This window comes from Mycolicibacterium tusciae, from assembly GCF_002086795.1.
GTDB lineage: Bacteria > Actinomycetota > Actinomycetes > Mycobacteriales > Mycobacteriaceae > Mycobacterium > Mycobacterium tusciae.
The window spans coordinates 1-113,189 of the sequence record NZ_MVIM01000002.1 but is presented as its reverse complement, the minus strand read 5'-3'; the positions used below and the strand labels follow the sequence as shown (position 1 = coordinate 113,189).

Annotated in this window: 109 protein-coding genes and 1 tRNA gene (1 of these 110 running past the window's edge); 70 read left to right on the top strand and 40 right to left on the bottom strand. The window is 65.7% G+C overall.

Features of this window, described 5'->3' with window-relative positions; all coding sequences use genetic code 11:
* The 3 genes from BST47_RS03645 to BST47_RS03635 form a co-directional block, all read left to right on the top strand.
* Positions 1–698: the end of an arylsulfatase gene (locus BST47_RS03645; protein WP_083124256.1), read on the top strand. The gene continues 1,708 nt to the left of window position 1, outside the view; only the last 698 of its 2,406 coding nucleotides appear in the window; the start codon falls outside the window, past its left edge; the stop codon is at positions 696–698.
* A 119-nt stretch (positions 699–817) separates the two neighbouring features.
* Positions 818–1,222: a heme-binding protein gene (locus BST47_RS03640; protein ID WP_083124255.1), complete on the top strand. Its 405-nt coding sequence runs from the start codon at positions 818–820 to the stop codon at positions 1,220–1,222.
* A 34-nt stretch (positions 1,223–1,256) separates the two neighbouring features.
* Complete coding sequence (locus BST47_RS03635; RefSeq protein ID WP_083123861.1) at positions 1,257–1,553, top strand: hypothetical protein; 297 nt, start codon at positions 1,257–1,259, stop codon at positions 1,551–1,553.
* A gap of 10 nt (positions 1,554–1,563) precedes the next feature.
* Here BST47_RS03635 and BST47_RS03630 read toward each other — a convergent pair whose 3' ends face one another.
* The 4 genes from BST47_RS03630 to BST47_RS03615 all read right to left on the bottom strand — a co-directional run bounded on the left by BST47_RS03630 (position 1,564) and on the right by BST47_RS03615 (position 6,525).
* On the bottom strand, positions 1,564–2,148 hold the full coding sequence (locus tag BST47_RS03630; RefSeq protein ID WP_083123860.1) for a TetR/AcrR family transcriptional regulator: 585 nt from the start codon (positions 2,146–2,148) through the stop codon (positions 1,564–1,566).
* Positions 2,148–3,389, bottom strand: a complete 1,242-nt coding sequence (locus BST47_RS03625) for a cytochrome P450 (protein WP_083123859.1) — start codon at positions 3,387–3,389, stop codon at positions 2,148–2,150. Before BST47_RS03625 ends, BST47_RS03630 begins: the two co-directional genes overlap by 1 nt.
* A gap of 81 nt (positions 3,390–3,470) precedes the next feature.
* Entirely contained in the window at positions 3,471–4,838 is a 1,368-nt protein-coding gene (locus BST47_RS03620; protein ID WP_083123858.1) for an FAD-binding oxidoreductase, read from the bottom strand.
* Positions 4,839–4,866: 28 nt separating this feature from the next.
* Positions 4,867–6,525, bottom strand: coding sequence for an L-lactate permease (locus BST47_RS03615; protein WP_083123857.1), 1,659 nt, complete (start codon positions 6,523–6,525; stop codon positions 4,867–4,869).
* 128 nt (positions 6,526–6,653) lie between these two features.
* Between BST47_RS03615 and BST47_RS03610 the strand changes: the two genes are divergently transcribed.
* The gene (locus BST47_RS03610) at positions 6,654–9,275 is read left to right on the top strand and encodes a LuxR C-terminal-related transcriptional regulator (RefSeq protein WP_083123856.1); all 2,622 of its coding nucleotides are present in this window, start codon (positions 6,654–6,656) and stop codon (positions 9,273–9,275) included.
* On the opposite strand, the gene tap is transcribed toward BST47_RS03610, so the two are convergent.
* Complete coding sequence (gene tap / locus BST47_RS03605; RefSeq protein ID WP_083124254.1) at positions 9,272–10,495, bottom strand: multidrug efflux MFS transporter Tap; 1,224 nt, start codon at positions 10,493–10,495, stop codon at positions 9,272–9,274. The genes BST47_RS03610 and tap overlap by 4 nt on opposite strands.
* Positions 10,496–10,553: 58 nt before the next feature.
* On the opposite strand from tap, the gene BST47_RS03600 reads away from it, so the two are divergent.
* Both BST47_RS03600 and BST47_RS03595 read left to right on the top strand, forming a co-directional pair.
* Positions 10,554–11,399: a uracil-DNA glycosylase gene (locus BST47_RS03600; protein WP_207568520.1), complete on the top strand. Its 846-nt coding sequence runs from the start codon at positions 10,554–10,556 to the stop codon at positions 11,397–11,399.
* Between the two features lie 47 nt (positions 11,400–11,446).
* On the top strand, positions 11,447–12,484 hold the full coding sequence (locus BST47_RS03595; protein WP_083123855.1) for an LLM class flavin-dependent oxidoreductase: 1,038 nt from the start codon (positions 11,447–11,449) through the stop codon (positions 12,482–12,484).
* Here BST47_RS03595 and BST47_RS03590 read toward each other — a convergent pair whose 3' ends face one another.
* From BST47_RS03590 to BST47_RS03575, 4 genes are all read right to left on the bottom strand, one after another.
* Positions 12,485–12,928 carry a nitroreductase family deazaflavin-dependent oxidoreductase gene (locus tag BST47_RS03590; RefSeq protein WP_083123854.1) on the bottom strand — a complete coding sequence of 148 codons (444 nt, stop codon included), beginning with the start codon at positions 12,926–12,928 and terminating at the stop codon, positions 12,485–12,487.
* Positions 12,929–12,931: 3 nt separating this feature from the next.
* Entirely contained in the window at positions 12,932–13,369 is a 438-nt protein-coding gene (locus BST47_RS03585; RefSeq protein WP_083124252.1) for an HIT family protein, read from the bottom strand.
* Positions 13,370–13,435: 66 nt separating this feature from the next.
* Positions 13,436–14,353 carry a hypothetical protein gene (locus BST47_RS03580; protein WP_133056200.1) on the bottom strand — a complete coding sequence of 306 codons (918 nt, stop codon included), beginning with the start codon at positions 14,351–14,353 and terminating at the stop codon, positions 13,436–13,438.
* Positions 14,354–14,509: 156 nt separating this feature from the next.
* Positions 14,510–16,024 (bottom strand): hypothetical protein, encoded by a 1,515-nt coding sequence (locus tag BST47_RS03575; protein ID WP_133056199.1) that lies wholly within the window; start codon positions 16,022–16,024, stop codon positions 14,510–14,512.
* 483 nt (positions 16,025–16,507) lie between these two features.
* On the opposite strand from BST47_RS03575, the gene BST47_RS03570 reads away from it, so the two are divergent.
* Entirely contained in the window at positions 16,508–17,884 is a 1,377-nt protein-coding gene (locus BST47_RS03570; protein ID WP_083123851.1) for an amidase, read from the top strand.
* Here the strand turns inward: BST47_RS03570 and BST47_RS03565 are convergent.
* On the bottom strand, positions 17,881–18,378 hold the full coding sequence (locus BST47_RS03565; RefSeq protein WP_083123850.1) for a DNA-deoxyinosine glycosylase: 498 nt from the start codon (positions 18,376–18,378) through the stop codon (positions 17,881–17,883). The genes BST47_RS03570 and BST47_RS03565 overlap by 4 nt on opposite strands.
* A gap of 41 nt (positions 18,379–18,419) precedes the next feature.
* Between BST47_RS03565 and BST47_RS03560 the strand changes: the two genes are divergently transcribed.
* Genes BST47_RS03560 through BST47_RS03550 form a run of 3 tightly spaced genes read left to right on the top strand, consistent with a single transcriptional unit; the run spans position 18,420 to position 20,938 of the window.
* Entirely contained in the window at positions 18,420–19,535 is a 1,116-nt protein-coding gene (locus BST47_RS03560) for an adenylate/guanylate cyclase domain-containing protein (RefSeq protein WP_083123849.1), read from the top strand.
* A 60-nt stretch (positions 19,536–19,595) separates the two neighbouring features.
* Positions 19,596–20,009 (top strand): hypothetical protein, encoded by a 414-nt coding sequence (locus BST47_RS03555; protein WP_083124251.1) that lies wholly within the window; start codon positions 19,596–19,598, stop codon positions 20,007–20,009.
* A gap of 29 nt (positions 20,010–20,038) precedes the next feature.
* Positions 20,039–20,938, top strand: coding sequence for an NAD-dependent epimerase/dehydratase family protein (locus BST47_RS03550; RefSeq protein WP_083123848.1), 900 nt, complete (start codon positions 20,039–20,041; stop codon positions 20,936–20,938).
* On the opposite strand, the gene BST47_RS03545 is transcribed toward BST47_RS03550, so the two are convergent.
* From BST47_RS03545 to BST47_RS03535, 3 genes are read right to left on the bottom strand one after another with little or no spacing between them, the layout of a single operon-like run.
* Positions 20,939–23,134, bottom strand: coding sequence for a heavy metal translocating P-type ATPase (locus tag BST47_RS03545; RefSeq protein ID WP_083123847.1), 2,196 nt, complete (start codon positions 23,132–23,134; stop codon positions 20,939–20,941).
* Position 23,135: 1 nt separating this feature from the next.
* On the bottom strand, positions 23,136–24,017 hold the full coding sequence (locus BST47_RS03540) for a DUF8832 domain-containing protein (RefSeq protein WP_083123846.1): 882 nt from the start codon (positions 24,015–24,017) through the stop codon (positions 23,136–23,138).
* Positions 24,017–24,223 carry a heavy-metal-associated domain-containing protein gene (locus BST47_RS03535; RefSeq protein WP_083123845.1) on the bottom strand — a complete coding sequence of 69 codons (207 nt, stop codon included), beginning with the start codon at positions 24,221–24,223 and terminating at the stop codon, positions 24,017–24,019. The genes BST47_RS03540 and BST47_RS03535 overlap by 1 nt, the downstream gene beginning before the upstream one ends.
* 65 nt (positions 24,224–24,288) lie before the next feature.
* Here BST47_RS03535 and dtd point away from each other — a divergent pair, with 65 nt between their 5' ends.
* Positions 24,289–24,720, top strand: a complete 432-nt coding sequence (dtd, locus tag BST47_RS03530; RefSeq protein ID WP_083123844.1) for a D-aminoacyl-tRNA deacylase — start codon at positions 24,289–24,291, stop codon at positions 24,718–24,720.
* Positions 24,721–24,724: 4 nt separating this feature from the next.
* Here dtd and BST47_RS03525 read toward each other — a convergent pair whose 3' ends face one another.
* On the bottom strand, positions 24,725–25,612 hold the full coding sequence (locus tag BST47_RS03525; RefSeq protein ID WP_083123843.1) for an AIM24 family protein: 888 nt from the start codon (positions 25,610–25,612) through the stop codon (positions 24,725–24,727).
* A gap of 38 nt (positions 25,613–25,650) precedes the next feature.
* Here BST47_RS03525 and BST47_RS03520 point away from each other — a divergent pair, with 38 nt between their 5' ends.
* Entirely contained in the window at positions 25,651–25,857 is a 207-nt protein-coding gene (locus BST47_RS03520) for a hypothetical protein (RefSeq protein ID WP_083123842.1), read from the top strand.
* Between the two features lie 73 nt (positions 25,858–25,930).
* Complete coding sequence (locus BST47_RS03515) at positions 25,931–26,515, top strand: ATP-binding transcription factor AbmR (protein WP_083123841.1); 585 nt, start codon at positions 25,931–25,933, stop codon at positions 26,513–26,515.
* On the opposite strand, the gene BST47_RS03510 is transcribed toward BST47_RS03515, so the two are convergent.
* From BST47_RS03510 to BST47_RS03500, 3 genes are read right to left on the bottom strand one after another with little or no spacing between them, the layout of a single operon-like run.
* A complete protein-coding gene (locus tag BST47_RS03510; protein WP_083123840.1) occupies positions 26,512–28,698 on the bottom strand; it encodes a molybdopterin-containing oxidoreductase family protein in 2,187 nt (728 codons plus the stop codon). The two genes, BST47_RS03515 and BST47_RS03510, sit on opposite strands and share 4 nt — an antisense overlap.
* A 19-nt stretch (positions 28,699–28,717) precedes the next feature.
* Positions 28,718–30,610 carry an ABC transporter ATP-binding protein gene (locus BST47_RS03505; protein ID WP_083123839.1) on the bottom strand — a complete coding sequence of 631 codons (1,893 nt, stop codon included), beginning with the start codon at positions 30,608–30,610 and terminating at the stop codon, positions 28,718–28,720.
* 2 nt (positions 30,611–30,612) lie between these two features.
* Positions 30,613–32,349: an ABC transporter ATP-binding protein gene (locus tag BST47_RS03500; RefSeq protein ID WP_083123838.1), complete on the bottom strand. Its 1,737-nt coding sequence runs from the start codon at positions 32,347–32,349 to the stop codon at positions 30,613–30,615.
* Positions 32,350–32,464: 115 nt separating this feature from the next.
* On the opposite strand from BST47_RS03500, the gene BST47_RS03495 reads away from it, so the two are divergent.
* Together BST47_RS03495 and BST47_RS03490 are read left to right on the top strand one after the other, a co-directional pair.
* Positions 32,465–33,049, top strand: coding sequence for a DUF3558 domain-containing protein (locus BST47_RS03495; RefSeq protein ID WP_083123837.1), 585 nt, complete (start codon positions 32,465–32,467; stop codon positions 33,047–33,049).
* Complete coding sequence (locus tag BST47_RS03490) at positions 33,046–33,612, top strand: DUF3558 domain-containing protein (RefSeq protein ID WP_083123836.1); 567 nt, start codon at positions 33,046–33,048, stop codon at positions 33,610–33,612. Before BST47_RS03495 ends, BST47_RS03490 begins: the two co-directional genes overlap by 4 nt.
* Positions 33,613–33,645: 33 nt before the next feature.
* On the opposite strand, the gene BST47_RS03485 is transcribed toward BST47_RS03490, so the two are convergent.
* Complete coding sequence (locus BST47_RS03485; protein WP_083123835.1) at positions 33,646–34,164, bottom strand: SixA phosphatase family protein; 519 nt, start codon at positions 34,162–34,164, stop codon at positions 33,646–33,648.
* A 74-nt stretch (positions 34,165–34,238) separates the two neighbouring features.
* On the opposite strand from BST47_RS03485, the gene BST47_RS03480 reads away from it, so the two are divergent.
* The 8 genes from BST47_RS03480 (at position 34,239) to BST47_RS03445 (ending at position 45,073) form a co-directional block, all read left to right on the top strand.
* A complete protein-coding gene (locus BST47_RS03480) occupies positions 34,239–34,784 on the top strand; it encodes a hypothetical protein (protein WP_083123834.1) in 546 nt (181 codons plus the stop codon).
* 174 nt (positions 34,785–34,958) lie between these two features.
* On the top strand, positions 34,959–36,503 hold the full coding sequence (locus tag BST47_RS03475) for a PepSY-associated TM helix domain-containing protein (protein WP_083123833.1): 1,545 nt from the start codon (positions 34,959–34,961) through the stop codon (positions 36,501–36,503).
* The gene (locus BST47_RS03470; protein ID WP_083123832.1) at positions 36,496–37,020 is read left to right on the top strand and encodes a copper chaperone PCu(A)C; all 525 of its coding nucleotides are present in this window, start codon (positions 36,496–36,498) and stop codon (positions 37,018–37,020) included. Before BST47_RS03475 ends, BST47_RS03470 begins: the two co-directional genes overlap by 8 nt.
* Positions 37,021–37,022: 2 nt before the next feature.
* Positions 37,023–38,237 (top strand): Dyp-type peroxidase, encoded by a 1,215-nt coding sequence (locus BST47_RS03465; protein ID WP_083123831.1) that lies wholly within the window; start codon positions 37,023–37,025, stop codon positions 38,235–38,237.
* Positions 38,238–38,309: 72 nt separating this feature from the next.
* A complete protein-coding gene (locus BST47_RS03460) occupies positions 38,310–39,608 on the top strand; it encodes a dicarboxylate/amino acid:cation symporter (RefSeq protein ID WP_083123830.1) in 1,299 nt (432 codons plus the stop codon).
* An 89-nt stretch (positions 39,609–39,697) separates the two neighbouring features.
* A complete protein-coding gene (locus BST47_RS03455) occupies positions 39,698–40,846 on the top strand; it encodes a metallophosphoesterase family protein (protein ID WP_083123829.1) in 1,149 nt (382 codons plus the stop codon).
* Entirely contained in the window at positions 40,843–43,488 is a 2,646-nt protein-coding gene (locus BST47_RS03450) for an AAA family ATPase (RefSeq protein WP_083123828.1), read from the top strand. Before BST47_RS03455 ends, BST47_RS03450 begins: the two co-directional genes overlap by 4 nt.
* Before the next feature lie 49 nt (positions 43,489–43,537).
* The gene (locus BST47_RS03445) at positions 43,538–45,073 is read left to right on the top strand and encodes a GMC family oxidoreductase (protein WP_083123827.1); all 1,536 of its coding nucleotides are present in this window, start codon (positions 43,538–43,540) and stop codon (positions 45,071–45,073) included.
* A 3-nt stretch (positions 45,074–45,076) separates the two neighbouring features.
* Here BST47_RS03445 and BST47_RS03440 read toward each other — a convergent pair whose 3' ends face one another.
* Positions 45,077–45,490: a DUF1622 domain-containing protein gene (locus tag BST47_RS03440; RefSeq protein WP_083123826.1), complete on the bottom strand. Its 414-nt coding sequence runs from the start codon at positions 45,488–45,490 to the stop codon at positions 45,077–45,079.
* 81 nt (positions 45,491–45,571) lie between these two features.
* Between BST47_RS03440 and BST47_RS03435 the strand changes: the two genes are divergently transcribed.
* A complete protein-coding gene (locus BST47_RS03435; RefSeq protein WP_083123825.1) occupies positions 45,572–46,834 on the top strand; it encodes an alpha/beta fold hydrolase in 1,263 nt (420 codons plus the stop codon).
* On the opposite strand, the gene BST47_RS03430 is transcribed toward BST47_RS03435, so the two are convergent.
* Genes BST47_RS03430 through BST47_RS03415 form a run of 4 tightly spaced genes read right to left on the bottom strand, consistent with a single transcriptional unit; the run spans position 46,824 to position 52,211 of the window.
* Complete coding sequence (locus BST47_RS03430) at positions 46,824–48,503, bottom strand: oligopeptide ABC transporter substrate-binding protein OppA (RefSeq protein ID WP_083123824.1); 1,680 nt, start codon at positions 48,501–48,503, stop codon at positions 46,824–46,826. The genes BST47_RS03435 and BST47_RS03430 overlap by 11 nt on opposite strands.
* A gap of 11 nt (positions 48,504–48,514) precedes the next feature.
* Positions 48,515–50,353, bottom strand: coding sequence for an oligopeptide ABC transporter ATP-binding protein OppD (locus BST47_RS03425; protein WP_083123823.1), 1,839 nt, complete (start codon positions 50,351–50,353; stop codon positions 48,515–48,517).
* Entirely contained in the window at positions 50,350–51,237 is an 888-nt protein-coding gene (locus tag BST47_RS03420; protein WP_083123822.1) for an oligopeptide ABC transporter permease OppC, read from the bottom strand. Before BST47_RS03420 ends, BST47_RS03425 begins: the two co-directional genes overlap by 4 nt.
* Positions 51,234–52,211: an oligopeptide ABC transporter permease OppB gene (locus BST47_RS03415; protein WP_083123821.1), complete on the bottom strand. Its 978-nt coding sequence runs from the start codon at positions 52,209–52,211 to the stop codon at positions 51,234–51,236. Before BST47_RS03415 ends, BST47_RS03420 begins: the two co-directional genes overlap by 4 nt.
* Positions 52,212–52,396: 185 nt before the next feature.
* Here BST47_RS03415 and BST47_RS03410 point away from each other — a divergent pair, with 185 nt between their 5' ends.
* A complete protein-coding gene (locus tag BST47_RS03410) occupies positions 52,397–52,663 on the top strand; it encodes a hypothetical protein (RefSeq protein ID WP_083123820.1) in 267 nt (88 codons plus the stop codon).
* A 122-nt stretch (positions 52,664–52,785) separates the two neighbouring features.
* Entirely contained in the window at positions 52,786–53,016 is a 231-nt protein-coding gene (locus BST47_RS03405; protein WP_083124250.1) for a hypothetical protein, read from the top strand.
* Between the two features lie 4 nt (positions 53,017–53,020).
* Here the strand turns inward: BST47_RS03405 and BST47_RS03400 are convergent, their stop codons facing one another.
* Positions 53,021–53,269 (bottom strand): hypothetical protein, encoded by a 249-nt coding sequence (locus BST47_RS03400; protein ID WP_133056198.1) that lies wholly within the window; start codon positions 53,267–53,269, stop codon positions 53,021–53,023.
* Positions 53,270–53,455: 186 nt separating this feature from the next.
* Here BST47_RS03400 and BST47_RS03395 point away from each other — a divergent pair, with 186 nt between their 5' ends.
* The 6 genes from BST47_RS03395 to BST47_RS03370 all read left to right on the top strand — a co-directional run bounded on the left by BST47_RS03395 (position 53,456) and on the right by BST47_RS03370 (position 61,503).
* A complete protein-coding gene (locus tag BST47_RS03395) occupies positions 53,456–54,160 on the top strand; it encodes a response regulator transcription factor (RefSeq protein WP_083124249.1) in 705 nt (234 codons plus the stop codon).
* Positions 54,138–55,709 (top strand): sensor histidine kinase, encoded by a 1,572-nt coding sequence (locus BST47_RS03390; RefSeq protein ID WP_083123818.1) that lies wholly within the window; start codon positions 54,138–54,140, stop codon positions 55,707–55,709. The genes BST47_RS03395 and BST47_RS03390 overlap by 23 nt, the downstream gene beginning before the upstream one ends.
* Before the next feature lie 35 nt (positions 55,710–55,744).
* Positions 55,745–57,625, top strand: a complete 1,881-nt coding sequence (locus BST47_RS03385; protein WP_083123817.1) for a glycosyltransferase family 39 protein — start codon at positions 55,745–55,747, stop codon at positions 57,623–57,625.
* 56 nt (positions 57,626–57,681) lie between these two features.
* On the top strand, positions 57,682–58,941 hold the full coding sequence (locus BST47_RS03380; protein ID WP_107528860.1) for a bifunctional glycosyltransferase family 2/GtrA family protein: 1,260 nt from the start codon (positions 57,682–57,684) through the stop codon (positions 58,939–58,941).
* A gap of 42 nt (positions 58,942–58,983) precedes the next feature.
* Positions 58,984–60,897 (top strand): ArnT family glycosyltransferase, encoded by a 1,914-nt coding sequence (locus BST47_RS03375; RefSeq protein WP_083123815.1) that lies wholly within the window; start codon positions 58,984–58,986, stop codon positions 60,895–60,897.
* Positions 60,898–61,011: 114 nt separating this feature from the next.
* Entirely contained in the window at positions 61,012–61,503 is a 492-nt protein-coding gene (locus BST47_RS03370; protein WP_083123814.1) for a beta-class carbonic anhydrase, read from the top strand.
* Positions 61,504–61,577: 74 nt separating this feature from the next.
* Here the strand turns inward: BST47_RS03370 and BST47_RS03365 are convergent, their stop codons facing one another.
* Entirely contained in the window at positions 61,578–62,003 is a 426-nt protein-coding gene (locus BST47_RS03365) for a PaaI family thioesterase (protein ID WP_083123813.1), read from the bottom strand.
* 166 nt (positions 62,004–62,169) lie between these two features.
* On the opposite strand from BST47_RS03365, the gene cysD reads away from it, so the two are divergent.
* The 4 genes from cysD to BST47_RS03345 are packed head-to-tail and all read left to right on the top strand — an operon-like array spanning position 62,170 to position 66,153.
* Positions 62,170–63,096, top strand: a complete 927-nt coding sequence (gene cysD, locus BST47_RS03360) for a sulfate adenylyltransferase subunit CysD (protein WP_083123812.1) — start codon at positions 62,170–62,172, stop codon at positions 63,094–63,096.
* Positions 63,096–64,940, top strand: a complete 1,845-nt coding sequence (gene cysN, locus BST47_RS03355; protein ID WP_083123811.1) for a sulfate adenylyltransferase subunit CysN — start codon at positions 63,096–63,098, stop codon at positions 64,938–64,940. Before cysD ends, cysN begins: the two co-directional genes overlap by 1 nt.
* Positions 64,937–65,668, top strand: a complete 732-nt coding sequence (locus BST47_RS03350; RefSeq protein ID WP_083123810.1) for a 3'(2'),5'-bisphosphate nucleotidase CysQ — start codon at positions 64,937–64,939, stop codon at positions 65,666–65,668. Before cysN ends, BST47_RS03350 begins: the two co-directional genes overlap by 4 nt.
* An 8-nt stretch (positions 65,669–65,676) precedes the next feature.
* Entirely contained in the window at positions 65,677–66,153 is a 477-nt protein-coding gene (locus BST47_RS03345; RefSeq protein ID WP_083123809.1) for an Rrf2 family transcriptional regulator, read from the top strand.
* Here the strand turns inward: BST47_RS03345 and BST47_RS03340 are convergent.
* Positions 66,150–66,791, bottom strand: coding sequence for a TetR/AcrR family transcriptional regulator (locus BST47_RS03340; RefSeq protein ID WP_083123808.1), 642 nt, complete (start codon positions 66,789–66,791; stop codon positions 66,150–66,152). The genes BST47_RS03345 and BST47_RS03340 overlap by 4 nt on opposite strands.
* Here BST47_RS03340 and BST47_RS03335 point away from each other — a divergent pair.
* Both BST47_RS03335 and BST47_RS03330 read left to right on the top strand, forming a co-directional pair.
* Positions 66,709–67,770, top strand: coding sequence for an alpha/beta hydrolase (locus tag BST47_RS03335; RefSeq protein WP_337360510.1), 1,062 nt, complete (start codon positions 66,709–66,711; stop codon positions 67,768–67,770). The genes BST47_RS03340 and BST47_RS03335 overlap by 83 nt on opposite strands.
* The gene (locus tag BST47_RS03330; protein ID WP_083123806.1) at positions 67,757–68,416 is read left to right on the top strand and encodes a maleylpyruvate isomerase family mycothiol-dependent enzyme; all 660 of its coding nucleotides are present in this window, start codon (positions 67,757–67,759) and stop codon (positions 68,414–68,416) included. The genes BST47_RS03335 and BST47_RS03330 overlap by 14 nt, the downstream gene beginning before the upstream one ends.
* Here the strand turns inward: BST47_RS03330 and BST47_RS03325 are convergent.
* Complete coding sequence (locus BST47_RS03325) at positions 68,385–68,777, bottom strand: VOC family protein (RefSeq protein WP_083123805.1); 393 nt, start codon at positions 68,775–68,777, stop codon at positions 68,385–68,387. The two genes, BST47_RS03330 and BST47_RS03325, sit on opposite strands and share 32 nt — an antisense overlap.
* 55 nt (positions 68,778–68,832) lie before the next feature.
* Between BST47_RS03325 and BST47_RS03320 the strand changes: the two genes are divergently transcribed.
* From BST47_RS03320 to BST47_RS03310, 3 genes are read left to right on the top strand one after another with little or no spacing between them, the layout of a single operon-like run.
* Positions 68,833–69,357 carry a GNAT family N-acetyltransferase gene (locus BST47_RS03320; protein WP_083124248.1) on the top strand — a complete coding sequence of 175 codons (525 nt, stop codon included), beginning with the start codon at positions 68,833–68,835 and terminating at the stop codon, positions 69,355–69,357.
* Complete coding sequence (locus BST47_RS03315; protein ID WP_083123804.1) at positions 69,358–70,374, top strand: nitronate monooxygenase; 1,017 nt, start codon at positions 69,358–69,360, stop codon at positions 70,372–70,374.
* 49 nt (positions 70,375–70,423) lie between these two features.
* On the top strand, positions 70,424–71,758 hold the full coding sequence (locus BST47_RS03310) for a flavin monoamine oxidase family protein (protein ID WP_083123803.1): 1,335 nt from the start codon (positions 70,424–70,426) through the stop codon (positions 71,756–71,758).
* A gap of 181 nt (positions 71,759–71,939) precedes the next feature.
* On the opposite strand, the gene BST47_RS03305 is transcribed toward BST47_RS03310, so the two are convergent.
* On the bottom strand, positions 71,940–72,353 hold the full coding sequence (locus BST47_RS03305; protein ID WP_083123802.1) for a VOC family protein: 414 nt from the start codon (positions 72,351–72,353) through the stop codon (positions 71,940–71,942).
* A 46-nt stretch (positions 72,354–72,399) separates the two neighbouring features.
* Between BST47_RS03305 and BST47_RS03300 the strand changes: the two genes are divergently transcribed.
* Positions 72,400–73,284: an LLM class flavin-dependent oxidoreductase gene (locus tag BST47_RS03300; protein WP_207568540.1), complete on the top strand. Its 885-nt coding sequence runs from the start codon at positions 72,400–72,402 to the stop codon at positions 73,282–73,284.
* Here the strand turns inward: BST47_RS03300 and BST47_RS03295 are convergent.
* Positions 73,269–73,703 (bottom strand): hypothetical protein, encoded by a 435-nt coding sequence (locus tag BST47_RS03295; RefSeq protein WP_207568519.1) that lies wholly within the window; start codon positions 73,701–73,703, stop codon positions 73,269–73,271. The genes BST47_RS03300 and BST47_RS03295 overlap by 16 nt on opposite strands.
* A gap of 29 nt (positions 73,704–73,732) precedes the next feature.
* Here BST47_RS03295 and BST47_RS03290 point away from each other — a divergent pair, with 29 nt between their 5' ends.
* On the top strand, positions 73,733–74,401 hold the full coding sequence (locus BST47_RS03290) for a DUF899 domain-containing protein (protein ID WP_083123800.1): 669 nt from the start codon (positions 73,733–73,735) through the stop codon (positions 74,399–74,401).
* Here BST47_RS03290 and BST47_RS03285 read toward each other — a convergent pair.
* Genes BST47_RS03285 through BST47_RS03265 form a run of 5 tightly spaced genes read right to left on the bottom strand, consistent with a single transcriptional unit; the run spans position 74,398 to position 78,945 of the window.
* Positions 74,398–75,216, bottom strand: a complete 819-nt coding sequence (locus tag BST47_RS03285; protein WP_083124246.1) for a mycofactocin-coupled SDR family oxidoreductase — start codon at positions 75,214–75,216, stop codon at positions 74,398–74,400. The genes BST47_RS03290 and BST47_RS03285 overlap by 4 nt on opposite strands.
* A 2-nt stretch (positions 75,217–75,218) precedes the next feature.
* Entirely contained in the window at positions 75,219–76,052 is an 834-nt protein-coding gene (locus BST47_RS03280) for an oxidoreductase (protein ID WP_083123799.1), read from the bottom strand.
* Position 76,053: 1 nt separating this feature from the next.
* Positions 76,054–77,307, bottom strand: coding sequence for a hypothetical protein (locus BST47_RS03275; protein ID WP_083123798.1), 1,254 nt, complete (start codon positions 77,305–77,307; stop codon positions 76,054–76,056).
* Positions 77,307–78,497, bottom strand: a complete 1,191-nt coding sequence (locus BST47_RS03270) for a sulfotransferase family protein (RefSeq protein WP_083123797.1) — start codon at positions 78,495–78,497, stop codon at positions 77,307–77,309. Before BST47_RS03270 ends, BST47_RS03275 begins: the two co-directional genes overlap by 1 nt.
* Before the next feature lie 4 nt (positions 78,498–78,501).
* Entirely contained in the window at positions 78,502–78,945 is a 444-nt protein-coding gene (locus BST47_RS03265; protein ID WP_083123796.1) for a nuclear transport factor 2 family protein, read from the bottom strand.
* A gap of 74 nt (positions 78,946–79,019) precedes the next feature.
* On the opposite strand from BST47_RS03265, the gene BST47_RS03260 reads away from it, so the two are divergent.
* Positions 79,020–79,919, top strand: a complete 900-nt coding sequence (locus tag BST47_RS03260) for an SDR family NAD(P)-dependent oxidoreductase (protein WP_083124245.1) — start codon at positions 79,020–79,022, stop codon at positions 79,917–79,919.
* On the opposite strand, the gene BST47_RS03255 is transcribed toward BST47_RS03260, so the two are convergent.
* From BST47_RS03255 to BST47_RS03240, 3 genes are all read right to left on the bottom strand, one after another.
* Positions 79,906–80,853 carry a lipoprotein LpqH gene (locus BST47_RS03255; protein WP_133056197.1) on the bottom strand — a complete coding sequence of 316 codons (948 nt, stop codon included), beginning with the start codon at positions 80,851–80,853 and terminating at the stop codon, positions 79,906–79,908. The two genes, BST47_RS03260 and BST47_RS03255, sit on opposite strands and share 14 nt — an antisense overlap.
* A gap of 90 nt (positions 80,854–80,943) precedes the next feature.
* Positions 80,944–81,927: an alpha/beta fold hydrolase gene (locus BST47_RS03250; protein ID WP_083123794.1), complete on the bottom strand. Its 984-nt coding sequence runs from the start codon at positions 81,925–81,927 to the stop codon at positions 80,944–80,946.
* A gap of 660 nt (positions 81,928–82,587) precedes the next feature.
* Entirely contained in the window at positions 82,588–83,244 is a 657-nt protein-coding gene (locus BST47_RS03240; protein ID WP_083123792.1) for a transmembrane-type terpene cyclase, read from the bottom strand.
* Positions 83,245–83,307: 63 nt separating this feature from the next.
* Between BST47_RS03240 and BST47_RS03235 the strand changes: the two genes are divergently transcribed.
* The 4 genes from BST47_RS03235 to BST47_RS30485 all read left to right on the top strand — a co-directional run bounded on the left by BST47_RS03235 (position 83,308) and on the right by BST47_RS30485 (position 87,873).
* On the top strand, positions 83,308–83,922 hold the full coding sequence (locus tag BST47_RS03235; RefSeq protein ID WP_083123791.1) for a TetR family C-terminal domain-containing protein: 615 nt from the start codon (positions 83,308–83,310) through the stop codon (positions 83,920–83,922).
* Between the two features lie 171 nt (positions 83,923–84,093).
* Positions 84,094–84,726: a GIY-YIG nuclease family protein gene (locus BST47_RS03230; RefSeq protein WP_083123790.1), complete on the top strand. Its 633-nt coding sequence runs from the start codon at positions 84,094–84,096 to the stop codon at positions 84,724–84,726.
* Positions 84,727–85,399: 673 nt separating this feature from the next.
* Positions 85,400–86,698, top strand: a complete 1,299-nt coding sequence (locus tag BST47_RS03220) for a carbohydrate-binding domain-containing protein (RefSeq protein WP_083123789.1) — start codon at positions 85,400–85,402, stop codon at positions 86,696–86,698.
* 713 nt (positions 86,699–87,411) lie between these two features.
* Complete coding sequence (locus BST47_RS30485) at positions 87,412–87,873, top strand: hypothetical protein (protein ID WP_133056196.1); 462 nt, start codon at positions 87,412–87,414, stop codon at positions 87,871–87,873.
* 558 nt (positions 87,874–88,431) lie between these two features.
* Here BST47_RS30485 and BST47_RS03210 read toward each other — a convergent pair.
* A tRNA-Arg gene (locus BST47_RS03210) sits at positions 88,432–88,507 on the bottom strand.
* A gap of 104 nt (positions 88,508–88,611) precedes the next feature.
* On the opposite strand from BST47_RS03210, the gene argS reads away from it, so the two are divergent.
* The 6 genes from argS to rho all read left to right on the top strand — a co-directional run bounded on the left by argS (position 88,612) and on the right by rho (position 97,311).
* On the top strand, positions 88,612–90,264 hold the full coding sequence (gene argS / locus BST47_RS03205; protein WP_083123788.1) for an arginine--tRNA ligase: 1,653 nt from the start codon (positions 88,612–88,614) through the stop codon (positions 90,262–90,264).
* Positions 90,261–91,679 (top strand): diaminopimelate decarboxylase, encoded by a 1,419-nt coding sequence (gene lysA / locus BST47_RS03200; protein WP_083123787.1) that lies wholly within the window; start codon positions 90,261–90,263, stop codon positions 91,677–91,679. The genes argS and lysA overlap by 4 nt, the downstream gene beginning before the upstream one ends.
* A 4-nt stretch (positions 91,680–91,683) precedes the next feature.
* Positions 91,684–93,009, top strand: a complete 1,326-nt coding sequence (locus BST47_RS03195) for a homoserine dehydrogenase (protein ID WP_083123786.1) — start codon at positions 91,684–91,686, stop codon at positions 93,007–93,009.
* Positions 93,006–94,121, top strand: coding sequence for a threonine synthase (thrC, locus tag BST47_RS03190; RefSeq protein ID WP_107528842.1), 1,116 nt, complete (start codon positions 93,006–93,008; stop codon positions 94,119–94,121). The genes BST47_RS03195 and thrC overlap by 4 nt, the downstream gene beginning before the upstream one ends.
* Before the next feature lie 11 nt (positions 94,122–94,132).
* The gene (gene thrB, locus BST47_RS03185) at positions 94,133–95,077 is read left to right on the top strand and encodes a homoserine kinase (RefSeq protein WP_083123785.1); all 945 of its coding nucleotides are present in this window, start codon (positions 94,133–94,135) and stop codon (positions 95,075–95,077) included.
* A gap of 299 nt (positions 95,078–95,376) precedes the next feature.
* Positions 95,377–97,311, top strand: a complete 1,935-nt coding sequence (rho, locus tag BST47_RS03180; protein ID WP_083123784.1) for a transcription termination factor Rho — start codon at positions 95,377–95,379, stop codon at positions 97,309–97,311.
* A gap of 54 nt (positions 97,312–97,365) precedes the next feature.
* Here the strand turns inward: rho and BST47_RS03175 are convergent, their stop codons facing one another.
* The gene (locus BST47_RS03175; RefSeq protein WP_083123783.1) at positions 97,366–97,971 is read right to left on the bottom strand and encodes a TetR/AcrR family transcriptional regulator; all 606 of its coding nucleotides are present in this window, start codon (positions 97,969–97,971) and stop codon (positions 97,366–97,368) included.
* A 212-nt stretch (positions 97,972–98,183) separates the two neighbouring features.
* On the opposite strand from BST47_RS03175, the gene rpmE reads away from it, so the two are divergent.
* From rpmE to BST47_RS03100, 15 genes are all read left to right on the top strand, one after another.
* On the top strand, positions 98,184–98,420 hold the full coding sequence (gene rpmE / locus BST47_RS03170; protein ID WP_083124243.1) for a 50S ribosomal protein L31: 237 nt from the start codon (positions 98,184–98,186) through the stop codon (positions 98,418–98,420).
* Positions 98,421–98,521: 101 nt separating this feature from the next.
* Positions 98,522–99,595 carry a peptide chain release factor 1 gene (prfA, locus tag BST47_RS03165; RefSeq protein ID WP_083123782.1) on the top strand — a complete coding sequence of 358 codons (1,074 nt, stop codon included), beginning with the start codon at positions 98,522–98,524 and terminating at the stop codon, positions 99,593–99,595.
* On the top strand, positions 99,592–100,458 hold the full coding sequence (gene prmC / locus BST47_RS03160; RefSeq protein ID WP_083123781.1) for a peptide chain release factor N(5)-glutamine methyltransferase: 867 nt from the start codon (positions 99,592–99,594) through the stop codon (positions 100,456–100,458). The genes prfA and prmC overlap by 4 nt, the downstream gene beginning before the upstream one ends.
* 13 nt (positions 100,459–100,471) lie before the next feature.
* On the top strand, positions 100,472–101,125 hold the full coding sequence (locus BST47_RS03155; protein ID WP_083123780.1) for an L-threonylcarbamoyladenylate synthase: 654 nt from the start codon (positions 100,472–100,474) through the stop codon (positions 101,123–101,125).
* 21 nt (positions 101,126–101,146) lie between these two features.
* Positions 101,147–102,349 carry a glycosyltransferase family 4 protein gene (locus BST47_RS03150; protein WP_083123779.1) on the top strand — a complete coding sequence of 401 codons (1,203 nt, stop codon included), beginning with the start codon at positions 101,147–101,149 and terminating at the stop codon, positions 102,347–102,349.
* A gap of 234 nt (positions 102,350–102,583) precedes the next feature.
* A complete protein-coding gene (locus tag BST47_RS03145) occupies positions 102,584–103,030 on the top strand; it encodes an ATP synthase subunit I (RefSeq protein ID WP_083123778.1) in 447 nt (148 codons plus the stop codon).
* Between the two features lie 10 nt (positions 103,031–103,040).
* Positions 103,041–103,838, top strand: a complete 798-nt coding sequence (gene atpB, locus BST47_RS03140) for a F0F1 ATP synthase subunit A (protein ID WP_083123777.1) — start codon at positions 103,041–103,043, stop codon at positions 103,836–103,838.
* Positions 103,839–103,924: 86 nt separating this feature from the next.
* Entirely contained in the window at positions 103,925–104,179 is a 255-nt protein-coding gene (locus tag BST47_RS03135) for a F0F1 ATP synthase subunit C (protein ID WP_014212097.1), read from the top strand.
* A 9-nt stretch (positions 104,180–104,188) separates the two neighbouring features.
* Positions 104,189–104,689 carry a F0F1 ATP synthase subunit B gene (locus BST47_RS03130; protein WP_083123776.1) on the top strand — a complete coding sequence of 167 codons (501 nt, stop codon included), beginning with the start codon at positions 104,189–104,191 and terminating at the stop codon, positions 104,687–104,689.
* Positions 104,690–106,024, top strand: coding sequence for a F0F1 ATP synthase subunit B/delta (locus BST47_RS03125; protein WP_083123775.1), 1,335 nt, complete (start codon positions 104,690–104,692; stop codon positions 106,022–106,024).
* 50 nt (positions 106,025–106,074) lie between these two features.
* A complete protein-coding gene (gene atpA / locus BST47_RS03120; RefSeq protein ID WP_083123774.1) occupies positions 106,075–107,718 on the top strand; it encodes a F0F1 ATP synthase subunit alpha in 1,644 nt (547 codons plus the stop codon).
* Between the two features lie 27 nt (positions 107,719–107,745).
* A complete protein-coding gene (locus BST47_RS03115) occupies positions 107,746–108,675 on the top strand; it encodes a F0F1 ATP synthase subunit gamma (protein ID WP_083123773.1) in 930 nt (309 codons plus the stop codon).
* Between the two features lie 24 nt (positions 108,676–108,699).
* Positions 108,700–110,220, top strand: a complete 1,521-nt coding sequence (gene atpD / locus BST47_RS03110; RefSeq protein ID WP_083123772.1) for a F0F1 ATP synthase subunit beta — start codon at positions 108,700–108,702, stop codon at positions 110,218–110,220.
* Between the two features lie 3 nt (positions 110,221–110,223).
* On the top strand, positions 110,224–110,589 hold the full coding sequence (locus tag BST47_RS03105) for a F0F1 ATP synthase subunit epsilon (RefSeq protein ID WP_083123771.1): 366 nt from the start codon (positions 110,224–110,226) through the stop codon (positions 110,587–110,589).
* Positions 110,590–110,596: 7 nt separating this feature from the next.
* Positions 110,597–111,043 (top strand): DUF2550 domain-containing protein, encoded by a 447-nt coding sequence (locus tag BST47_RS03100; protein ID WP_083123770.1) that lies wholly within the window; start codon positions 110,597–110,599, stop codon positions 111,041–111,043.
* 25 nt (positions 111,044–111,068) lie between these two features.
* Here the strand turns inward: BST47_RS03100 and BST47_RS03095 are convergent, their stop codons facing one another.
* Complete coding sequence (locus BST47_RS03095; protein WP_083123769.1) at positions 111,069–111,635, bottom strand: cob(I)yrinic acid a,c-diamide adenosyltransferase; 567 nt, start codon at positions 111,633–111,635, stop codon at positions 111,069–111,071.
* A gap of 80 nt (positions 111,636–111,715) precedes the next feature.
* Between BST47_RS03095 and murA the strand changes: the two genes are divergently transcribed.
* On the top strand, positions 111,716–112,969 hold the full coding sequence (gene murA / locus BST47_RS03090; protein ID WP_083123768.1) for a UDP-N-acetylglucosamine 1-carboxyvinyltransferase: 1,254 nt from the start codon (positions 111,716–111,718) through the stop codon (positions 112,967–112,969).
* Positions 112,970–113,189 lie beyond the last annotated feature (220 nt).

The following is a 113,189-nucleotide window of genomic DNA, read 5'->3' as shown; positions in this document are numbered from 1 at the left end:
CGAAACTGCACGAGCTGCAGCGGCTCTGGCTGATCGAGGCGGTCAAGTACAACGTTCTTCCCCTCGACGACCGGCAGATCGAGCGCATCAACCCCACGACCGCCGGTCGGCCGTCATTGATCAAGGGCAACAGCCAGTTGCTGTTCGCGGGCATGGGGCGGCTATCGGAGAACAGCGTCGTCGACATCAAGAACAAATCGTTCGCGGTCACCTCCGAGGTGGACGTGCCCGCCGACGGTGCGGAAGGCGTGATCATCGCCCAGGGCGGTCGGTTCGGGGGCTGGAGTCTCTACGCCAAGGGCGGTCGGGCCAAGTTCCACTACAACGTGCTCGGTATCAAATCCTTCGACATCGAGGCGACGGAAGCCGTGCCGACCGGAACCACCCAGGTACGCATGGAGTTCGAGTACGACGGCGGCGGGATGGGTAAGGGCGGCAATGTGACGCTCTTCTACGACGGCAAGAGGGTGGGTAGCGGCCGCGTTGACCAGACGCAGGGCTTCATCTTCTCGGCCGACGAGACGACCGACGTCGGCTACGAATCGGGCACCACCGTCAGCCCCGACTACACCGCCCACACCAGCAGGTTCAGCGGCAAGATCGACTGGGTGCGGATCGACCTCGGCGAAGATGCCAAGGACGCCGACCATTACGTCGACCCCGATGAACGCTTCCGGATTGCGATGGCGCGGCAATAGCCGTCACCCGCTCGGCAATCGGTCCAATCGCGACCTTGTGGCCGGCGGTTGTGATTGTGTTATTGCCGTCGGTAGCCGTCTCACGTGAGGGCTCCCAACGCCTCTACGACGGGAGCGAAATGGTGATATCGGGACGCGCTGCACGGCGTGGCGCGGTTGCAGTGATCGGTAGCGGGGCGGTGGCCGGCGCAATGCTGTTCGGGGGCTCCGCAGTGGCATTTGCTCAACCCACGCCCGCCCCGCCGCCTCCGGCGCCTGCGGCCCCGCCGCCTGGGTGCACGGCAGCCGACCTGGCGCAGGCGTCGGGCACAGTCGGAACGGCGACGGGGCAGTACTTGTTCACCCACCCGGACGTCAACAACTTCTTCACCAGTCTGCGTGGGCTGCCGAACGAGGAACTCCGCGGCAGGGTGCAGACCTATATGGACGCCAATCCTCAGGTTGAAGCCGAGCTCAACGCCATCCGTCAGCCGGTGACGGATCTGAGGAATCGCTGCGACGCGCCAGCCCCTCTGGATAGGTGACGTGCCAATCGAGCCCCTTAAGGAGATAACCGACATGACCCGATGGACAAGGCCCTGGGCTATCGCGGCGGCGAGCGTCTTCGCTCTCGCAGCTGTCCCCGGCGCGATCGTCACTGTTCACGCCCCGGGAATCGCAAACGCCGACGTGTGCGTGAGTGCGGGCCGACGGGTATCTGTGAGTGGCTGCGCAAATATCGCCGACGCCGTCGCGCCTTACGTTCCGCCGCCGGCGTACTACGCGCCGATGCCGTACGACCCGCCGCCGCCTCCGAACGTCACCGGGTGTGTCGGTTACAACGGCCGGTTTGTCAACGCCTCCGGATGCAACTAGGCCGCGGGCGTCAGCCCAGCCGCTCGCATGCCGCGGGCAGCACGATCGGCACGACGAACTCTTCGAGCATCGCCCGCTCGTCGTCCTCATCATGCCCGGGGAACAGCATCAGCGACGTCATGACGCGCACCAGCCAGCGTGACCGGTGTGCGACCAGTTCGGGGTTGTCGGGTCCGAGCGAGATGACGAACGCCTCAGTCAACGCCTTGATGACCTCAGATTCCTCAGCCATCTCCGCGCCGATCGGTCGCTGCGTCGTCGCGAACCACGATGCCAGCGCCGGACTTTCGCGAACATTGCGCAGTGAGGCGATCATGCCTTCGATCAGACGCTCACGGGGATCGACCAGCGCGGTGATCTGGTCGGTCATCTCGCGATAGAGCCGGTAGGCCTCGCGGTGCACGTACGCGGTGTAGAGCGCCTCACGGTTCTCGAAGTACCGGTACAGCGTCGCGCGCGAACACCCTGCGGCGGAAGCGATTTCGTGCATGCCGACGGTCGCGGCCTCTTTTGCGGCGAACAGTTCACCCGCCGCGTCGAGGATCCGGTCGGCGGCGACCTCGGTGCGCCGCGCCGCCAGCCAGTCGCCGGCCATCAGCGGATGACCGTGAACGGAACCGACAGCGGGCGGCGCACGTAACTGCCTCCGGCCCAGACGATCCCGTCCTCGTCGACCTCGAAGTCGGGGATCCGCGCCAGGAGCTCGGTCAGCGCTACGCGGGACTGCATCCGGGCGGCGGCGGCACCGAGGCAGTGGTGCGCGCCGTGGCTGAACGTGAGGATGTTGCGTGGTTTACGCGTCACGTCGAGTTCACCCGCATCGTCGCCGTACTGGCGTTCGTCGCGGTTGGCCGATCCGTAGAGGAGCATCACGCGCCGCCCCTCGGGAATGGTGGTATCTGCGACCGTGACGTCGCGGGTCACCGTCCGGCCGAGCATCTGGACCGGCGAGGTGAGACGCAGGAACTCATCGATCGCGTCGGGGATCAGATCGGCGTTGTCGGCCAGCAGCTTTCGCTGGTCGGGTCGCTGGTGCAGCAGTTGCACGGAGCCGCCGAGCATGCCGGTCGTGGTGTCGTTTCCGCCGGTGACCATGGTGAAGGTGAACGCGAGAATCGACAGCACACCGGCGATGTCGCCGTCCGCGCCGACGCCCGCCGCCACGAGGTGCGAGACCGTATCGTCCTCGGGTTCGACGCGACGCTTTTCGATCAGCGCGGTGAAGTAGGCCATCATCTCGCCGAGCGCGTCACCGAGATTTCCGAGCGCTCCGCCGATGCCACCCTCGGCGGTATTGGCCGCGACGATCGCGTCAGTCCAGCCGTCGAACTTGTCGCGGTCGCCTTCCGGCACGCCGAGATAGTGCGCGACGACCATCGACGGCAGCGGCTTGAACAGTTCGGCGACGATGTCGCCGCCACCGTTGGCACGGAGGCGCTCGACCCGCTCTCTCACGTACTCGCGCACCTTGGGCTCGACGGCCTCGACCTGACGGGGTGTGAAGCCACGCGACACCAGCCTGCGGAACTCGGTGTGCACCGGCGGGTCTTGCATGACCATCGGCGGGTTGTCGGCCAGGCCGATGAGATCGAGTTCCCCGTAGTTGACCGTCAAACCCTGGGCTGAGGAGTAGGTCTCGTGGTCGCGCGCCGCCGCGAAGATGTCGGCATGCCGCGACATGACGTAGTAGTCGTGGTCAGGCCTGTCGTCGGGCACGACGTGGTGGACGGGGTCGTGGTCACGCAGCGCCCGGTACATACCCCACGGGTTGGCCCAGGTGCTGGCGGAGGCTAGCTGAAAACCGACCGGTGAGCTCTGAGACAGAGTTGCCGTCATGTCTCATTGGTACGACAGCGCACCCCGAGTGTCAATAGGTAGAAGCAGACTGCCCGATTTGTCGCAGATAACGCACAGCGATCAGATCGCGGCTCCGGGGTTCAGGATGTTGTCGGGGTCGAGCGCCGCCTTGATGCGCCGATTGAGCTCCATCGCATCCGGGCCGATCTGTCCCTCGAGCCAGGGGCGCTTCAACCGGCCCACGCCGTGCTCGCCGGTGATCGTGCCGCCGAGGCCGACGGCCAGATCCATGATCTCGCCGAACGCTTGGTGGGCGCGTTCGGTCATCGCGGCGTCCGCGGGGTCGTAGACGATCAGCGGGTGGGTGTTGCCGTCGCCGGCGTGCGCGATCACCGAGATCAACAGGTCGTGATTCGCGGCGATCTTCGCCACGCCGCCGACCAGCTCTGCCAGCGCGGGCAACGGAACGCCGACGTCCTCGAGCAGCAGCGAGCCCTTCATCTCCACGGCGGGTATACAGAATCTTCGGGCCGCGACGAACGCCTCACCCTCATCGGGATCCGCGGTCGTGAACACTTCTTTCGCCCCGTATTTGGTGAACACCTCGGCCATGAACTCGGCATCCTCGACGCCGGTGGCGCCACGGTCGTCCGTCGCCGCGACCATCATCGCGGCGGCCGTCCGGTCCAGCCCCATCCGCAGCTTGTCTTCGACGGCGTTGATCGACACCGAATCCATGAACTCCAGCATCGACGGCCGCATCTTGCCGGTGATGGTGACGACGGATTGCGCTGCGGCCTCGACGGAATCGAACGTGGCGACGACAGTGCTGGCCACCCGCTGCGGCGGGAGCAGGCGAAGTGTCACCTCCGTGATGACGCCGAGCGTGCCCTCGCTGCCGACGAACAGTTTGGTCAGCGAGAGCCCGGCGACATCTTTCAGGCGCGGACCGCCGAGTCGCACCGCGGTGCCGTCGGCCAAGACCACCTGCAGCCCGAGGACGTAGTCCGTGGTGACGCCGTATTTCACACAACACAGCCCGCCTGCGTTGGTGGCGATATTGCCGCCGATGGAACAGATTTCGAACGACGACGGATCCGGCGGATACCACAGCCCGTGCTCGGCGACCGCGGCCTTGACCTCGGCGTTGAGCAGGCCGGGCTGCGCGACGGCCGTGCGGGTCACCGGGTCGACGGTGATGTCGCGCATCTTCTCGGTGGTCAGCACGATCGCGTCGTTCAACGCGGTTGCGCCGCCGGACAAACCGGTGCCCATACCGCGGGGCACGACGGCCACCCGATTGGCGGTGGCCCACCGCAGCGTCGCCTGCACGTCTTCGGTGCACCGCGGCCGCACCACGGCCAGTGGTGTTCCCGCATTCGGGTCGAAGGCGCGGTCCTGGCGGTAGGACGCCAAGATGTCGGGATCTATGACGACGGCACCTTCGGGGAGCTCGGCAATCAGGCCGGCCAGCGCATCCGCACTCATGAGTCGATGCTACGAGCAGCGTCGAACGTCATGACGGCACCATCCACGACAACACCGGAGTGGCCTGCAGCCCCGACAGGATGCACATCAGGAGCAGGAAGCCCAGGCTCCACAGCACGACCCTGCGGAAGATGTCGCCTTCCTTGCCGTCGAGACCGACGGCCGCGGCCGCAATCGCAAGGTTCTGCGGTGAGATCATCTTGCCGAGCACGCCGCCCGAGCTGTTCGAGGCCGCCATCAGAACGTCCGAGAGCCCGGCCTGATTGGCTGCGGTCACCTGTAGCGCGCCGAACAGTGAGTTCGCCGATGTGTCCGACCCTGTCACGGCGACGCCGAGCCATCCCAGGATGGGTGAGATCACCGCAAACAATCCACCCGTCGCGGCCATCCACGTGCCGAGAGTGATCGTCTGACCGGACAGGTTCATCACAAACGCCAACGCCAGCACCGCCATCACCGTGACGATCGCCCACCGGAGTTGGTGCAGTGTCGCGCCGTACGCTTTCAGCGCGCGCGGCGCGGACAGCTTCAATGCGACCATCGTGAGGATGCCCGCAACGAGCATCTGAGTGCCCGGCGTGGTGAGCAGGTTCAGGCTGAACTTGGTGAGTGACAACGGGTCGCCGTCCGGGTCGACGACATCGAGTCCCGGCCAATTGAACGCGAACGTGGCTTTGTCGAGCAGGCTCTTCACCGCGGAGATCTGGCATACGACGAAAACCGCGATGATGATGACGTACGGCGCATACGCCCGAACGACGTCGGACCGCGAATCGTGCCGGGCGTCGGCGTTCTCGACCCGCTGGGCGAAGTCCGCGGACGGTTCGTCGGCCGCACCGCCCGCGACGGGGGTGGGCTGTTCGGTGTAGGCGTGCCGCGGCCGCCAGACCCGTACCAGCGCGACCACCGCGGCTGCGGACAGCAGCGATGCGACCACATCGGCCAGCGGCACCGACAAGAAGTTCGACGTGGCGTACTGCGCGACGGCGAACACGAATCCGCAGACCACCGCCGCCAACCACGTCTCCCGGATGCCGCGCCAGCCGTCGACGATGGCGACCAGCGCCAGCGGAACGAATAGCGCCAGAATCGGCGTCTGCCGACCAACCATCGCGCCGAGCGTGTCGACCGGTATCTCGGTGACCTTGCCCAGCGTGATGATCGGAGTCGCCATGGCACCGAACGCGACGGGCGCGGTGTTGGCCACCAACGCGATCACGGCGGCCTTCAGCGGTTTGAAGCCGAGCGCCATCAACATCACCGAGGTGACCGCCACCGGGGTGCCGAAACCGGCCAACGCCTCGATCAGCGCGCCGAACGAAAAGGCGATGATGATGGCCTGAATCCGCTGGTCGTCACTCACCTGACTGAACGAGCGGCGCAAGACGTCGAAATGCCCCGTCTCGACGGTCATTTGGTACACCCAGATGGCATTGATGACGATCCACAGGATCGGAAAGAACCCGAACGCGGCACCCTCGGTGCCAGCCAGCAAGGTCTGTCCGATCGGCATGCCGTACACCACGACGGCGATCACGATGCTCACCGCCAGCGATATCAGCGACGCCACCCAGGCCGTGACCTTCAAAGCGCCCAGCATCACGAACAGCAGCAGCAGCGGCAGCGCGGCGACTACCGCACTCCAGGCGAGTGAGTTGGCGACTGGATCAAGAACTTGCTGGTACATGGCTCCCTCGATTGTGGCGCGCGTCACATCGTGATCCGGTTACCCGGCGCCCGCTTGATGCCAAACGCCGTCGCGAGAATCCCTGTCATTCACACCGACGAGCACGTCGGGCGCGTTATAGTCGCGCCGTGATCAGCGGGGATCCGCTGGCGGGACGCGACAGCGAGCTTTCGGCGATTCGTCGCGCACTCAGCGGGGGAAGCAAGAATTCAGGCGTCGTGATCGTGGGCGCTGCGGGGGTCGGAAAGACCCGGCTCGCACGCGAAGTCCTTTCGCGCGCCGAGACGGCGGGGGAGCGCACCAACTGGATCGTCGGTACCGAGTCGGCGCGGGCACTCCCGCTGGGTGCGTTCACGGCACTGATCGGCGATGCGATCGCCGACCCCATGCCCAATGTGCGCAATGTGATCAATTCTTTTGTCGCGCAACAGCGTCAGGGTCGCGTCCTGATCGGCGTCGATGATGCGCACCTGCTCGACGGACTGTCCGCGCATGTCGTTCATCAACTCGCCAACACCCATAACGCCCGGCTCGTGGTGACGCTGCGGGCGGGCACGAAACCACCCGATGCCATCACCGCGCTGTGGAAGGACGGCCTGCTCGCACGTCTGGATCTCGAGCCGCTGACCGTCGACGCCACACGCGCGATGATCGAGACCGCTCTCGGTGGCGTGGTGGACGCCCGCAGCGCGCGCCGTTTCTGGAAGCTCACCGGCGGAAACGCGCTGTTCCTGCACCAACTCGTCAAGGACCAGGTCACCGCGGGCCGGATGCGGCTGATGGCCGGCGTCTGGATGTGGGACGGCGACGTCGCGGTGTCGCAGAGCATCAGCGACATGGTCGGTAGGCAACTGCACGAGCTCACACCAGAGATGGCCATGGTCGTCGACCTCCTGTCACAGTGCGAACCACTGGCCGTCGATGTGTTGTGCGATCTGGTGGGACGCGGCGATCTCGAGGATGCCGAGCGGATGCGCCTGATCACCATTGAAAGATCCGGCGATCAACTCATGGCCCGTCTCGCCCACCCGCTGTACGGCGAACTCCGCCGGGCCGCCGCCGGTGAGATGTACCTGTCGAAAATCCGCGGACGGCTGGCGCAGCGACTCGCAAAGGACGCGGACGCGGATTCACAGGCGACGGTGCGCAGGGCCTTGCTTGCCCTCGAATCCGATCTTCCACCGGATCCGCAGCTGTGCCTGCGGGCCGCGCAGTATGCGATGACTCTGCTGGATCTCGATCTGGCCGACCGCTTCGCGACCTCGGCGGCGTCGGCCGGGGCACCGGACGCCCTCGGGGTGAGAGCGATGAATCTGCTTCTTCTCGGTCGCGGCCCCCAGGCCGAGAACGTGTTGCGTGAGATCGACGAAGGCGGCGCGGCCGGGGCGGATCAATGGGTGACGCTGCGAGCCGCCAACATGATCTGGATGCTCGGCCGGTGCACCGATGCCGCGGCGCTGCTGCAGGATTTGGCCCGCGACTCCGAATCGCCCGCCGACGCGGCGGCGCGGACGGCGGTGGAAGCATGCGTTGACGCGGTGTCCGCCCGATGCGGGGCGGCTGCGGAAAAGGCCACAGCGGCACTGGATTCCGGCTTACTATCGGATTTCCACGCGATGATGGCGTCGGTGGCGCTCACCATGGCACTGGGTGCGTTGGGCCGCGGGGACGACCTCACCACGGTCGCGCAGGACGCGCTCGACCGTGCCATCACGTCGTTCCAGGCATCCCACATGCGGTTCTGGTTCGGCAGTGTCTATGCCAGGGCCTGCAGGCTGACCGGGCGGACCGACGAATGCGTGGCGATGGTCGAACGCCTTGCCGACTCGGCTCGCGAGGTGCCCGGCCTTGCCTATGCCAACCTGGCGTCGCTGATGGGCGTCGCCGAGTTGATGCGCGGCGATGTCAGGACCGCGGTGAAGCTACTGCACGAGGCGCTCGCCGGCGTCGAAAGGCACGGCGTCACAACTGGTTTGCGGCCAGCTACGTGTTTCCTGCTCGCCGAGGCGCATGCGAAGCTCGGCGAGGCGGAAGCGGCCAAGGACGCGATCGTCGAGGCGCAGTCCAGTGTCCCACCCGACTTTCTTTTCATGCAGACCGCGCTGAGTATCGCCACGGGCTGGTCGCTGGCCGCGAACGGTTGTGTCAACGAGGCGGTCGCCGCGGTGAAATCGGCTGCAATTCAGGCGCGGGAACGCGAACAGCCGACGCACGAGCTGGCCTGCCTGCAGGCGGCGGCACAGTGGGGCGACGTCACCGGCGCGCTACGGGCCCGCGAGCTCGCGAACGAACTGGACCTGCCGCTGGCCAAAGCCGTTGCCCTGCATTCGGAATCGTTGGCCGTCGACGACGGCGAGGGACTTCTGCGGGCGTCGAGCGATTACCAGGCGATCGGTGACCGCGCGACCGCTGCCGACGTCGCCGCTCAGGCGGCTGTGGCGTTCACCGCCGATCAACAGCGTAAGCGCGGTCTGTGGGCCGCCGCGTTGGCCAAGGAACTCAGCGACGCGTGCGGTTCGCTGTGCACCCCGGCGCTGCGCAGCCCGGCAAGTCAGCCGTTGACGGGACGGCAGCGCGAAATCGTCGAACTGATCGTGGCGGGGCTGTCCAATCGCCAGATCGCTGACCGGCTGGTGATGTCCGTCCGGAGTGTCGAGGGCCACGTGTACCGCGCGTGTCAGCGGGTCGGGGCCAGTTCTCGGGAGGAACTGACGAGGATCGCACGGGCGGGACCGGCCGCAGCGCGCTAGTGCGGGCGATCCAGCTCCCGCAGCGCGGGCAGGAACACCGCGACGACGCCGAGCGCCAGCATGGGTAGCGACAGCGCGAGAAACGTCGTGTGTAGGCCCGCAGCGTCGGTGAGCGGTCCCGCGACGATCAGACCGAGTGGGCCCGCGGCGTAGGCCAGTGACCCCATCACCCCGACCACCCGGCCGCGGAGATGCTTCGGCGCACGGGTCTGCATCACGTAGTTGTAGATCGGCGCGATCGGCCCGTAGACCAACCCGACGACGGCAGTCAGCCCGAGGATGAGCGGCAGGGGCGGGAGGAACGCGATCACCGTCATCGCCGCGCCGAGGGTGATCACCGCGGTCAGGATCGTGGTGCGGCGGCTCATGTACTTCGACAGGACCGCATATCCCAGCGCGCCGACCAGGCCACCGATCCCCATGGCCATCAACACCCACCCCAGCTGCGCGGGTTCGTTGCGGTCGGTGAAGTACTTGGGGAAGAGCACGCTCTCCATCGGCAGGTAAAGACCGTTGGCCGCCAAGCTGATGAACGCCAATGTGCGCAGGACCCTGTTGTGCCACACGAACCGGAGCCCCTCGACGACGCCGGCCCAGACGCTCTCCGATAGCGCTTCCGTGTCGGGTTTGCCGGTGCCCTCCAGCCGCAGAATACCGATCGCGATGATCGACAACGCGAACGCCGTCGCCGTGACCCACATGGTGTTGACACCGCCGAGCGTGGCTATCAGCAGGCCGCCGATACCGGGTCCGACGATGTAGGCCAGATTGAAGATCGCCTCGTAGACGCTGTTGGCACGGTCCAGGGTCCAGCCCGCCCGCCCCGCCGCCTCCGGCAGCATCGTCTCGCGGGCGGTCATGCCCGCCGGGTCGAAGAAGCCACCGAGTCCGGCGAGCACGGCCAGCACCGCGACGTTGATGACCTCGACCCCGAACGTCAACGCCAGCACGGGCACCGCGGCCACCGATATCGCGGACAACGCATCGGAGATCATCGCCACGCGTCGGCGCCCGAGATAGTCCACCGCGGCGCCGGCGATCAGGGCCGCCGCGAGCAGCGGCAGGGTTCCGGCCATCGCGACCACCGATGCCTCGACAGCAGAGCCGTTGCGCTGCAACACAAGCCATGGGAATGCCACGATCGAGATGCCGTTGCCGGCGCCGGCCATCAGCGCGGAGAACAGGATCAGAAAGAGCGGGCCGCGCTTGTTCGTCGTCATGTTGATCTCGACGAAGATAACAGCGGCGAGGGCCGCTCGACATACCATTTCGCGGCGCATGCACAGTGGTCATGTGGATTTGAAGCTGCCCCATCCGCGTACCGGCGCGCTGTTCGCCTCGCCGGTACCACCCGGTGCCGGTTGGCCGGGAGACGTCGCCTCTCCCGTGACCCCGGTCGCGACCAAGTCGGCGCAGGTGGTCCGGCTGGCGGCCGCGGCGATGTCGATGGAGCAACTCGACGCCGAGATATCCGTCTGCCGTGCCTGTCCGCGTCTGGTGCAGTGGCGCGAAGAGGTCGCCGTAGGCAAGCGCAAGTCCTACGCCGACCAACCGTATTGGGGGCGGCCCATACCCGGGTGGGGGTCACCGCGGCCGAGGATGATGATCGTCGGACTGGCGCCCGCGGCGCATGGCGGCAATCGCACCGGCAGGGTCTTCACCGGAGACCGATCCGGAGACTTCCTCTTCGCCGGACTGCACCGCGCGGGACTGGCCAATCAGGCACTGTGCGTCGATGCCGCTGATGGGTTGGCGCTCAACGACACTCGGATCGCTGCCGCGGTCCGATGCGCACCGCCGGCCAATGCGCCGACACCGGAGGAGCGGATCACATGTGCGCCATGGCTGGACGCCGAGTGGCGCCTGACGCGTGCATCGGTTCGGGTGATCATTGCGCTCGGCGCGTTCGGGTGGCGGGCCGCGCTGGAGATGGTTCGCAACGGTGGCGGAACCATCGAATCACCGGCACCGCGCTTCGGCCACGGCGTGACCGCCGACCTCGGTGAGGTCACGCTCATCGGCTGCTTCCACCCGAGTCAGCAGAACACATTCACCGGGCGGCTCACTGCGCAGATGATCGACGACGTGTTCGAGCGGGCGAAGGCTCTAGCATCTCTCGAATAGCGTGCCCGACCGGGAACGTGCGAGCACAACGCAGCGTTGAACCTCAGATGCAGCTTTCCGTCCTAGACCTCGTTCCGGTACGTACCGACCAGTCCACTTCAGACGCGCTGGCCGCCTCGACCCACCTGGCGCAGACGGCCGACCGGCTTGGTTACACCCGATACTGGGTCGCCGAGCACCACAACATGCCGTCTGTCGCGGCGACCAGCCCGCCGGTTGTCATCGCTCATCTGGCCGCGCACACGACGCGGCTGCGCCTCGGCTCCGGAGGGGTCATGCTGCCCAACCATGCGCCGCTGGCCGTGGCCGAGCAATTCGCGTTGCTCGAGGCCGCGCATCCGGGACGGATCGACCTCGGCATCGGCCGAGCCCCGGGCTCCGACCCCGTGACGTCGCTCGCGCTGCGCGGCGCCGCCGGTCGCGACGATCGCGATATCGAAGCGTTCCCCGAGTATCTCGACGACGTCGTGGCGCTGATGGGCGCCAACGGCGTGCGGGTACCGATTCCGAACCAGCGCTACGTCCTCAAGGCGACTCCGGCCGCGGTGACGGTACCCAAGCTGTGGTTGTTGGGCTCGTCGATGTACTCAGCGCACCTGGCCGCCGCCAAGGGGTTGCCGTACGTGTTCGCGCACCACTTTTCGGGCCAGGGTACGGCCGAGGCGCTGGCCGTGTACCGGTCGGAGTTCCGGCCGAGCGATCTTGCGCCCGAACCGCTGACCTTCCTCACCGTCAACGCGGTCGTCGCCGAGACCCGTGACGAGGCCGTGGCGCTGGCGCTGCCGAACCTGCAGATGATGGCGCGGCTGCGGACGGGTCAACCGCTGGGCGCGCTGGACCTCGTCGAGGATGCTCAATCTGCGGTGGTCAGCCCGCAGCAGCAACTCATCGCCGACGCCGCGCTGCGACGCTCGGTGATCGGATCGCCGACCGAGGCGGCCGAGCAGATGCGTGCGCTCGCCGATGAGTTCGGCGTCGACGAGGTCATGGTCAACCCCGCCGCATCTGCGCGCCGCGGGACTGACCCTGCGACCGCGCCCGCACGGGACAGGACACTGGAATTGCTGGCGAAAGAGCTTTTCTAGTCAGGACTTCGGCGTCAAAGCGACGACACTGATGGGTCGCGTCGTCTTCTTCTGATAGGCGGTATACCGGCCGCTGTTGTTCTCGTCGGCGATGCGGAACAGGCGGGAGTAGTCGGCGTCATCCGGTCCGACGATGCGCGCGGTGACCGGGAACCGTTTGGGCCCCACATTGATCTCGACGTCCGGGTTCGCCTTCAAGTTGTGGTACCACGCCGGATAGCGTCTGGCGCCCGCATTGGATGCGACGATCAGATAGTCCTCCCCGTCCTTGGCATAGGTCAGCGAGTTCGTTCTTGCCGCACCGGTTTTCGCTCCGATCGAGCGGAGCAACAAGTTCGGGGGAGCGAAGGGCAGGCGGTGGCCCACCCAGCCGTTGGTCCCTTGATAGATCTTGTCGTGGATGCTCAGTACCTTCAGCATCGCCCGCTGCACACGTGACGTCATGGGTCAATCCTGCTCAGCAGGGTCTAGTTTCGCCAGCGCCTCCCGCAGGAGGCGTCCGGATTCCTCCCGGTCCGGGTCCCGTCGCATAAGCATGCCTTTCGCGAAGGACAGCTTGTCGCCGCTCTGGCGCGGCAACACGTGCAGATGGATGTGGAACACGCTCTGAAAAGCGGCCTTGCCGTCATTGATGACCACGTTGTTGCCGTCGGCGTGCAGACCGGATTGTCGCGCGGCCCGCGCGATCCGCTGCCCGATGGTCACCATGGCGGCGAGGGTTTCCGGAGGTGTATCGGTCAGGTCGACGGTGTGCTGCTTCGGGATGACCAGGGTATGGCCCCGGGTGAATGGCCGAATGTCCAGTATTGCCAGGTAGTCGGCGTTCTCAAAGATCTTGATGGCCGGAGATTCGCCGGCGACGACGGCGCAGAACACACAGGACATTCCGCCACGGTAGCGAAACCAAAGCGGCGCCCACCTGTCGGTGGGCGCCGCATCGGTCACACCTCGTCAGCCATTGCTATTGCTGCTGTTGTTGCCGTTGTTGCTCGACGAGTTGTTCGAGGAGTTGTTGTTGGACTGGTTGCCGCCGGCGTTGCCGTTGGCGCTGCTGCGCGCACTGCCACCGGTCGCGGTGCCGCCATTGGCGGTACCGCTACGGGCACCGCCCGTGCTGGTGGCATTACCGCCGCGGGTGATGTTCTGGCTGCTGCTGGCCGAGCCGCCCTCACCGTCCCCGGCGTCTTGATCCACGTCAGCGTCGCCACCGGTGGCGTCACCCCCGGCCGCGGCGGAGTTCGCGGTGCTGGTGCCGCCGGTGGCAGCGGTCGCGCCCCCAACCGTTTGGGCACCGGTCCCGTCTCCGCCGGTGCCCGGCCCGTCGAGCGCGCCGGTCCCGGCTCCGCCGACACCCGTTTGAGCGGCGGTGGTCACCGGGACCGCCACACCACCGGTCGACACCGGCACGCCCGCGGCGACACCCCAGCCGCCGAGTGCCAGACCGCCCAGCGCCGCGCCGAGATTCGAGCCACCGGCGCCGATGCCACCGAGCGCGGGGTTGAGGCCGAGCGCAGAACCCGCCGTCACGACGTCCACGTCGGCGGCCGTGCTCGTCCCGGCCCCACCGACCGCAGCGCCGCCGGTTGTCGGTGCGGCGTTGGTCGCGTTGCCGCCGGCGATGACGGGGCTGAGAACCGGGACGTTCAACTGGCCGTTGGCGATGTTGCCGTTGGCTGCTCCGAACTGATTCGTGATGCCGTTGCCGTTCGACCCGATCTGGTTGTTGTTGCGGCTCAACACTTCGTTGAACCAGCCGCAGCCGAAGCCTGAATCGACGCAGTTGTCCGCCTGTGCGCTGGCTGCGCCCGCGAGGGCACCCAGTCCGAGGGCGCTGCCTGCGATCGCGCCGATCGACACTGTGCGACTCAACCTGCCTGGTTCTCGAGTCTTGTTGTCTTTGATCATTCCGCTTGAGCTCCTTTGCTTTTGCTCTATGCCGATATTTATGGCGCCGGAGGCAGTGCGTTATCTCCCACACTGCTGCCCGATGTCACTTCATCCACACCTCCCTGGAAACCCTTCGAATCAGGCGGCGGAATCGCCGTTGCCATCGCCGCCGTTGTCGCTTGCTCCACCGTCGTCATTGCCGCCGCCACCGGCGGTGACACCGCCAGTGACACCGGTCGCCGCGCTGTCGCCGTCCGCGCCGTGCGGGGCATTGTCGGGGGTCGCCGACGTGGCTCGTGCGCCAGTTCGGCTGAAAGAGAACAACTCTCGTCGCTCTTGCTGACTCTGACGGTTGATGCGGAACGGTCTGGCCGCGGATGCGAGGCTCGAGTTTGCGGTCCGGGCATCGACATCGGCATCGGCAGAGCCTGAGACAAGGGACATGACGTCCTCGAAGTCCTTCGCAGCGGTGGTGCTCGAACCCCCCGGGGCGCCGGTGCCGGGACCGATATTCACCTGGTCGTTGTGGATGTTGCCCGAGCCGTTTGCCACCTGGTTCGTGTTGCCGTTGCCGGTCCCGGTGACCACGCTGCCCAGACCACCACCCGTCACGGCGTTGGTGCTCCCGTTTCCGTTGCCGTCAGCGGTATTGGTGGTGGCTGAGTTGTTACTCGTGTTACCGCCGCCCAATGTCCACTGCGGATTCGAGATATTGGATACGAAGGACCCGTACTGGTGGCTGTTGCCATTACCGCCGCCGAACACGAACGAGCCCAACGAATTACCGACCGTCGAGATTGCCTGGCTGCCGTTGCCGTTGCCCATCGCGATGTTGGTGACGGTGACGTTGTTGCTGATGTTTTCGCCGGTGAGGCTCGTCTGCGGGTTGAAGATGTTGCCGGAGAAGAGGGAGAACTGAGCGGAGTTGCCGTTGCCGGCTCCACCGCCCAGGAACGGCAGTAAGCCGCCTGACGTCGTTGCGACGCTGTTGTTTCCGTTATCCATCGCGACGTTGGTGACGGTGACGTTGTTGCTGATGTTGGCGCCGATCAGGCTGATCTGGGGATTGAAGATGTTTCCGGACAGGAGTGAGTACTGAACGGTGTTGCCGTTGCCTGCCCCGAGTGCAGTCCCTGTCACGTCGCTGACGGTGTCGTTTCCGTTGTCCATCGCGACGTTGGCGACGCGCACGTTGTTGCTCATGTTCGCACCGGACAAGCTCAGCTGCGGGTTCAAGACGTTGTCGGACAGGATGTTGACCTGAGTGCTGACGACGCGGCCTGTCGTACCGCTCAGGTTGATCTGTAGCGACAGCAGTCGGTCGATGAAGCTGTAGCACCGGTTCAGCACCGCGCTGCCGATGATCAGGTTCGAGCTGCTGTTGTTCCCGTCGAGCCCGAACTGAGGATTGAAGACGTTGCCTTCGAGAATGTTGATTCGCGTCGCGCTTCCGGCGCCATCGACCTCCGGGCCGGGCAGCAGTATCGACAATGCTTCCGCTGTGGGGGCGCCCAGGTAGGAGGCTGCGCCGATACCGAGCACCGCACCACCGGCGGCCACGGAGCTCGCGAGTGCGGTCCGCCGGGCAGGCACCTTCCGGTGGGCGCCCGCCGTCTTTCGCCGCGTGCGCGCATTGCGCCGAGCCCTAGCCATCCGCTTCTCCTCTTCCGAGCTGGAGACATGATCAGTTGCGTGGTGCGGACACTAGATCTTTGCTAGAAGGTGTGTCAAGGATCATAGTTGTGTTTCCCGCGCACGAATTTCAAATTTTGTGGCAAAGAGTCCGTGGAAGACCGATCACTCGTATCGGCACCGACTAGGATGTGATTTAGGGCTTTGAACAGCGTTGAATTTCGTTTCATAAAGTATTGTTTTCGCTTTTTGGCCGCAACAAGAATTGCCCTATGTGTAAATTGCAAACAGATCGATTCGGGTGGCCTTCATTGATCGACGGCCTGGTCACTGGCTTGAAAATTAACTGCTGGTCATCAAGGGGCGGCATGGCAGTTCGCTAGCCGGGCACACCATCGAAGCGTCGCGCGTCGCGCCGTGGCTCCCGCAAAGGTCCGCGATCTTGAAACGGCTTCCGTGGACTTCCACTTTGTCGCTCGGCTGCCGTTCTATGCTTCGGCCTCAATGGACGATCATGAACTCGCCTTCGCAGGCGCCGCGCAGCAGGCCCGCATGCTCGCAGACGGAACCGTCACCGCGCCGGCGCTGCTCGATGTCTATCTGGATCGCATCGGTCGCTTCGACCCCGAACTCAGGTCCTACCGGGTCGTGTTCGCCGACACCGCGCGCGAGCATGCGGCCGTCGCACAGGCCCGCCTCGACGCCGGTGAACGACTGCCGCTGCTCGGTGTACCGATCGCCATCAAGGACGACGTCGACATCGCCGGACAGATCACGGCTTTTGGGACCTCGGCCCACGGCGCGGCTCGCACCACCGACGCTGAAGTCGTCCGTCGCCTTCGCGAAGCGGGCGCGGTCCTCGTCGGCAAGACCGCCGTGCCGGAGATGACGCTGTGGCCCTTCGCGGAAACGACGACGTTCGGTGCCACCCGAAATCCGTGGAACACGGACTACACGCCGGGTGGCAGCAGCGCCGGCAGTGCCGCGGCGGTCGCCGCGGGACTCGCATCGATGGCATTGGGATCCGACGGCATGGGATCAATCCGGATTCCGTCGACGTGGTGCGGACTGTTCGGCCTCAAGCCGCAGCGGGACCGGGTCCCGATGGCCCCGCACGACGACGCCTGGAACGGTTTGACCGTCAACGGTCCGATCGCTCGGACCGTCGAAGACGCCGCTCTGTTCCTCGACGCGACGAGCGGCGGATCCGGCTTCGTCCGTGCTGCCGCGAAAGAGCCTGGGAGGCTTAGGATTGCGGTGAGCAGCAAGGTTCCCACGGGGGTGGTGACGCGGGTAGGCGCTCCGCAGCGAGTCGCGCTCGAGGAGGCGATAGGGCTGTTGCGTGAGCTCGGGCATCAGGTCGTCATCCGCGATCCCGACTATCCGTCGACTGCAATCGCCCACGCGTTGTCCCGGTACTTCCGCGGCGCGCACGACGACGTCCAGACCCTGCTCCGGCCGCAGCGGCTCGAGCCCCGCACCCGGAACTTCGCGCGAATCGGTTCGTTGATCTCCGACGAGCGCATGAAGCGAATCAGGGGCGCGGAAACCGGCATCGCCGAACGCGTCAACTCGATCTTCGACGACGTGGACGTCCTCATCACGCCGGGCACGGCGATGGGCCCGTCACGCATCGGCGCCTACCATCGCCGCGGCGCTCTCTCGACGCTTGCGTTGGTCGCGGCCCGGGTGCCGTTCCAGGCGATGTTCAATGCCACGGGCCAGCCGGCCGCCGTCGTGCCGTGGGGCTTCGACGACAACGGAATACCGACGTCGATCCAGCTGGTCGGCCGGCCGTTCGACGAGGCGACCCTGCTGTCGCTGAGCGCACAGATCGAGAAAGTGCGGCCGTGGGCTGATCGCCGCCCACCGGTGTCCTAACGCGCGGTCAACGCGTCACGCCAGGCTTTCAGTTTGTCCTCGTAGCGCATGGTCTGCGCTGGACTCGTCGACGGAAGCCGCCGGTACGGCAGGTCCGGTGCGACACGGGCAAATCGATTGAAGTTCTTCTCGGCGGCGGCGCCGTTGAAGAAGATTCGTCTGATGCCCGGATGCGCGACGAATAGTCCTCCAAAGTCGTTGCCCACCATGCTGTCCGGCTCGACAGCGGAATCCAGGCTGCCCTTGCGCCTGCATGATTTCAGCACGTCCCACACAGCGATGCCGTTGGCGACCAGCGCAGCGCTGCGTTCGTCGTAAGGATCGTCGGCGGCGAACCCGAACAGCTCACCGGTGATCCGCCAGAACGCGTTGCGGGGGTTGCCGTAGTACTGCTGGGACGCCACCGACATCACGCTCAGCATGTTGCCGAGGATCAACGTGTGCGCCCCCTCGCCGACGATCGGCGGGAGCCCATGCACCTCTGGCGCGGCCATGGAGCCGAATATCGCACGGCGCCGCGGTATACGTTGAGCCCGTGGCCGAAGATTTCGACATCGAGGCGTCCGGGCTGCTCGACGGTCTCGACGGCACGGCCCGGACGGAGCGGGCTGAACTCATCGGGTGGCTGCTCGCCGAAGGCTTCACTGTCGACCAGATCAGAGCGTCGTTCATGCCGATGTTGCTCGCCGCTCGCCGAGTTCTGGGTGAGGACGGAACCTACGTGTCGGCCCGTGAGACCTGCGAGAAGACCGGCATCGACCTGGAGCTGCTCCAGCGCTTGCAACGCGCAATCGGCCTGCCGACCGTGGACGATCCCGACGCCGCCGTGCACTCGCGTGCGGACGCCGAAGCCGCGGCCTATGGGCAACGCTTCATCGAACTCGGAATCGAACCCGATCAGCTCGTACAGATCACCCGACTGTTGGCCGACGGCCTGTCGCGGGCGGCAGAGGTGATGCGCTACGCGGGTCTGGCCACCATTCTCGAGCCGACGGCCACCGAGCTGACCATCGCGAAGAATTCGAGAATGCTCGTCGCCGAGGCGGCGCCGTTGCTCGGTCCCATGATCCAGGAGATGTTGCGGCTTCAGCTGCGACATCTGCTGGAGACCGAGGCCATCACCGCATCGGAAATGGCGGAGGGGCAACGCCTTCCCGGAGCCCGCCTGGTAAGCATCGCGTTCGCCGACCTCGTCGGATTCACGCGGCTGGGCGAAGTGGTGCCGCCGCAAGACCTCGAACGGCTCGCGCACCGCCTGGCCGACCTCGCGCACGAGGCCGCGGTCCCGCCGGTGCGTTTCATCAAGACCATCGGCGACGAAGTCATGCTCGTCAGTGCCGAGCCGGTGCCGCTGCTCGAGGCCATGATGACACTGGTCGAGGCGACAGAGGGCGACGACGAATACCCCAGGCTCAGGGCCGGCATGGCGACCGGCATGGCCGTCAGCCGGGCCGGCGACTGGTTCGGCAGTCCGGTGAATCTCGCCAGCCGGGTGACCGGCGCCGCCCGCCCCGGTTCGGTTTTGGTGTCGGAGTCGACGCGCGAGGCCATCGGCGACGACGAGCGATTCGCGTGGTCCTTCGCGGGTGCGCGCCGTCTCAAGGGCATCTCATCCGACGTCAAGCTGTTTCGCGTCCGTCGGTCGACCTGAGCGGTATTTGCTACACGCAGATCAGCCCGGATGCGACGGCCCTGGGTTTACGATCCAGAGATGCGCCGGGTGATTATGGGGCTGATCTCAGCGGTTGTGCTGACCGCGGGGTTCGCCGGTGCGGGTGCGGCCCAGGCCCTGCCCCTGCCGCCGCCGAATCCGGGTCCGTGCAACTTCACGCTTTCGGCGCCGCAGGTCGTCCAGGTCGACGGTGTGGCCAAGGTGACCGCCACGCTGACTCCCGCCGGCTGCCTGGCTCCGTGGAAACCCAGGTATGGCGTGGCCTGCCTGTCCATCCAGGGCCAGTCCGACCACTGCACACAGTCCCGGGACGCGGCTCCCGCGCAGGTGTACTTCGAGCCGTACACGCCGGGCCTGGTCTACGAGGCATCGGGCAGGGGCTGCAGCGCGGTCTTCGACTACACGACAGATCCCAACTGTCTGTTGCTCGGACCCGTCAACGCCACCCTCTGACCGACACCGCGGTCGCTTACGATCAGCCGATGCGCGGTACAAAGATCCTCATCACCGGTCCCACCGGGCAGGTCGCCGTTCCCGTCGCCAAGGCCCTCGCGGCCGACAACGAGGTGTGGGGGATCGCCCGCTTCACCGACTCCGCGGGCAGGGCCGACCTCGAAAAGTCAGGGGTGCGCTGCGAGACGGTCAACCTGGCCAGCGGCGACTTCACCGGGCTGCCGACGGACTTCGACTACGTCATCAACCTGGCGGTGGCCAAGAGCGGTAGGTGGGACAAGGATCTTGCCGCCAACGCGGAGTCGGTCGGACTCCTGATGGCGCACTGCCGCGAAGCGAAGGGTTTCCTGCACTGCTCGTCGGGCGCCGTCTATGACCCACCCGACGACGCCCCCCGTTCTGAACGCGCCGTCCTCGGGGACAACCACAAGCCAATGTTCCCAACGTATTCCATCTCGAAGATCGCGGGTGAGGTCGTCGTCCGCACCATGGCGCGCGCTCTGCGCATCCCGAGCGTGATCGCTCGCCTGAACGTCCCCTACGGCGACAACGGCGGGTGGCCGTTCTTCCATATGGAGATGATGCTGGGCGGCTCGCCGATCCCGGTCCCGCCAGGTGGGCCCGCCCGCTACAACCTGATGCACGAGGACGACATCATCGCCACCATCCCGAAACTTCTCGAGGTCGCGTCGGTTCCGGCGACCACCGTCAACTGGGCCAGCGAGCAGTACGTCAGCATCCAGGAATGGTGCGCATACCTGGGTTCGCTCGTGGGTGCGGAGCCGAGGTTCGAGGAAAGCGATCAGGCTCTGCGCGGAAATCCGCTGGACGTCTCGTATATGCGCGAGCTGATCGGGCCCGCGACGGTCGACTGGAAAGACGGCTTGCGTCGAATGGCGGCCAAGTTCCACCCCGAGCTGATCGGCTGACTATCGCGACGGTTTGAACCGGCGCAGTCGCAGGCTGTTGCTGACGACGAAGACGGAGCTGAAAGCCATTGCGGCGCCCGCGATCATCGGGTTGAGCAGGCCGGCCGCCGCCAACGGCAACGCTGCCACGTTGTAGGCGAACGCCCAGAACAAATTGCCCTTGATCGTCGCCAGCGTCCTGCGAGACAATCGGATGGCATCACCGACGGTGCGTAGGTCATTGCGGACCAGCGTCAGGTCGCTCGCCTCGATCGCTACGTCCGCGCCGCTGCCCATCGCCAGCCCCAGATCGGCCTGTGCGAGCGCGGCCGCATCGTTGACACCGTCACCCACCATCGCGACGATTTTGCCGTCGGCCTGCAGTCGCTTGACGACGTCGACCTTCTCGGTAGGCAGTACCTCGGCGATCACCTCGTCGATTCCCACCTCGGCCGCTACCGTGCGGGCCGTCGCCTCGTTGTCTCCGGTGAGCAGGATCGGCGTAAGTCCCAGCGCACGAAGCTCTTTGACGGCATCGGCTGATGTCGGCTTGACCGCGTCGGCGACCACCAACACGCCAAGGGCCGCCCCGTCCCGGCCGACCGCGACCGCGGTCGATCCCTCGGATTCCGCCAGGCGCATGGACTCTGCGAGCTCCTCGGGCATCTGCGTGAACAGTCGCGCCCGCCCGACCGTCACATCGACGCCGTCGACAACACCTTGGACACCGAGGCCGCGCAGATTGGTGAAGTCCACTGCCGCAGGCAGATCGCCGACCTTCGCGTGTGCACCGGCCGCGATCGCCTTCGCGACCGGATGCTCGGATGCCTCCTCGAGTGCACCTGCGAGCCGCAGGACCTCGTCGGTGCGCACACCCTCGGCGGCGATCACGTCGACCAGGGTCATCGTGCCGGTCGTGACCGTGCCGGTCTTGTCCAAGAGGATGGTGTCGACCCGGTCCGTGGACTCGAGTACCTCCGGACCCTTGATCAAAATGCCCAGCTGCGCACCCCGGCCCGTGCCGACCATCAACGCCGTCGGCGTCGCCAGACCCAGCGCGCAGGGGCACGCGATGATCAGCACCGCCACCGCCGCGGTGAACGCCGCCGCGATCGGTCCGCCCGTGCCGATCCAGAAGCCCAGCGTCGCAACGGACAACGCGATGACGATCGGCACGAACACACCCGAGATCCGGTCCGCCAACCGCTGGGCTCGCGCTTTGCCGTTCTGGGCGTCCTCGACGAGCCTGCTGATCTGCGCCAGCGCAGTGTCGGAGCCGACCCTGCTCGCCCGTACCACCAACCTGCCATCGGCGTTGACGGTGGCACCGACCACCTCGGAACCCGGTTCGACCTCAACCGGCACCGACTCCCCGGTCAGCAGCGACGCGTCGACCGCGGAGCGCCCCTCGACCACCACACCGTCGGTGGCGATCTTCTCGCCAGGACGCACGACGAACTCGTCGCCGACCGTCAGTGCATCGATCGGGATGCGCTGCTCGGCACCGTCTCTGCGGACCGTCACATCCTTGGCTCCGAGCTCGAGCAGCGCCCGCAGCGCCGCGCCCGCGCGTCGCTTGGACCGGACCTCGAAGTAGCGCCCGGCGAGGATGAAGGTGGTGACGCCCGCGGCGGCCTCGAGATAGATGTTGCCGCTGCCGTCGGTGCGGCCGATGGTCAGCTCGAACGCGTGAGTCATCCCGGGCGTGCCCGCGGTGCCCCAGAACAGCGCGTAAATCGACCACCCCAGCGCCGCCAGCGTGCCCATCGAGATGAGCGTGTCCATGGTGGCGGTGCCGTGCCGCAGGTTCGCCCACGCCGCCCGGTGGAACGGCCATGCACCCCAGATGACCACCGGTGCAGCCAATGTCAACGACAACCACTGCCAGTACGTGAACTGCCATGCGGGCACCATCGCCATCGCGACGACCGGCACCGTCAGCGCCAGGCAGATCAGCAACCGGGTCCGCAGCGCGGCGGTCGGATCATCTTCGGCCACCACGGGATCCGGCACCGGAAGGTGCGCCTGATAGCCGGCGTCCGCCACCGTCGCTACGAGTTGTTCAGCGGTCACGTCGTCGCCGAACTCAACCCTGGCTTTCTCGGTTGCGAAGTTGACCGTGGCGATGACGCCCTCGATCTTGTTGAGTTTCCTCTCGATTCGGTTGGCGCACGACGCGCACGTCATGCCGTCCACCGAGAGTTCGACGACTGACATGTCAGTGTTGGTGTCCGCCGCCGGACGGGGCAGGTGCCGTCGTCGAGGCGCTGTCGGTGACCTTCACGGTGAACGCGGCGGTGCGCACGACATCGCGATGCCGGAAGTCGAGGAACAGTCGGTACGACCCCGTGCTGGGGAACGTCGTGTGGAACCCGATGTCCGGGCCGGAGACCGCGGTGCCGCCGTCGGGCTCGCTGATCGGATGCACGTGCAGGTAGGCGAGATCCGGCGCGCGAACAGCGACGAGGTGCCCGTACGCGCCGAGGTAGGGCTGCAGGTCGTCGACGGGTTTGCCGTCCCGGCTGACCGACAGGGTGAGCATCGACGCGTCGTTGGCCTTCGGCGTCCCGCGCAGCGTCACCGTGTAGTCGTCGACCTCGGCGGTCAGCGCTGCCGGGGGCAGCGGTTGCGGGTCGTACTTGCCGGCGACGTGCAGATTGGCGCCCAACGTCAGCGCGGGACCGCCCGATGGCATGAAGTCGGCGAAGACGCGATAGTCACCGGCGCGAGACAGGTTCAGCGGCACACTCCACGTGCCTTGCTCGTCGAGCTTCGGGTGGACGTGCTGGAAGACCGCAAGATCGTTGCGTACGACGATCAGGTGCAGCAGTTCGTCGTGTTTCTCGACGTAGCGCTTCACTGGCGCTCCGGTGGCACTCAGAATCTGAAACTTCAGTGGCACATCGGGATTGGCGGTGGCGATCGAGTTGTCCAGGGCCAGCGTGTATCCGTCCTGTGTCGTCTGCAGTCCGCCGGGCAGCTCTTGTGCGGCCGTCGTCGTCGCTTCCTGCGGGGTGACCGCGTTGCCGATCCAGACGGAGATCGCGAATACCACGGCGAGTCCGACGACGAACGCGATGACCTTCTGTCCGGTTTTCATCAGCTGGCCAGCTGGTAGCCGGCGTCCTCGACGGCGGTCTTGATGGCGGCCGCTTCGAGCACGCTGTCGCTGTCGATGGTGACGCTACCGCTGGCAAGGTCCACGTCGACGGATCGGACGCCGGGGATCTCCGTGATCTCCTCACGCACCGACGTGGCGCAATGTCCACAGCTCATTCCGGTTACGGTGACCGTTGTCGTGCTCATGAGTCCATAGGTACCATACCCCCATAGGGTATGCAAACAGCCGGTGCCTGGCAGCATCGGCGACCATGCGCGTCCTGGTCCAGCGGGTGACGTCGGCGGCGGTGCGGGTCGACGGTGAGGTGGTCGGAGCGGTGCGCCCCGAGCGCCAGGGGCTGGTGGCGCTGGTAGGGGTCACGCACGACGACGACACGTCGAAGGCGCAGCGCATGGCCGAAAAGCTGTGGCAGCTGCGCATTCTCGACGACGAGAAATCGGCGAGCGACGTTGAGGCGCCGATCCTCGTGGTCAGCCAGTTCACGCTTTACGCCAACACCGCCAAGGGCCGCCGTCCCGCCTGGAACGCCGCCGCCCCACGCGCGGTGGCCGAACCGCTGGTGACCGCCTTCGCCGACGCACTTCGGGCTTTAGGTGCACAGGTCGAGACGGGCGTGTTCGGGGCGGATATGCGGGTGGAACTCGTCAACGACGGCCCCGTGACGGTGCTGCTGGAGCTGTGAGCCCTCAGTGTGCCGCGGTGACCGGCGGTATGCCCTCCGATGGCTGCACGATGACGAAGCCCGGCCCGTAAAACGACACCTGAACCGCCTCGCCTGAGCCGCGGCCGATCAGCGCCCCCGCTTTGAAGCTCGTCTTGAGCTGGGTCTGAAGGTTCGCCGACCACGCCACCACCGCGTTGGTGTCGGCGAACGTGGGCGCCTCAGCGGCGTTGAGTACGACGGGTGGGCCGTCGGTGGTGAGCGCCACCCAACCGGTACCGCGCAATGTCGTGTTGAACAACCCGCCGGCCACCATGCTGCCGCCCTTGACGCGCTCGATGTTCCAGTCGAGGCTCGCCGAGAAGGCCAGCACGTTCTTGCCGCTGATCGACAACCCGGAATTCGTCAGGTTCAGCAGATGGACGTCGTAAGCGCGCTCGGCCAGGAACACGTCGCCCTGCCCCTGGCACCGCATCAGTGGCAGGCCCTCGCCCGTCAGCGCCTTCTTGAGGAACTTCGATGCCCCTCCGCCCTCGAACGCGAAGTCCACGTTGCCCTGATAGGCCACCATGGCACCCTGGCGCGCCATGAACGGTTCGCCGAGGCGCACGCGCAGCAGCTTCGAGTTCTGGTTCGCGATCGGTTTGGCTTCCTTCTCGCTGAACCGTCCGTCGACCAAATCGCCAGTGATGCCGGAGAATCCGTCGCCGGCCGGCTGCCCGCCCATGACCGCCGCCTGGGGCGGTCCTGGCTGATGCTGCGGCGCGGGCCCGGCAGGAGGTGCGCCCAGCGGCGCCCGGACGACCTGCCCTTGGTGTGATACCTGATCGGTCCACTGCTGGCCGTCCCACCAGCGGTGTTCGTAGCGTCCCTCGGGGTCGGGCCGCCAGCTTCCGGTATTAGGTCCTGTCATGGAGACAAAACTAGACCGACGACTGGCATCCTGGTGAGATGGCAAAGGAAATTGACCGGGTGCGCGCGCAAAGCGCCCTCGCGGTCATCAAGCAGCACCCGGGCATGGTGCTGTTCGTCGTCTCCCCGGTGATCATCGGGCTGGGCCTGGTGTGGTGGCTGGTCAGTCCGACCCTGGCCATCCTGCTGTTCATCGGTGCGGTCCTGGGCGGCGGAGCTGTTCTCCTCTTGAACCGCAAGCAGTAGCGCGCACGCACGGCGCTGTTCGCTTCGGGAGAAAGCTGTCCCAACAGCGGTGTAACGATGTAATCATGTAATCATGAGACACCATCACTCCGGCAGAAGGCCGGGCCGCTCCGGCGGCTGGCAGCAGGCCGAACAACCCGACGCGAGCAGTGCGGGCGACTGGTTCTCCGGTCGCCTGCCCGAAGGCTGGTTCACCGGTGACCCGACCGTCGTCGTCGACCGCGAGGAGATCACCGTCATCGGCCGCCTCCCCGAAGTCGCAGGCGACTCCGACGTTGCGGAAAGTGAAGCCCACGCATCCGGCAGAGTGGCGCGGTTCCGCGAGGAGACGCGTTCGGAGCGCATGCGGATCGCCGATGAAGCCGAGCGTCGCTACGGTCGCAAGGTCGCGTGGGGCGTCGAGATCGGGGCGGTAGGTGACGATAATTACGAACGCGTTCTGTTCACCCACATCGCCGTACCGGTGATGACGCGCTTGCGTCAGCCCGAGCGCCAGGTACTCGACACTCTGGTGGACGCCGGCGTGGCCCGCTCCCGCTCCGATGCGCTGGCGTGGTCGGTCAAGCTGGTCGGCGAACATGCCGACGAGTGGCTGGGCAAGCTACGCGACGCCATGCGCAACGTCGACGATCTGCGCGCCGAGGGCCCACAGCTTTAAACGCGCTCGACACCCACGTACCCCGAGCTCAAGGCCGAGGTCCCCGACAGCGGGTCGACGGACACGTCGTCGATGAGCAGATTGCGGTTGGCGCCGTAGGAAACCGGATCGGCGCCGCCGCGCGGGTCGAAGATCCTTGAGCCCCAACCGTGGTCGACTATCAGCACCCCGCGACGGGGACGATCGCTGACGGAAGCGGTCAACTCGATCTGTCCGACGGGGGAGAAGACCCGCACCGCGTCTCCATCGGCGATTCCCAGTGTCACCGCGTCCTCGGGGTTGATCACCACGTCATTGCGCTTACCCGAGGGGTGTAGGCCGGGAAGCTCGTTGAGCCAGGAGTTCATCGAGTGCCGGTTGCGACGGTTCGACAACTGGAACGGATACCCGGCCGGGGGCCCCGGCGCAGGCTCGGTGAGCAGTTCACGCGTGCGGGCCACGAACTCCGGCGGTGCGGCGTGCACCATCTTGTCCTCGGTGCGCAGCGCGCCGCGAAAATGACCGAACTCGCGTGGACCCAGCACCATTCCATGCGGATTCGCCATCAGATCACGCCAACTCACCCTGCGCCCGTTGATCTTTCGGCTGGTCGCGACGAGCAGGCGATTCAACCACGCCGGGGTGAACTCGAGGCCGGGCCTACCGGTCAGGCTGGCAAGAGCGCGGGTGGCCCGCACGAAACTGTTCATACCTTTGGCGCCGAAGAGCGGCTTGCGCATCGCGATCGCGAGATCGACGAAGATGCGCCACTCCTCACGGGCCCCCGGCGGTGGATCGACGACCGCCCGTCCGTACTGCACGTACGGTTCGTCGTGCAGGTTGCTGGTCAGGGCCAGCAGGTCGTCGCGTTCCAGCCAGTGCGCGGCAGGCAGCAACCAGTGCGCGTGACGGTGACTTTCGCGCTGTACCAAGTCAATCGCGACCAGAAGATCCAGTTGCGCGAGCGCGGCGTCCAACTTGGCGCCGTGCGGTCCGGACACCACGGGATTGCCGCAGTTGATCACCATCGCGCGAATCTGTCCGGGCCCGGGTGTCGTGATCTCATCTGGCAGTTCCGCCAGTGCGTGGGCACCCGCGACCAGGTCGGTGCCCCTGAGCCGACTCTTGTGTGCCGGCGGTTTCGCCATGCCGGACAGCTTCAGCGCATCGACATAGCCGGGTTCGAACCGGCGCCCGCCCGGCCGGTCCATCCGACCCGTGATGATGTTGAGCACGTGGCCCAGCCACTCGCCGATGGTGCCGGTGACGTGCAGTGAAACACCGGTGCGGGTGACGACCATCGCGCGCTTCGCGGTCGCGAAATTTCTTGCCACTTGCTCGATGACGGCGCGCGGGATGTCGCACCGCACGGCCAGGTCGTCGAGGTCCGCGTCGGTGACGAGCACGCGGAGCTCATCCACCCCGGTGGCGAGATCGCGGCAGTCACCTTCGTGTTCGAGTCGCTCGTCGAGGATGACCTTGACCATGGCCAGCAGCAGTGCCCAGTCCTGTCCGGGTCGGACGGCCAGATGCACATCCGCCTTGTCCGCGGTCTCGGTCCGAAGGGGATCGACGACGACGATCTGCGCGCCTCGGCGCTGTCGCTCCAGTGCGCGCTGCCAGCCGCCGGGCACGGTTTCCAGCCAGTTCCACGCGCTGACCGCCGGATTGGCGCCGACCAGCAGGAAGTAGTCGCAGTTGTCGACGTCGGACACCGGCGCCATCAGAATCGATCCGTACATCGCGTCGGCGACGACGTGCATCGCGTTCTGGTCCACCGAACCGACGGCGTACCGGTTCTGGGTGCCGACGGCATCCAACCACGCGATCATGAACAGCACGTTCGACGACGAGTAGCCAGTCGGGTTCCCGTAATAGAGGCCGATCGAATCGGGGCCGTCGGCGTCGATCAGCGCCGTCATCCGCGCGGCGATGTCGGCGATCGCCTCGTCCCAGCTGGCTTCGACATACTCGCCGGGGAAGTCCCCGACCCGACGCATCGGCGCCACGATCCTGCGCGGGTGCTCGACGAGCTGATTGGCCGTCCTGCCCTTGGCGCAGAAGTCATGCCAACTGTGCGGGTTCTCCTTGTCTGGTGAAATCTTGATCACCCTGTTGTCCTCGACGGTGACCTCGAGACCGCAGGCTGCCGAACAGTATCTGCAGAAGGTGTACGACGTCGCTTTATTCGGTGTCGTGGTCATCGATTCGAGACTACGACGACTACGCCTGCGTCATAGACCAATAAGCGCCACGCTTAGCCATGAGCTGCGCGTGGTTGCCTTGTTCAACGATGCGACCGGCTTCGAGGACGACGATGGCGTCGGCGTCGCGGATCGTCGAAAGCCGGTGCGCGATGATGAAACTCGTCCGGTCGCGGCGCAATTCGGCCATTGCCTGCTGGATCAGCAATTCGGTCCTGGTGTCGACCGAACTCGTCGCCTCGTCGAGGACGAGCAGCTGCGGTCCGGACAGCGTGGCACGGGCAATCGTGATGAGCTGTTTCTCGCCCGCGCTGATGTTTCCGCCGTCGCCCCTGACCCACGTTTGATAGCCGTCGGGCAGATGGTGCACGAACCGGTCGACGTAGGCGGCCTTCGCGGCCGCGATCACCTCGTCCTCTTCTGCATCGGGTCTGCCGTAGGCGATGTTGTCGTAGATGGTTCCGCTGAACAGCCAGGTGTCCTGCAGCACCATCCCGATGCGGGATCGTAGTGACTGGCGGCTGACGGTGGCGATGTCCACGCCGTCGAGCAGGATCTGGCCGGAATCGACTTCGTAGAACCGCATCAGCAGGTTCACCAGCGTGGTCTTGCCCGCGCCCGTCGGCCCGACGATCGCCACGGTGGTTCCCGGTTCGGCGGTCAGTGACAGGTCCTCGATAACGGGTGTGTCTTCGCGGTAGCTGAAGTCGACGTTCCTGAACTCGACCCGGCCGGGGCGTCCCGCCGGCGACGGCGGCATCGCCGCACGCTCAGGGGATTCCTCCTCGGTATCGAGTAGCTCGAACACCCGCTCCGCGCTGGCCACGCCGGATTGCAGGGTGTTGTACATGCCGGCGACCTGGGTCAGCGGCTGGTTGAACTGCCGGACATACTGGATGAAGGCCTGGATACTGCCGAGGGTGATTTGTCCCGTCGCGACTTGTATTCCGCCGACCACGGCCACCGCGACGTAGCTGATATTGCCGATGAACACTGTCGCCGGCGACACCAGGCCCGAAAAGAACTGCGCCTCAGAGCTGGTCTGATACACGTCGTCGTTGAACTCGCCGAACTGTTGCTGTGCCTGGGCGCGATGACCGAATGTCTTGACGATGGTGAACCCGCTGTACGTCTCCTCGATGTGCGCGTTGAGCCGCCCGGTGTTGGCCCACTGTGCGACGAACAACCGTTGAGACCGTCGTGCGATCACCCGGGTCGCCCACAGGGACAGCGGCACGGTGATCACGGTGAGCAGCGTCAGCAGCGGCGAGATCGTCAGCATCATCACCAGCACCGCGATAACCGTCAACACCGATGTCAACAGTGAGTTGATCGTCATCGACAGCGATGTCTGGATGTTGTCGACGTCGTTGGTGACCCGACTTAGGACCTCGCCGCGCTGACGGGAATCGAAGTACGACAGCGGCATTCGGTGCAGCTTGTCCTCGACGTCGGAACGCAGGGTGACCATCGTGCGCTGCACGACGACGTTCAGCATGCGTGCCTGCACCCAGACCAACAACGCGGCAACCAGGTACAGGCACAAGGCCAACAGCAGCGTGCGGCCGACGGCTGCGAAGTCCACGCCCTGGCCCGGTACGACGTTCATTCCGGACAGCAGATCGGCGAAAGTGTTGTCACCACGCGCGCGCGCCGCTTCGATTGCCTGCTCTTTGGTCAGGCCGGCGGGCAGCTGACGGCCGATCACGCCGTTGAACAACAGGTCGGTGGCGTGTCCGAGAATGCGCGGTCCGACGACACCGATCGCGATGCCACCGACGCCGAGCAGGACGACCGTGATGGCCAGCGCCCGCTGCGGCGTCAGCTGCTTGACCAATCTGATCGCTGAACCCTTGAAGTCCCGCGACCGCTCGGTCGGGGCCTGACCCACGCCGCGGATGGTGCGTGCCATCGTCAAGGCGCACCCACCACCTGCGAGTCGGCGAACTCCGCGTACTCCGGGCAATCCGTCAGCAGAGTGTCGTGGCTACCCACACCGAGGATCCGCCCGTTGTCGATGACGATGATTTGATCGGCCTGGGCGATTGTCGAAATACGCTGGGAAACAATCACAACCGTGGAACCGGCCGACTCCTCCCGAAGCGCGGCTCGCACCTGTGCGTCGGTTCGGACATCGAGCGCGGAGAACGCGTCGTCGAACAGGTAGACCGCGGGACGGCGGATCACCGCGCGCGCGATCGCCAGCCGCTGACGCTGTCCGCCGGAAAAGTTGATGCCCCCCTGCGCGACGCGCATGTCCAGGCCGTCGGGGTGGGCGCGTACGAAGTCGTCGGCGGCCGCCACCTTGAGCGCGTGCCACATGTCGCCTTCGGTCGCGACCGTTCCTGGGGCCGCGCCGACCTTCAGGTTGTCTGCGACGGTCCCGGAGAACAGATAACCTCGCTGCGGAACCACACCGATCGCCGCCCACAACTGTTCGAGATCGAACTCGCGCACGTCGATGCCGTCCACGCGAACCGAGCCGGCTGTCACGTCATACAGGCGGCAGATCAACGAAATCAACGTCGACTTGCCGGAACCGGTCGATCCGACGATCGCCGTGGTCGTCCCCGGCCGCGCGGTGAACGAAATATCCTGCAGTACCGGGCGCTCGGCGCCGGGATAGCTGAAAGAGGCGCCATCCAAACGGATCTCGCCCTCGATGGCCGCGGGCCGCACGGGATCCTGCGGGCTGGTGATCTGGGGTTCGGTCGACAACACCTCCCCGATGCGTTCGGCGCACACCGACGCGCGGGGGATGAGAACCAGCATGAATGTCGCGAGCAGTACCGCCATCAGGATCTGCATGAAATAGGCCAGGAACGCGATCAGCGAACCGACCTGCATCTGGCCGGCGTCGATGCGCAGACCGCCGAACCAGATCAGCGCGACGCTGGAGATGTTGATGACGAGCGTCGTCGAGGGCAGCATCAATGCCTGCCAGCGGCCCGCCTCCAGTGCCGCATCGGCGACGGCCTCGTTCGCTTCCGCGAATCGCTTGCGCTCGAACGTTTCCCGGGCGAAGGCGCGAATCACCCGGATTCCGGAAAGCTGTTCACGCATGACCCGGTTGATGCCGTCGATGAGTCGTTGCATACGCCGGAAGATCGGCAGCAGGTGCGACACCACCCAGTAGTTGGCGGCGGCCAGGATCGGCACGCTGACCAGCAGCAGCCAGGACAGGCCCGCGTCCTGATGTACGGCCATGAAGATTCCACCGATCGACATGATCGGCGCGGTGATCAGCATGGTGCAGGTCAGTTGCACGAGCAGCTGGATCTGCTGGACGTCGTTCGTGGTCCTGGTGAGCAGTGACGCCGCACCAAACCGTGCGGCCTCCTCGGCCGAGAACCCGGTGACGTGGTGAAAGATCGACGATCGGAGGTCGCGACCGAACCCCGAGCCCGCCCGCGACCCGAAGTACACCGCGCCGATCGCACACAGCACCTGCAGTGCGGTGACCGCGAGCATCACGCCACCGAGCTCGACGATGATCGGCAGATCGCCCTTGGCGACGCCGTCGTCGATGATCGAGGCGTTCACCGTCGGCAGATACAGCGATGCCAGGGTGCTGATCAACTGGAGCAGCGCCACAGACGCAAGCAGCCACCGATATGGCCGCGCGTACTGTCGTAGCAGCGCCCACAACATGGGAGTTACTGTCGCATACCGCCTATCCGTCGTGGCCAGCAGTGTCACCTGAGAATTGGATAAATAGGCAGGTCAACCGGCCTGTCGGTGGTTGACCTTCTGACCTGCCGCTACAGTGCATGGCGTGACTCCCACGACGCGCGCGGCTCGGACGAGCCGAAACGCCAAAGCGCTGGCCGTGGCGGCCGCGGTGATGATTCCGATGTTTGCCGCTTGCTCGGATTCCGAGCCGTCGAACCCGGGGGAGGTGCCGCAGAGTCAGGCACCTTCGGACAACGCGACCCACGGCCCCTTCTTCCCCGAATGTGGAGGGATCAGCGACCAGGAGGTGATCTCGCAGACGCGGGTCCCGGGTCTGGTGAACACCGCGAAGACGTCGGTGGGGTGTCAGTGGCTTGCCGGCGGCAGCATCCTGGGCCCGCACTTCTCGTTCACCTGGTTCCGCGGCAGCCCCATCGGTCGTGAACGCAAGACCGAGGAGCTGACCCGAGCCAGTGTCGAGGACATCACCATCGAGGGAAAGAACGGCTTCATCGCCACCGGTGACGATCCGATGCTCGGAACCAACCTGTGCGAGATCGGCATCCAGTTCGATGACGACTTCATCGAGTGGTCGATCAGCTACAACGAGCAACCGTTCCCGGACCCGTGCGACGTCGCCAAGGAACTCACCCGCCAGTCGATTGTGAACTCCAAATGAGAATCGGACTTACCCATCAACGCCGGGGTGCCGCGCGCGTTGCTGCTGTGGCGCTGGCCGCGGTCGCGGTGCTTGCCGGGTGCACCAGCACCGTGGAGGGAACTGCGACCAAGTCGGGGTCCGGTGACACACCCCGCAACAACGACTCCGAACGGCAGTACCCGAACCTGCAGAAGGAGTGCGACGTCCTGACCGAGGACATCCTCGCCGAGACGGTCAATGCGGATCCCTTGGATATCCAGAGCACGTTCGTCGGCGCGGTGTGCCGCTGGCAGGCCGCGAACCCGACGGGACTGGTGGACATCACCCGTTTCTGGTTCGAGCAGGGCAGTCTGGCCAATGAACGCGAGGTGGCCGACCAACTCGAGTACCAGGTCGAGAGCAAGTCGGTGGCGGGTATCGAATCCATCGTGATGCGCCCGAACGATCCGAACGGCGCCTGCGGGGTCGCCAGCGATGCGGCAGGCGTGGTCGGCTGGTGGGTCAACCCGCAGAGCCCGGGCAGCGATGCCTGCGCGATGGCGCTCAAGCTGATGGAGCTGACGCTCGCCACCCGCGCCTGACTTACCGCCGATGAGCGCTTGCGCGAAGAGATCTCACCGAGGCACGTGGAAGGTGACCAGCGTGGCACCGTTGAGCGCCAGCTGATCCCAGCCCTGGCCGGTTCGCAGCACCGCGACCGACGACGTCGGGAACTTCTCGGAGATGCGTTCGGCCGCAGAGCTGTTGCTGCCCTCAGCAGTGGCCAATCCGAGTGACACCGCGGACATCGTCGGCTCGTGCCCGATGACCAGCAGCGTGTTCACCTCGTGGTCGAACCGTGAGGCGACCCCGTTGATCTCGTCGATCACCACGCCGGGCGTCGCGTCGTAGAGGCGGTCGACGAACTCCGTCGGCGCGTCGATGCGGGTCCGTTCCAGCGTCTGCCGGGTACGGGTGGCCGTCGAGCACAGCACCGCGTCCACCGCGGGCGCGTGCGCTCGCAGCCAGTCACCGGCCAGCGCGGCCTCCCGGATACCGCGCGGTGCCAGCGGACGTTCGTGATCGGCCACTCCCGCCGGGTAGTCCGACTTCGCGTGGCGAAGCAGCAACAGCGTGTGATAGGAGTCGCTCACCGTCTCACCGTAGAGGTGGCACCGTATTGGGGTCTACTAATTCATGTAGTAGCAGCGGCGGTAAGGTTCGCCACGTGAGTACGCCGAAGTCACGGGCGCGCTGGGTGCGCGGCGCCCTGGTGGGTGTGTGCTCGGCGGTGGTCACGGTCGGTGCTCACGCCGCCGCAGGCGGGGTCGTTCCACAGGGCGGACGACTCATCGCTTCAATGCTGGTCTGCGCGATCATCGGCGCCATCCTGGCCGCCGCGCCACTCGAGGGCCGCCGCGGCAGGCTGCTCGGCGTGATCGGCGCGCTCGCCGTCGCGCAGTCGCTGGGCCACCTCACGTTGATGGCGTCCGCATCACATCACCACGGCGACACTGTGGGACTCACGCCTGCGATGGTCGCCGCGCATCTCGCGGCCGCTGCGCTGCTCGGCGTCGCGATCACCTCCGTCGAATACCTCTACGTCGTCTGCGAGTCGGTGCTGTGCTGGCTGCGACTGTTCGCGCGGGCCGCCTTGCGGCCCGCCGCGCGGGCGTTGCCGCTGGTAACCAGTGACGTTGTCGCACAGTCGGTGCTGCTCTGCGCCGGTCTCGGTATGCGTGCGCCGCCTCGGCAGGCTCTCCCGGCCGGATAACGGTCGATCTCACACACCACAGCAGCGAAGCCTGAGACGAGGTGTCGCTGCCGTCATCTGTTGTGTCAGCGCTGAATCGATGCGCCGCAACCGATCTCCCTCTTCTTGCTTGATCCGATTTAAGGATGTGAATCAGGTGTTCGACACACCTCTCCTCGTGCTTGGCATTCTTCGATGAAGCCGATAGTCGCGAAGCGCGGCGATGCCGCCGTGCTGCGGCGCATCTGGCGTCTGCATTTCTGGGTGGCCCTGTTCGCCGCACCCGCTCTGGTGTTGCTCGCGTGTTCAGGCCTGGTGATCCTGTACAGCGGGCCGCTCAACGACTTGTTGAACCGCGATCTCTACGTCGTCGCCGAAGGGCCGGAGACAATTCCGCTCGACGAGCAGGTCGACGTGGCCACACACCACGTCGGTGTGGACTACACGCTCGACGCCGTCACACCACCCGCCGCTGCGGGACAGTCGACACGGATCGACTTTCTGCCACCGGCGGGCCTTTCGCTCCCCGCCGCGGAAGCGAACCTCACCCAGGTCTTCGTGGACCCGCACACCGGGCGATATCTGGGCCAGCGCAGTGAGCTGTCCGGCCTCGTCGGGTGGGCCAATCAGCTGCACCGCCTGTTCGGCAACGACGGGCCCCAGGTCCATCTGCCGTCGGTCGGGCACCTGATCTCGCCGTCGGCCTATCCCGACGCGACGATTCCGGTGGGGGTCGGAAACCTGTGGATGGAGCTGACGGCGCTCTGGATCCTTGTGCTGATGGCCACCGGGATCTACCTGTGGTGGCCGAGGGCGATCGAGGCGACGAAGCCGCTGCTGACGATCCGTTGGGGACGCGGCGGCCGCATCCGGTGGCGCGATCTGCATGCGCTCACCGGTGTGGTGATCGCGGTGGTCCTCATCTGTTATGTGCTCTCCGGGCTGACGTGGTCACGGTATTGGGGCGAGAATTGGCGGGCGGTTTCTTCGACGATCACGCCGTCGATCGAAGTCGACGCCCCCTCGATGCCGGCGTCCATGGGCGATTACGACCGCCTCGGCCGACGCATCGCATGGGCGGCGGCCGACGATCCGGTGTACGCATCGGCCAGCCACGATTCGGTGCCCGACCGTCTGTCGTTCGCAGACGTCGACCGGCTTGCCAAGGGCGAGCATATGGTTCCGGGCTACGCGATCATCCCGCCGACGGACATCACCGCGAACGGGGAAACGCTGTACGGCAGCTACACGGTCGTCAACGCGTGGCCGCAAAGGCTTTCGGAGCAGCGCACGTTGTACCTCAACCAGTTCACCGGACGGACGATCAGCAACGCCACCGCTGAACATGACGGGGCGCTGTCCCGGGCGACCAGCTTCGGTATCGCGATGCACATGGGCACTCAGTTTGGAGTGCTGACGCGGATCCTGGCGACCGTCGCGTGCATCGGGGTGATCCTGAGCGCGTTTACCGGACTGTTCATGTGGTGGCATCGCCGCCCCTCGGGCCGCAGCGGATTGCCGGGTCCGGTCAGCGATGCGACCCGCGCCGGCACACCCAAACGTGCGGCGGTCGCGGTGTCCGTCGCCGCGGTCGTTCTCGGGCTCTTGTTCCCGGTGTTCGGGGTGTCGCTGCTCGTCGTACTCGGGGTGGAAGCCGTTCTCGCCAGGCGGCGACGAACCCACCGGCGCGAGGCCGCCGCCGACAGCGGTGATGCTGAGGAGGCGAAAGCATATGTCTGACAAAAGATGTCGGGTGTGGGTCGCGGCCTTCGCGGTCTGCACGCTGCTCGGCACCGGCTGTTCGGCTTCCTCGGGCGACCGCAGGGAGCTGATGGCGTCCACCGTGACCGTCGAGAACCAGTGGGCGAGCTCGGCTGAGACGGGGATGGCCGCGGTGTTCGGCACGTTCTCAAACGCGGGCGGCCACGACGCCCGCATCGTGTCCGGTGAATCGCCGCTGGCCGGACGGGTCGAGGTGCACGAGGTCGTCCCGGATGCATCCGGCGCAATGACGATGCGTCCCAACGCGGATGGCCTGACGGTGCCGGCGGGCGGTTCTCGCGAGTTGATCCCCGGTGGCGAACATCTGATGCTGATGGATCTCAAGGAACCGCTGCAGCCAGGTGCCGACGTGACGCTGGCCGTCGTCTTCGAGGACGGCTCGACCCTTCCGGTGACCGCGCAGATCCGCGACTTCGCCGGTGCCGACGAGCAATACACACCGGGCGGCACCGGATCCGGCGGAGGGCATCACTAGCCATGGGTGAGCATCCGATGTTCAACCGGCGGCGTCTCCTGGCCGGGGGCGCCGCCGCGGTGGCCGCGGGAACCGCCCTCACCCAGTGCAGTGCAGCGCAATCCGCCACTGCGGCAGGCGGATTCGGCACCGCGGTCGAACCGTTCTACGGCGCGCACCAAAGCGGCGTCGCCACACCGCCGCAGGCGCACGCGATGTTCGTCGCGCTCGACCTGCTCCCGCAGGGCGGTCGAAGTGCCCGCGACACGCTCACTGCCGTCCTGAAGCTCTGGACATCGGACGCGGCCCGGCTCACTCAGGGCGATCCGGCGTTGGCCGACACCGAACCCGAGCTAGCGCTGCGACCCGCCCGACTCACCGTCACCGTCGGACTCGGGCCCTCCGTTTTCGACCGTGTGGGGTTGGCACACCTGCGACCGGAAGCGGTCACCGAACTGCCTACCTTCAGCACCGACCGGCTGGAGCCGGCATGGCGTGGGGGAGACCTGTTGTTGCAGATCTGCGCCGACGATCCGATCGTCATCGCGCACGCGGGCCGGGTGCTGCTGAAGAACGTCCGCTCCATGACCCGCCAACGCTGGCGGCAGAGTGGCTTTCGCAACGCCCACGGCTCCAATCGGCCGGGCGGCAGCATGCGTAATCTCATGGGGCAGGTCGACGGGACGGCGAACCTTCATGACGAGCAGGCGTTCGACCGGTATGTGTGGGCGGATGGTGCGGCCGCGCCGTGGTTCGCCGGCGGCACGGTGCTCGTCATCCGGCGGATCCGCGCCGAAATGGACACCTGGGACGAACTCGACCGTCCCAGTAAGGAACTCACCGTCGGGCGGCGCCTGGACACCGGTGCTCCGCTGACCGGTCGAACCGAGAGCGACGAGCCCGACCTCGGCGCCACCGTCGACGGGATACCGGTGATCCCGCCGAATTCCCACGTCGCGCTGGCCCGGCACCGCACCGATGACGAGCAGTTCCTGCGCAGGCCGTACAACTACGACGATCCGCCCCGCGACGACCGCACGACCGACAGCGGGCTCATCTTCGCCTCCTACCAGCGTGACCCTGCGCGACAGTTCGTCCCGGTACAGCAGCGCCTCGCGGCCGGCGACGCCCTCAATCAGTGGATCACCACCATCGGATCGGCCACTTTCGCGATCCTGCCTGGCGTTTCGACGCCCGGCGGATTTGTGGGAGAGTCGCTGTTGGGATCCCAGGGGTGAGCGAGGACTGCTGATACACGGGCGCAACGAACCGGCCACGTCTTTGTAGCGGCGTCGACATAGCTTCGCGAAATGAAAGCCCTGTCGCATCCAGCGCTCCAGATCGGTGTCGCCGCGGTCGCCGGACTCGCCTTCGGCCTGATCGCCGGCGAGTGGGCGGCGAATCTGAAATTCGTCGGTGACATGTTCATCCGACTGATCCAGATGTCGATCGTGCCGCTCGTGATGGCCTCGGTGATCGTCGCGACCGGTTCGATGACGGGCGCGGGCACCGGCCGAATCGCGTTCCGCACGTTCAAATGGATGTTCGGTTTTTCGATCGTTGCAGCCATCCTCGCCTGGGTGCTCAGTGTCCTCATCCGCCCCGGCAGCGGTATCGAGTTCAGCGGCGAGGTCGACTCGTCGCTTCAGGAGTCCGCCGGAGAAGCGCTGGGGTGGCAGGACACCCTGCTCAACTTCGTCTCCAAGAACATCTTCGAAGCGATGTCGAGCGCGACGATGGTGCCGATCATCGTGTTCTCACTGCTTTTCGGCGTGGCGTTGCGCAACCAAATCACCAAGACCGGCGATACCAGGGTGCTGACGTTCATCGACCAGATCCAGCAGATCGTGCTCACCATGATTCGACTCGTCATGTATGCCGCCCCGATCGGGGTGTTCTGTCTGCTGGCGGCGCTGGCGGGCGACGTGGGCTTCGCCGTCGTCACATCGGCGCTGAAATACCTGGGGGCGACGCTGGCCGGTGTCCTCATCCTCTTCGCGTTGTTCGTTGTCGTCGTCACGCTGCGCACCCGGCTGAGTCCGTGGAAACTGCCGGGCAAGCTCGTCGAGCAGACGGCGATCGCAATCACCACGACGAGTTCGGCGGTGACGTTCCCGACGGTGCTCAAGAACACCGTCGAGAAGGTCGGCGTCAGTCAGAAGGTCGCCAACTTCACGCTGTCGGTCGGTCTGACGATGGGCTCGTACGGCGCTGTCCTCAACTACATGATCGTCGTCATGTTCCTCGCGCAGTCGGGCGACATCGAGCTGAGCTTCGGCGCGATCGTGCTCGGTATGGCACTGGCCATCCTCCTGAACATGGGAACGATCACCGTTCCCGGCGGCTTTCCGGTGGTGGCTACGTTCCTCGCGACCTCTTTGGATCTTCCGCTCGAGGCGGTCGGACTGCTCATCGCCGTCGATTGGTTCGCCGGGATCTTCCGCACGTTCCTCAACGTCAACGGCGATACCTTCGTGGCCATGCTGGTCGCGAACGCCGACGACGAGATCGAGCGTGAGGTCTACAACGGGACAAGGACCGTGGTGGCCGAGGAAATCGAGCTCGCGGACTATCAGGACGTGCTCACCCGCGCCGATCAAGCCGACTGACGGGGCCCGCCGCGCCTCACCGGACATGTCGGCGGCCGGACCTACACTCGCGATGCCTGGCAAACACCGAGTGGAAGGAATGGGCCGAGATGCGATTCATCCACACCGCCGACTGGCAGCTCGGTATGACCCGCTACTTCCTCAACGGTGAGGCGCAGCCCCGCTATTCGGCCGCGCGCCGCGATGCGGTGGCCGCTCTGAAGGAACTGGCGGCCGGTGCCGGAGCCGAGTTCGTGGTCGTGGCGGGCGACGTGTTCGAGCACAACCAACTCGCGCCAAGGGAGGTCAGCCAGTCGCTGGAAGCCATGCGCGCCATCGGTGTCCCGGTGTATCTGCTGCCGGGCAACCACGATCCGCTGGATGCCTCGTCGGTCTACACCAGCCCGCTGTTCGTCGCGGAGTGCCCGGACAACGTGACGGTCCTCGACCGGTCCGGTGTGCATGTGGTGCGGCCCGGCGTGGAGCTCGTCGCGGCGCCGTGGACGTCCAAGGCCCCCTGCGCGGACCCGGTGGCCTCCGTACTCGACGACCTGCCTGCCGACGGAACCGCCCGCATCGTCGTCGGCCACGGCGGCGTCGACATCTTCGTCCCCGACAAGGACCGGCCGTCGCTGATTCGGCTGGCGGCACTGGAGGCAGCCATCGCCCGTGGCGCCGTGCACTATGCGGCGTTGGGCGACAAGCACTCTCGTATGCAGGTCGGTTCCACCGGGCGTATCTGGTATTCCGGTTCGCCGGAAGTGACCAACTACGACGACATCGAAACCGATCCAGGTCACGTCCTGGTGGTCGACCTCGACGAAGCCCATCCTGACGCGCCTGTGCAGGTCCAGCCCCACACGGTGGGCCGGTGGCGGTTCGTGACGCTGCGCCGCTCGGTGGACAACAGCCGCGACATCGCCGACCTGGACCTGAACCTGGATCTGATGCCGGACAAGGACCGTACCGTCGTCCGAATCGGGCTGACGGGTTCTCTGACGGTGACCGACAAGGCCGCGCTCGATGCGTGTCTGGACAAGTACGCGCGTCTGTTCGCCGCGCTCACCGTGTGGGACAAGCAGTCCGACATCGCAGTGACACCCGCTGACGGGGAGTTCGACAACCTGGGAATCGGCGGATTCGCGGCGGCCGCGGTCGATGAGTTGGTCGCCGCGGCAAGGTCCGACGGCGATGACGCCGACGCTGCGCGTTCGGCACTGGCGTTGCTGCTGCGCCTGGCGGACAGGGGAGTGGCGTGAAACTGCACCGCATGGTCTTGACCAACTACCGCGGCATCACGCATCGCGAGATCGAGTTCCCCGACCGCGGCGTGGTGGTTGTCAGCGGTGCCAACGAGATCGGCAAGTCCTCGATGATCGAGGCGCTGGACCTGCTCCTGGAGTCCAAGGACCGCTCGTCGAAGAAAGAGGTCAAGCAGGTCAAGCCGACGCACGCTGACGTCGGCGCCGAGATCACCGCCGAAATCTCTACCGGCCCTTATCGGTTCGTGTACCGCAAGCGGTTTCACAAGCGGGCCGAGACGGAGTTGACTGTCCTGGCGCCGCGTCGCGAGCAGCTCACCGGCGATGAGGCGCACGAGCGGGTTCGGTCGATGCTGACCGAGACCGTCGACACCTGTCTGTGGCAGGCCCAGCGCGTATTGCAGTCCGCGTCCACCTCGCCGGTGGACCTTTCCGGCTGCGATGCGCTGTCGCGTGCGCTCGACGTCGCCGCGGGCGAGGCCATCGGTATGTCGGAGGCACAGCCCGCCGCCGGTAACGGCACCGACGCGTTGCTGATCGACCGGGTCGAGGCCGAGTACCTCGACTACTTCACCCGAACCGGTCGTCCCACCGGACAGTGGGCCGCCGCGACGAACCGCCTGCGCGCCGCCGACCAGGAACTGGCCCGGTGCGCGGCAGCGATGGCCGAGGTCGACGACGCGGTCCGGCGGCATGCCGAGCTCACCCCGGAGGTGGAGCGGCTGACCGCCGAACGCGTCGACGCCGAGAAGCAGCTCGTAGCCGCCCAGACCGCAGCCGAGGCTGTCGCCGCGCTCGCCGGCCAGCTCAAGCAGGCCGAGCAGGTCGCATCCGCCGCGGACGCCATCCGCGCCACGTCGGTCGCGGCGGTCAACGAGCGGCGCAAGCTGGCCGAACAGATCGATTGGCGGGCCGCCGCCATTGTCGAACTCGAAGCGTCAGCCGCAGCCGCGGCGGAGGAGCTGGCCACCGCCGCGGAGGTACAGCAGGCGGCCGAGGTCGTGGCCGAGCAGGCGCGGACGGCGATGGCTACCGCCCAGGTGCGCGTCGAGGCGGCCCGCCGAAACGTCGACCAACTTGTTGTGCGCGACGAAGCCGACCGGGTGGCCTCGCTGCTGTCCAAGATCGCAGGGGCGCAACGCGATCTGGAGCGCACCGCGGCCGAGCTCGCCGACATCGCGCTGACGGCCGAAGGCATGCGGGCCATCGAGACCGCGAAGTCTGCGGTTGACGTGGCAACGGGTCAGGTCGAGCTGATGTCGGCGCATGTCGAGTTGGTCGCGATCGGCGACATCGAGGTGTGCCTCGGTGGCGAATCGCACACCCTTGCCGCGGGTCAGACGTTGTCGGCGGGCATCAGCGCGCAGACCGACATCGAGGTTCCTGGTGTACTGACCGCACGCGTGGCGCCGGGCGCACCGGCATCGGAGATGCAGGCCAAACTGGCCGCGGCCCAAGAGGTTTTAGCTGCAGCCTTGGCCGCCGGCGGTGTTCCCGATGTCGCCGCCGCGCGCGATCTGGATCAGCGCAGGCAACACTTGACGACGGCCCGGGATCGACTGGCCACCCGGATCGAGGCGCTGTCCGGCGACGGATCCGTCGATCAGCTGCGCATCAGGTTGGCCGAGTTGACCGCACGTCAGCCCGCTACCGCTGACCTGTTCGGCGTCGACCCCGATACCGCTCGCGCCGAGCTCGACGCGGCAACCGTCGCGGTGGCGCACGCCATCGCCGAGGGGGAAAAACACCGCAAGGTCGCTGAGGCGGCGGCAAAACAACTGGGGGAGTGCGAGACCCGCGTCGCGCTGGTGCGCGACAAACTCGTCACCGAACAGGCCCAGATCATGCTGGCGCGTGAGGAACTCGCGCGACAGCGCGCGGTGGCCAGCGATGCGGAGCTGGCCGTCAAGGCAGGGGCACATGAGGAGGAGGCGCGTCGCGCGAGCAGCCTCGTCGCCGAGCTTCGCGAGGAGCTCGCCGGCGCCGAACCCGACGCTGTCGCTGCCGCGTTCACCGATGCCGCCCGTCGCGCCGAAATGGTGAGCCGCGCCCACGACGAGGTGGTCGAGGCGCTGCGCGAGGTGAAGACGCAGCTGAAGGTGTACGGCACCGAGGGGCGCAAAGGGCAACTGGACGCGGCTGAAACCGAACGAGAACACGCCGAGGCCGACTACCTGCGGGTGCAACGCCGGGCCCGTGCCGCGGAGCTGCTGCGTTCGGTGATCACCCGTCATCGCGACGCCACCCGGCTGCGCTACGTCGACCCGTTCCGAACCGAGGTGGAACGGCTTGGCCGACTGGTCTTCGGCACGAGCTTCGAGGTCGAGATCGACAGTGACCTGAAGGTCTGCAGCCGCACACTGTCGGGGCGCACCGTCCCCTACGAGTCGCTGTCCGGTGGGGCGAAGGAGCAGCTGGGCATCGTCGCGCGGCTGGCCGGCGCCGCGCTGGTGGCCAAGGAGGACACCGTCCCGGTGGTGATCGACGACGCGCTGGGATTCACCGATGCCGATCGCCTCGCGAAGATGGGTGAGGTGTTCAACGCGGTGGGCGGTGACGGCCAGGTGATCGTGCTGACGTGCAGTCCGCAGCGCTATGCCGCGGTCGACGGCGCCCATCACATCGCGCTGACCATCTAATCCGCGCGAGTGGCACCCATGGCGCCGCAGTACTCATAGACTCCGGCGGGTGGACGCCGACTACATCGTTGTGGGAACAGGCTCAGCCGGATCGGTGGTGGCCAATCGTCTGAGTGCGGATCCGGCCGCTGCGGTCGTGGTACTCGAGGCCGGGCCGAAGGACAAAGACAAATTTGTTCACATCCCTGCGGGATTCGCCAAGCTGATGCGCACCCCGATGGACTGGGACTATCTCACGGAGCCTCAGAAAGAGCTCGACGGGCGTGAGATCTATTGGCCGCGAGGCAAAATGCTCGGCGGCTCCTCGTCGATGAACGCGATGATGTGGGTCCGCGGATTCGCCGCCGACTACGACGAGTGGGGTGCCGCCGCCGGCGAGCAGTGGAGCTACGCCCGTCTGGAACCGTATCTGCGCCGTATCGAAGGCGGCCCGCTGTCGATCGCTCGTCAACGAAGCCCCCGGTCGTCCACGGCCGCATGGCTCAAGGCCGTCCAGGAATGCGGCTACCGCATCGAAGAGCCCAATCAAGATGAGCCGCAGGGCTTCTGCGAAACCCGCGTCACACAGCGCCGCGGGGCGCGGTGGAGCACCGCGGACGCCTACCTGAAGCCTGCGGTCAAACGTCCGAACCTGACCGTGCTGACCGAAGCCACCGCCACCAAGGTGCTGTTCGACGGGCAACGCGCGGTCGGGGTCGAGTTCGAGAAAGACGGACGCAAGCAGGTGGCGCGGGCAAAACGCGAGGTGGTGCTGTGCGGAGGCGCGATCAACAGCCCGCAGTTGCTGATGCTCTCCGGGATCGGTGACCGCGACCAGCTCACCGAACACGGCATCGACGTGGTCGCCGAGTCACCGGACGTCGGCGCCAATCTGCTCGATCACCTGGTGGTGCCGCTGGGATTCGACGTGCCAGACGACAGCCTGTTCGCGGCGGAGAAGCCGCTGGAACTGCTCAACTACCTGATCCGCAGGCGCGGCATGCTCACATCCAACGTCGGTGAGGCGTACGGCTTCGTGAAGAGCCGCGCCGATCTCGAATTGCCCGATCTGGAGCTGATATTCGCGCCGGCACCGTACTTCGAGGAAGGCCTCGGCGACCCGTATCCGGGCCATGCGGTCGTGATGGGCCCGATCTTGTTGAAGCCGTACAGCAGCGGCACCGTCACCTTGCGGTCCTCGAATCCCAAAGACAAGCCGATCATCGATCCGCGGTACCTGACCGACCCGGCCGGCGCGGACCGCGACGCGCTGATGGCCGGCCTGCGGATGTGCGCGACCATCGCGAAGTCACCGGCGCTGAACGGCATAATCGGCAAGATCGCCCGACCGCTGAACGCCACGAACCTCGACGAGGAAACGTTGGACCGCGCGCTGAACTCGTTGTCGCACACGCTGTATCACCCCGTCGGCACCTGCCGCATGGGTGGCGACGACGCCAGCGTCGTCGACCCGCAGTTGCGGGTCCGTGGGGTCGAGGGCCTGCGGGTCGCGGACGCATCGGTGATGCCGACGATCATCCGCGGGCACACCCATGCGCCCAGCGTGCTGATCGGCGAGAAGGCCGCGGACCTCATCCGCTCCTGAGCACTAGGCGGGTGAGTCGGGCTGCGAACTCATGGCCCTGCGAGCCGCACTCGTCAGCACCTCGGGGCCGGTGCGTAGCGCCTTGCGCCACGGTGCGACACCGTCGATTTCGATCTCGATCGTGATGCTCAGCACCGTCCTGATGAGGACGATCATCCCCAGAACGGCGGCGTCGGTGAGCGAGGGCGTCGACGTCACGGTTTTGACGATGTCGGCCGCGACCAGCAGCTCGAGGCCGAGAAGAATTGCTCCACCCAGGGATTCCCGCAGCGTCTTGAACGCACGACCACCGTTTTTGGTGCGCCTCCAGGTGATCAGCGAAAGTCCGAACGCGAACGCGAACCCGATGATCATCGACAGCACGCCCAGCACTTCGAACGCCTGCGTCGCCCGCTCGAAGAACTCCTGTGTTCGCACGCTGCCTCGGCTCCCGTGGGGTGTTCGATTCGTCCCGCGACTCTATAGAACCTGGGCGCGCAACGGGCAGAATGTAGGGCGATGACCATGAACGCCAGACGCCGGCGCGCGCACGACAAACTTGCGGCGCTCCCCGGTGTTCGCGCCGTCCGGCGGCCGGTGCGCAGCGGCCAGGACGGCGCAGATGACGAGTTCGACCTCTACTACGTGCGCGCCGGGCGCAAGTCTGCTCATCCGCTGGTCGTCATCCCGGGTGGTCCCGGAGCGGCATCGGTCGCGCTGTACCGGGGCTTTCGCCGTCGCGCGGCCGCTGAGGGCCTGGACGTCATCATGGTCGAGCACCGCGGTGTCGGCCTGTCCCGCCACGACGATCGCGGCGCCGACCTCCCGCCGGAGGCGTTGACGATCGGCCAGGTCGTCGACGACGTGGCCGCCGTACTCGACGATGCGGGCGTCGACAAAGCGGTCGTTTACGGCACGTCTTACGGCACCTATCTCGCAGCGGGATTCGGCGTACGCCATCCGCAGCGGGTGCACGCCATGATTCTCGACTCACCTGTGCTGTCCGCCCAGGACATCGACGCGGTCCGCGAGGCGGCCCGCAGCCTGCTCTGGAACGGCGAGGACCCCGAGACCGCAGACCTGGCGCCCAAGGTGCGACGGTTGGTCGGCGACGACCAGTTGACGCCGGCAGCCACCCAGCTGGCAATCGCCGTCTACGGCCTGGCCGGACCCGCGCTGCTGCGGCGCCAACTCGATCTGCTGCTGACCGGCAAGCACTGGCTGTGGTCGGGCATGGCCCACGCCACCCGGCTGGTGCTGGAGCGCAAGGCGCCATACCGAAACGAGCCCGACCTCGTCAACCGCATCGCGTACCGCGAGCTGAACTATGGCGCGACGCCGGACGGCAAGCCGTTCGACCCCGCCGTGGCATATCGCGAAGCCGACACAGGCGCAACAGAATTCGATGCCGAGCCCTTCGATCTGGTCGCCCAGATGCCGAACTTCACCTGGCCCACGGTGGTGATCTCGGGAGGTCGTGACCTGATCACGCCGCCGACGGTGGCACAGCGGGTCGCGTCGCTGATCCCGAACGCGGTCCTGGTCAACCTGGCGACCGCGGGGCACAGCATCGTCGACCTGCGCGAAAGGGCGGCGCTGGGCATCGTCAAGGAGATCTACGACGGCACGTTCCAGACGCTCCCCGAACGCGAGGCCGCCCTTGATTCGAAACCCGCCGGGCTCGGCGTGCGCGCTTTGATCTGGGGTATCGAGGCGGCGGCAACCCTCGAATCGGCGGTGCCCGGGGCGATTCCCCGAACCGTGCGCAGAGCTACTTCATGAAGCCGATCGTCGCGTAGTTGGCGTCGGCGAGGCCGAACGCGCCGAAGTTCGCCAAATTGCTTCGCACCGCGACGTTTCCGGTCGACTGCGTCAGCGGAAGGCTGAACACCTCCTCGAACAGCAACTTGTCCAACTCGTTGGCGAGCGTGCGGGCTTTTGCGGGATCCAGTTCGCTCACCGTCTCCTCGATTTTGGCGTCGATCGCCGGGCTGCTGATGTTGCCGAAGTTACTCTCCGCGCCCGTGCGGTAGATCTGCGTCAGGCTCGACAGCGGGAAAGCGTCACCGCTCCATGAAAATTGGGCGATGTCGAAGTTGCCGACCGTGACGTAATCGGTGAAGAAGCCCGCCGCGGGCCGGATGTCGAGGTCGAGCTTGACGCCGATCTGGGCGAGGTTGTTCTGCGCGATCTGGGCATACTGCCTCGTTCCGAGCGAGTCGAAGAGAACATCGCGGATGATTAGCTGCTGACCGTCCTTTTCGCGGAACTGGCCGTTCATCCGCCAGCCCAACGCATCCAGTTCCTGCTTCGCCTTTTCGGGGTCGAAGGCGACGACGCCGCTGTTGTCCTGGTAGCCCTCCTGGCCGGCGACGTAGATGTGGTTGTTCAGCGGCACCGGGTTGTCGGCGAGCCCCCGCTGGACCACCGCGGCAATGGTGTTGCGATCGATGCCTCGGGCGACGGCGCGTCGCAGTGCTGGATCCGCCAGGATCCGGTCCGGGGATCCGTTGAACGTGAAGTGATACCAGCCCAGCCCGGGGGCGCGGCGGATGGCGACGCCGTTGGTGCGCCTGGCGATCTCCATCTCGTCGAGCGTGGCGAGGCCGGTGGCGTCGATCGTGTTGTTCTGCAGTGCCGGGATGCGCGCGGCGTCGTCCAGGATCAGGTACGTGATGCTGTCCAGCAGCGGAGCCTCACCCCACCATTTGGGGTTGCGCGTCAACGTGATCCGCTTGGCGCCACGGTCGAGATTGGAGATGAGGAAGGGCCCCGCCGACGGGCCCGGCCCGTTGAGCTGCGCTCGGTTGAACGCCTCCGGAGTGGCCGTCGAACTCTTCGGCAGCAGCATGGTGCTGCCCGCGAACATGCCCTTCCAGTCGGACCAGGGTTTGGAGAACGTGATGACGGCCTGTCGATCGTCGACACCGCGTTCCACCTTCTCCACGCGATCGCTGCCGTTGGTGGCCGCGATCGCGAAACCTTTGTCCTTGCCGCTGGTGGCGTTGATCTGGGATTGGAGGTCCTCCCAGGTGATCGGGGTCCCGTCGCTCCACACCGCTTTGGGGTTGATGGTGTACGTGACGACCTGAGGGTCGGTGCTCGTCAGCTCCACGCTGGTGAAGTAATCGGTGTTGACCGAGGCCGAGCCGTCGGCGCCGATCCGGAATGCCCGCGGCATCGTCGGGCGTTCGATCGAGGCGACGTCGCCGGTGTTGCCGTCGATATGAAGTGAGTTGAAGTTCGGCGGGAAGTCGTTGAGCGCCAGCCGAAGGTTGCCGCCCTGCTTCAGGTTCGCGACGTCCTGCGGGTTGACGTCGTTGGTGCTGCCGACTTCTGCGGATCCGCCCGCCGATGGCGCCTCCTGGTTGCTGTCGGAGCAGGCGGTCAGGGTCAGGGCAGCGATTACAGTTGCCATGCCCAGGGCCTGAGTGATGCGTCGGAGGCTCATGCGCACCGACTCTAGCGGCGATTCACCTCCGGTTGCGGAACCGCGGCAAGCAAGCGGCGGGTGTACTCGTGTTGCGGGCTGCTGAACACCTGGTCACCGTCGCCCTGCTCGACGATCGCGCCCTTGTGCATCACCGCCACCCGATGGGCCAGATGCTTGACCACGGAAAGGTCGTGGGAGACGAACAGGTAGGACAGCCCGAACTGCTGCTGCAGGTCCAACAGCAGGTTGATGATGCCCGCCTGGATCGAAACGTCGAGCGCCGAGACTGGCTCGTCGAGGGCGAGGATCTTGGGCTGCAGCGCCAGGGCACGCGCGATACCGATGCGCTGCTTCTGCCCACCGGAGAACTCAGCGGGATAGCGCGCGGCGTCCTCCCGCCGCAAGCCGACGATACCGAGCAGCTCGGCCACCCTGTCGTCGATGGTCTTCTTGTCGAAACCGTTGGCGCTCAACGGCTCTGCCAGTACTTCGAACACCGGCAGCCGTGGGTCCAGCGAGGCGACCGGGTCCTGGAACACCGCCTGCAGATCGCCGCGCAGGGCACGGCGGGACCGCGAGTCGAGAGTCGCGACGTCGGTGTCGAGGACCTCGATCGAACCCGACTGCGGCGCAGTCAATTCCAGGATCTGATGCAACGTGGTCGACTTGCCCGAACCGGACTCGCCGACGATGCCGAGCGTGCGGCCCTGCTCAAGCTCGAAACTAATGCCGTCGACCGCGCGCACCTCGCCGACCTGCCTGCGGAACACCACCCCCTTGGTCAGCTTGTACGTCTTGACGAGGTCCCGGACCCGCAGCACCACCGTGCGGTCGGCGTCCTCATCGGCGGCGTCGGGAGGTTCGGTGGACACGCCGTAGATCTGCGCCGCACTGCGTCCGGCCACCTCGCCGGTGCGGATGCACGCGGCCCGGTGGTCAGGTGCGATCTCGAGCAGTTCGGGTTCGTTGGCGCGGCAGTCGTCGATGGCGAGCGGGCAGCGCGGCTCGAACGGGCAGCCGGGCGGTAGCGCGGCCATGGCGGGCGGGGCGCCCGGTATCGGCACCAGCCGCGCTCCCCGAGCCGCGTCCAAGCGAGGCACCGATCCGAGAAGCCCTGCGGTGTAGGGCATTCGGCGGTCCTGGTACAGCGCGTCGACCGAAGCGATCTCGACGGGCCGTCCGGCGTACATCACCAGGGCACGGTCCGCGAACTCGGCAACCACCCCGAGGTCGTGGGTGATGATCAGGACACCGGCGCCGGTCACGTCGCGCGCGGTCTTGAGCACATCGAGGATCTGCGCCTGCACCGTGACGTCCAGTGCAGTCGTCGGCTCGTCACAGATCAGCAGATCGGGATCGTTGGCGATCGCGATGGCGATGACCACGCGTTGCCTCTCGCCGCCGGACAGTTCATGGGGGAACGCCCGCGCCCGCTGATCCGGCTGGGCGATGCCGACCAGATCGAGCAGTTCGACGGCGCGAGCCCGGGCCGCCCGCCTGGTGGTGTCGCGCTGGTGGATCTCGATCGCTTCGGCGATCTGATCGCCGACCGGGTAGACGGGCGTGAGCGCCGACATCGGGTCCTGGAACACCGTGCCGATGGTCTTGCCGCGAATCTGCGACATCTCTTGATCGGATCGCCCGATGAGCTCGTTGCCCTGCAACCGAACCGAACCCGACACCGCGGCGTATTCGGGCAGCAGGCCGACGACGGCCATCGCGCTGGCCGACTTGCCTGCACCCGATTCGCCGACGAGCGCGACGACCTCTCGGGGGTCGACGTGAAAGTTCATTCCCCGCACCGCATTGACGACGTCGGTGTCGGTGGGGAAGGCAACCGTCAGATCGCTCACCTCGAGCAGGCTCACGTGCGTGCCCTCCTCCGCCGCCGCAGCGCTTTACTACCGGGGTCGAGTGCGTCGCGCAGGCCGTCGCCGATGAGGTTGGCGCAGAAGATGATCAACACGAGCGCACCTGCGGGGAACAAAAACAGCCACGGGAAGGTCGTCGCCGACGGGGTGCCACTGGCGATGAGGGTTCCCAGCGACACGTCGGGCGGCTGGACACCGAAACCGAGGTAGCTCAGCGCTGTCTCGGCGAGGACCGCTATTCCGACGTTCAGCGCGGTGTCGATGATGATGATGGAGGCGACGTTCGGAATGATGTGACGCAGGATTATCCGTGTATTGCTGACGCCCATATACCTTGCGGCCACGATGAATTCGCGTTCACGCAGGCTCATCGTCATACCTCGCACGATGCGCGAACTGATCATCCAGCTGAAGACGGACAGCAGAACGATCATCCAGAGGATATCGCCCTTGGTGCGCTGTACGACGATGGTGACGAGCAGGAAGCTGGGTATCACCAGCATGAGGTCGACGATCCACATCAGGGTGCGATCGCGCCAGCCGCCGAAGTAGCCGGCGATCGTCCCGACCGTGGCCGCGATGACGGTGGAGATGAACGCGACACAGACACCGATGAGCATCGATTTCTGCATGCCACGCAGAGTTTGGGCCAGCAGGTCCTGGCCGAGTGCGTTGGTGCCGAACCAGTGATCGGTGCTCGGCGGCTGCTGCAGCGCGAAGTAATCCAGATCGCTGTAGCTGTAGGGCAGTAGCGGCGGTAGTGCGTAGCAGCCGACGAACAGAAGGACGAGTATCGCCATCGACACGACGGCGGGCTTGTTGCGCACAAACCGCCGCAGGACCAGAGTGCGCCTCGACGCGAAGGACGCGACAGCGGTCATGATACGCGCACCCTCGGATCGAGTGCGGCATAGATGATGTCCGACAGCAACCCGGCCAACAGGACCGTGACGCCCGCGAACACGACGATGGCCGAGATGATGTTGATGTCCTGTGTGTTGAGGCCTTGGATGAACCATTCACCCATGCCGTGCCATCCGAAGATTTTCTCGACGAAGACCGCGCCGGTGAACAACCCGGCGAAACTGTAGGCGAACATCGTCGCCATCGGGATCAGCGCCGTGCGCAGACCGTGCTTGAAAAGTGCTCTGCGACGGGTCAATCCCTTTGCCCGCGCGGTGCGGATGAAGTCCTGGCCGAGCACGTCGAGCATCGCATTGCGTTGGTAGCGGCTGTAGCCGGCCATCCCGCCCAGCGCAAGGGTCAGCGTCGGCAGCACGAGATGCTGGAGACGATCGACGAACTGGTTCCATGCACCACCGACCGCGTCCGGCGATGTCTCGCCGGTGAACTCGAATAGTTGAACGCCCACCGCCGAGTTGATGCCCAACGCCGACAGGATCAGCAGAGTGGCCATCACGAACGACGGAGTGCTGATCACCAACAATGACAGCGCGGTGATGACGCGGTCGCTCACGCGGTACTGACGGATCGCCCCCCACGCGCCGATGACCACGCCGGCGACGGTGCCTATCACCGAACCGAGGACCAGCAGTCGAAGACTGACACCGACACGGCGCCACAGCTCGTCGGTCACGGGCTGGCCGGCGATGGTGGTGCCGAAATCTCCGTGGAGGACGCCGGAGGCCCACAGGCCGAACTGAACCAGCAGCGGCCTGTCGAGATTCAGCTCGACCCGCTTCGCTTCGATGACCGCTTCAGGCGGTCGCGGGTTGCGACTCAGGAGGTTCTCGAGCGGATCGAACTGCCAGGCGGCCAGAAGGTAGGCCACGAACGATGCCAGCGCCAGCAGCACGAGGTAATTGAGCAGCCGACCCGCGAGAAAGCGCGTCATCCGTCCGGTCCGCATGTGCGCTGCATGCGCACAGGTTATGAGATTCGGGTGGCCGACCTTTGGACAACTCACACGTGGCGGTCAGCGGGTCTCCAGATTCGGCGCGTTCACTGGCGGTCACCTGCAGTTATTCGACGGTGGCCGCGAGGAAGGGGCGACCGGCAACGCCAGAGGGGCAATGTGAAATGGATGATCAGCACAAGAGCAAATCCCGCGCAGATCTGAGGCTGTGTGCAGCCATGATCGGCGGCAGCGCGGTCGTCGCGATGGCTGCGATCGGCCTGATGGTCGCTCAGGAGCACGCGGGGGACCCCGTGGCGAAATCGTCGTCGATGACCGTCGGCTCGACAAGTACGCAGACCACCCCGTCCAACGCTCCCGCCGTCGCGGTGGCCAAGCCCGTCATGAAGGGCCCCGCACCGCTGCCGTCCGAGGAGGAGGCCGCCAAGTAATTCGTTTCACCCCTCTCCACAGCGGTTACCCAAACAGTCGTAAGGGTCAAGGACGACCCTTCAGCGCACTGTTCGACGAGCCGCGACGAGGTGGCTCCCGAAGACCGAATGGAGTGGTCAAGGTGAAATCGACACAGCTGAAACTGGGTGCGGCAACGCTGGGAACGAGTGCGTTGCTGGCCATGGGGGCCATGGGCGTGGCGGCCGGTGTGAGTTCCGCGCAGGACGAGGTCGAAGTTCCGAGTCCGGAAATCACGCTCGGGGAGACGACGACGTCCACGACGGCGCCGCCCGAACCCGAGACATCGGTGGCGGTCCCCGAGGTCACGGCCGAGCCGGCACCGACGGCGTAAGCCACTAGTTGTGCGGAGCAGGTCCCGGTGGTCCGGCAGGACCGCCGGGACCTATCTGTATGTCCACTGATGTGGCGGTCGTCACCTGGCCGGTGCGGGTGCCCTGGATCGACACCTGATCGGAAACGGCGACCGTTCGATCGGTATGCGCCGCTGCCACGCCCACAGCGACGAGTGTCTCTCGCACGCCCCAGCATTGCGGGGTAAGCGGCGACGCACCCCAGCCGGGCTCGGTGGATTGATCGATCGTCATACGTACACGCTGCATGACCCACATGTGCATCGGCTGTGCACCTGATCAGTGGTCGGTGTGCAACGGAGCATTCACAGCGGGCACATAGACAATGCACAGGGGTAGCCCACGACTGCGGCCGATAATGGATGCGTGGCGAGTTCCAGCGGTTCGGCGGTCAACGACCAGGAGCCCGCGCGCGTCGTCATGCGCCGGGCCGACGGTAGGCCCATCCATGTTCTGGTCGTCGACGACGAACCGGTTCTCGCCGAGTTGGTGTCGATGGCGCTGAGGTATGAGGGCTGGGAGATCGCGACGGCTGGCGACGGTGCAACCGCCATTGCGCTGGCCCGCCAGACCCCGCCCGACGTGGTCGTGCTCGACGTCATGCTCCCGGACATGAGCGGGCTTGATGTCCTGCATCAGCTGCGCGAGCAGATTCCGGGGCTGCCATTGCTGCTGCTGACGGCGAAGGATTCGGTCGAGGATCGCATCGCCGGGCTGACCGCGGGCGGCGATGACTACGTGACGAAGCCGTTCAGTCTCGAAGAGGTGGTGCTGCGACTGCGCGCGCTGCTGCGGCGCACGGGGGTCACAAGCGAGGCGGGTGGTGCGAAGGTCGTCGTCGGTGATCTGGTGCTGGATGAGGACAGTCACGAGGTGACTCGCGCGGGTGAACTGATCACATTGACCGCCACCGAGTTCGAGCTGTTGCGGTTCATGATGCGCAACTCCAAACGCGTACTGAGCAAGGCGCAGATCTTGGACCGTGTCTGGAGCTATGACTTCGGCGGAAGGTCGAACATCGTCGAGCTGTATGTCTCGTATCTGCGCAAGAAAATCGACAGCGGGCGCGAACCGATGATCCATACGCTGCGCGGTGCCGGTTATGTCCTCAAACCCGCACGCTGAGCCACCGAACAGGAGCCGGCTGCTTTCACCGCGCACCTGGTCGCTTCGCACGCGGCTGCTCGTCTCCCAGATCCTGCTGTTGGCGTTGGTGTGTGCCGGGATTGGTGTCGGCACAATGATTGCGCTGCAACACTTTCTGACCAACCAGCTCGATGATCGGCTGGCTGAGACCGCCAGGCGCTCCGCGGGCCTGTTCGAGTTCGGTCCGCCCCCGCCGCCGCCGGGGTTTCCGCCGCCTCCCGGCTTTCCGCGACGGATTGTGATCCGTGACGACATGGGACCGGGACCGTCCTTCCTCAACGCACCGGGGCAGGCCGCGCGCACGGTCGGCGCGGTGATCTCGCGCGGCACTCCGTTGGACGCCGGCGTCATCACTGCCGACGGCACCCGCGACCGGATCAGCCCCGCCGCGGCAGAACAACTGGCGCACATCGAACCTCACGAGGCGCCGCATACTGTCGAACTGGACGGCCTCGGCCGTTACCGCGTGATCGCGATGCGCGCGCACCCGCCCGGCCAGACGATCGTCACCGGCCTGCCGACGTCGGAAGTGGATGACACCCTGCTCATCGTGGGGATCATCTTCAGTGTGGTGGGCGTCGTTGCGCTGTTCGGCGGGACGACGGTGGGATTTCTCATCATTCGCCGCCAACTCGCCCCGCTGTCAACGGTTTCCGCCGCCGCCCGCCAGGTCGCCGACCTGGAACTCGACCGCGGAGAGGTCCGCCTGCCCACCCCGATCGTCAAGGTCGACCCGGCGGCGGCGCACACCGAGATCGGGCAGCTCGGCTCGTCGCTGAACCGGATGCTCGACCGCATTGCGGGCGCGCTGTCCGCTCGGCATGCCAGCGAGACCCGGGTGCGTCAGTTCGTCGCCGACGCGAGTCACGAACTGCGCACGCCGCTCGCGGCGATCCGCGGGTATACCGAACTGGCGCAACGCAAGCGCGGTGACGTACCCGATGACGTGGCGCACGCGATGAGCCGGGTCGAGTCCGAGACCGAGCGCATGACGCGGCTCGTCGAGGACATGCTCTTGCTTGCCCGCCTGGACACCGGGCGACCGCTGCAGCAGGAGTCGGTGGATCTTTCGCGGCTGATCGTCGACACCGTCAGCGATGCTCACATTGCCGGTCCCGGCCATGAGTGGTCGCTGGATCTGCCCGACGAACCGGTCGTCGTCACCGGTGACGAAGCGCGACTGCATCAAGTCCTGGCCAATCTGCTCGCCAACGCGCGCACCCACACTCCGCCGGGCACGTCGGTCACGACGTCGCTGACCCGATCCGAGGCCGGCGACGTCGTCCTGACCGTGGGCGACGACGGACCGGGCATACCCGAGTGGCTGCAGCCCGAGATCTTCGAGCGATTCGCCCGCGGCGACACCTCGCGGTCGCGGCGCGGCGGAAGCACCGGCCTGGGGCTGGCGATCGTCGCGGCCGTGGTCAAGGCGCATCGCGGCGCCATCGATGTGCGCAGCGGGCCCGGCGCGACGGTCTTCACCGTGACCTTGCCCGGCCATTCACAGTTAAGCCACAGCGCGGACTGATTCGGGCCCTAGCCGGGCCGGACAGGATCGTCTCAGTGACGACGACCCTGGTTCTTCCGCGCGAGGGTGCGCTCGTAGCCCCGAATCGCCCCGGCGACAGGCTCTCTGGCCTGGTCTCGAGGCTGGGACTACCTATTCTGCTGACGTCGACGGCGGTGCTCTACCTGTGGAGACTGGGCGACAGCGGGTGGGCGAACGCTTTCTACGCCGCGGCGGCGCAGGCCGGCGCGCACAACTGGACGGCGATGCTGTTCGGGTCGAGCGACCCTGCCAACGCGATCACCGTGGACAAGACTCCTGCGGCGTTGTGGGTCATGGACGTCTCGGTTCGCCTGTTCGGGCTGAACTCGTGGAGTGTGCTCGTACCGCAGGCACTCGAAGGGGTCGCGGCCGTCTGGTTGCTCTACGCCACCGTTCGCCGCGTCGCGGGACCGGGCGCAGGACTGCTGGCGGGCGCGGTGTTGGCGGCGATGCCCGTCGCGGCCTTGATCTTTCGGTTCAACAACCCCGATGCGTTGCTGGTGCTCCTGTTGGTCGCAGCTGCCTACTGTGTGCAGCGCGCATGTGAGAAGGATTCCAGCCCTTGGTGGTTGGTGGCGGCGGGCGTCGCGGTGGGATTCGGCTTCCTGGCCAAAATGCTGCAGGCGTTCCTGGTATTGCCCGCGTTCGCGACCGCGTACGCGTTTGTCGGGCATCGCACTCTGTCGCGCCGCATCGTCGACCTGTTCATCGCGGGTTCGGCCGTCTTGGTGTCGGCAGGGTGGTACCTCGCGCTCGTCGAACTCTGGCCCGAGTCGTCGCGCCCCTACATCGGGGGTTCACAGCACAACAGCATCATCGAACTGACTCTGGGCTACAACGGTTTTGGTCGCTTGACCGGTAAGGAGACCGGCGGCCTCGGCAACCTCAATCACGACGTCGGGTGGGGCCGACTGTTCGGCGACGGAATGGGTCTGGACATCGCGTGGCTGCTGCCGGCCGCGCTGATCTGCCTGGTGGCCGGCCTGATTCTCACTCGTCGCGCGCCGCGCACCGACCCCGCACGGGCCGCGCTCATCCTGTGGGGCGGCTGGCTGGTCGTATCCGCATTGGTTTTCAGCTTCTCCAACGGCATCATCCACGCCTACTACACGGTCGCGCTCCCGCCCGCGGCCGGTGCCTGCATCGGAATCGGCGCAACACTGCTGTGGCAGAACAGATTCGACATTCGAGCTGCGACCGCCCTGTCCGGGACGGTGCTTGTCACCACCATCCTCGCGGCGGTGTTGCTGACCCGTCATTCGGAGTGGATGCCGTGGCTGCGGGTGAGTGTCTCGGTCGGGGGAGTTGGGGCCGCGGTGCTGCTGCTCGTATCCGGTCGATTGACACCGGTGGTGGCGCGATCGGTGGCGGCGCTGGTGGTCGTGTCGTGTCTCGCCGCGCCCGCGGGTTTCTCGATCGCGACGGCGGCGACGGCGCACAGCGGTGCGATACCGAGTGTGGGGCCGTCCCAACGGGTACCCGGCCCCGGCTTTGGCGGGGCGGGCGGCCTGCTGGATTCGCCGAAGCCGGCGACCGGGCTGGTGGCCACCCTCTCCCGCGGCGCGGACGACTACACCTGGGCCGCGGTGGTCGTCGGATCCAACAACGCCGCGGGCTACCAACTGGCCAGCGGAGCGCCGGTGATGGCGATCGGAGGTTTCAACGGCACCGACCCTGCACCGACTCTCGAGAAATTTCAGCAGCTCGTCGCCACGGGTGAGATCCACTACTTCATCCGCGATCGCATGATGATGCTGACCGGCAGGTTGGGATCGTCGAGCGGCGGCAGCCGCGCGGCCGCCGACATCGCGCAGTGGGTGGAGACGCACTACACCCCGCTCGTCGTCGACCGTGCGGTCATCTACGACCTCAGCGCGCCTCCGCCGAATACATAGCTGGCATACAGCTTGGCCCAACGGCCAGCACAATCTGCACCTCGACGATGGGTTCCATGACCGATACCGCCCTTGAACGTGGCACCTCTGCTCGGACCCGATTCGAATCCCGGCCGAACGCCACCGAGATAGCGCGCGAGGCGGGTGTGCCCGTGCTCGACGTAGTGGTGCCGGTGTACAACGAGCAGGTCGCTCTAGCCGACTCGGTGCATCGTCTGCACCGTCACCTCCGGGAGCACTTTCCGTTTTCGGCGCGCATCACCATCGCCGACAACGCGAGCACCGACGACACCGCACGAATCGCCGCGCAACTGGCCACCGAACTGAGCGACGTCCGGGTAGTGCGGCTGCCGGAGAAGGGTCGTGGCCGTGCCTTGCACGCCGCGTGGTCGACGTCGGACGCACCGGTGCTCGTCTACATGGACGTGGATCTGTCCACCGACCTCGCCGCACTCGCACCGCTGGTGGCGCCACTGGTCTCGGGACATTCCGACCTGGCGATCGGCACCCGACTGGGTCGCGGCTCGCGGGTGGTGCGAGGCGCCAAGCGCGAGGTCATCTCCCGCTGCTACAACCTGATCCTGAAATCGGCGCTCGCGGCGCGCTTTTCCGACGCGCAGTGCGGGTTCAAGGCGATTCGGGCCGACGTTGCACAACGCCTGTTGCCGCACGTGGCCGACACCGGATGGTTCTTCGACACCGAACTTCTGGTGCTGGCCGAACGCAGTGGTCTGCGAATCCACGAGGTCCCGGTGGACTGGGTCGACGATCCCGACAGTCGGGTGGACATCGTCGCGACCGCGGCTGCCGATCTCAAGGGCATCGGCCGTCTGCTGCGCAACTTCACCAACGGTTCGATACCGGTGAATAAGATTGCGGCACAGCTGGGTTCGTCACAGCGCTCGGCCGCGCCGGGCTCGCTGTTCCGGCAGGTCGTGCGATTCGGCACGATCGGGGCGGTGTCGTCGGCGGCGTACGCAGTGCTGTTCATGCTGATGCAGGGGTCGCTCGGCGCGCAGACGGCCAACCTGATCGCTCTGCTGCTGACCGCCATCGGAAACACCGCGGCGAACCGTCGCTTCACGTTCGGCATCGGCGGCAGGACGAACGTGGCACGTCAGCACGTCGAAGGTCTCATCGTGTTCGCGATCGCGCTGGCGATCACAAGCGGGTCGCTTGCCGTTCTGCACACGTTCGTCACCGACCCGCATCATCTGGTCGAGCTCGTCGTGCTGGTGATAGCCAACCTCGTAGCCACCGCGGCGCGCTTCGTCCTGCTTCGCGGCTGGGTGTTTCACCCCCGCCGGACCAACTGAATATTCCACCAGGACTTCTCAAATGACAAAGGAATCCATCGAATGACCATCACCGCTGACGTGCAGCCGCACACCACGCCGGCCGACAATGACCCTCGGGATGTCGCGCAACCGCGCTGGGTGCGTCCCGCGCTGTTCACCCTTCTAGCGGCGACGGCAGTGCTCTACCTGTGGGGCCTGGGGTCCTCGGGCTGGGCCAACGATTATTACGCCGCCGCCGCGCAGGCCGGAACCCAGGACTGGAAGGCCTGGCTGTTCGGCTCGCTGGACGCGGGCAATGCGATCACGGTCGACAAGCCGCCCGCGTCACTGTGGCTGATGGCGTTGTCCGGCAGGATCTTCGGGTTCAGCGCCTTCTCGATGCTGCTGCCACAGGCGTTGATGGGTGTCGGAGCCGTCGCCGTGCTGTATGCGGGCGTCCGACGTTGCAGTGGACCAGCGGCGGGCCTGATCGCGGGCACAGTGCTCGCGCTGACGCCAGTCGCGGCCCTGATGTTCCGGTTCAACAATCCCGATGCGCTGCTGGTGCTGCTGCTGGTGGTTGCCGGCTACTGCATGGTGCGGGCCATCGAGGCAGCGAGTAATCGCTGGATGGTGTTGACCGGATGCGTCATTGGCTTCGCATTCCTGACCAAGTTGCTGCAGGCGTTCCTGGTGGTGCCGGGCCTGGCGCTGGCGTTTCTCGTCGCGGCCCCCGTCGGCATGTGGAAACGCATCGGAAAGCTGCTCATTGCCGGCATCGCGATGCTGGTCTCGGCCGGCTGGTACCTCGTGCTCGTCGAGCTGTGGCCGGCCGACTCACGGCCCTACATCGGCGGCTCGTCAGACAACAGCCTGCTGCAGTTGACGTTGGGCTACAACGGACTCGACCGTGTCCTGGGCGGTGGTGCAGACGGGCCGCCCAGTGGAGCGCCCAATGGACCGCCCGCAGGTATGCACCACCTGTTCTTCGGCGGAGAACCCGGCATCGGCCGACTGTTCGGTCATTCGATGGGCACCCAGGCGTCGTGGCTGCTGCCCGCGGCACTGGTCGGCCTGCTCGCCGGGCTCTGGTTCACCCGCCGCACCGCTCGTACCGCGGGTGTGCGCGCCTCGCTGCTGCTGTGGGGCGGCTGGCTGATCGTCACCGCCGCGGTGTTCAGCTTCATGGACGGCATCATTCACCCCTACTACACCGTCGCGCTGGCGCCGGCGATCGCGGCGCTCGTCGGCATCGCCGTACGAGAACTATGGCGCGGCAAAGAGTTTCTCATTCCGCGCCTCGTGCTGGCAATCATGTTGGCGGGTACCGGCGGGTGGGCCTTCATTCTGTTGGACCGGACGCCAGAGTGGTTGCCGGCCCTGCGCTGGATCGTGGTGGTCGGCTCGATCATCATCGCCTCGATCCTGCTGTTCGGGGCACACCGACTCGGCCGGATGACGCCTGTTTTGATCGCCGGTGCCATGCTTTTCGGTCTGCTCGGACCGGCCGCGTTCTCCATTCAGACGGTGACGAACGCACACAGCAGTGGCCCGATGGCCATGGCGGGTCCTAGCCAGTTCACACAGATGGGGCCGCCGGGAGATGACGGGCCTGGCGGTCCGGGCCGTGGTGGCGTTGACAACCCAGTGCTCGAGAACCTGGTCAAGGGTGCGGGCAATCGTTGGGCAGCAGCGACTATCGGCTCGATGACGGCGAGCAGCCTCGAGTTGAAGACCGGGACGTCGATCATGGCGATCGGCGGATTCACCGGCTCGGACAACTCACCGACGCTCGAACAGTTTCAGGACTACGTCGCCGACCACGACGTGCGGTACTTCATCTCCGGCGGTCACGAGGGCCCAGCCCGGCGGGAATCTGGTGCTGCGAACGACATCGCGACCTGGGTGAAACAGAACTTCACACCGATTGATATCGGAGGCACGACGGTATACGACTTGGACGCGCGGTTCAGCAGCGCGACGCCGTCGCCCTAGTGCCCCCTCGAACAGACGGCCGCCCTGCGTACCCCCGGCAGGGCGGCCGTCGTCAATTCGATCGGGGTGATTCTCTTCGGCTCCTACCCCTGCGAGCGGGGATACAGTGCAACGATGTCCGTGACCGACGAATATCTGAAGAACAACGAGGCATACGCGAGTTCCTTCACCGGCCCGCTGCCGCTGCCGCCGAGCAAGCACGTCGCCGTGGTGGCGTGCATGGACGCTCGGCTCGACGTCTACCGGGTCCTCGGCCTCGGCGACGGCGAGGCGCATGTCATCCGCAACGCCGGCGGCGTGATCACCGACGACGAGATCCGATCGTTGGCCATCAGCCAACGCCTCCTCGGCACCAGAGAGATCATCCTGATCCACCACACCGACTGCGGCATGCTGACATTCACCGACGACGGTTTCAAACAGCAGATCCAGGACGACACCGGCATCAAGCCCGAGTGGGCGGCGGAGGCGTTCGTCGATGTCGACGAGGATGTGCGGCAGTCGCTGCGCCGCATCGAGGCCAGTCCGTTCGTCACCAAACACGAGTCCCTGCGCGGCTTCGTCTTCGATGTGGCTACGGGCCGCCTGAACGAGGTGACGTTGTAGACCTTTCGCCGAGTGCACGGTTGTTGACGGGTCTCCTCGCGTTTCGCGTACAACAAGCGTGCGCTCGCTGTCGCCTACCCGACCTTGTAGGTCGCGATCGCCTTCGCGACCGCTTCACCGTCCGGCGTCACGACGTCGACGTCGCAATTGACCAACGTCTTGCCCCGCCGCAGCACCCGGCCGATCGCGATCAGGTCGGTCGCCCGGGCCGGCGCGAGGAACTGTACGGACATCGACGTGGTCACCCCCCGCAGCGACTCGGGTACCTCCGCACCCGCCCACGCGGCAGCCATCACCGCGACGTCGGCCAGGGCGGCGACGGCGCCGCCGTGGACCATGTCGCCGAGCGTGACGTTGGATTCGTCCCACGGAAGTCGTAATCGCACCTCGTCGCCGTCGAGGACCTCGGCGACGATGCCGAGTTTGGCGACGAACGGGGACGCGGGGATGAATTGGGCCATGACGTCGGCGCCGGTCTGCGCGCCAGCTGTAAGTGACATGCATCCAGTATCTGCACCGGATCAATTACCTGGGGGGTAGTCGGCCGAGTCGCGTCGGCATGAGCCGATTCGCCAACACCGATCGTTGACATGGCAGGCCAACCCTGGTTTCATATCGGGTTATGCAGATAAAGCTGGTCATTTCTACCAACTTTACGAGGAAATCATGACCGAGACCGCCGAGCAACTCGACGCTCCCCGATACGAGCTGAGCCACCTGCGCTCGCTCGAGGCCGAAGCCATCCACATCATCCGGGAGGTGGCCGCGGAGTTCGAGAAGCCGGTGCTGCTGTTCTCCGGCGGCAAGGACTCCATCGTCATGCTGCATCTGGCGCTGAAGGCCTTCCGGCCCGGCCGGCTGCCGTTCCCCGTGATGCACGTCGACACCGGGCACAACTTCGATGAGGTGTTGCAGGCTCGCGACGAACTCGTCGCCGACTCAGGTGTGCGACTGGTAGTGGCCAAGGTGCAGGACGACATCGACGCGGGCCGCGTCGTGGAGACCATCCCGTCGCGCAACCCGATGCAGACCTTCACGCTGCTGCGCGCCATCCGCGAGAACAAGTTCGACGCCGCGTTCGGCGGTGCGCGCCGCGATGAGGAGAAGGCCCGCGCCAAGGAGCGGGTGTTCTCCTTCCGCGACGAGTTCGGCCAGTGGGACCCCAAGGCGCAGCGGCCCGAGTTGTGGAACCTGTACAACGGTCGCCATCACAAGGGTGAGCACATCCGCGTGTTCCCGCTGTCCAACTGGACCGAGTTCGACATCTGGTCCTACATCGGCGCCGAGAAGATCAAGCTGCCGTCCATCTATTACGCGCACAAGCGGCAGGTCTTCGAACGGGACGGCATGCTGCTGGCCGTCCACAAGTACCTGCAGCCGCGCAAGGATGAGGAGATCGTCGAGAAAACCGTGCGCTTCCGCACGGTCGGCGACGTCACCTGCACCGGCTGCGTGGAATCCCTCGCGGGAACGGTGTCCGAGGTGATCGCCGAAACCGCCGTCTCACGATTGACCGAACGCGGCGCCACCCGCGCCGACGACCGCATCTCCGAAGCAGGCATGGAAGACCGCAAACGAGAGGGCTACTTCTGATGGCGACGTTACTGCGCATCGCGACCGCCGGTTCCGTCGACGACGGGAAGTCGACCCTCATCGGCCGGTTGCTCTACGACTCCAAGGCCGTCATGGAGGATCAGCTCGCCGCCGTCGAGCGCACCTCCAAAGAACGCGGACATGACTACACCGACCTGGCTTTGGTGACCGACGGCCTGCGCGCCGAGCGCGAGCAAGGCATCACGATCGACGTTGCGTACCGCTACTTCGCCACGTCCAAACGCAAGTTCATCATCGCCGACACGCCGGGCCACATCCAGTACACGCGGAACATGGTGACCGGAACCTCGACGGCCCAGCTGGCGATCGTGCTCGTCGACGCCCGGCACGGCCTGCTCGAGCAGTCGCGTCGGCACGCCTTCCTGGCCTCACTGCTCGGCATCCGGCACATCGTGCTGGCGGTCAACAAGATGGACCTTGTCGACTGGGATGAGGAGCGTTTCAACAAGATTCGCGAAGACTTCCACGAGTTCGCGGCGCGCCTCGACATCCACGATGTGACGACCATTCCGTTGTCGGCGCTCAACGGCGACAATGTCGTCACCAAGTCCGATGTCACCCCGTGGTACGACGGGCCCGCCCTGCTGTCGCACCTCGAAGAGGTGTACATCGCCGGCGATCGCAATCTGGTCGATGTGCGTTTTCCGGTGCAGTATGTGATTCGGCCGCAGACCCACGAGCACGCCGACCACCGCAGCTATGCGGGCACGGTGGCCAGTGGCGTCATGCGTCCGGGCGACGAGGTCGTCGTGCTGCCCACCGGTAAGACGAGTCGTATCACCAAGATCGAAGGGCCAGGGGGACCGGTCCAGGAGGCGTTCCCCCCGATGGCCGTTTCGATCAGCCTGGCCGACGACATCGACATCTCGCGCGGCGACCTGATCGCCCGGCCGAACAATCAGCCGAGAGTGGCAAAGGAATTCGACGCCACGGTGTGTTGGATGGCCGACGAGGCTTCGCTGGAACCCGGCCGCGACTACATCGTGAAGCACACGACCCGCACCACGCGGGCCAAGGTAACGGCCCTGGACTACCGCCTCGACGTCAACACACTGCATCGGGACAAGTCGGCCACGGCGCTCAAACTCAATGAGCTCGGCCGCATTTCGTTGCGCACCCAGGTGCCGCTGCTGCTCGACGAGTACAGCCGCAATGCTGCCACCGGTTCGTTCATCCTGATCGACCCGAACACCAACGGCACCGTCGCGGCCGGCATGATCCTGCCGCAAATCACGACCCGCGCGTCGAGCCCGAACACTGTGCGTCACGAGTCGCTGTGCAAAGCAGAAGACCGGCTGTCCAAGGGCAGGACCGTGTGGTTCACCGGGCTGTCCGGCTCCGGAAAGTCCTCGGTCGCGATGCTCGTCGAGCAGAAGTTGCTCGAAAAGGGCTGCCCGGCTTATGTTCTCGACGGCGATAATCTGCGCCACGGACTCAACGCCGACCTCGGGTTCTCGATGGCGGACCGTGCGGAGAATCAGCGTCGGCTGGCCCATATCGCGGCCATCCTCGCCGACTCCGGGCAGGTTGTGCTCGTGCCCGCCATCAGCCCGCTCGAAGAGCATCGGGCGCTGGCGCGGCGGCTCACCAATGAGGCCGGTCTCGACTTCTTCGAGGTCTTCTGCGACACCCCGCTGGAAGACTGCGAGCGCCGTGATCCAAAGGGGCTGTACGCAAAGGCGCGCTCGGGTGAGATCACCCACTTCACCGGGATCGACAGCCCGTATCAACGGCCCAAGAATCCCGACCTGCGGCTCACCCCGGAACTCACGCCCGATGAGCTGGCCGACAGGGTGGTCGAACTGCTGGAGAGCAAGCAGTGAGTGATCACGACGTCGCCGCGCGCCTGGCGACGGAGGCGGGCAACCTGCTGCTCGAGGTTCGCGACGAGCTGGCCGAGGCCACTCAGGACGAGCGAAAGGCGGCGGGGGACAAGCGGTCCCACGACTTCCTGATGGCAGCGCTGGCCGCCGAGCGGCCGAACGACGCGGTGTTGTCGGAAGAGGGTGCCGACGACCCGGTTCGCCTGTCCGCCGACCGCGTGTGGATTGTCGATCCGCTCGACGGCACCCGCGAGTTCTCGGAGTCGGGGCGTGACGACTGGGCGGTGCACGTCGCTCTGTGGCAGGCGGGTGAACTGGTCGCAGGTGCGGTTGCCCTTCCGGCGCAGGGCATCACGCTCGCCACCCCGAATGTCAGCGCACCACCGGCTGCTCCAGGGCAACCGCGAGTGGTGGTCTCGCGCACCCGGCCGCCCGCGGTGGCGCTGGCCGTGCGTGACGCGCTGGGCGGCGTCCTGGTCGAAATGGGCTCGGCGGGCGCCAAGGTGGCCTCGGTGGTGCAAGGTCTGTCCGACGTGTACGTCCATGCCGGCGGACAGTACGAATGGGATTCGGCGGCCCCGGTCGCGGTGGCCCGCGCAGCGGGCCTGCACACCTCACGCATCGACGGCTCACCCCTCACCTACAACAGGCGCGACCCACGATTACCCGACGTGGTGGTGTGCCGACCCGAGCTCGCAGCGGCGGTGCTCGCGGTCACACGTGATTGACTGGGCTCATGCGGATGTCGGCCAAAGCTGAATACGCCGTCCGCGCGATGATTCAGCTCGCCACCGCCGACGACGGTGAGGTCGTCAAGACCGACGACCTGGCCAAGGCGCAAGGCATCCCGGCCCAATTCCTCGTCGACATCCTTTCCGACCTGCGTACCGATCGCCTCGTGCGCAGCCACCGCGGCCGCGACGGCGGGTACACGCTGGCTCGTCGTGCCGCCGACATCAGCATCGCCGACGTGCTGAGGTGCATCGACGGTCCACTGGCCAGCGTGCGTGACATCGGACTCGGTGACCTCCCGTACTCCGGACCGACAGCAGCGCTGACCGACGTCTGGCGGGCGCTGCGGGCCAGCATGCGGTCGGTGCTCGAACAGACCAGCCTCGCCGAGGTCGCCGCGGGCACCCTGCCCAAACACGTCGGCAGGCTGGCCGACGACTACCGCGCGCAGGAAGAAAGCCGCGGCCACTCACTGGGCTAACCCCGGCGTCGCTTCCTGCCCCGCACGGCGATCCCGTCGAGCAGCATGCGCAGACCCTGTGCGAAGTCCTCTTCCACCGACACCTCGCGGGCGACGTGAGAGAGCGCTTCCACGTGCTGATGGTCCGCACCCGCCGTCGATCCGATCCGTGCGGCGGCGTCGCGCGCGTCGCGTCCACGCGTGAACGGCCCGGCGAGTTCGGACTGGGCCGCGCCGACCACCAACGCGAGGACGGCGTGGAAAGCCGCGAGGCGATCGGGATCGGAGAGTCCCCCGCGGCCGAGGGCCGCGATGAGCGCATCGACCACGGCGAACCCGGTTGCCGAGGACGTGCGCCGGGTCAGCACCAACGGGATGGCGGCCGGATGCGCACGGATACCCAGCCACATCGCCTCGGCAACGGCGTAGACGTCGTCGATCCAGTTCGCGGTCGGCTCGGGTATCCGCACCTTGGCCACGACCGCGGCGACGACGAGTTCCTCGAGGCCTTCCTTGTCTGGCACGTAGTTGTAGACCGTCATCGGACCGGTGCCCAGCGCGGCGGCAAGTGCCCGCATGCTCAACGCGCCGACCCCGGCATCGTCGACGATGCCGAGTGCCGCGGCCGCGATCTCGTCGGTGGTGAACCGTGCACGCAATTCGGACTCCTTGACAAGTACGTTGTACGTGAAGCAGTCTAAGCCATACGTACAACGTACTTATAAGGAGATGGTGATGACGGCGACGATCCCGACCGAACGCGTGGACTTCGAGTCCCGCGGCACACGCTGTGCGGCCTGGCTGACGGTGCCCCAAGCGGCGGGACCGCACCCGGCCGTCGTGCTGGTCCACGGGCTGGGGGCGACCCACGACATGATGCTGGCTCAGTACGAACAGCACTTCGCAGCGGCGGGTATCGCCACTCTGGCGTTCGACTATCGGAATACCGGTGCGTCCGACGGTCAACCGCGCCAACATATCTCGACGCGGAACCAGTGCCAGGACGTCGTCGCGGCCATCGGCCATCTTGGCCGTCGATCCGACATCGACGCCGCACGCGTCGGGCTGTGGGGCACCAGCCTCGGCGGTATGAACGTGATCAGGGTCGCCGCTGCCCGCGACGACGTCGCCGTCGCGGTGGTGCAATGCCCGATCGTGCACGGGCCGGGTGCGGCCCGCCGACTCGGACTGCTCGCGGCGTTGCGCCTCGCACCGGCGATCACCGAGGACCTGGTGCGTCTCGCCACGGCGCGTGGTCGCCGCTACGTGCCGATCGTGGGACCGCCGGGAGGATTCGCGATGGTCACCGTCGCCGGTGCCGAGACCGGCTGGAACTCCACCGTGCCGCCCGGCGGGCGGTTCGACAACCGGATCGCCGCCGCCGGCGCGCTGGCCATGGTGACGACATCGGCGCTGCGGCATGCACGCGAAATCGAGGCGCCGTTGCTGGTGTGCGTGTGCGACCGCGAGAACCTCATGGACCCCCGCTACGCCGAACTCGTCGCGCACCGGGCTCCTCGCGGCGTCGCCCGCCACTACGACTCCGACCACTTCGCCATATACCATCCGCCGCTCGTCAGCCAGGTTCTCGCCGACCAGACGGCCTTCCTGCAGGAGCATCTCGATGTCTGTGCGTGACATGTTGCGCAGCAACGACGAACGATTCCGTGCGCTGGCGGTCGGTCTCGGACCCGACGAGTGGGCGCGGCCGAGCCTGTGCGAGGAATGGACGAACCACGAGGTGCTGGCGCATCTCGTCATCGGCTACCGGTTGCGCGTCGCCGGGATGATGCGCGAGATACTCAGCCACGGCGTCTCATTCGACCGTGCGAACACCGCGATGGCCGGCGCGCTCGCCGCGGCTCGGGGCCCAGCAGAACTGCTCGACGAATTCGGGGAGCTGGTGGCTCGGCCTCGTGGCCTCGGCCGCATCTTTCCGCCTCGACTGCTACTGGGCGACCACATCACCCATGAACTCGACATCCTGTTCGCGCTCGATCGTGCACCGCAGATTTCGGGCGAGGCCGTGGTGGCGGTGCTCAATACGCAAGTAGCGCTTCCCAATCCGTTCGTACCCGCGTTTCACAACAGCAGGGGACTGCGACTGCGCGCCACCGATGTCGAGTGGGGTCACGGCGACAGCGGCCCGCTCGTCGAGGGGCGCGGCACCGAGCTGGTGTCCGTTCTGGGGAGCCGGCCACGCATGTTGTCAGCACTGCGCGGTGACGGTGTGGAGCTGCTCTCCTCGCGAATCAGCCCGTCCCGGATCCGTAGGGGCGGGTGATGATCTCGAGATAGTGCCCGCCGGGATCCTGAAAGTACACGCCGCGACCGCCGTCGTTGTGATTGATCTCGCCGGGCCGGCTGCCCCTGGGGTCCGCCCAGTGCTGCAGATTCCGTTCGCGGATGCGCCCGTAGATGGCGTCGAACTCGTCCTCGGACACCAGGAACGCGTAGTGCTGCGGGCGGATCTCCTCGTCACCGCCCACCTGGGCGTAGTCGAGGCTGGCGCCGTGATTGAGCTCGACGACGAGAAACGGTCCGAACTCCTTGGCGGCCGGTAGACCGAAGAGGTCGGTGAAAAACCGGGCCGATTGTTCGCGGTCCTTCGCGGCGACGATGGTGTGGTTGAACGTGATTGCCATGTCAATCCAGTCAACCACCGTTCACGTGGGGGCGGCAACAATGCACGATGGAGCGATGTCGCACGCCCACTTCCGAGGTCCACGGGTGACGCTGCGAGCACCCACCCTCGATGACGCAGAACCGTTGTTCGAGATCGCGTCGGACCCCGAGGTGTCGCGGCATATGTCGTGGCGACCGCACCGGAATGTCGAGGAGACCAGGCGCGTCATCACTGAGGTGCTCAACGTCGGCGGGGAGACCACACGGCTGATCACTCTGAGTCAAGATGAGACCGTGATAGGTGTCATCGGGTGGCGGCGCCCGCAACCACACATCGTCGACTTCGGTTACTACCTGGGTCGGCAATGGTGGGGGCGGGGGCTCATGTCGGAAGCGGTGCAGCTCGTGCTCGACAGCGCCGAACGCGATCCAGTCGTGTACCGAGTCTCGGCGTATTGCCACGTCGACAACACCCCGTCGGCGAGAGTGCTGGAACGCAACGGGCTCACCCTGGAAGGCCGGCTGCGGCGTTACACCGCACTACCCAATATCAGCGAGGAACCGCAGGACTGCCTGCTGTTCGCCAAGGCGGTGAAGTAGATGAGTGCATTCGATCTTCGCGACCTCACGGTCCCGATCATCGTTGCGCCGATGGCCGGTGGGCCGTCGACGCCCGAACTCGCCGCCGCGGGATCCGAGGCCGGCGGCCTCGGGTTCGTCCCCGCGGGGTACCTGACGGCCGAAGTATTCGCCGAACGCATCACCAAGGCGCGCCGGCTGACGGCCGGGCCCGTCGGCGCCAATCTGTTTGCGCCACAGCCAAGTGCGGGAACGCCCGCCGCCATCGAGGCATATGCCAAGGCGCTGGCAACCGAGGAGCTGCGCTACGGCGCGACCCTCGGCTCCCCGCGGTTCGACGACGACGCGTGGGCCGCGAAAATCGAGGTGCTGCTGGACCTGCGCCCCGACGTGGCGTCCTTCACGTTCGGCGTGCCGAGCGCGGACGAATGCAGACGACTACGCGACGCCGGTATCACGACCGTCGGCACCGTGACGACGGTGTCGGAGGCGCAGGTGGCCGTGGCGGCGGGCGTCGATGTGTTGGCGGCGCAGGGCCCGTCAGCGGGCGGACATCGCGGGACGTTCGACCCGTCGGCGCAGCCGACATCCGAACCGCTGGACCAACTTCTGACGGCGCTCAAGCATGACGCCGATATTCCGGTGATCGCGGCGGGCGGGCTGTCCACCGCTGACGACATTCGGCAGGTCGTGGACGCCGGCGCGGTTGCGGCACAACTGGGCACGGCGTTCCTGCTGGCCGACGAAGCCGGCAGTAGTCCCGTGCACCGCGCCGCGCTGACGGATCCGCAGTTCACCGAAACCGTTGTCACCCGGTCGTTTTCCGGACGCTATGCACGTGGGCTGCGGAACCGGTTCATCGACGAGCACGAACCCGAGGCGCCGTTCGGCTACCCGGAGGTGCACTATCTGACCAGTCCGGTCCGGGCGGCGGCGGTGCGCGCAGGCGATCCGCACGGTGTGAACGTCTGGGCCGGGACCGGATTTCGCGAGCTGAAGGCTGGTTCGGTGGCCGAGATCTTCGCCGTTCTGACGTAGCCGTCAATATGGCCGTGATGTCGGCGGTGGCAAGCTACTCTCTCGAACCATGCAGCTTTCCCGGCGTGCGTTCACGCTGGGTTGCGGCGCGCTTGCGGCCTCGCAACTGCTTCCAGCGTGTAGCAGCAGTGGCGACGCGCCGAAAGCGCCGGATGGGTCGAAAGAGCGCATTGTGGTGATCGGTGCAGGCATGGCCGGCCTTGCCGCCGCACGGCGTCTTACCGACGCGGGCATGGACGTCACTGTGGTGGAAGCGCGTGACCGCCTCGGCGGCCGCACGTGGACTGATACGACGCTCGGTGTGCCGATCGATCTCGGTGCGGCATGGATCCACGGTCCCGAGGGCAACCCGATCACCGAACTCGCCGACCAGGTCAACGCGCGGCGCGTCGAGACCGACTTCGACAAGCCCGTGATATTCCAGGACGGCCGCGAACTTGCCGCGGAGGTCGTGCAAGCCGCCCTGCAGCGCTGGCAGGAGATCACCAACGAGCTTGGAGTGCTGAGCGAAGACGCGGGAGTGGACGAGTCGGTCGCCACCGGACTCTCCGAGGTCGCCGATATCAACGATCCGCTCGTCCGGTGGAGTGTGGCCAGCGAGATCGTCGGCGAGTATGCGGCCGACCCAGAAGAACTGTCGCTCAAGTGGTTGGGCAACGAAGGCGAGTTCGGCGGACCTGATCTGATTTTGCCCGGCGGATACACCCAACTGGTGCAGCATCTTGCGCGCGGGCTGACCATCCGACTGAGCACCGAGGTCAAGCGCGTCAGCTACGGCGGCTCAGGCGTGCGGATCGAGACGTCTCAGGGCGCTGTCGAGGCGGACCGTGCGATCGTCACCATTCCGCTGGGTGTGCTGAAGGCGGGCACGATCGCGTTCGACCCGCCGCTGCCCGACGAGAAGCGGGCGGCGATCGAACGTCTGGGGTTCGGCCTGCTCGACAAAGTGGTGCTCAAGTTCGATGAGCCGTTCTGGCCGGACGCCGACGTGATCGGGCTCGTCGGCAGCCAGCAGCCGGTGCCGTTCCTGATCAACGGTGAGACATTCGCCGCTGCGCCGTTGTTGATCGGCCTGCGTGGCGGTTCGGATGCGCGTGAGCGAGAAGTCCTTTCCGATCAGGATGCGGTGGCCCAGGTGGTGACGGCGCTGAATGCACCGGCCCCGACCGGATCGCTGGTCACCCGTTGGGCCGCAGACCCGTACGCGCGCGGTTCGTACAGCTTCATCGCCGTCGGCTCGAGTCCCGACGATATGGATGCTCTCGCCGAACCGGCGAACGACCGACTCGCGTTCGCTGGAGAGGCCACCAACGCGGAGTTCTTCGGCACCGTCCACGGCGCGTACCTGAGCGGGGTACGCGAAGCCGAGCGGATTCTCGGTTAGCAGTTGCGTGCGGACTAGGTGCCTACGTGCCGGCTGACAGCCCACGCCGTCGACCTCGCCGGCCCGGGGTTGCAGAAGCGGCTCAACACGGGCACCCGAGGCACGCTCTCAGCTCGATCCGCGTTACCGCGGCCGTCGCAACCCCTACAGCGGCATCTTCCGGCGCACGTATTGAGCGACGCTACTTCGGGGCACTGAGCTCGAGGGCGATGTTGTCGGGATCGCGGAACTCGAGGATGTAAGCCGGGCCGATGTCCTTTATCGGCTCGTGCGCGATGCCGAGAAAATCGAGATGATCCACCGCGGAATCCAATTCGTCCTTGCTGCCGACCCGGAACGCGAGATGGTCCAGACCGACGCGGTCCTCATCGAAGCGGTCGGCGGCGACCGGGCGCAGCCCGATCAGTGTGCCGCCCAGGTCGTAGATCACGCCGCCGAACAGAAAACTCAGCATCTCGCGTGTCGCGGCGTCGGCCTGTTCAGGCACCTCGACCAGGATCGGCCAGCCGAACACGCTGTCGTAGAACTGCCGGGACTGATCGATGTCGGTCACGGTGAGCCGGACGTGGGCAATAGACGTGGTGTTGATCGCCATAAAAGCCCATCGTGCCAGAATCGCGATCGTGCACATTGGGATGACGATGCCGGTGATGGAGCCGGATCTGGACGCCTCGACGCTCCGAGAATGGGCGCAGGTGATCGACGCCGGGCCGTTCTCGTCGCTGTGCTGGGGCGAGCGCATCGCATTCAGCAACCCCGACTCGCCGACCCTGCTTGGTGCGTTGTCGGCCTGGACCGAGCGGGTGCGGTTGGTGACCACCGTCATCGTTCCCCAGCTGCACGATCCGGTCATGCTTGCCAAGGCGCTGGCCACCGGCGACATGCTCAGCGGTGGTCGGCTGACGGTCGGGCTCGGTGTGGGCGGCAGGAACGAGGACTACAACGCCGTCGGCGCGGATCTCGCGACCCAGACGATGCGCGGAATGGCCGACAGCGTCGCGGTGATGCGCCGCGTGTGGGCCGGGGAGAAGGTCACCGAGTCCGTCGAACCGGTCGGGCCGCCGCCGCTGCAGGCCGGTGGGCCGCAACTGCTGGTCGGCACCATGGGTCCCAAGACCGTCCGCAGTGCCGCCGCGTGGGCTGACGGGCTCGCGGGTACGACGCTGGATTTGGACGTCGGTAAGGAGAACGAACTGTTCGACGTCGCACGCGAGGCGTGGGCGCAGGCGGGCAAGCAGCCTCCGCACCTGGCCACGTCGTTCTGGTTCGCGATCGGCGATGGCGATGGTCCCCGGGCACAGGTCCACGAGCATCTGCGCCGTTACATGAACTGGATTCCGGTCGAGTACGTCGACGCGATGGCGCCCACCACAGGGTGGGCCGGTAGCGGAAGCGAGTTGCTGGAGGTGCTGCGCGGATTCGCCGCGATCGGGGCTGACGAGATTCATTTGATCCCGACGAGTTCGGACATCGACCAGGTTCGGCAGGTCGCAGAGGTGGTCGAGGAGCTTCAGAGGTCGTCGTAGACCTTCTTGTAGTAGGCCGACAGCGAACGCCGACCGACTATCCGCATCAGGGTGACCGCCGCCAGACCCCTGGCGCTTTTCGAGGTCTGCTGCCACACGCCGTGGACGGCGCTGCCGGCCTCGTGGTGCGCCGCGGTGAGCGACATGAAGCCGCCCGTCTCGAGGTCGTCGCTTTCGGCGACTGTCAGAACCACCGAGTTCGGCTCCGACCAGTCGTAGTGCCATTTCGCCCAGAGTTTCGGGAAGTTCTGGCCCTCGCGAATGTCGGCATCGGTGTCTCCGATTCGATACACCTCGAATGCGCGGACCGACGAGGCCGGCCATCGGTGCGGGCGGTTGGGGGAGAAGTCGATCATCAACTCGACGACCTGTGCCGGCGTCGCCGTGGTCACGAAATCGAATTCGAACCTTGTGCGCACGTGCCGAACGTATCAGGCAGGCTTGAACCATGACGACGCCGTTACCGCCCATCGTGTCCCGTTCCGAATGGGAGCAGGCGCGCGCCGAATTGCTGCTTCGGGAAAAAGAGCTGACGCGGCTCAAGGACTCCGTCAGCGCGGCCAGGCGCCGCCTTCCGATGGTCGAGATCACCGAGGCATACACGTTCGATTCCGAAGAGGGTGCGGTGACGCTGCTGGATCTGTTCGACGGGCGCAGGCAGCTGATCCTGCAGCACTTCATGTTCGGTAGCGAGTGGGAGCAAGGATGCGACGGGTGTTCCATGATGGCCGAACACATCGGTCCGCTGTCGCATCTGCACGCGAAAGACACGTCTTTCGTGCTGGTTTCGCGCGCCGCGGTGCCGAAGCTGCTGGAATTCCGTGACCGGATGGGCTGGCGGCTTCCGTGGGTGTCGTCGGGAGGCGCGACGTTCAACGAGGACTTCGGCGTGACCGTCGACGGAGAGGAGCGCCAGTCGGTGAGCGTGTTCCTGCGCGACGGCGGCCGCGTCTTCCACACGTGGCAGACCTTCAACCGCGGGGAGGAACCGTTCATGGTGGTGTTCGACCTGCTCGACCTCACGCCGTACGGACGGCAGGAGACGTGGGAGCAGTCGCCGGATGGCTGGCCGCAGCAACCGCCGTACGAGTGGATGCGCTTGGCCGACTCCTACTAATTGCGCAGCATGAATCCCGCGTCGAGCGGCCATGATGTGCCCGTGATGAACTGACCGGCATCTGAGACCAACCACGCCACCGCTCCTGCGATGTCCTCGGGCTGCAACAGTGGGATCGGCAGGGCATTCTGTTGCGCGATGATCCAGGGATCCTCGGCGGCGACGAGTTTCATCGTCGCGTCATTGAGAATCATGTCGGTGGCCACGCCGCTCGGATGAATCGTGTTCACGCGTATGGAGTGGGGAGCGAGCTGAGTCGCCCAGCCCTGCATCAGCGCCACGAGTGCACGCTTGGATGCCGCGTAGGCCTGCGGACCCGCGCGGTCGGTACCCAGCGCTTTGATCCCCTGCGTCGAACTCGTCAGCACGATTGATCCGCCGCGACCGCCGGAGATCAGCGCCGGTATCGCGGCGTCGACGGTGTTCCAGGCGCCGACGAGGTTCACCTCGACGATGTCTCGGAACGTCTGACGCCGATGCTCGCAGTCGGTCACCCTGATGATGCCCGCATTGGCAATCACGATGTCGATGCGGCCGAATTCCGACATTCCGTCAGCGACGACGGCGTCCATCGCGGCGGCATCGCGAACGTCGTCCTCGCGCACGAGGATCCGGCGCCCTTGCGCCCCGACCAGCCTTGCCGTTTCGGCGAGGTCGGCGGCCGTCGCGCCGGGATAGTCGGTGGATTCGAAGTCGGCGCAGATGTCGATGGCGATGATGTCTGCGCCCTCGCCGGCGAGCCTGACCGCGTGCGCACGGCCCATCCCCCTGGCGGCACCGGTGATGAGCGCGACCCTGCCGTCGAGGCTGCCCACCATCACTCCTTCGGGAAGTTGACGTCTTTGGTGACGGACTCCCACTCGTCGATCAACGCGGAGAACGCGGCGAGCTTGTCGCGTACCGCCTTGAGCACGTCGCGTCCGAGGAGGAGCCGCAACGGTGGGTCATCGAGTTCGGTCACCATCAGCACCGCTTCTGCGACCTTGCGCGGGTCGCCCGGAAGATGGTTGGCGAATTCCTTGATCATCGTCTTGCGCGCGCCGACGTTCTCATCGTAATCACCTATCGGGGTGGAGGATTCCCACATCGACCGGGCGGCCCAGTCGGTGCGGAATGCGCCGGGCTCGATTGCGGTGACCTTTATGCCGAACGGTTTGACCTCCTGCGCCAGGGCTTCGGTCAACGCCTCGAGCGCGAACTTGGTCGACGAGTAATACGCGTTCGGTGGATTGGCCACCAGACCCGTCATGGACGAGATGTTGACGATGTGCCCGGAGTGGCGGCCACGCATCTGGGGGAGCACCGCTTTGATGGTGTCGACGACACCGAAGTAGTTGGTGTCGAAGAGCTTACGAACTTTCTCGTCCTCACCTTCTTCTATCGCGGACAGGTAACCGTTGCCCGCATTGTTGACCAGAACGTCGATCCCGCCGAACGCTCGGTCGGCTGTCTGGACCGCCGAGGCGATCTGGTCCTTGTCGGTGACGTCCAATGCGACCACGGCGGCGCGCGCACCATACGCGTCTTCGAAGTCAGCCACCGTGTCTGTGCGCCGTGCCGTCACCACCACGGAGTGACCGGCCTCCAGCGCGGCCCGAGCGATTTCTCGTCCGATACCTGTCGAGCATCCGGTGATCAGCCAGCGGCCCATGTCAATTCGTCCCTTCGGGTAGCCGGCGTAGATATGCTGCTCGGCGCTCGGCGAGCTCGGCGGCCCGCTCTGCGGTGGACACTCGGCGCAGCGACGGCACCTCCTTGTCGAGGTCGTCGAGTTTCACCACCCGTCCGCGAGCACCGAGATCCTCCGTCGGCCCGTCGCCGCCGAATTCGGCCATCCGCAGGGTCAGGATGGCCTCGTGCAGGCCGTCGGAGTCGATCCAGTTCGCGACGCCAGGATCGGTAGGGGCGATAACGTAGGTGTAGGTGCCGTCTTCGTTCGGTACCGACTGCGCCTTGTTGAGGCTGCCCGTGCGGTTCACGATCTCCAACGTCGTGCCCCAGATGTTGCTCAGCGGCACGGTGAAGTACTCGGCCCCGCCGTCACTCACGTCGACGACGAACGCTTCGCCGGGATTCAACTCGAATCGGCCCATCACGTACACCTGGTTTCGCATCGCGCCGACGCGGTCGGCGGACCACGCGAGGTTGAAGTTGTTGGGCGCCATCTTGTAGACGCCGTGGCTGAGTTTTCCGGTGAAGTCGGCGAAGTACGCCATCATCGCCGCGGTGGCGTCGGCCTGTTCGTCGAGTGTGCGCGGCGGTGTCGCGGGCTCTGGGCCGAGCCGCTGCACACTCAGATGATTCGGGTCGTCGCGGTCCCAGTTGAGCAGCACATCGCGGATGTAGAACTCGTGGGCCTCCGGCGTCGTCTGTACGTGGTTGGGACGCCCGTCGGCGGGGTCGGAGTCGACCGTGATGACGAACGAACCGTCCGCGTCGACCTCCATAGTGCGACCGTTGAGCACCGCGACCGTGCCCATGTTGGCGTCCCAGAGCGTGAAGTAGTTCTCCGTCATGCGATTTGCGCCGACGCGACCGTGAATCTCATAGCGCTCGTCACCGGAGATGGGGATCACCCTGTACACGCTGTCCGGATTGTCGATGCCCCAACGTGATCCAGGAACCGCACACCCCGCCACCGGGTGGCCGATCCTGGTGATGCAGCTGACCTTGGGTCGTAGCTTGTCCTGATTGGAGGACCACACTGCGGCCGAGAACATCACCTCGGCGAACGCGTCGTCGAACCGCTGCCGCATCGCTTCGGATGCCTTGGCCCGACTGAGCCATGTCTCGGCTACGCTGCGGTACGCGGCTTTGACGGTGGGATGCTCCATGAGCTCCAGCGCGGCGAGCTCCTGTTCATGTTGCGACGCCGTAGCCACCGGGTCGCCTGCGAAACCCGACATCACATCCTCCTTGGAGTATTCGCTGCTGCGCGAAAACGAGAGTTGTAATCGGCGAAGCGTTCACCGATCTGGGCATCGCTCAACCCGAAGTCCTCCGCCGAGTACGGCGGGCGGGCCGGTTCGCGGGGACGCTCCGCAAGCCAACGGCGCATGGCGGATTCGGCTTCGGAAGAGAATGTCGCGCCGATCGCTTGATAGACACGGGCGGCCTGCCCGATCGGATCGGCCACCGCGTCGGTGAACTCGATGTCGGTACAACGCTGCACCTCGTCGCTCCATCCCGCGCGGGACGCCATCGCACGGTCGTTGGTCCAGCCCATCCGTTGCAGCCACTGGGCGCCGACACGGCCGAGGTCTACCTTGTCGGAGTGCATGGCGTGCAGTGTCGCGTTGAGGCTGGCCCCGGAGGGAATCGTCTCCCTGGGGTCGCGGTGCATGTGGACCAGGTGCAGGTCGGGGAAGTGGGCCCGCAAAGTATCCAGATATCCGAGATGCGCAGGGGATTTGAGCACCCAGCGCCCGGCGGTCAAGCCGCGTTGCCGCTTCTGCCACTGAAGAAACTGCAACATCCTGTGCAGGTATGCATAGGCCGGCGTGAAGTCCTGCTCGTCGATCCACGCGCGGTATCGCGGTACGTGCGCGCCGGACTCCGGTACGTGCGACAGAAACGCATCGGACAGGAAGACGATCTCCTCTTCGGGTTCGCGGGCATACATCGGGTGGATGGAGAACAACACTGGGGCGAGTTCACGCGATGTCGCTTCGCGCTTCTCGCTGATCGCGATCCGTGGGTCATCGTCGTGAGCTGACCAGTCGTAATCGAGCCGGGGTGCGACCTCGACCACCTCCCAGCCGTACGCGCAGTGGAAATGGTCGTCGGCGGCGAGAAGCCGCTGCAGCAGGGTGGTACCACTGCGCATCATGCCGACCACCACGATCGGCGCGACGATGACCTCGTCGGTGATCTCGGGATGGCGCCGGATCCACTCTTGAGCACGCAAACGCATTCGCAGGCTGTGGACGAGACCCGAACGGAGGATGTGTACGCCGATGTCGTTGAGATCCGCCGACGAGTAGCTCTCGGCGAGCACCCCCAGCGGCTCCTCGAACGGAACCGGGCCCCAATCGTCGAGGTCTTCCTTCCGCTGCGCGGCGATCGCGAGTCCGGTCGCGCGAAAGGGATCGTCCACCGGATCAGAACTTCAGATGACGGCTGGTGTCGCCGATCTGGTCGACGAACATCGTGCGCGTATCGAACCACCAGACACCGTCGATGCGGTGAAAGGTGTCGCGATAGTGGCCGGTCACGATGATCTGCAGCGGCAGGTCAGGCGTCGCCTGAGTGACGCAGTAATACGCGCTGCCGTTGGCGGTTCCGGCGGCGTCATCCACCTGCAGACGCACATTCGTGGTGAAGTGCTTGGTCTTCGGGGTGCCGTCCTCGTAGAGGCGCGTTGCCATCTCGTACATCTGCCGCACCCGGGAAACGCCCACGAACACCGTTTCCGGCGGCCCGTCCTCCATACCGCAGATGCGCCCGTGAGCGAACAGCGCGGCGACACCGTCGAGGTCGCCGGCGTCGAGGCGCTCGGCATAGGTGTAGACGAGGTTCTCGATCTCGCGGGCGCCGTCGCTCATCGGCGGTAGACAACCAGGCCGAATCTGTCATGTCAACGTTTGTGGTCGGATACCCCCTGGCTATCGTCAACAGGGTGACCTCGAACTGGGCGCCGAGCCGACTCGGCGATTTGAGCGGTAAGCGCATCATCGTGACCGGCGCGACGAACGGTGTGGGCCTGGGGACGGCACGCGCGTTGGTCCGCACCGGTGCGCACGTGATTCTCGCGGTCCGCAACCTGGACCTGGGCGCCCAGCGTGCGGCCGAGATGGGCGGTGACACCTCCGTCGTCAAGCTCGACCTCGCCGATCAGTCTTCGGTGCGTGCGTTTCCCGACCTGATCGAGGGTGACGTCGACATCCTCATCAACAACGCGGGCCTGGTCGCACAGACGCGAAGCGAGACCGTCGACGGTTTCGAGATGATGCTCGGCACTAACTTCCTCGGCCCGTTCGCATTGACCAACCTGCTGTTCGAACGGGTGCGATCGAAGATCATCAATGTCGGCTCGGACGCCCACAAAGGGGGCGTCATCGCCTTCGATGATCCGCACCTGCGCACGCGGAAGTGGTCTTCCCTTCCCGCGTACGCGCGCTCGAAATTGGCCGTCATGTTGTGGGGGTTAGAGCTGGATCGCCGGTTGCGTGAGGCGAATTCGCCGGTCACATCGTTCCTGACACATCCGGGCTGGGTGGCGTCGAACCTGTCCAACGTCTCCGACACCCGCGTGATGTCTGCGTTTCACTCGGTGGTGACGAGAGTCGCGAACGTCATCGGCAACGACATCGACGCCGGTGCCGCGACGTCGCTGTACTGCATCAGCGAGCCCATTCCGCCGGGCAGTTTCGTGGGCATCGACGGACGGTTCGGATTCAAGGGCGGACCGACGCTCGCCGGCCGGACGGCGAACGCCTGCGACTACGAAGACGCCCAAAAGCTTTGGGAGTTCGCAGAGAGCGAGACGGGAACGACATTCCCCATCAGGGGCACATGAGGCTGATTTCGAAGGGCTCGGTGACCTGCCTTGGCGGGTTGGTTTCGCTCTCACCAGATGCGGTGCCGATGACCGTGTAGGTGTTGCCGGCCTTGGTGGCGGTGGCGGTCCTTTCGAGCGAACTCAGGTAGACGTCGTCGACGTTGGCGAGCTCCACGCGGTGTACCACCGACGCGTCCGGCTCGAGTTCGACGACGATCTTGAGTACCGAGTTGCCTGCGGTGATGGTGGACCTGCCGTTCCAGTACTTGCACACGACCGGGCCTCGGACGTCCACCGGCTTGCCGCCTATGGTCGCGGCGACAGGGAGGGGAGCGGGGGGAGCGATGTCCGGCAGTTTCGCCTTGAGTATCTCCAGTTGACGCCGAGCGACCGAATCAATGAGTTGCGTTGGTAATCCTTCGAGCTTGCCGTAGGGGCCGTCGAACTCGAGTGTGACGACGGCGTTCTGTTCGGAGAACGTGAGCACCGCGATACCCGTGATTTGATCCAACGACATCCCCGCGATCACCGATCCGTTGGTGCCGATCGGCGACGGCTCTCGCCTGCCCGCGACGTTTGATATTTCATCCCTGGTCAGTTCGAGTACCCTCGCGGCTTCGGCAGGGTCGGCCAGGATTCTGATGGTGGAACCGATCATCGAAGAGTCCTCGGCGAAGAACTGCCCCCTGACGCCCGCCTCGCCGTTCGGATTGAGGATCGGCGGCTCAGCGGTGAAGGGTTCCGATGAGTCGATGTCTTCGGTCGTGATGAGCAGGGCGCTGTAATCCGCGGGCGCCGCGGCCTCAGTGGTCGTTGACTCGCTCGGCGTACCGCTGGCCGGCGCCGACGAAACCGGCGATGCCTGGCCGTCGCTCTTGCTGCAGCCTGCGAGCACACATAGGAGTGCCACCCCTGCTGCGGTCAGCCTGACCGGGGCGGCAGCCTTCGTCACCACGTCGTCCCTCCTGTGCGAGCCGATAACCTGCGCGGACGGGTGCGGGATCACGATAAGTCAGCCGGGAAGCCGGCGACACGGGATTGCTCAGGCGCTGATCGACGCGGTCGCCGTGAGAGCGCTGTCCTCGCTGTCGCAGCCCCGCATCATCGAGCCGAGGCTGCTTTGGTCGTATTCGGCGGCCAGTGTCGAGTCGAGGAACCGCTCGACAACGGAGACGAAGCGGTCGGGGTGGTCGCGAAAGGGCATGTGCCCGGAGCTTTCGAAGATCTCCAAGCGTGACTCGGGCATCGCCTCGTGGGCTATCCGCGCGTGGCTCGCCGGAATCACCATGTCGTCTTCGCCCCAGATGATCTGCTTCGGGATCGACGGCATGAGGTAGGCGCGATCGAGCATGGTGACGAACTGTCCACGGCCGTCCACCACACCTCGCACTGTCCGCGCGAACGCCGACAATGCCTCCGGATCGGCCAGCCGGGCGAGCAGATCGATACCGCTGCCCAGATCGCGTCCGTGCTTGGTCGAACCGAGCAGCGACTTGGCGGCGCGGCCGGCGAATTTCAGGGCGGGGACCGCGCCCGGGAGGCGCAGCGCGGCCAGCGACTCGGCCCCCATCGGCACTGCTGCCAGTCGCAGAGCCGGGGTGACGTCCTTCGTCACACCGCCACAGCTGACCAGCACGATGCGTTCCACCATGTGGGGGTACTGGTAGGCAAACTGAGCGGCGATCCCGCCACCAAGGGAGTGACCCACGAGGGTGACGCGGTCGATTCCGAGTACGGCGAGTAGGTCGCGCATGCCGTTTGCGAAGGACGCCAGCGAGTAGTCGGCGCGTGGCTTGTCGGACTCACCGTGGCCCAGGAGGTCCGGCGCGATGACCGTAAATCGTTGCGCAAGTTTGGAATGCACGCTGTTCCAGGTCGTCGAGTTGTCGCCGACTCCGTGGATCAACAGCACCGCGGGGCCGGATCCGGCGATGCGAAAGGCGCGGCGATAGCCGTGAATGGTGCGGAACTGAAGCGATGGCGCGACCTCGCGGGCCGGCCGCAAGTCGGGACGTGAAGCAGGCACTGGGTCTCTCCCTTCGATCAGGCGTTTGGAGCAGCCTGAGAGGAAGCACTTGGTGATTCCTTGGAGACCGGTGGTTGCTGCACCGATGGGCGACGCGGCGTCCTCGGCCCAGTGACTAGTCGCCGGAGGTCAGCACTCGAAATGGTGCTTGGTTGCGGCGAAGTGTCGCACGGCGTCGTGGACGGCGAATGACCGATGCCATCGCCGTCGCCCCTTCCAACCGCAGTCGCAGCACGCATATCCGCCGATCCACGCGTCGACGATGTACGACTGCGGCGCACCAACGTCGTCCTGGAGCGGGGGCGTCAGGCGCGGTGGGCGGCTTTTGTCGGGGCCGTTGGTTGATGCAAACGCCGACACGACCGTGTAAGCGATGGGGATCAACACGGGACGACGCTAGCAAAAATCTCGGGTCCGGGACAGGTACCGCAAGTTGGCCCTCTACCGGGAGATTAGACCCGAAATTGGGACAGCGAGTGCAAAGACAGCACAAGATCTGATGCGGTCAAGTGAGGACCTGGACGACCGTGGGCCGGGTCGCGGTCGACCTATCGTCCGTCGTCGCTCGACGACATGTTCGATGGCTGTCCCGACATGTTGATCAAGATCATCAGTCGTCGTTGAAGAGGCGGGTGGAGGGCTGGCGTGGCGGAACCGAGTTCAGCGCAGTGGGACTGCTGAGGCTGCCACTTTCTCGTGTTGGTACCGCGGGGCTTTCGACAGAAGGAACACGTAGAGAAGATCCAGGATCAGGATCTCGATGTAGATCACCAACCAGAGAACGTTTCCAGGGTCATAGAGGTATTGGGACATAGCGGCGGTCACGGTGCCTAGCAGCTTGCCCCAGGCGATCCACATGCTCTGGCCGCGCCGGTCACCGCGGCGCAGAAGCATGCTCAAGAAGAGCGCCGACATGATCAGGTTATCGATGTACGCCGTGTAGACCGAACCGTCCTCGCGCCCGAACACCGACACGGTGGCGACCATCATTGGGGTCACCATCGCGAAGGTGAACGCGAACATGGGCCAGAAGTACGACTCGGGAAGGTTTTTCGGGTAGTCGGAGCGCCAGTACTTCAAGAAGATCGCGAGGATCGCAATGTCGGCGGCAAACCAGATCGCGTTGATGCTTTCCTGCATGATGCCGCCGACCGAAGGATAGACGAACGTAAACAGGAACTCCCAGGTGATGTTCATCGCGAGGGCGAGAAACGGCATCGCGTACGTGCGGTCGAGCAGGCCACGCCTTATCACGCATGTGTAGGTGAAGATCCAGAAAATCCCGCTGGCGAGTCCGAGCGCGTCGATCAGGGACATCAGGCCCAACTTTCCGCGGTAGTCAGTTACAGACTAGTAGTCTGTATCCGATGAGGCGGCCGAATGGCTGAGATGCGACGCACCCAGGCGCAGCGCCGGGCTGCCACCCGCGCTGCGATCCTCACCGCCGCTCGCGAGTTGTTCGCGGAGTACGGCTATCACGGGTGCAGCATCGACATGATTCTGATACGTGCCGAATTCAGTAAGGGCGCCTTCTACCACCACTTCCACGACAAGGCCGCGGTTCTTGAGGCCCTGCTCGCCGAGTTCGAGGAAGAGGGTGTGCGCAGAGCGAAGCATTGGAGCGCCGGCATGACCTCGCCGCTGGAAATCATCCGGGTCTCGGCACACAACCTGTTGGCCTGGTGCACGGATCCCTACATCCGCCAGGTCGTGCTGACGGATGCGCTGTCGGTTCTCGGATTCGTTCGGTGGCATCAGATCGACGATCGCTACACGCTCGATGTCCTCGATCAGTTGTTGCAGCGCGGTATCGAGTCTGGCGACGTGCGACCGTTGCCGTCGACCCGAATGATGGCGCGCCTGATCAACGCCGCGACAAATGAGGCAGCGCTTTTTGTCGCGAATGCGGTCGATGTCGAGGCTTCGCGTGACGAGGCGAGCGCCGGTATCGACCACCTGATCATGTCGATCGCAAGAGTGGGCCCTACCGAGTAACGGCGCTAAGCGCCGGGCGATGAGGCCGCAAGTTGGGTCCTGAAGCACGTGCGACGTTCGGTGGCAGAGCAACTGCAGCAGTTCAAATCCGAAGATGAGAACTGGACATTGAGGAACAGTCGCTGTGCGCAGAGAACGCGACTCAGAGCTGCATGCAGCTACGCTGACTGTATGGCTGAGTCGATATCCGCGAAGCGGGCCGCAAGCGCTGTAGCGAATTTCGTTGCAGCCCAGCGATATACGCGTGAAGAAATATTCGCCGATCCATGTCCGGTGCCCGGCGAATCGGGTGCCCATGGCTGGTGGTTCCGCGACACCCCTGGTGACATCGATATCTCGGGTTGCGAACAACGCGACGGCTGGGCGCTGCTCTATGTCGGGATCAGCCCCGGCCCACCCCGGGCCGGGAGCAAGCAGCAGAACCAGCCGGATCTTCGCAAACGCATCCGGTATCACTTCGGAGCCGGCAACGCGAGCGCTGACGGTTCCACCCTGCGCAAATCGCTCGGGGTTCTGCTCGGCGACCGGCTTGGCTTTGCGCTGCGCAGGATCGGTTCGGGAAAGCGACAGACCTTCGCGGGCGGCGAAGCGGTCCTGACCCAGTGGATGGCCGAGAATGCCGCAGTGTCCTGGGTACTGCACCCGGAGCCATGGCACCTGGAGGCCAAGCTGATCAACGCGCTGGATCTCCCGCTGAACTTTCAGGACAACGAACGCAACAGTTTTGCGCCGGAACTCAAGCGTTTGCGACGGGATGCGGCGGTAAAGGCAGCCAAATTGCGCGTGCTCGCGGAGTGGTCGTAGCCCCAAAGTCACTCCCAGCAGTCATGCACGCTGCAGGGCTACCCGGGCGTGGATCTCGGCGGCCCCCGACGCAAGCCCTTACTCCCCGAAGACTATTGGCTACCCGCCACCCTCGTTGTGACGCCGCGGCAGGACGGCGCGACATCGCCCGCGACATTCATTGGGCCCCTGCAGCCGTCAGACTGAATCCAAGCTGAGGACAGTCGGTCAGCAAACCTAGGTGAAGGTCAAGGCCGAGGGATCGCCTGTGTAGGGTCGAGTAGCCGCCGGCTGCGCCATCGGTGCTAGCGACCGCCGTGGCGTTCAGAGTTACGACGTCGATGGTGAAACATGCTGTGCCAGAGGTCTTCCGGCGCCGTCGCAATCGACCGCGCCCTCTCGGTGAACCTGCATCCGCGGTTGGCCGTCGGCCAAGCGTGCTTGCCCGCTCGAGCCTCGTTGAGAGTTGTTGAAAAACAACGCTATTGGCAGCTGCTTGGCGGACACGGAAAGTCACGAGAACGGTAGGGCATTCGCTCGCAGCGCGTTCGCCGATAGCCCGGGCGCCCATGTGAGCGCGAAACAGGGTTGTTACCAAAGTGATAGACGCTTCTATTGTAAATTGACGGCGAGGAGAGGAAATTAGCAATCAGGTTGAACGCAGTCGTTGGGCCCCCGCTCAGATGGAGTCGCCATGTTTCGGTTGCGCGGGATATCCGGGTGGGTCGGCGTTGGTGCCATAGCGACCGCCGTCGCCGTCACCGTGTCGGTCACGCCGTTTGCGACGGCCGCGGCTTCGACCGTTGTGGAGGCCGAATCCATGAGCGTCTCACCGTCGTTCGCCGGTGCGATCCGCCGCGATTCCACTGCGTTTGGAGGTTCGTTCATCGCCCTTACGTGGGCGGCGACCGTCTCGAAGAAAGTCTCGCTACCCGCTTCGGCGACCGTCGTCGTTCGAGCCAAGGGACAGCAGTGCAACGGCGCGCCGTCAATGGCGGTAAAGGTGGATGGCGTCACCATCGGCACCCACACTGTGTCGGCGAATTCATGGACCTCCTACACGTCCGCGCGAAAGATTTCCGCCGGTTCCCACACGATCGGCGTCTCGTTCACAAACCCGTACCGGACAATCAGATGCACCAGACAACTGTCGGTGGATGCGGTGACCGTCCTCCCGGAGGTCCCCACGACTACGACGAGCAGCACTCCGCCGACAAGTCCGACAACAACTACTGCGCCAACCACGACGACCACCTCGGTACCGGCATCCACCGCACCGAAGGGCAACCTGCCGGGCTGGACCCACGCCTTTGCCGAGGACTTCACGCGATCGGCGCCGAAGGGCAGTTGGGCCAACGATACCGACCCATACAAGGTCGTCTATGTCGGAGCGGAGGGCCAGCAGTGGCGCACCTACCCGTCCACTTTCCTCGACACATATCAGCGCAGGCCGTACCGGCCAGCGGAAGTCCTCAGTGTCGCCGACGGGATGCTCCAGTTCGACCTTCACAACGTGGACGGCCAACCGGCGGGGGCCAACCCGTCACCGATCATCGCGAACGGCAGCCAGTATCAGACCTACGGCCGCTACTCGGCGCGGCTGCGCGTCGACAATCCAAACCTCAGCGAGTATCACATCGCTTGGCTGCTCTGGCCCGAGTCCGAAAAGTGGCCGGACGACGGTGAAATCGACTTTCCCGAGGGTCAGCTGAATGAAACGGCCTACGGATTCCACCACTATGCGCTGGCCAGTGGCGGACAGGACTCCGCCAACACCGGCGTGTCGTTCAACAACTGGCATGTCTACACCATCGAATGGTCCCCCGGCCGGGTCAGGTTTCTCCTCGATGACGCCGTGGTCCTCGACACAACGCGGTACGTCCCGACGAAGCCGATGCGCTGGCAGCTACAGACCGAGACGAAAGGGTACGGGACCAACCGCGGCAATCTGTTGGTCGATTGGGTGTCCATCTGGTCGTATGCGGGGAGCTGACGGAAACACGAGCCACCACAAAGCCTGAGATGCGTCAGCCGAGAACCGCACCATAGGCGGCAGGTCAGTACGCGGCCTCCCAAAGGCAGGAGGCAGGCGCAGGGGTGAAAAGCCAAGGCTCAAAACATATCTGGTGACCGAGAGCAAAGGGTACGACCGGCGGGCCGCGGATTACCCGCCAACACCATCGGCCCGACACCGTTCGTTTCACCATGTCGATTTCGCGACAGTCGTCGGATACCCGATGAGTACCGAGATGGTTACCTAGGAAGCCGTTGGTGGTTTTGCAGCTCGACAAGCCGGCTCACGGTGCTGCGTTCCTCATGAGCTGGGACGTTATCGGCGGGCGCCGACAGTCCTTTTAGGAAGCTCCAAGCCCGGGCCGGGAGGGTCGACTCGGCACGTACCGCTCAAAGCTCAGGAAGGTGGAACATGGTTCGGAAGTTGGAGCAGCGCCCGACCCGGGTGCGGGGCGCATTGGACAGATTTGGCCCGCCACTCGAGAGCATCGGCAGTGTTCTCAATGTCGTCGCGAAAGATGAGGCTGCGGCTCAACCGCAAGAATCGCTGGAGTTGAAGCCTCGTACCTAGGACCGGTCTCGGTCCGTCACTGGAGAGCTGAGGCCGTGGCGGCAGGGCCGTTTCGAGTGGGAGGGTCAGGGTATCCGGATGTGAGCGGCGTCACATCGCTGCATCGTAGGAAGAAGCAAAACATGACCAACCCGGAAGCACAGTCCCAGCAAGTCGATGGCGGACCAGGCACGCACAACACCGGATCAGACGAACCCATCAAGAATGTGGACCGCCCGGCCGGCGCCGTTGACCCTGATGCCAACCCGCCCATCAGCGACCCAGACGATAAGACTACTGGTGACGGTGGTGTAGGCAATATGCCATCGCAAAAGACCGAAGCCGTTCTACCGCCCTATGAAGGTCGTCAAACCAGCGCCAAAGACGTTGACACGGCCGATGACTCGGGTACAGGTGGGGCGAGCAGACCGGAGAAAGACCCGGAGTATCGGTCTCCGGAGCCGCAGGGCACCCCCGGTGGGGCGACGGCTTCGCCGGCTGACGAGCAGCCAGCGTCGCAGGGCTCGGAAACCCAGAGTGATGATGAAGGTGCAGACGCACCAGCTCACGTATCCGGCACCCGCCGCGGCGAAGATAAACCGTGACGTAACAAGCTGGTCAAAATTTTTCGCACGGCAGGATTCGAACCTGTTACCGTCCACACGTGAGTCCTGCTGATCCGCGAAACTCGATGCTGACCTGCGGTTTTCGGTCGGACCGAGCCCGGCAGATTACGTAGAGGTTCGCGGGCGAGTATCGACAAGTCGTGGCCCTGCCGTGACACCGTGGCCCAGCCGAGCCTCGTACACGCCCATATCGGGCCACTTCGACGCGCCGGTTTATCCCGCCACGAGCGCGGGAAACAGTCGAGCAGCGTCGCATCCAGGGTTGGTCACGTCTTGGGTCGGCGTGATGGAGGTGACGGGGTGACCCTGGATAGTTCAGCAGCGAGCCTGGCCCGTCACCTCCGCCCCAGCCTGAGCGATGCACGAGCGATGCTTTACGAACACGGTTAAGGCCGGGAGGGATAAGTCTTCCTAGCTCGGCGCGCCTAACCGCCGTAGAGGTGTCGGGGCCTGCCTCTAAAGTGCCCGCGCGGCGTCACGAAGTGTTGCGCTGACGAGCTGGCAAGCCAACAAACACCGGCGAAACCCCTGGTCAGATGGTGCCCCCGGCAGGATTCGAACCTGCGGCCTTCTGCTCCGGAGGCAGACGCTCTATCCCCTGAGCTACGGGGGCGCACGGGTGTGAACCTGCGCCAACGGGCGTCGACAGCCTAACGCATCGGAAGCACCGGAAACCGATTCGGGGCCTGACCACGTCAGACCATAGGATGGACCCTCGTGACCCCAGCCGACTTGGCCGAGCTGCTCAAGACCACCGCGGCCGCGGTGCTTTCCGAGCACGGACTCGACAGCGCCGCGCTACCGGACACGGTCACCGTCGAGCGCCCGCGCAACCCCGAGCACGGCGATTACGCCACGAATCTGGCCCTCCAGCTGGGCAAAACGGTCGGCACGAACCCACGCGAGCTGGCCGGCTGGTTGGCGGCCGCGCTGGCGCAGACCGACGGGATCGCCGCCGCCGACGTCGCGGGGCCCGGCTTCGTCAATCTGCGTCTCGACGCCTCCGCCCAGGGCGTGATCGTCAACAACATCCTCGTCGCGGGCGCGGACTACGGTCACTCCGACGAGCTGAAGGCCCAGAGCATCAACCTGGAGTTCGTCTCGGCGAATCCGACGGGGCCGATCCACATCGGCGGCACCCGCTGGGCCGCTGTCGGCGACGCGCTGGGCCGGCTGCTCTCGACGCAGGGCGCGTCCGTCTTACGCGAGTACTACTTCAACGACCACGGCGCCCAGATCGACCGGTTCTCCAACTCGCTGATCGCGGCGGCCAAGGGTGAGCCGACGCCCGAGGACGGGTACGCCGGCGAATACATCAAAGACATTGCCGCACAAGTGGTCGCCAAGGAACCCGACGTCCTGAGCCTGACCGACCACGAAATGCGGGAGACCTTCCGTGCCATCGGGGTCGACCTGATGTTCAGTCATATCAAGTCCTCATTGCACGAGTTCGGCACGGACTTCGACGTCTACACCCACGAAGACTCGATGCACACGTCGGGGCGCGTCGAGCAGGCGATCGCCAAGCTGCGCGACGCGGGCAAGGTGTACGAGAAGGACGGCGCAGTCTGGTTGCGCACCACCGACTTCGGCGACGACAAGGACCGCGTCGTCATCAAGAGCGACGGTGCGCCGGCCTACGTCGCCGCCGACATCGCCTATTACCTCGACAAGCGCGAGCGCGGCTTCGACCTGTGCATCTACATGCTCGGCGCCGACCACCACGGTTACATCGCCCGGCTCAAGGCCATCGCGTCCTCGCTGGGTGAGGATCCCGCCACGGTCGAGGTGCTGATCGGGCAGATGGTCAACCTGGTCCGCGACGGCCAGCCGGTGCGGATGAGTAAGCGCGCCGGCACGGTGATCACGCTCGACGACCTTGTGGACGCGATCGGCGTCGACGCCGCCCGGTACTCGCTGATCCGCTCCTCGGTGGACACCCCCATCGACATCGATCTGGCGTTGTGGTCGTCGGCGTCCAACGAAAACCCGGTCTACTACGTGCAATACGCGCACGCACGGCTCTCTGCCCTGGCTCGGAACGCCGCCGAGCTCGGTCTTGTCGCGAGCACCCAGCATCTCGAGGTGCTGACGCACGATAAAGAGGGCGTGCTGATCCGCAACCTTGGCGAGTTCCCCCGTGTGCTGAAAACCGCTGCGACTCTGCGTGAACCGCACCGCGTCTCCCGTTACCTCGAAGACTTGGCCGGTGACTATCACCGGTTCTACGACTCGTGCCGCGTGTTGCCCCAGGGTGACGAAGCGCCGAACGATCTGCATTCCGCGCGCCTGGCGCTGTGCGAGGCCACACGCCAGGTCATCGCCAACGGTCTGGGCATCCTCGGCGTGAGCGCTCCGGAGCGGATGTGATCGCCCACCCGGCCGGACCACGGCACGCCGAAGAAATCCACCATGGTGGTGCGCCGCCGCGTCCGCTCTCGGCGGCCGAGGTCTTGCTGCTCGCGCCGAATGTCTGGCCGCGCAACACGGTTCGCGGTGACGACGGCGTGGTATCTATCGCCGGAGTGTCCGTCGCGGACATCGCCGCGCAGTTCGGCACTCCGACGTTCGTGATCGACGAGGACGACTTCCGGTCGCGATGCCGGGAGATCGCTGCGGCATTCGGCGGCGGTCACAACGTGCGCTACGCCGCCAAGGCCTTCATGTGCTCCGAGGTGGCCCGCTGGATCGCTGAAGAGGGGTTGTCCCTCGACGTCGCGACCGGCGGCGAGATGGCCGTCGCACTTCACGCCGGCTTTCCCGCTGACCGGATTGCGTTGCACGGCAACAACAAATCGGTCGAAGAGCTGACCGCCGCCGTCAATGCGGGCATCGAACACGTGGTCGTTGATTCGATGGTCGAGATCGAGCGGCTCGACGAAATCGCCGGAGCAGCGGGTGTCGTACAGGATGTCCTGGTCCGCGTCACCGTCGGCGTCGAGGCGCACACCCATGAATTCATCTCGACCGCGCACGAAGACCAGAAGTTCGGCCTGTCGCTGGCCAGTGGCGCGGCCCTGACCGCCGTGCGTCGGGTGTTCGCCACCGACCATCTGCGCTTGGTGGGTCTGCACAGCCACATCGGATCGCAGATTTTCGACGTCGCGGGCTTCGAGATCGCCGCGCATCGCGTCATCGGCCTGCTGCGCGACGTCGTTGCCGAGTTCGGCGTCGAGAAGACGTCGCAGATGTCGATCGTCGACCTCGGTGGGGGACTGGGCATTTCCTATCTGCCACAGGATGATCCGCCGCCGGTCGCCGAGCTGGCCGCCAAGCTGAGCGAAATCGTCCGTGAGGAGTCGGCGGCGGTCGGGCTGCCCACCCCCCAACTGGTCGTCGAGCCCGGTCGCGCGATCGCAGGTCCGGGCACCATCACGCTCTATCAGGTCGGCACCGTCAAGGATGTGGCGGTCGCAACCGACCGGTACCGCCGCTATGTCAGCGTCGACGGCGGCATGAGCGACAACATCCGTACCTCGTTGTATGGCGCTGAATACGACGTCCGCCTGATCTCGCGCGCCAGTGAGGGTTCGTCGATACTGGGTCGTGTCGTCGGAAAGCATTGCGAAAGTGGCGATATCGTCGTGCGCGACACGTGGGTGCCCGACGACATAAGGCCGGGCGATCTGCTTGGTGTCGCAGCCACCGGCGCCTACTGCTATTCGATGTCAAGCCGTTACAACCTCATCGGCCGCCCAGCGGTCGTGGCCGTGCGCGACGGGCAAGCCCGCCTAATTCTGCGCCGGGAAACGGTCGACGATCTACTCAGTCTGGAAGTGAGGTAAGCAAATGAGCACCGAGGAAAAGCCCATCGGCGTAGCGGTCTTGGGTTTCGGCAACGTGGGTAGCCAGGTCGTCCGCATCATCGAGGAGAGTGCGCAGGACCTCGCGGCCCGCATCGGTGCACCCTTGGTGCTCCGTGGCATCGGGGTGCGCCGCGTCGCCGACGACCGAGGCGTGCCGGTCGAGATGCTGACCGACAACATCGACGAACTCGTGTCGCGAGACGACGTCGACATCGTCGTCGAGCTGATGGGGCCGGTCGAACCCGCGCGCAAGGCCATCCTGTCCGCTCTCGAGCAGGGCAAGTCCGTCGTCACCGCCAACAAGGCGCTGATGGCCGTCTCCACCGGCGAATTGGCCCAGGCCGCCGAACACGCCCACGTCGACCTGTATTTCGAGGCGGCCGTGGCCGGTGCGATCCCCGTCATCCGTCCGCTGACCCAATCGCTCGCGGGTGACACCGTGATCCGGGTCGCCGGCATCGTGAACGGCACCACTAACTACATCCTCTCCGAGATGGACAGCACGGGCGCCGACTACACCGCGGCGCTGGCCGATGCGAGCGCGCTGGGCTATGCGGAGGCGGATCCGACCGCCGACGTCGAGGGATATGACGCCGCCGCCAAGGCTGCGATCCTCGCCTCGATCGCCTTCCACACCCGTGTCACCGCCGACGACGTGTACCGCGAGGGCATCACGAAGGTCACCTCGGCCGACTTCGTCTCGGCCCGCGCCCTCGGCTGCACGATCAAGCTGCTCGCGATTTGCGAGCGGCTGACCACTGACGAGGGACAGCAGCGGGTTTCGGCCCGCGTGTACCCGGCGCTGGTGCCCCTGACTCACCCCCTCGCCTCGGTCAACGGTGCCTTCAACGCGGTCGTCGTCGAGGCCGAGGCCGCGGGACGGCTGATGTTCTACGGCCAGGGTGCCGGTGGAGCGCCAACCGCCTCCGCGGTGCTGGGTGATCTGGTGATGGCCGCGCGAAACCGGGTGCAGGGTGGCCGAGGCCCGCGGGAGTCCAAGTACGCCAAGCTGCCGATCTCGCCGATCGGCTTCATCCCCACCCGGTACTACGTGAGCATGAATGTCGCCGATCGTCCCGGTGTGTTGTCAGCTGTGGCAGCCGAATTCGGTAAGCGTGAGGTCAGCATCGCCGAAGTGCGCCAGGAGGGCATGGTCGACCCAGAAGGCCAACGGTGCGGCGCGCGCATCGTCGTCGTCACCCACCAAGCGACCGACGCCGCACTGTCCGAAACCGTCGAGGCGCTGGCCGACCTCGATGTGGTGGAGGGCATCAACAGCGTGCTTCGACTGGAAGGAACCAGCGAATGAGCGATGAGCCGCTTGCGCGACGAGCAGTGAGCACAGTCCCGCCGAAGGGCGTTCATCAGCCCTGGCCCGGGCTGATTGCCGCGTATCGGGATCGCCTTCCGGTCGAGGACAGCTGGACACCGATCACCCTGCACGAGGGCAATACGCCGCTGCTGCCCGCACCTCGGCTGTCCGAATTGACCGGCTGCACCGTGCATTTGAAGGTCGAGGGCCTCAACCCGACGGGTTCGTTCAAGGACCGCGGTATGACGATGGCCGTCACCGAGGCCGTCGCTCGCGGCCAGAAGGCGGTGCTTTGCGCGTCCACCGGCAACACCTCCGCGTCGGCGGCTGCCTACGCGGCCAGGGCGGGTATCACCTGCGCCGTGCTGATCCCCCAGGGCAAGATCGCGATGGGCAAGCTCGCCCAAGCCGTCATGCACGGCGCGAAGATCATCCAGATCGACGGCAACTTCGACGATTGCCTCGAACTGGCGCGCAAGCTGACCAACGACTACCCGACGGTGTCGCTCGTCAACTCGGTCAACCCGTTCCGCATCGAGGGGCAGAAGACCGCCGCATTCGAGATCATCGACGCACTCGGCGCCGCACCGGACGTGCATTCCCTACCCGTGGGCAACGCGGGGAACATCACCGCGTACTGGAAGGGCTACCGGGAGTACCACCGCGACGGGATTTCCGACCGACTGCCACGCATGTTGGGCACGCAGGCCGCGGGCGCCGCACCCCTGGTGCTCGGCGAGCCGGTGACCAATCCCGAGACGATCGCCACGGCCATCCGGATCGGCTCACCCGCGTCGTGGACGACGGCTGTCGAGGCCCAGGAGCAGTCCGACGGCCGTTTCGTCGCCGCCACCGACGAGGAGATCCTCGCCGCCTATCACCTGGTGGCCCGCACCGAGGCCGTGTTCGTCGAGCCCGCCTCGGCCGCAAGCATCGCCGGGCTGCTCAAGTCGATCGAGGATGGCTGGGTCGCCAAAGGCTCGACGGTGGTGTGCACTGTCACCGGCAACGGCCTCAAGGATCCCGACACGGCGCTCAAAGGCATGCCGGTCGTGACCCCGCTACCAGTCGACGCGTCAGCCGTGGTCGAGATGCTGGGTCTGGTCTAGCAGGTGCCCTTGTGACGCAGACTCTGCCCGTCGGTCTGACGGCCACCGCCGTCGTTGCGGCCTCGAGCGCAAACCTGGGTCCGGGCTTCGACAGCCTCGGCCTGGCATTGAGCCTGTACGACGAGATCGTCGTGGAAGTCACCGAATCCGGCCTCGTCGTCGAAGTCGAGGGCGAGGGTGCAGGGCAGGTCCCCCTGGACTCGTCGCATCTGGTCGTGCGCGCGATCGAGCACGGGCTGCAGAGCACAGGGTTTCAGGTCGCCGGTCTAAAGGTCATCTGCCGCAACGACATTCCGCATTCCCGAGGTCTCGGCTCGTCGGCTGCGGCGGTCGTCGGCGGGCTCGCCGTCGTCAACGGCCTTGTGACGCAGGTGGGTTCGGAGCCGCTGAGCGACGCCGAGTTGATCCAGCTGGCGAGTGAGTTCGAGGGACACCCCGACAACGCGTCCGCGGCGGTGCTCGGCGGGGCAGTGGTGTCGTGGACCGAACACGAAGGCGTGTTGCCGCGCTACTCGGCGGTGCCGATCCAGCTGCATCCGGACATCCATCTGTTTCCCGCGATCCCCGAAGAGCGCTCCTCGACGGCCGAAACGCGGGTCTTGCTCCCGGAGCACGTCAGCCACACCGATGCCCGGTTCAATCTGAGCCGCGCCGCACTGCTGGTGGTGGCGCTGACGCAGCGCCCCGACCTGTTGATGGAGGCCACCGAAGACGTCTTGCACCAGCCGCAGCGAGCCGCCGCCATCCCGCGGTCTGCGGAATACCTGCAGATCCTCCGGCGTTGTCAGGTGTCAGCGGCGCTGTCGGGAGCCGGACCTGCGGTTATCGCATTTAGTACGCAATCGGAGTTGCCGGCGAAAGCCGTTGAATATGGCATCGCGAACGGGTTCACCGTCAGTGAGATGAGAGTCGGCGAGGGCGTGCGATGGACATCGGGCGTTGTTGCCCGGACTTGATCTGTGTTGGGTCGCACCGACAACAGCAGTCACATCCGAACCAGTGTCGTTCTTGCTTCCAGCACAGAAGCGGGTTATTCTCGCTCTCGTCCAGCAATTGCAGCGTCTCTGCCTGCGTCGACACTAGGACGACCACTCTTCTTTCAGGTGCTCATCTCGTGGACTGACGGTTCGCCGGTTTGCGGCGAATCCCGGCGATCACTGTTGCAGAGGCAATGGTGGGACCCCCGCGTTCAGCGGATTAGCTGAACGCACGAACCCCCGCATGACTTGATCAGCGAGGGAAAGAAAGGAAATCCGTGACCGAAACGGACCTGATCACGGCTGGCGGTAGCAGCGAAAACGACCAGCTGCCGAGCCCCGTGAATTCAGACATCTCGACTCCCGCGGCCGAGGAGGCGTCCAACAGCACGCCCACCGCGGAAACCGCACCGACCGCCGACGTAGCGTCCGGCAACCGTGCAGGCTCACTATCGACGATGGTGCTGCCCGAACTGCGGGCACTGGCCAAGCAGATCGGCGTCGAGGGCGCCTCCGGAATGCGCAAGAGCGACTTGGTCGCCGCCATCCGTGAGCGTCGCGGCGAATCCAACGGCACGACCGCCAAGGCCGCCGATGTCGCCCCAGCAGAGCCCGCCGCTGAGACGGCGACCGCCTCTGAGACGACTACCGAGGCCGGCGAGCAGACCGAGCAACAGCGCCCACGCCGTGAGCGTCGCGGCGCTTCGCGCGGATCGGGCGCCCCGAGCGGCTCGGATCAGTCCGCACAGGGCCGTCAGGATGCGAAGCAAGACACCGCCGAGCAGCCCGCCAAACAGCGCGACAAGTCCGAAAGCGACAAGTCCGACGGCGGTAGGTCGGACGGCGACAAGGCCGATGGCGGCGACCAGCAGGGCGGTCAGCAAAACCGCAACCAGAACCGCAACAACCAGAACAACCAGAACAACCAGAACGACAACGACGACGACGGTGAGGGGCGCGGGGGTCGCCGGGGTCGCCGGTTCCGTGACCGTAGGCGCCGTGAGCGCGGCGGTGAAGGTGGCGGCGGTCAAGACCGCGACACCGAGTTGCGCGAGGACGATGTCGTGCAACCCGTTGCCGGCATCCTCGACGTGCTCGACAACTACGCGTTCGTCCGCACCTCGGGCTACCTGGCCGGCCCCAACGACGTGTACGTGTCCATGAACATGGTTCGCAAGAACGGTCTGCGCCGCGGCGACGCGGTGACCGGCGCCGTCCGCGTGCCCAAAGAGGGCGAAGGTGGCGGTCAGAATCCGCGACAGAAGTTCAATCCGCTCGTGCGGTTGGACACGGTCAACGGTGGACCCGTTGAGGACGCCAAGAATCGCGACGAGTTCACCAAGCTGACCCCGCTGTACCCGAACCAGCGGCTGCGCCTGGAGACGACATCGGAGAAGCTGACGACCCGTCTGATCGACCTGATCATGCCGATCGGCAAGGGCCAGCGTGCGCTGATCGTGTCGCCGCCCAAGGCCGGTAAGACCACGATCATGCAGGACATCGCCAACGCGATCACCAAGAACAATCCGGAATGCCACCTGATGGTCGTGCTCGTCGACGAGCGTCCGGAAGAGGTCACCGACATGCAGCGCTCTGTCAAGGGCGAGGTCATCGCCTCGACCTTCGACCGCCCGCCGTCAGACCACACTCAGGCTGCCGAGCTCGCGATCGAGCGCGCCAAGCGGCTCGTCGAGCAGGGCAAGGATGTCGTCGTGCTGCTCGACTCGATCACCCGACTGGGCCGCGCCTACAACAACGCGTCGCCGGCCTCGGGCCGGATCCTGTCCGGTGGTGTCGACTCGACCGCGCTGTATCCGCCCAAGCGGTTCCTCGGTGCGGCCCGCAACATCGAGTTCGGTGGTTCTCTGACGATCATTGCCACCGCCATGGTGGAGACCGGTTCGACCGGTGACACGGTGATCTTCGAGGAGTTCAAGGGCACCGGCAACGCCGAGCTCAAGCTCGACCGCAAGATCGCCGAGCGACGCGTGTTCCCGGCTGTCGACGTCAACCCGTCGGGCACCCGTAAGGACGAGCTGCTGCTCTCGGCTGATGAGTTCGCCATCGTGCACAAGCTGCGCCGCGTGCTCTCGGGCCTCGACCCGCACCAGGCCATCGACTTGCTGATGAGCCAGCTGCGCAAGACCAAGAACAACTACGAGTTCCTGGTTCAGGTCTCCAAGACCGCGCCCGGCTCCGCGGACGGCGACTAACACCAGCGATCTGGACGTGCCCGGTCACCCTCGGCGGGACCAGGCACGCCGAAATCACACGGCGGGGTCGGCTTTCAGGCCCGGCATCACGTAGCGGCGCACCTGCACCAGCAGAGCGTCGGAGTTTTCCGGGTCGAGCGTGTCGCCAGGCACCGTTGCCAGCGAAATCAGTACGCGGGCAACCCATTCCGACGCTTCGGCAATGTCGATGTCGGGATGGATCTCGCCGCGCTCACGGGCGGCGATGAGGTAGCGCGACCAGAAATCCGCCAGGTCGGGCACCAGCCCCTGGACACCTGCACCCGCACAAGCCGCGAACTCCTCGGGCTCCTCCATCCGCAGCTTCATCAGCAGCGCACCCGGATCGTCGTATGCGGTGCGGGCGTGCCGGATGCCCAGCGCCATCTGGCGGTCCAGACCCTCGACCTGCTCCAGCATCGCGTGCGCGTCCGACCAGTACGCTTCGTTCAACCGCACAATCGCCGCGCCGAGCAGTGTGACCTTGTCCGGGAAGTGGCGGTACAACCAGCCGCGGGATACCCCGGCGACCTCGGCCACCTCGGACACCGTGGTCGCGCGGATCCCCTTCGCACGCATGCAGATCTCCGCCGCGTCGGTCAGTCGATCGCGAACGTTCTTGGTGGCAGTGCCGGTCGTCACCTGGGCATTGTGGCACGGTAGACAGACTCACAGATCTGTTCAGCCGCAGAGGTCACGCCAGAGCGGCGCGAGGAATAGCGACCCCGTCGCGTGCGTTTAGGCCATTGGCGGTTGACCTGGCATAATGGCGCCGACACCCTCGGTTCCGGTTCACGCCGATACCTCCTGGTCAACGGAGGGGCGACCCGGTGCCCACGATTGAAGAGGAAACGATGAAATCAGGCATTCATCCTGACTACGCCGACACCACGGTGATCTGCGGCTGCGGCAACACGTTCACTACCCGCAGCACCAAGAAGGGCGGCCAGATCCACGTCGAGGTCTGCTCGCAGTGCCACCCCTTCTACACCGGCAAGCAGAAGATCCTCGACAGCGGCGGCCGTGTGGCGCGCTTCGAGAAGCGCTACGGCAAGCGCAAGGCCGGCGCCGATAAGGCTGCGGACAACTAGCTGTCTTCCCGACGCCCGATGCTGCGCACGAGCGCAGCCCGGGCGTCGGTTTGCGTTTGGCGGAAGGACCGAGGGAGTGCACTGCGGGTAAGGAGGAGGACATGGCCGACACGGCACCCGTGATCGAGGCATTGCTCGCCGAGCACGCCGACCTCGAGCGCCAGCTCTCCGATCCCAACCTGCATGCGGACGCGTCTGCCGCGCGCAAGGTCGGCCGCCGGTTCGCCCAGGTTTCGCCGATCGTCGCGACCTACCGCAAGCTCGAGGCTGCCCGCGGCGATCTCGACGCCGCACGGGAACTGGGCGCCGACGACGAGTCGTTCGCCGCCGAGGTGCCCGAACTGGAAGCCGTCGTCGAGCAGCTCGACACCCAGCTGACCGATCAGCTCTCACCCCGCGACCCGCACGACGCCGACGACATCGTCCTCGAGGTGAAGTCCGGTGAGGGAGGCGAGGAATCGGCATTGTTCGCCGCCGACCTGGCGCGGATGTACATCCGCTATGCCGAGCGGCACGGCTGGACCGTCGAGGTTCTCGACGAGACCTACTCGGACCTCGGCGGCTACAAGGACGCGACGCTGTCGATCCGAAGCAAGGGAACCCCGGCCGACGGGGTGTGGTCGCGCCTCAAGTTCGAGGGCGGCGTGCACCGTGTGCAGCGGGTTCCGGTGACCGAGTCGCAGGGCCGCGTGCACACGTCGGCCGCGGGCGTGCTCGTCTACCCCGAACCCGAAGAGGTCGAGGAAGTCCAGATCGACGAATCCGATCTGCGCATCGACGTGTACCGGTCCTCGGGCAAGGGCGGCCAGGGTGTCAACACCACCGACTCGGCGGTGCGCATCACGCATCTGCCCACCGGCATCGTCGTCACCTGCCAGAACGAGCGCAGCCAGCTGCAGAACAAGGCGCGCGCGCTGCAGGTGCTTGCCGCCCGGCTGCAGGCACTCGCCGAGGAGCAGGCGCAGGCCGACGCGTCGGCGGACCGGGCCAGCCAGATCCGCACCGTCGACCGCAGTGAGCGGATCCGTACCTACAACTACCCCGAGAACCGGATCGCCGATCACCGGATCAACTTCAAGGCGCACAACCTCGACCAGGTCCTCGACGGCGACCTCGATGCCCTGTTCGACGCGCTGGCCACCGCCGACAAGCAGTCCCGGCTTCAGCGAGCATGACCCGGCCCGGCCGGGTGCGAGCATCCGCCAACATCCGTCAGGCGATCGATGGCGCGGCGTCGGCACTGGCGCGGGCGGGAGTCGGATCGCCACGGGCTGACGCGGAACTGCTTGCCGCATTTGCCGCCGGTGTGGAGCGCGGACGGTTGGCATTCGTCGACCCCGGCTCGGACTTCTACGAAACCTATGAGGGCCTCGTCGCCGAGCGCGTCAGCCGCAAGCCGCTTCAGCACATCGTCGGAACCGCGGCGTTCGGTCCCGTCACCGTCCATGTCGGTCCTGGTGTTTTCACACCGCGGCCAGAAACCGAAGCGATGCTGGAATGGACTTTTGCACAACAGCTTTCGCTGAACCCGGTGATCGTCGATCTGTGCACCGGTAGCGGTGCGCTGGCGTTGGCGCTTTCGAAGTTCTGGCCCGCGGCCCGCATTGTCGCCGTCGACGACTCGCAGAGCGCGCTCGAGTATGCGACGCGCAATCTCGCAGGCGCCGGGGGCGTCGAACTGCTGCGCGCCGACGTCACGGAATCGGGCTTGCTTCCCGACCTCGACGGCTCGGTGGATCTGCTCGTCGCCAACCCGCCCTACATTCCCGACGGCGCGGATCTGGAACCCGAAGTCGCCGAACATGATCCACCGCACGCGCTGTTCGGCGGGCCGGACGGGATGGAGGTCATCGAAGCCATCGCCGACCTCGCTGGGCGATGGCTGCGTGCCGGCGGGCTCTGCGCCGTCGAGCACGACGACACCACCGCGGCGCGGACCGTCGAAGCGTTCGCCAGGACAGGGCGATTCGAGGACGTCACCAGCCGCTTCGACCTGACGGGTCGGCCCCGCTTCGTCACTGCAGTCCGGAACCGGTGAGAAACTGGACTTCATGACGGAGATGTTCGACTGCCTCGATGAGCAGACGCGGGCGATCGGTATCGCCTCGGCCGTCAGCGCGGTCAAGGGCGGCAGTCTGGTGGTGATGCCGACCGACACCGTCTACGGCATCGGCGCCGACGCGTTCGACAGCGAGGCCGTTTCGGCTCTACTGTCGGCCAAGGGTCGCGGTCGCGACATGCCCGTCCCGGTGCTCGTCGGGTCCTGGCACACGATCGAGGGGCTGGTGTACTCCGTCCCGAACACCGCCCGCGAACTCATCCGCGCCTTCTGGCCTGGTGCCCTCAGTCTCGTGGTGCGGCAGGCGCCGTCACTGCAATGGGACCTAGGCGACGCGCACGGCACCGTCATGGTGCGCATGCCGCTGCACCCGGTGGCCATCGAGCTGCTACGCGCGGTCGGGCCGATGGCGGTGTCGAGCGCGAACATCTCGGGTCAGCCCCCCGCCGTCACCGCGAAAGACGCGCGCGACCAACTCGGCGACCTCGTCGAGGTCTACCTCGACGCCGGACCGTCGCAGCAGCAGGCGGCGTCGACGATCGTGGACCTGACCGGTGCACATCCCAAGGTGCTGCGCCAGGGGCCGGTCACCGTCGACGCGGTGGCGAAAGTGCTCGGCGTCGACGCGGCGACGTTGACGGACTGATCCGGGGCGACCTGAAGCAACATGGCATACGGTTCATCGGTGATCTACGCGGCAGACAGTCTGCTGGCGCTCAACGATCGCGGTGCAGGCGTCCCGCTTCGCGAGCTCGCGCTGGTCGGACTCACCGCAGCGATCATCACCTATTTCGCTACGGGATGGGTGCGCGTCATCGCCCGCCGTCTCGGGGCGGTGGCCTATCCGCGCGAACGCGACGTTCATCTGCAGCCGACGCCGCGGATGGGCGGGCTGGCGATGTACGTCGGCGTGGTCTGCGCCGTGCTGCTGGCGTCGCAGCTTCCGGCGCTCACCCGTGGGTTCGTGTACTCGTCGGGAATGCCCGCAGTCGTGGTCGCCGGCGGGCTCATCATGGCGATCGGTCTGATCGACGACAGATGGGGACTGGATGCACTGACGAAGTTCGCCGGCCAGATCACCGCGGCCAGTGTGCTTGTCACGATGGGCGTCGCGTGGAGCGTGCTCTACATCCCCGGTGTCGGCACCATCGTGCTCGACCAGGTGTCGTCGATCCTGCTGACGCTGGCGCTGACCGTCGCGATCGTCAACGCCATGAACTTCGTCGACGGGCTGGACGGCCTCGCCGCAGGCCTTGGCCTGATCACCGCATCGGCCATCTGCATCTTCTCGATCGGGCTGCTGCGCGATCACGGCGGCGATGTCCTGTTCTATCCGCCTGCCGTGATCTCGGTGGTGCTCGCCGGAGCATGCCTGGGATTCCTGCCGCACAACTTCCACCCCGCCAAAATCTTCATGGGCGACTCGGGTTCGATGCTGATCGGCCTGATGCTCGCCGCGGCCTCGACGACGGCCGCGGGACCGATATCTCAGACCGCATACGGCGCCCGCGATGTGTTCGCCTTGCTGTCGCCGTTCCTGTTGGTGGTTGCCGTGCTGTTCGTGCCAGCGCTGGACATGCTGTTGGCGATCGTGCGGCGCACCCGCGCGGGTCGCAGCCCGTTCAGCCCCGACAAGATGCACCTGCACCACAGGCTGCTTCACATCGGTCATTCGCACCGGCGGGTGGTGCTGCTGATCTACTTGTGGGTGGGCATCATCGCGGTCGGCGCCGCCAGCACGATTTTCTTCGATCCGCGCTACACCGGTGCCGTCATGCTGGCAGCGATTCTGGTCGCGATCGTGGTTACTCTCATCCCGCTGTTGCGCCGCCGAGACGGTCAACCAGATGAACTGTACGACAAAAAGTAGTAGACGTCTTTTATGGCTCTCACCATGTGTTAGGGTGCAGTCAGAACCCGAAAAACCTCGCGGGTTGCCGGCCTCCGGGCCATCGGTGAGCCACCGATCGGCGCGGAACAACGACCGACAAAGGGAGCGACCCCAGGGTGATTCCAGTGGGCCCGATGCACTCCGATACGCTCGGGGCGCCACTCACAGAAATCATTTGGCAACTTCCTCTGACCGCGGGATTGAGGTGAAGCAGTGACGACGCCAGGGCATGACGCGCCGTTGGTGTTTCCGTCGGTTGCGTTCCGGCCATTGCGGCTGCTCATCGTCTGCGTGGCGCTCACCGCCGTCGCGGTCGCCGCGGCCTGGTTCACCGGCCATCCGTTCTTCGGTGTTTTCTTCGGTGTCGGACTGGGTCTCGGTTTGCTCAACGCCCTCTTGGTGAAGCGGGCGGTGGAGTCGATCACCGCTGAGGAACACCCGCTGAAGAAGAAGATGGCGCTGAACTCGGCGGCGAGGTTGCTTGTGATCACCGCGATCGCGCTCACCATCGCCTTCGTCTTCAGGACCAACGGCGGGCTCGGGGTGGTGTTCGGACTTGCGATCTTCCAGGCGCTACTGGTGATGAGCACCAGCATTCCGGTGATGAAGAAGATCCGAAGCGACGGTCTGGATTACGTGGACACGGATTCGAAGGGTTGAGCGGGCTTTCATGAACTGGGCTACGACAGGGACGTCGGAGATCATTCTCGCGGCCGAAGAGGGCGGCGGTGGCGCCGTCATTCACGTCGGCCATCACACGATGGTGTTCGAGCTGTTCGGCATGACCTTCAATGGCGACACCATCATGGCGACCGGCATCACCGCGCTGATTGTCATCGCCCTTGCGTTCGTGCTTCGCGCCAAGGTCACGTCGACCGGCGTTCCCGGTGGCGTGCAGCTGTTCTGGGAGGCGCTGACCATCCAGATGCGCAATCAGATCGAGAGCGCCATCGGCATGAAGGTGGCGCCCTTTGTCCTGCCGCTGGCCATCGCGATCTTCGTCTTCATCCTCATCTCCAACTGGCTCGCGGTGCTGCCGTTGCAGTACGGCGGAGCCGACGGCGCTGCGGCCGAGCTCTACAAGGCGCCCGCCTCAGACATCAACTTCGTGCTCGCGCTCGCCCTGTTCGTGTTCGTCTGCTATCACGCCGCCGGATTCTGGCGCCGCGGCCCCCTCGGCCACCCGCTGAAGGTGATCAAGGGTCACGTCGCGCTGCTGGCGCCGATCAACATCGTCGAGGAACTCGCCAAGCCGATCTCGTTGGCACTGCGACTTTTCGGCAACATCTTCGCCGGCGGCATCCTGGTGGCGCTGATCGCAATGTTCCCCTGGTACATCCAGTGGGCGCCCAACGCGATCTGGAAGACCTTCGACCTGTTCGTCGGCCTCATCCAGGCGTTCATCTTCTCGCTGCTGACGATCCTGTACTTCAGCCAATCGATGGAGCTCGACGACGACCATCACTGACCGGTAGTCCGAAACAACTGAATCTTGTAGCACCAACGACCACGAACTCTGGCGGAGGCCGCCAGTTATCAAGGAGGATAAAGGAAATGGATCCAAACGCCCTCATCACCGCTGGCGCTCTGATCGGCGGTGGATTGATCATGGGTGGCGGCGCCATCGGTGCCGGTATCGGTGACGGCATCGCGGGTAACGCGTTGATCGCCGGCATCGCACGTCAGCCCGAGGCTCAGGGCCGGCTGTTCACACCGTTCTTCATCACCGTCGGTCTGGTCGAGGCGGCCTACTTCATCAACCTGGCGTTCATGGCGCTGTTCGTCTTCGCCACGCCGGGTGCGTCGTAGTTCGACAGCATGACCGAACTGACCACGACGATCCTCGCCGCGGAAGAAGGCGGGGGACAGAGCAACTTTCTGGTCCCCAACGGCACCTTCTTCGCGGTGCTGCTCATCTTCCTGATCACCCTCGCGGTGATCTGGAAATGGGTGGTGCCGCCGGTCGGCAAGGTGCTCGCCGCACGGGAAGCCATGCTGGCGAAGACGGCGGCCGACAACCGCAAGTCGGCTGAGCAGCTCGCGGCCGCACAAGCCGACTACGACGAGAAGATGGCCGGCGCGCGCAGTGAGGCGTCGGCCATCCGCGACCAGGCTCGTACGTCGGGGCGCAAGGTCATCGACGAGAAGCGCGCGGAGGCCAATGGCGAGGTCGCCAGCACCCTGCAGGACGCCGAACAGCGGCTGTCGGCGCAGGGTGCGGCAACTCAGACCGAGCTGTACTCCTCGGTCGACGGGCTGTCCGCCACGCTCGCCAGCAAGATTCTCGGCGTCGACGTGAAACCAGGTGGGAAGCAATAGATGTCGACTTTCATCGGCCAGCTGATCGGCTTCGCGGTCATCGTCTTCATCCTCATGAAGTGGGTTGTCCCGCTGGTGCGCGACATGATGCGCAAGCAGCAGGACGCTATCCGTGCCGCCCTCGAAGAGAGCGCCGAGGCGGCGAAGAAACTCGAAGACGCCGACGCGATGCACGCCCGCGCGGTCGAGGATGCCAAAGCCGAATCGGCGAAGGTGACCGACGAGGCGCGGCATGATTCCGAGCGCATCGCCGCCCAGCTGCAGGAGCAGGCGGGTACCGACGCCGAGCGGATCAAGGCCCAAGGCGAACAGCAGGTCCATCTGCTGCGTCAGCAGACCATCCGGCAGCTTCGTAATGGCCTGGGCGAGGGTGCCGTGCAAAAGGCCGCCGATCTGGTGCGTGCGCACGTTGCCGATCCCGCAGCCCAGGCCTCGACGGTCGATCGCTTCATCGACGACCTCGACGGCATGTCCTCGTCGACCGCGACCATCGAAACCGGGGCATCGGTCAGGCTGCGTGCTGCCAGCAGGCAGGCGATGGCCGCACTGACCGAAGAGTTCGACAACGTGGCGGGCCGACTGCGCGAACCCGGTCTCACCACGCTCGCCGACGAACTTACTTCTGTGGTCAGGCTCCTCGTGGCCCAGCCGGGCTTGACAAAGCACCTCGCAGAACCGAGCGACAACTCGCACGCCAAGATGACTCTGATCGAGCGGCTGTTCTCGGGCGAGGTGGACAGCCACACGCTGGAGCTCTTGCGGACGGCGGTATCTCAGCGCTGGTCGGCCGACGCCGACCTTCTTGTAGGCATCGAACACATCGCACGGCTGGCGCTGCTGAAGCTCGCGGAAGTCAACGGTGAGGTCGACGAGGTGGAGGATCAGCTGTTCCGGTTCGGGCGCATCCTCGATTCCCAGCCGAAGCTGACCTCGCTGCTGAGCGACTACACCATTCCTGCGGACCGTCGAGTCGCCTTGCTGGACAAGGTGCTCGAAAGCGACGACGTCAACCAGACGGCCAAGGCTCTGCTCAAGCAGACCGTGACGTTGCTGCGCGGCGAACGTGCTGATGAGGCCGTCGTCGACCTGGCCGAATTGGCTGTCGCACGGCGAGGGGAGATCGTGGCCCACGTGACCGCCGCGGCCGACCTCTCCGATGCGCAACACACCCGGCTGAGCGAGGTGCTCACCCGGATCTACGGGCACCCAGTGGCCGTGCAGTTGCACGTCGACCCAGATCTGCTCGGCGGGCTCTCCATCACCGTCGGCGACGAGGTGATCGACGGCTCGATCGCCTCTCGGCTGGCGGCTGCCGAGAGCCAGCTGCCGGACTGACCGAACACAACTAGACCACCCGTTAACGCTAGGTAGGAAGACGAAAAACCATGGCAGAGTTGACCATCTCCGCTGCTGACATCGAAGGTGCCATCGAGGATTACGTATCCTCGTTTTCCGCCGACACCGAGCGGGAAGAGATCGGCACCGTCATCGATGCAGGCGACGGTATTGCCCACGTCGAGGGCCTCCCCTCCGTCATGACGCAGGAGCTCCTCGAGTTCCCCGGCGGCGTGCTCGGGGTGGCGCTGAACCTCGACGAGCACAGCATCGGCGCCGTGATCCTCGGCGACTTCGAGAAGATCGAAGAGGGCCAGCAAGTCAAGCGCACCGGCGACGTGCTTTCGGTGCCGGTTGGTGATGCCTTCCTCGGACGCGTCATCAACCCCCTCGGAGACCCGATCGACGGACAGGGCGACATCGAGTCCGACACCCGTCGCGCGCTCGAGCTGCAGGCGCCGTCTGTGGTTCAGCGCCAGGGCGTCTCGGAGCCGCTGCAGACTGGCATCAAGGCCATCGACGCCATGACACCGATCGGGCGCGGCCAGCGTCAGCTGATCATCGGCGACCGCAAGACCGGCAAGACCGCTGTCTGCGTCGACACCATCCTCAACCAGCGTGAGGCGTGGGAGACGGGTGACCCCGGGCAGCAGGTGCGCTGCGTCTACGTCGCGATCGGCCAGAAGGGCACCACGATCGCAAGTGTGAAGCGTGCCCTCGAAGACGGTGGCGCGATGGAGTACACCACCATCGTCGCGGCACCGGCCTCCGACGCCGCCGGCTTCAAATGGCTTGCGCCCTACACCGGTTCGGCCATCGGTCAGCACTGGATGTACGACGGCAAGCACGTGCTCATCGTGTTCGACGACCTGTCCAAGCAGGCCGACGCCTACCGCGCGATCTCGCTGCTGCTGCGTCGCCCGCCGGGCCGCGAGGCCTTCCCCGGCGACGTGTTTTACCTCCACTCGCGGCTCCTGGAGCGTTGCGCGAAGCTGTCCGATGAACTGGGTGGTGGCTCGATGACCGGCCTGCCGATCATCGAGACCAAGGCCAACGACATCTCGGCCTTCATCCCGACCAACGTCATCTCGATCACCGACGGACAGTGCTTCCTGGAGTCCGACCTGTTCAACCAGGGCGTGCGTCCGGCCATCAACGTCGGTGTTTCGGTGTCCCGAGTCGGCGGCGCTGCTCAGATCAAGGCAATGAAGGAGGTCGCCGGTTCGTTGCGCCTCGAGCTTTCGCAGTACCGCGAACTCGAGTCCTTCGCCGCCTTCGCCTCGGATCTCGATGCGGCCTCCAAGGCGCAGCTCGACCGCGGCGCCCGCCTGGTGGAGCTGCTCAAGCAGCCCCAATACTCGCCGTACTCAGTCGAGGATCAGGTTGTGTCGATCTACCTCGGCACCGGTGGTCACCTGGATTCGGTTCCGATCGAAGACGTCTCGCGCTTCGAGCAGGAATTGCTCGAGCATGTCAGGGCGTCCCACGACGGCATCCTCAAGGGGATCCGGGAGACCAAGAAGCTCTCCGAGGAGGACGAGAAGAAGCTCTCCGACGTCATCAACGAGTTCAAGAAGGGCTTCTCGGCAAGCGACGGCAGCTCGGTCGTGGTGAACGAGGCCGACGCAGAGGCCATGGACGAAGAAGACGTGGAGAAAGAAACCGTCAAGGTCCGCAAGGCCGGCAAGAAGTAAGACACCGAAAGGGTCTGGAGAACCTAGATGGCTGCAACACTGCGCGAGCTACGTGGGCGCATCCGTTCCGCGGGGTCGATCAAGAAGATCACCAAGGCCCAGGAACTGATCGCCACGTCGCGGATCGCCAAGGCGCAGGCGCGAGTCGAGGCCGCTCGGCCTTTTGCGACCGAGATCACCAGCATGCTCACTGAACTCGCCAGCGCCAGCGCGCTGGACCACCCGTTGCTGGTCCAACGGGACAACCCGAAGCGAGCGGCTGTGTTGGTGGTGTCGTCGGATCGTGGTCTCTGCGGTGCCTACAACGCCAACGTGCTGCGCCAGTCCGAGGAACTGTTCGCGCTGTTGCGTGAAGAGGGCAAGAGCCCGGTGCTCTACACGGTCGGCCGTAAGGCGTTGGGCTACTACAGCTTCCGGCAGCGTGAGGTGACGGAATCGTGGACGGGATTCTCTGAGCGGCCCACCTACGAGCAAGCGCGTGAGATCGCCGACACCCTGGTGACAGCGTTCATGTCCGGTGCCGACGACGATGACGATGACCCCGGCGAGGACGGCATCCTCGGAGTCGACGAACTGCACATCGTGTTCACCGAGTTCAAGTCGATGCTTTCGCAGAGCGCGGTGGCGCGACGCATCGCGCCGATGGTGGTCGAGTACGTGGAAGACGAGTCGCCCGAAGACGGTCCGCACACGCTGTTCTCGTTCGAGCCTGACCCGGAGACGTTGTTCGACGCGCTGCTACCGCGCTACGTCGCGACTCGCGTCTACGCCGCGCTGCTGGAAGCAGCCGCGTCGGAATCGGCGTCTCGGCGCCGAGCGATGAAGTCCGCCACCGATAACGCCGACGACTTGATCAAGGACCTCACCTTGATGGCGAACCGTGAACGTCAGGCGCAGATCACCCAGGAAATCAGCGAGATCGTCGGCGGCGCCAACGCGCTGGCCGACGCCAAGTAAGCCCCGTAGGAAGCGAAGAGAGATATGACTGCTACCGCAGAAAAGACCGCAGGCCGGGTAGTCCGCATCACGGGTCCGGTTGTCGACGTGGAGTTTCCGCGCGGCTCCGTCCCTGAGTTGTTCAACGCGTTGCACGCCGAGATCACCTACAAGGAGATGGCCAAGACGTTGACGCTGGAGGTCGCGCAGCACCTTGGGGATAACCTCGTGCGCGCCATCTCGATGCAGCCGACCGATGGTCTGGTGCGTGGTGTCGAGGTGACCGACACCGGAGCGTCGATCTCGGTGCCTGTCGGTGACGGCGTGAAGGGCCACGTATTCAACGCGCTTGGCGACTGCCTCGACGAGCCCGGCTACGGCGAGGACTTCGATCACTGGTCGATCCACCGCAAGCCGCCGGCCTTCGCTGACCTCGAGCCTCGTACCGAGATGCTGGAGACCGGCCTCAAGGTCGTCGACCTGCTGACCCCCTACGTGCGTGGCGGCAAGATCGCCCTGTTCGGTGGTGCCGGCGTGGGTAAGACGGTGCTCATCCAGGAGATGATCAACCGCATCGCCCGCAACTTCGGTGGTACCTCGGTGTTCGCCGGCGTCGGTGAGCGCACCCGTGAGGGCAACGACCTATGGGTCGAGTTGGCGGACGCCGACGTGCTCAAGGACACCGCGCTGGTGTTCGGTCAGATGGACGAGCCGCCCGGCACCCGTATGCGGGTCGCGTTGTCGGCGCTGACCATGGCGGAGTACTTCCGCGACGAGCAGGGCCAGGACGTTCTTCTGTTCATCGACAACATCTTCCGGTTCACCCAGGCGGGCTCGGAGGTGTCCACGCTGCTCGGCCGTATGCCGTCGGCCGTCGGTTACCAGCCCACCCTGGCCGACGAGATGGGCGAGCTGCAGGAGCGGATCACCTCAACCCGCGGTAAGTCGATCACCTCGATGCAAGCTGTGTACGTGCCCGCCGACGACTACACCGACCCGGCGCCGGCGACCACGTTCGCGCACCTCGATGCCACCACGGAGCTCTCGCGTGCGGTGTTCTCGAAGGGCATCTTCCCGGCGGTGGACCCGCTGGCGTCGAGCTCGACGATCCTCGACCCAGCGGTCGTAGGTGACGAGCACTACCGGGTTGCGCAGGAAGTCATCCGAATCCTGCAGCGCTACAAGGACCTTCAGGACATCATCGCCATCCTTGGTATCGACGAGCTCGCCGAAGAGGACAAGCAGCTGGTGCAGCGCGCCCGCCGTATCGAGCGCTTCCTGAGTCAGAACATGATGGCGGCCGAGCAGTTCACGGGCCAGCCTGGTTCGACGGTGCCGTTGAAGGAGACCGTCGAGGCATTCGACAAGCTATCGAAGGGCGACTTCGACCACCTGCCCGAGCAGGCGTTCTTCCTCATCGGCGGCCTGGATGATCTGGCGAAGAAGGCCGAAAGCCTTGGCGCCAAGATCGATAAGGGCAGCAGTGGGGGCTCGTCGAAGAAGGACGACAAGAAGGACGACGAGAAGGCCGACGATTCCGACGACTCCAAGAGCGAGGACGCCTAGCTCATGGCCGAAATGACCGTAGAGATCGTCGCCGTCGAGCGCGAGCTCTGGTCGGGTGAGGCCTCGTTCGTTTTCACCCGAACCACCGCCGGTGAGATCGGCATCCTGCCGCATCACATCCCGCTGGTGGCTCAGCTCGTGGACGACGCGATGGTGCGCGTCGAGCGCGAAGGCGAAGACGATCTGAGGATCGCGGTTGACGGTGGATTTCTCTCGGTCACCGAGGAGACGGTTCGGATCCTCGTCGAGAACGCCGAGTTCGAGTCAGAGATCAACGGCGACAGCGCAAAGCAGGACTCCGAGTCTGACGACGAGCGCACCGCGGCCTGGGGCAGAGCGCGCTTGCGCGCTCTAGGCCAGATCGACTAGCCAGCCGATGAGCGTGTCCATGTTCGTCATGGTCGCGCTGATTGGCGTGCTGCTGGCGGCCGTCGCCATGATGTGTTACCGGTTGTGGAAGCTTCGGCAGGTCGGCGGTACAGCCGCGATCTTGCGTGATGTTCCTGCCGTTGGTGGGCACGGGTGGCGGCACGGCGTAATGCGGTATCGCGGTGGGGAAGCCGGCTTCTATCGGCTGTCCAGCATCCGGTGGTGGCCCGATCGCACGCTGAGCCGGCGAGGGTTGGAGATCGTGTCACGGCGTGCCCCCCGGGGTGACGAGTTCGACATCATGACAGACGAAATCGTGGTCCTCGAGCTGCGAGACTCCAGCCCCGAGCGCCGACGCGGCTATGAGGTGGCATTGGATCGAGGCGCGTTGACGGCCTTCTTGTCGTGGGTCGAGTCGAGGCCGTCGCCACGCGCACGACGTCGCACGTCTTAACCTGTTGCGGGACCTGGTTTGTCTCTCATCCGCCCGGTTTCCAAAGTACATCGCCGTCGGGGTTGGCTGCCCTGGACAGAATGAACAGCAGGTCCGAGAGCCGGTTGAGGTACTTGGCCGGTAGCACGCTGACGGTTTCACCGTGCGTTTCTACCGCAACCCACGCCGACCGTTCGGCCCGCCGCGTCACGGTTCGGGCGACATGCAGCAACGCAGATAGCGGTGAACCGCCAGGCAGTACAAAGGAATTCAACGCAGGTAAATCCGCGTTGAATTCGTCGCACCACGCCTCGAGCCGGTCTATATAGCTCTGCGAGATCCGCAGCGGTGGATGTTCGGGGTTCTCGACCACCGGCGTGGACAGGTCCGCACCTGCGTCGAAGAGATCGTTCTGAATCTGCCTGAGAACCTTGAGAACTTGGTCACTGGGGTTCCCCAAAGAGACCGCCACGCCGATGGCTGCGTTGGTTTCGTCACAGTCGGCGTAGGCCGCGAGCCGGGCGTCATTCTTTGACACCCTGCTGAAATCGCTGAGTCCAGTGGTTCCGTCATCACCCGTCCGCGTGTAGATACGGGTCAGATGAACTGCCATGTGGAAACCGTACCGGAGAAGGTGGCTGGAAAGCTGTCGGGAAACTGACACGGCCCACGGCGCTGTTTACACTGACCCGCGTGAGCGAGCGATTCGTGGTGACCGGTGGAAACCGGTTAGCAGGCGAAGTTGCCGTCGGGGGGGCAAAGAATAGTGTTCTGAAGCTGATGGCTGCATCGCTGCTGGCAGAGGGCACCAGCACGATCACGAACTGTCCCGACATCCTTGACGTGCCGCTAATGGCCGAGGTGCTGCGCGGCCTCGGCGCGACCGTCGAGCTCGAGGGCGACGTCGTGCGGATCACCTCGCCCGATGAACCCAAGTACGACGCGGATTTCGCCGCGGTCCGTCAGTTCCGGGCATCAGTATGTGTGCTCGGCCCGCTGGTTGGGCGCTGCAAACGCGCGAAGGTTGCCCTGCCCGGCGGCGATGCGATCGGATCGCGGCCGCTGGACATGCATCAGGCCGGACTTCGTCAGCTGGGTGCGCGATGCAATATCGAACACGGTTGCGTTGTCGCCGAGGCGGATCACCTGCGAGGCGCAGAGATTCAGCTGGAGTTCCCGTCGGTAGGTGCCACCGAGAACATCTTGATGGCGGCGGTCCTCGCCGAGGGTGTCACGACCATTCACAACGCCGCGCGTGAGCCCGACGTCGTCGATCTGTGCACGATGCTCAGCCAGATGGGCGCGCAGATCTCGGGGGCGGGCACGTCGACCATGACGATCACGGGGGTCGACCGCCTGCATCCGACCGAGCACCGGGTCATCGGGGACCGCATCGTGGCGGCGACATGGGGTATTGCGGCCGCCATGACCCGCGGGGACATCTCCGTCACCGGTGTCGACCCACAGCATCTGCAGTTGGTGCTGCACAAGCTTCACGATGCCGGCGCGACCGTCACCCAGGACGACAACGGGTTCCGGGTGGTCCAGTACGAGCGGCCGAAGGCGGTCAATGTCGCCACGCTGCCGTTTCCGGGCTTCCCGACGGACCTGCAACCGATGGCCATCGGCTTGGCGTCCATCGCCGACGGCACCTCGATGATCACCGAGAACGTCTTCGAGGCGCGGTTCCGCTTTGTCGAGGAAATGATCCGGCTGGGCGCCGACGCCCGCACAGACGGTCACCACGCCGTGATACGGGGGATACGGCAGTTGTCCAGCGCTCCGGTGTGGTCGTCGGACATCCGTGCAGGCGCCGGGTTGGTCCTGGCCGGGCTGGTCGCCGACGGCGACACCGAAGTCCACGACGTGTTCCACATCGACCGTGGTTACCCGCTGTTCGTGGAGAATTTGACCAGCCTTGGGGCGGAGATCGAGCGCATCGCGTAGGGCTCGGAGGCCCGGGTTTGGGACTGGGTCGTTTAGGGCGTACTATTTTCTCCAGAAGCCAAGGGCCCCAGTCCAAATGGATCGGCGGACCGGGTTTGACCTCTCTGACCACATGGAGTACAGTGGCAGGGTTGCCTGAAAACCGGGTGTGTTGTTTGAGAACTCAATAGTGTGTTTGGTGGTTTTTGTTTGTTGTTGTTTTTTGGTCTGCCTCTTTTTC

What these genes read in the sequence shown, in the direction of transcription:
- BST47_RS03105 (WP_083123771.1), top strand. Translation starts at nt 110,224, where the DNA reads ATGGCCGAAATGACCGTAGAGATCGTCGCCGTCGAGCGCGAGCTCTGG.
- BST47_RS03410 (WP_083123820.1), top strand. Translation starts at nt 52,397, where the DNA reads ATGGATGATCAGCACAAGAGCAAATCCCGCGCAGATCTGAGGCTGTGT.
- BST47_RS03540 (WP_083123846.1), bottom strand. Translation starts at nt 24,017, where the DNA reads ATGAAAACCGGACAGAAGGTCATCGCGTTCGTCGTCGGACTCGCCGTG.
- BST47_RS03235 (WP_083123791.1), top strand. Translation starts at nt 83,308, where the DNA reads ATGGCTGAGATGCGACGCACCCAGGCGCAGCGCCGGGCTGCCACCCGC.
- BST47_RS03335 (WP_337360510.1), top strand. Translation starts at nt 66,709, where the DNA reads ATGCTCAACGCGCCGACCCCGGCATCGTCGACGATGCCGAGTGCCGCG.
- BST47_RS03635 (WP_083123861.1), top strand. Translation starts at nt 1,257, where the DNA reads ATGACCCGATGGACAAGGCCCTGGGCTATCGCGGCGGCGAGCGTCTTC.
- BST47_RS03195 (WP_083123786.1), top strand. Translation starts at nt 91,684, where the DNA reads ATGAGCACCGAGGAAAAGCCCATCGGCGTAGCGGTCTTGGGTTTCGGC.
- atpD (WP_083123772.1), top strand. Translation starts at nt 108,700, where the DNA reads ATGACTGCTACCGCAGAAAAGACCGCAGGCCGGGTAGTCCGCATCACG.
- rpmE (WP_083124243.1), top strand. Translation starts at nt 98,184, where the DNA reads ATGAAATCAGGCATTCATCCTGACTACGCCGACACCACGGTGATCTGC.
- BST47_RS03625 (WP_083123859.1), bottom strand. Translation starts at nt 3,389, where the DNA reads ATGACGGCAACTCTGTCTCAGAGCTCACCGGTCGGTTTTCAGCTAGCC.
- BST47_RS03395 (WP_083124249.1), top strand. Translation starts at nt 53,456, where the DNA reads ATGCGCCGGGCCGACGGTAGGCCCATCCATGTTCTGGTCGTCGACGAC.
- BST47_RS03330 (WP_083123806.1), top strand. Translation starts at nt 67,757, where the DNA reads ATGTCTGTGCGTGACATGTTGCGCAGCAACGACGAACGATTCCGTGCG.
- thrC (WP_107528842.1), top strand. Translation starts at nt 93,006, where the DNA reads ATGAGCGATGAGCCGCTTGCGCGACGAGCAGTGAGCACAGTCCCGCCG.
- BST47_RS03415 (WP_083123821.1), bottom strand. Translation starts at nt 52,211, where the DNA reads ATGACGCGCTTTCTCGCGGGTCGGCTGCTCAATTACCTCGTGCTGCTG.
- BST47_RS03640 (WP_083124255.1), top strand. Translation starts at nt 818, where the DNA reads ATGGTGATATCGGGACGCGCTGCACGGCGTGGCGCGGTTGCAGTGATC.
- BST47_RS03275 (WP_083123798.1), bottom strand. Translation starts at nt 77,307, where the DNA reads ATGTCGGGTTTCGCAGGCGACCCGGTGGCTACGGCGTCGCAACATGAA.
- BST47_RS03510 (WP_083123840.1), bottom strand. Translation starts at nt 28,698, where the DNA reads ATGACCACGACACCGAATAAAGCGACGTCGTACACCTTCTGCAGATAC.
- BST47_RS03155 (WP_083123780.1), top strand. Translation starts at nt 100,472, where the DNA reads ATGACGGAGATGTTCGACTGCCTCGATGAGCAGACGCGGGCGATCGGT.
- BST47_RS03130 (WP_083123776.1), top strand. Translation starts at nt 104,189, where the DNA reads ATGACCGAACTGACCACGACGATCCTCGCCGCGGAAGAAGGCGGGGGA.
- BST47_RS03420 (WP_083123822.1), bottom strand. Translation starts at nt 51,237, where the DNA reads ATGACCGCTGTCGCGTCCTTCGCGTCGAGGCGCACTCTGGTCCTGCGG.
- atpB (WP_083123777.1), top strand. Translation starts at nt 103,041, where the DNA reads ATGAACTGGGCTACGACAGGGACGTCGGAGATCATTCTCGCGGCCGAA.
- BST47_RS03310 (WP_083123803.1), top strand. Translation starts at nt 70,424, where the DNA reads ATGCAGCTTTCCCGGCGTGCGTTCACGCTGGGTTGCGGCGCGCTTGCG.
- BST47_RS03590 (WP_083123854.1), bottom strand. Translation starts at nt 12,928, where the DNA reads ATGACGTCACGTGTGCAGCGGGCGATGCTGAAGGTACTGAGCATCCAC.
- BST47_RS03380 (WP_107528860.1), top strand. Translation starts at nt 57,682, where the DNA reads ATGACCGATACCGCCCTTGAACGTGGCACCTCTGCTCGGACCCGATTC.
- BST47_RS03570 (WP_083123851.1), top strand. Translation starts at nt 16,508, where the DNA reads ATGGACGATCATGAACTCGCCTTCGCAGGCGCCGCGCAGCAGGCCCGC.
- BST47_RS03600 (WP_207568520.1), top strand. Translation starts at nt 10,554, where the DNA reads ATGCACAGTGGTCATGTGGATTTGAAGCTGCCCCATCCGCGTACCGGC.
- BST47_RS03435 (WP_083123825.1), top strand. Translation starts at nt 45,572, where the DNA reads ATGACCATGAACGCCAGACGCCGGCGCGCGCACGACAAACTTGCGGCG.
- BST47_RS03375 (WP_083123815.1), top strand. Translation starts at nt 58,984, where the DNA reads ATGACCATCACCGCTGACGTGCAGCCGCACACCACGCCGGCCGACAAT.
- BST47_RS03345 (WP_083123809.1), top strand. Translation starts at nt 65,677, where the DNA reads ATGCGGATGTCGGCCAAAGCTGAATACGCCGTCCGCGCGATGATTCAG.
- atpA (WP_083123774.1), top strand. Translation starts at nt 106,075, where the DNA reads ATGGCAGAGTTGACCATCTCCGCTGCTGACATCGAAGGTGCCATCGAG.
- cysD (WP_083123812.1), top strand. Translation starts at nt 62,170, where the DNA reads ATGACCGAGACCGCCGAGCAACTCGACGCTCCCCGATACGAGCTGAGC.
- BST47_RS03230 (WP_083123790.1), top strand. Translation starts at nt 84,094, where the DNA reads ATGGCTGAGTCGATATCCGCGAAGCGGGCCGCAAGCGCTGTAGCGAAT.
- BST47_RS03320 (WP_083124248.1), top strand. Translation starts at nt 68,833, where the DNA reads ATGTCGCACGCCCACTTCCGAGGTCCACGGGTGACGCTGCGAGCACCC.
- BST47_RS03505 (WP_083123839.1), bottom strand. Translation starts at nt 30,610, where the DNA reads ATGGCACGCACCATCCGCGGCGTGGGTCAGGCCCCGACCGAGCGGTCG.
- BST47_RS03305 (WP_083123802.1), bottom strand. Translation starts at nt 72,353, where the DNA reads ATGGCGATCAACACCACGTCTATTGCCCACGTCCGGCTCACCGTGACC.
- BST47_RS03125 (WP_083123775.1), top strand. Translation starts at nt 104,690, where the DNA reads ATGTCGACTTTCATCGGCCAGCTGATCGGCTTCGCGGTCATCGTCTTC.
- tap (WP_083124254.1), bottom strand. Translation starts at nt 10,495, where the DNA reads ATGACGACGAACAAGCGCGGCCCGCTCTTTCTGATCCTGTTCTCCGCG.
- BST47_RS03515 (WP_083123841.1), top strand. Translation starts at nt 25,931, where the DNA reads ATGAGACACCATCACTCCGGCAGAAGGCCGGGCCGCTCCGGCGGCTGG.
- BST47_RS30485 (WP_133056196.1), top strand. Translation starts at nt 87,412, where the DNA reads ATGACCAACCCGGAAGCACAGTCCCAGCAAGTCGATGGCGGACCAGGC.
- BST47_RS03470 (WP_083123832.1), top strand. Translation starts at nt 36,496, where the DNA reads ATGTCTGACAAAAGATGTCGGGTGTGGGTCGCGGCCTTCGCGGTCTGC.
- BST47_RS03575 (WP_133056199.1), bottom strand. Translation starts at nt 16,024, where the DNA reads ATGGCTAGGGCTCGGCGCAATGCGCGCACGCGGCGAAAGACGGCGGGC.
- BST47_RS03430 (WP_083123824.1), bottom strand. Translation starts at nt 48,503, where the DNA reads ATGAGCCTCCGACGCATCACTCAGGCCCTGGGCATGGCAACTGTAATC.
- BST47_RS03555 (WP_083124251.1), top strand. Translation starts at nt 19,596, where the DNA reads ATGCGCCGGGTGATTATGGGGCTGATCTCAGCGGTTGTGCTGACCGCG.
- prfA (WP_083123782.1), top strand. Translation starts at nt 98,522, where the DNA reads ATGGCCGACACGGCACCCGTGATCGAGGCATTGCTCGCCGAGCACGCC.
- BST47_RS03100 (WP_083123770.1), top strand. Translation starts at nt 110,597, where the DNA reads ATGAGCGTGTCCATGTTCGTCATGGTCGCGCTGATTGGCGTGCTGCTG.
- BST47_RS03460 (WP_083123830.1), top strand. Translation starts at nt 38,310, where the DNA reads ATGAAAGCCCTGTCGCATCCAGCGCTCCAGATCGGTGTCGCCGCGGTC.
- BST47_RS03150 (WP_083123779.1), top strand. Translation starts at nt 101,147, where the DNA reads ATGGCATACGGTTCATCGGTGATCTACGCGGCAGACAGTCTGCTGGCG.
- BST47_RS03300 (WP_207568540.1), top strand. Translation starts at nt 72,400, where the DNA reads ATGCCGGTGATGGAGCCGGATCTGGACGCCTCGACGCTCCGAGAATGG.
- BST47_RS03290 (WP_083123800.1), top strand. Translation starts at nt 73,733, where the DNA reads ATGACGACGCCGTTACCGCCCATCGTGTCCCGTTCCGAATGGGAGCAG.
- BST47_RS03390 (WP_083123818.1), top strand. Translation starts at nt 54,138, where the DNA reads ATGTCCTCAAACCCGCACGCTGAGCCACCGAACAGGAGCCGGCTGCTT.
- BST47_RS03115 (WP_083123773.1), top strand. Translation starts at nt 107,746, where the DNA reads ATGGCTGCAACACTGCGCGAGCTACGTGGGCGCATCCGTTCCGCGGGG.
- BST47_RS03615 (WP_083123857.1), bottom strand. Translation starts at nt 6,525, where the DNA reads ATGTACCAGCAAGTTCTTGATCCAGTCGCCAACTCACTCGCCTGGAGT.
- BST47_RS03535 (WP_083123845.1), bottom strand. Translation starts at nt 24,223, where the DNA reads ATGAGCACGACAACGGTCACCGTAACCGGAATGAGCTGTGGACATTGC.
- BST47_RS03370 (WP_083123814.1), top strand. Translation starts at nt 61,012, where the DNA reads ATGTCCGTGACCGACGAATATCTGAAGAACAACGAGGCATACGCGAGT.
- BST47_RS03455 (WP_083123829.1), top strand. Translation starts at nt 39,698, where the DNA reads ATGCGATTCATCCACACCGCCGACTGGCAGCTCGGTATGACCCGCTAC.
- BST47_RS03595 (WP_083123855.1), top strand. Translation starts at nt 11,447, where the DNA reads ATGCAGCTTTCCGTCCTAGACCTCGTTCCGGTACGTACCGACCAGTCC.
- BST47_RS03365 (WP_083123813.1), bottom strand. Translation starts at nt 62,003, where the DNA reads ATGTCACTTACAGCTGGCGCGCAGACCGGCGCCGACGTCATGGCCCAA.
- BST47_RS03475 (WP_083123833.1), top strand. Translation starts at nt 34,959, where the DNA reads ATGAAGCCGATAGTCGCGAAGCGCGGCGATGCCGCCGTGCTGCGGCGC.
- BST47_RS03500 (WP_083123838.1), bottom strand. Translation starts at nt 32,349, where the DNA reads ATGTTGTGGGCGCTGCTACGACAGTACGCGCGGCCATATCGGTGGCTG.
- BST47_RS03240 (WP_083123792.1), bottom strand. Translation starts at nt 83,244, where the DNA reads ATGTCCCTGATCGACGCGCTCGGACTCGCCAGCGGGATTTTCTGGATC.
- BST47_RS03095 (WP_083123769.1), bottom strand. Translation starts at nt 111,635, where the DNA reads ATGGCAGTTCATCTGACCCGTATCTACACGCGGACGGGTGATGACGGA.
- BST47_RS03135 (WP_014212097.1), top strand. Translation starts at nt 103,925, where the DNA reads ATGGATCCAAACGCCCTCATCACCGCTGGCGCTCTGATCGGCGGTGGA.
- BST47_RS03490 (WP_083123836.1), top strand. Translation starts at nt 33,046, where the DNA reads ATGAGAATCGGACTTACCCATCAACGCCGGGGTGCCGCGCGCGTTGCT.
- cysN (WP_083123811.1), top strand. Translation starts at nt 63,096, where the DNA reads ATGGCGACGTTACTGCGCATCGCGACCGCCGGTTCCGTCGACGACGGG.
- BST47_RS03520 (WP_083123842.1), top strand. Translation starts at nt 25,651, where the DNA reads ATGGCAAAGGAAATTGACCGGGTGCGCGCGCAAAGCGCCCTCGCGGTC.
- BST47_RS03545 (WP_083123847.1), bottom strand. Translation starts at nt 23,134, where the DNA reads ATGTCAGTCGTCGAACTCTCGGTGGACGGCATGACGTGCGCGTCGTGC.
- BST47_RS03525 (WP_083123843.1), bottom strand. Translation starts at nt 25,612, where the DNA reads ATGACAGGACCTAATACCGGAAGCTGGCGGCCCGACCCCGAGGGACGC.
- BST47_RS03400 (WP_133056198.1), bottom strand. Translation starts at nt 53,269, where the DNA reads ATGACGATCGATCAATCCACCGAGCCCGGCTGGGGTGCGTCGCCGCTT.
- BST47_RS03585 (WP_083124252.1), bottom strand. Translation starts at nt 13,369, where the DNA reads ATGTCCTGTGTGTTCTGCGCCGTCGTCGCCGGCGAATCTCCGGCCATC.
- BST47_RS03315 (WP_083123804.1), top strand. Translation starts at nt 69,358, where the DNA reads ATGAGTGCATTCGATCTTCGCGACCTCACGGTCCCGATCATCGTTGCG.
- dtd (WP_083123844.1), top strand. Translation starts at nt 24,289, where the DNA reads ATGCGCGTCCTGGTCCAGCGGGTGACGTCGGCGGCGGTGCGGGTCGAC.
- BST47_RS03265 (WP_083123796.1), bottom strand. Translation starts at nt 78,945, where the DNA reads ATGAGCGACGGCGCCCGCGAGATCGAGAACCTCGTCTACACCTATGCC.
- prmC (WP_083123781.1), top strand. Translation starts at nt 99,592, where the DNA reads ATGACCCGGCCCGGCCGGGTGCGAGCATCCGCCAACATCCGTCAGGCG.
- BST47_RS03220 (WP_083123789.1), top strand. Translation starts at nt 85,400, where the DNA reads ATGTTTCGGTTGCGCGGGATATCCGGGTGGGTCGGCGTTGGTGCCATA.
- BST47_RS03280 (WP_083123799.1), bottom strand. Translation starts at nt 76,052, where the DNA reads ATGGGCCGCTGGCTGATCACCGGATGCTCGACAGGTATCGGACGAGAA.
- BST47_RS03630 (WP_083123860.1), bottom strand. Translation starts at nt 2,148, where the DNA reads ATGGCCGGCGACTGGCTGGCGGCGCGGCGCACCGAGGTCGCCGCCGAC.
- BST47_RS03550 (WP_083123848.1), top strand. Translation starts at nt 20,039, where the DNA reads ATGCGCGGTACAAAGATCCTCATCACCGGTCCCACCGGGCAGGTCGCC.
- BST47_RS03620 (WP_083123858.1), bottom strand. Translation starts at nt 4,838, where the DNA reads ATGAGTGCGGATGCGCTGGCCGGCCTGATTGCCGAGCTCCCCGAAGGT.
- BST47_RS03565 (WP_083123850.1), bottom strand. Translation starts at nt 18,378, where the DNA reads ATGGCCGCGCCAGAGGTGCATGGGCTCCCGCCGATCGTCGGCGAGGGG.
- BST47_RS03325 (WP_083123805.1), bottom strand. Translation starts at nt 68,777, where the DNA reads ATGGCAATCACGTTCAACCACACCATCGTCGCCGCGAAGGACCGCGAA.
- BST47_RS03465 (WP_083123831.1), top strand. Translation starts at nt 37,023, where the DNA reads ATGGGTGAGCATCCGATGTTCAACCGGCGGCGTCTCCTGGCCGGGGGC.